106 protein-coding genes, 3 tRNA genes and 2 pseudogenes (1 of these 111 running past the window's edge) are annotated in these 114,301 nt (G+C 69.4%); 63 read left to right on the top strand and 48 right to left on the bottom strand.

Going from position 1 to position 114,301, the window contains the following annotated elements; all coding sequences use genetic code 11:
• From V6S02_RS11870 to V6S02_RS11825, 10 genes are all read left to right on the top strand, one after another.
• Positions 1–1,402: the 3' portion of a glycoside hydrolase family 13 protein gene (locus V6S02_RS11870; protein WP_336401021.1), read on the top strand. The gene continues 281 nt to the left of window position 1, outside the view; 1,402 of the gene's 1,683 nt are visible here — the last part of the coding sequence; its start codon lies off the left edge, out of view; the stop codon is at positions 1,400–1,402.
• A gap of 38 nt (positions 1,403–1,440) precedes the next feature.
• Positions 1,441–2,457 (top strand): LacI family DNA-binding transcriptional regulator, encoded by a 1,017-nt coding sequence (locus tag V6S02_RS11865; protein ID WP_336401020.1) that lies wholly within the window; start codon positions 1,441–1,443, stop codon positions 2,455–2,457.
• Between the two features lie 64 nt (positions 2,458–2,521).
• Positions 2,522–3,763, top strand: a complete 1,242-nt coding sequence (locus V6S02_RS11860; protein ID WP_336401019.1) for an amidohydrolase — start codon at positions 2,522–2,524, stop codon at positions 3,761–3,763.
• Between the two features lie 68 nt (positions 3,764–3,831).
• A complete protein-coding gene (locus V6S02_RS11855; protein ID WP_336401018.1) occupies positions 3,832–5,931 on the top strand; it encodes an APC family permease in 2,100 nt (699 codons plus the stop codon).
• Between the two features lie 210 nt (positions 5,932–6,141).
• Positions 6,142–6,231 (top strand): K(+)-transporting ATPase subunit F, encoded by a 90-nt coding sequence (gene kdpF / locus V6S02_RS11850; RefSeq protein WP_336401017.1) that lies wholly within the window; start codon positions 6,142–6,144, stop codon positions 6,229–6,231.
• Positions 6,231–7,913, top strand: a complete 1,683-nt coding sequence (gene kdpA / locus V6S02_RS11845; protein WP_336401016.1) for a potassium-transporting ATPase subunit KdpA — start codon at positions 6,231–6,233, stop codon at positions 7,911–7,913. Before kdpF ends, kdpA begins: the two co-directional genes overlap by 1 nt.
• A 2-nt stretch (positions 7,914–7,915) precedes the next feature.
• On the top strand, positions 7,916–10,111 hold the full coding sequence (kdpB, locus tag V6S02_RS11840; protein WP_336401015.1) for a potassium-transporting ATPase subunit KdpB: 2,196 nt from the start codon (positions 7,916–7,918) through the stop codon (positions 10,109–10,111).
• Between the two features lie 37 nt (positions 10,112–10,148).
• Entirely contained in the window at positions 10,149–10,763 is a 615-nt protein-coding gene (gene kdpC, locus V6S02_RS11835; RefSeq protein ID WP_336401014.1) for a potassium-transporting ATPase subunit KdpC, read from the top strand.
• A gap of 75 nt (positions 10,764–10,838) precedes the next feature.
• Positions 10,839–13,370 carry a DUF4118 domain-containing protein gene (locus tag V6S02_RS11830; RefSeq protein WP_336401013.1) on the top strand — a complete coding sequence of 844 codons (2,532 nt, stop codon included), beginning with the start codon at positions 10,839–10,841 and terminating at the stop codon, positions 13,368–13,370.
• Positions 13,367–14,047, top strand: a complete 681-nt coding sequence (locus V6S02_RS11825; RefSeq protein WP_124292068.1) for a response regulator — start codon at positions 13,367–13,369, stop codon at positions 14,045–14,047. The genes V6S02_RS11830 and V6S02_RS11825 overlap by 4 nt, the downstream gene beginning before the upstream one ends.
• Here the strand turns inward: V6S02_RS11825 and V6S02_RS11820 are convergent.
• Positions 14,020–15,003 (bottom strand): DUF389 domain-containing protein, encoded by a 984-nt coding sequence (locus tag V6S02_RS11820; RefSeq protein ID WP_124292067.1) that lies wholly within the window; start codon positions 15,001–15,003, stop codon positions 14,020–14,022. The two genes, V6S02_RS11825 and V6S02_RS11820, sit on opposite strands and share 28 nt — an antisense overlap.
• Positions 15,004–15,115: 112 nt before the next feature.
• Here V6S02_RS11820 and V6S02_RS11815 point away from each other — a divergent pair, with 112 nt between their 5' ends.
• The 3 genes from V6S02_RS11815 to V6S02_RS11805 all read left to right on the top strand — a co-directional run bounded on the left by V6S02_RS11815 (position 15,116) and on the right by V6S02_RS11805 (position 17,565).
• Positions 15,116–15,619, top strand: a complete 504-nt coding sequence (locus tag V6S02_RS11815) for a DUF6611 family protein (protein WP_124292066.1) — start codon at positions 15,116–15,118, stop codon at positions 15,617–15,619.
• Between the two features lie 228 nt (positions 15,620–15,847).
• Positions 15,848–16,864, top strand: a complete 1,017-nt coding sequence (locus tag V6S02_RS11810; protein WP_124292065.1) for a magnesium and cobalt transport protein CorA — start codon at positions 15,848–15,850, stop codon at positions 16,862–16,864.
• A 68-nt stretch (positions 16,865–16,932) separates the two neighbouring features.
• Positions 16,933–17,565 carry a MarC family protein gene (locus tag V6S02_RS11805; RefSeq protein ID WP_336401012.1) on the top strand — a complete coding sequence of 211 codons (633 nt, stop codon included), beginning with the start codon at positions 16,933–16,935 and terminating at the stop codon, positions 17,563–17,565.
• An 18-nt stretch (positions 17,566–17,583) separates the two neighbouring features.
• Here V6S02_RS11805 and V6S02_RS11800 read toward each other — a convergent pair whose 3' ends face one another.
• The 8 genes from V6S02_RS11800 to V6S02_RS11765 form a co-directional block, all read right to left on the bottom strand.
• Complete coding sequence (locus V6S02_RS11800; RefSeq protein WP_124292063.1) at positions 17,584–18,981, bottom strand: FAD-binding oxidoreductase; 1,398 nt, start codon at positions 18,979–18,981, stop codon at positions 17,584–17,586.
• A gap of 147 nt (positions 18,982–19,128) precedes the next feature.
• A complete protein-coding gene (locus V6S02_RS11795) occupies positions 19,129–20,031 on the bottom strand; it encodes a TerC family protein (protein WP_336401011.1) in 903 nt (300 codons plus the stop codon).
• Between the two features lie 70 nt (positions 20,032–20,101).
• Entirely contained in the window at positions 20,102–21,082 is a 981-nt protein-coding gene (locus V6S02_RS11790; protein WP_124292061.1) for an SRPBCC family protein, read from the bottom strand.
• A 1-nt stretch (position 21,083) separates the two neighbouring features.
• A complete protein-coding gene (locus tag V6S02_RS11785; RefSeq protein WP_124292060.1) occupies positions 21,084–21,458 on the bottom strand; it encodes an ArsR/SmtB family transcription factor in 375 nt (124 codons plus the stop codon).
• A gap of 175 nt (positions 21,459–21,633) precedes the next feature.
• Positions 21,634–22,350 carry a hypothetical protein gene (locus V6S02_RS11780; protein ID WP_240638707.1) on the bottom strand — a complete coding sequence of 239 codons (717 nt, stop codon included), beginning with the start codon at positions 22,348–22,350 and terminating at the stop codon, positions 21,634–21,636.
• A gap of 56 nt (positions 22,351–22,406) precedes the next feature.
• On the bottom strand, positions 22,407–23,687 hold the full coding sequence (locus V6S02_RS11775) for a sensor histidine kinase (RefSeq protein WP_336401010.1): 1,281 nt from the start codon (positions 23,685–23,687) through the stop codon (positions 22,407–22,409).
• A 16-nt stretch (positions 23,688–23,703) separates the two neighbouring features.
• Positions 23,704–24,381: a response regulator transcription factor gene (locus tag V6S02_RS11770; protein ID WP_336401009.1), complete on the bottom strand. Its 678-nt coding sequence runs from the start codon at positions 24,379–24,381 to the stop codon at positions 23,704–23,706.
• A 90-nt stretch (positions 24,382–24,471) separates the two neighbouring features.
• Positions 24,472–25,380, bottom strand: coding sequence for a DUF808 domain-containing protein (locus V6S02_RS11765; protein WP_336401008.1), 909 nt, complete (start codon positions 25,378–25,380; stop codon positions 24,472–24,474).
• 124 nt (positions 25,381–25,504) lie between these two features.
• Here V6S02_RS11765 and V6S02_RS11760 point away from each other — a divergent pair, with 124 nt between their 5' ends.
• Positions 25,505–26,119, top strand: coding sequence for an Atu4866 domain-containing protein (locus tag V6S02_RS11760; protein ID WP_336401007.1), 615 nt, complete (start codon positions 25,505–25,507; stop codon positions 26,117–26,119).
• 77 nt (positions 26,120–26,196) lie between these two features.
• On the top strand, positions 26,197–28,527 hold the full coding sequence (purL, locus tag V6S02_RS11755) for a phosphoribosylformylglycinamidine synthase subunit PurL (protein ID WP_336401006.1): 2,331 nt from the start codon (positions 26,197–26,199) through the stop codon (positions 28,525–28,527).
• A 71-nt stretch (positions 28,528–28,598) separates the two neighbouring features.
• Here purL and V6S02_RS11750 read toward each other — a convergent pair whose 3' ends face one another.
• Positions 28,599–29,051: an SRPBCC family protein gene (locus V6S02_RS11750; RefSeq protein WP_124292055.1), complete on the bottom strand. Its 453-nt coding sequence runs from the start codon at positions 29,049–29,051 to the stop codon at positions 28,599–28,601.
• Between the two features lie 196 nt (positions 29,052–29,247).
• Here V6S02_RS11750 and V6S02_RS11745 point away from each other — a divergent pair, with 196 nt between their 5' ends.
• From V6S02_RS11745 to V6S02_RS11720, 6 genes are all read left to right on the top strand, one after another.
• Positions 29,248–29,382, top strand: a complete 135-nt coding sequence (locus V6S02_RS11745) for a hypothetical protein (RefSeq protein ID WP_276310442.1) — start codon at positions 29,248–29,250, stop codon at positions 29,380–29,382.
• Between the two features lie 63 nt (positions 29,383–29,445).
• A complete protein-coding gene (locus V6S02_RS11740; protein ID WP_336401005.1) occupies positions 29,446–30,411 on the top strand; it encodes a hypothetical protein in 966 nt (321 codons plus the stop codon).
• A 43-nt stretch (positions 30,412–30,454) separates the two neighbouring features.
• Entirely contained in the window at positions 30,455–31,222 is a 768-nt protein-coding gene (locus V6S02_RS11735) for a hypothetical protein (protein ID WP_442927926.1), read from the top strand.
• A 417-nt stretch (positions 31,223–31,639) separates the two neighbouring features.
• Positions 31,640–32,008 (top strand): GntR family transcriptional regulator, encoded by a 369-nt coding sequence (locus V6S02_RS11730; protein ID WP_141936122.1) that lies wholly within the window; start codon positions 31,640–31,642, stop codon positions 32,006–32,008.
• Positions 32,009–32,027: 19 nt separating this feature from the next.
• Entirely contained in the window at positions 32,028–32,948 is a 921-nt protein-coding gene (locus tag V6S02_RS11725; protein ID WP_336401004.1) for an ABC transporter ATP-binding protein, read from the top strand.
• A complete protein-coding gene (locus V6S02_RS11720; protein ID WP_141936126.1) occupies positions 32,945–33,640 on the top strand; it encodes a hypothetical protein in 696 nt (231 codons plus the stop codon). Before V6S02_RS11725 ends, V6S02_RS11720 begins: the two co-directional genes overlap by 4 nt.
• A gap of 174 nt (positions 33,641–33,814) precedes the next feature.
• On the opposite strand, the gene V6S02_RS11715 is transcribed toward V6S02_RS11720, so the two are convergent.
• The 4 genes from V6S02_RS11715 to V6S02_RS11700 form a co-directional block, all read right to left on the bottom strand.
• Positions 33,815–34,726 (bottom strand): hypothetical protein, encoded by a 912-nt coding sequence (locus V6S02_RS11715; RefSeq protein WP_336401003.1) that lies wholly within the window; start codon positions 34,724–34,726, stop codon positions 33,815–33,817.
• A 49-nt stretch (positions 34,727–34,775) separates the two neighbouring features.
• Complete coding sequence (locus V6S02_RS11710; RefSeq protein ID WP_124292049.1) at positions 34,776–35,021, bottom strand: DUF3072 domain-containing protein; 246 nt, start codon at positions 35,019–35,021, stop codon at positions 34,776–34,778.
• A 63-nt stretch (positions 35,022–35,084) separates the two neighbouring features.
• A complete protein-coding gene (locus tag V6S02_RS11705) occupies positions 35,085–36,173 on the bottom strand; it encodes an ATP-binding protein (RefSeq protein WP_124292048.1) in 1,089 nt (362 codons plus the stop codon).
• Position 36,174: 1 nt separating this feature from the next.
• Entirely contained in the window at positions 36,175–36,480 is a 306-nt protein-coding gene (locus V6S02_RS11700) for a chorismate mutase (protein ID WP_124292047.1), read from the bottom strand.
• Positions 36,481–36,564: 84 nt separating this feature from the next.
• Between V6S02_RS11700 and V6S02_RS11695 the strand changes: the two genes are divergently transcribed.
• Positions 36,565–37,713 carry an AI-2E family transporter gene (locus V6S02_RS11695; protein ID WP_124292046.1) on the top strand — a complete coding sequence of 383 codons (1,149 nt, stop codon included), beginning with the start codon at positions 36,565–36,567 and terminating at the stop codon, positions 37,711–37,713.
• Between the two features lie 114 nt (positions 37,714–37,827).
• On the opposite strand, the gene V6S02_RS11690 is transcribed toward V6S02_RS11695, so the two are convergent.
• Positions 37,828–39,090, bottom strand: a complete 1,263-nt coding sequence (locus V6S02_RS11690) for a lactonase family protein (protein WP_336401002.1) — start codon at positions 39,088–39,090, stop codon at positions 37,828–37,830.
• Complete coding sequence (locus V6S02_RS11685; protein WP_179561153.1) at positions 39,090–40,376, bottom strand: adenylosuccinate synthase; 1,287 nt, start codon at positions 40,374–40,376, stop codon at positions 39,090–39,092. The genes V6S02_RS11690 and V6S02_RS11685 overlap by 1 nt, the downstream gene beginning before the upstream one ends.
• An 87-nt stretch (positions 40,377–40,463) precedes the next feature.
• Between V6S02_RS11685 and V6S02_RS11680 the strand changes: the two genes are divergently transcribed.
• Positions 40,464–41,306, top strand: coding sequence for a Pr6Pr family membrane protein (locus V6S02_RS11680; RefSeq protein ID WP_336401001.1), 843 nt, complete (start codon positions 40,464–40,466; stop codon positions 41,304–41,306).
• A 74-nt stretch (positions 41,307–41,380) separates the two neighbouring features.
• Here V6S02_RS11680 and V6S02_RS11675 read toward each other — a convergent pair.
• Positions 41,381–42,211: pseudogene (locus tag V6S02_RS11675) on the bottom strand (DUF1254 domain-containing protein); the annotation flags it as partial.
• 111 nt (positions 42,212–42,322) lie between these two features.
• Between V6S02_RS11675 and argG the strand changes: the two are divergent.
• Positions 42,323–43,759 carry an argininosuccinate synthase gene (gene argG, locus V6S02_RS11670; protein ID WP_336401000.1) on the top strand — a complete coding sequence of 479 codons (1,437 nt, stop codon included), beginning with the start codon at positions 42,323–42,325 and terminating at the stop codon, positions 43,757–43,759.
• Positions 43,760–43,868: 109 nt separating this feature from the next.
• A complete protein-coding gene (locus tag V6S02_RS11665; protein WP_336400999.1) occupies positions 43,869–46,496 on the top strand; it encodes a penicillin acylase family protein in 2,628 nt (875 codons plus the stop codon).
• 20 nt (positions 46,497–46,516) lie between these two features.
• Here V6S02_RS11665 and mnhG read toward each other — a convergent pair whose 3' ends face one another.
• The 7 genes from mnhG to V6S02_RS11630 form a co-directional block, all read right to left on the bottom strand.
• Positions 46,517–46,873, bottom strand: coding sequence for a monovalent cation/H(+) antiporter subunit G (gene mnhG, locus V6S02_RS11660; RefSeq protein WP_124292040.1), 357 nt, complete (start codon positions 46,871–46,873; stop codon positions 46,517–46,519).
• Positions 46,870–47,142 carry a monovalent cation/H+ antiporter complex subunit F gene (locus tag V6S02_RS11655; RefSeq protein WP_124292039.1) on the bottom strand — a complete coding sequence of 91 codons (273 nt, stop codon included), beginning with the start codon at positions 47,140–47,142 and terminating at the stop codon, positions 46,870–46,872. Before V6S02_RS11655 ends, mnhG begins: the two co-directional genes overlap by 4 nt.
• Positions 47,139–47,741 carry a Na+/H+ antiporter subunit E gene (locus tag V6S02_RS11650; RefSeq protein WP_336400998.1) on the bottom strand — a complete coding sequence of 201 codons (603 nt, stop codon included), beginning with the start codon at positions 47,739–47,741 and terminating at the stop codon, positions 47,139–47,141. The genes V6S02_RS11655 and V6S02_RS11650 overlap by 4 nt, the downstream gene beginning before the upstream one ends.
• Positions 47,738–49,294 carry a Na+/H+ antiporter subunit D gene (locus V6S02_RS11645; RefSeq protein WP_124292038.1) on the bottom strand — a complete coding sequence of 519 codons (1,557 nt, stop codon included), beginning with the start codon at positions 49,292–49,294 and terminating at the stop codon, positions 47,738–47,740. The genes V6S02_RS11650 and V6S02_RS11645 overlap by 4 nt, the downstream gene beginning before the upstream one ends.
• Positions 49,291–49,857, bottom strand: a complete 567-nt coding sequence (locus tag V6S02_RS11640) for a Na(+)/H(+) antiporter subunit C (RefSeq protein ID WP_124292037.1) — start codon at positions 49,855–49,857, stop codon at positions 49,291–49,293. The genes V6S02_RS11645 and V6S02_RS11640 overlap by 4 nt, the downstream gene beginning before the upstream one ends.
• Positions 49,854–52,787: a Na+/H+ antiporter subunit A gene (locus V6S02_RS11635; protein WP_336400997.1), complete on the bottom strand. Its 2,934-nt coding sequence runs from the start codon at positions 52,785–52,787 to the stop codon at positions 49,854–49,856. The genes V6S02_RS11640 and V6S02_RS11635 overlap by 4 nt, the downstream gene beginning before the upstream one ends.
• Positions 52,788–52,852: 65 nt before the next feature.
• Entirely contained in the window at positions 52,853–53,914 is a 1,062-nt protein-coding gene (locus V6S02_RS11630) for a LacI family DNA-binding transcriptional regulator (protein WP_124292035.1), read from the bottom strand.
• A 59-nt stretch (positions 53,915–53,973) separates the two neighbouring features.
• Here V6S02_RS11630 and V6S02_RS11625 point away from each other — a divergent pair, with 59 nt between their 5' ends.
• The 5 genes from V6S02_RS11625 to V6S02_RS11605 are packed head-to-tail and all read left to right on the top strand — an operon-like array spanning position 53,974 to position 60,138.
• A complete protein-coding gene (locus tag V6S02_RS11625) occupies positions 53,974–55,206 on the top strand; it encodes an MFS transporter (RefSeq protein WP_336400996.1) in 1,233 nt (410 codons plus the stop codon).
• A 39-nt stretch (positions 55,207–55,245) separates the two neighbouring features.
• The gene (gene nucS / locus V6S02_RS11620) at positions 55,246–55,941 is read left to right on the top strand and encodes an endonuclease NucS (protein WP_124292034.1); all 696 of its coding nucleotides are present in this window, start codon (positions 55,246–55,248) and stop codon (positions 55,939–55,941) included.
• 43 nt (positions 55,942–55,984) lie between these two features.
• Complete coding sequence (locus V6S02_RS11615) at positions 55,985–56,692, top strand: HAD hydrolase-like protein (protein WP_336400995.1); 708 nt, start codon at positions 55,985–55,987, stop codon at positions 56,690–56,692.
• Positions 56,693–56,704: 12 nt separating this feature from the next.
• Positions 56,705–57,991, top strand: coding sequence for a hypothetical protein (locus tag V6S02_RS11610; RefSeq protein ID WP_336400994.1), 1,287 nt, complete (start codon positions 56,705–56,707; stop codon positions 57,989–57,991).
• A gap of 29 nt (positions 57,992–58,020) precedes the next feature.
• Entirely contained in the window at positions 58,021–60,138 is a 2,118-nt protein-coding gene (locus tag V6S02_RS11605; RefSeq protein WP_336400993.1) for a DUF2156 domain-containing protein, read from the top strand.
• A 9-nt stretch (positions 60,139–60,147) separates the two neighbouring features.
• Here V6S02_RS11605 and V6S02_RS11600 read toward each other — a convergent pair whose 3' ends face one another.
• Positions 60,148–60,354, bottom strand: coding sequence for a cold-shock protein (locus V6S02_RS11600; RefSeq protein WP_124292030.1), 207 nt, complete (start codon positions 60,352–60,354; stop codon positions 60,148–60,150).
• Positions 60,355–60,670: 316 nt separating this feature from the next.
• On the opposite strand from V6S02_RS11600, the gene V6S02_RS11595 reads away from it, so the two are divergent.
• The 6 genes from V6S02_RS11595 (at position 60,671) to V6S02_RS11570 (ending at position 64,221) form a co-directional block, all read left to right on the top strand.
• Positions 60,671–61,339 (top strand): GntR family transcriptional regulator, encoded by a 669-nt coding sequence (locus V6S02_RS11595; RefSeq protein WP_336400992.1) that lies wholly within the window; start codon positions 60,671–60,673, stop codon positions 61,337–61,339.
• Positions 61,340–61,348: 9 nt separating this feature from the next.
• Entirely contained in the window at positions 61,349–61,840 is a 492-nt protein-coding gene (locus tag V6S02_RS11590) for a GNAT family N-acetyltransferase (RefSeq protein ID WP_336400991.1), read from the top strand.
• 149 nt (positions 61,841–61,989) lie between these two features.
• Positions 61,990–62,322, top strand: a complete 333-nt coding sequence (locus tag V6S02_RS11585) for a PadR family transcriptional regulator (protein ID WP_336400990.1) — start codon at positions 61,990–61,992, stop codon at positions 62,320–62,322.
• A complete protein-coding gene (locus tag V6S02_RS11580; RefSeq protein WP_336400989.1) occupies positions 62,319–62,684 on the top strand; it encodes a DUF1048 domain-containing protein in 366 nt (121 codons plus the stop codon). The genes V6S02_RS11585 and V6S02_RS11580 overlap by 4 nt, the downstream gene beginning before the upstream one ends.
• Positions 62,681–63,463, top strand: a complete 783-nt coding sequence (locus V6S02_RS11575; RefSeq protein ID WP_336400988.1) for an ABC transporter ATP-binding protein — start codon at positions 62,681–62,683, stop codon at positions 63,461–63,463. Before V6S02_RS11580 ends, V6S02_RS11575 begins: the two co-directional genes overlap by 4 nt.
• Entirely contained in the window at positions 63,460–64,221 is a 762-nt protein-coding gene (locus tag V6S02_RS11570; protein ID WP_336400987.1) for an ABC transporter permease, read from the top strand. Before V6S02_RS11575 ends, V6S02_RS11570 begins: the two co-directional genes overlap by 4 nt.
• Positions 64,222–64,228: 7 nt before the next feature.
• Here the strand turns inward: V6S02_RS11570 and V6S02_RS11565 are convergent, their stop codons facing one another.
• Positions 64,229–64,981, bottom strand: coding sequence for an SDR family oxidoreductase (locus V6S02_RS11565; RefSeq protein WP_336400986.1), 753 nt, complete (start codon positions 64,979–64,981; stop codon positions 64,229–64,231).
• Between the two features lie 100 nt (positions 64,982–65,081).
• Here V6S02_RS11565 and V6S02_RS11560 point away from each other — a divergent pair, with 100 nt between their 5' ends.
• Positions 65,082–65,933: a helix-turn-helix transcriptional regulator gene (locus tag V6S02_RS11560; protein ID WP_336400985.1), complete on the top strand. Its 852-nt coding sequence runs from the start codon at positions 65,082–65,084 to the stop codon at positions 65,931–65,933.
• Between the two features lie 35 nt (positions 65,934–65,968).
• On the opposite strand, the gene fdhA is transcribed toward V6S02_RS11560, so the two are convergent.
• Both fdhA and V6S02_RS11550 read right to left on the bottom strand, forming a co-directional pair.
• Positions 65,969–67,189 carry a formaldehyde dehydrogenase, glutathione-independent gene (fdhA, locus tag V6S02_RS11555; protein WP_124294311.1) on the bottom strand — a complete coding sequence of 407 codons (1,221 nt, stop codon included), beginning with the start codon at positions 67,187–67,189 and terminating at the stop codon, positions 65,969–65,971.
• Positions 67,190–67,377: 188 nt separating this feature from the next.
• Positions 67,378–67,461, bottom strand: a tRNA-Leu gene (locus V6S02_RS11550).
• Between the two features lie 294 nt (positions 67,462–67,755).
• On the opposite strand from V6S02_RS11550, the gene V6S02_RS11545 reads away from it, so the two are divergent.
• The 7 genes from V6S02_RS11545 (at position 67,756) to pknB (ending at position 76,700) form a co-directional block, all read left to right on the top strand.
• Complete coding sequence (locus V6S02_RS11545) at positions 67,756–68,496, top strand: FhaA domain-containing protein (RefSeq protein WP_124292025.1); 741 nt, start codon at positions 67,756–67,758, stop codon at positions 68,494–68,496.
• Positions 68,493–69,053 carry an FHA domain-containing protein FhaB/FipA gene (locus V6S02_RS11540; protein ID WP_124292024.1) on the top strand — a complete coding sequence of 187 codons (561 nt, stop codon included), beginning with the start codon at positions 68,493–68,495 and terminating at the stop codon, positions 69,051–69,053. Before V6S02_RS11545 ends, V6S02_RS11540 begins: the two co-directional genes overlap by 4 nt.
• A gap of 18 nt (positions 69,054–69,071) precedes the next feature.
• Positions 69,072–70,310 carry a PP2C family protein-serine/threonine phosphatase gene (locus V6S02_RS11535; RefSeq protein ID WP_124292023.1) on the top strand — a complete coding sequence of 413 codons (1,239 nt, stop codon included), beginning with the start codon at positions 69,072–69,074 and terminating at the stop codon, positions 70,308–70,310.
• Positions 70,307–71,710, top strand: coding sequence for an FtsW/RodA/SpoVE family cell cycle protein (locus V6S02_RS11530; protein WP_124292022.1), 1,404 nt, complete (start codon positions 70,307–70,309; stop codon positions 71,708–71,710). Before V6S02_RS11535 ends, V6S02_RS11530 begins: the two co-directional genes overlap by 4 nt.
• Positions 71,707–73,164, top strand: a complete 1,458-nt coding sequence (locus V6S02_RS11525) for a peptidoglycan D,D-transpeptidase FtsI family protein (RefSeq protein WP_124292021.1) — start codon at positions 71,707–71,709, stop codon at positions 73,162–73,164. The genes V6S02_RS11530 and V6S02_RS11525 overlap by 4 nt, the downstream gene beginning before the upstream one ends.
• Entirely contained in the window at positions 73,161–74,921 is a 1,761-nt protein-coding gene (locus tag V6S02_RS11520; protein ID WP_336400984.1) for a serine/threonine-protein kinase, read from the top strand. Before V6S02_RS11525 ends, V6S02_RS11520 begins: the two co-directional genes overlap by 4 nt.
• A gap of 78 nt (positions 74,922–74,999) precedes the next feature.
• Positions 75,000–76,700 (top strand): Stk1 family PASTA domain-containing Ser/Thr kinase, encoded by a 1,701-nt coding sequence (gene pknB, locus V6S02_RS11515; protein ID WP_442927925.1) that lies wholly within the window; start codon positions 75,000–75,002, stop codon positions 76,698–76,700.
• Positions 76,701–76,850: 150 nt separating this feature from the next.
• Here pknB and V6S02_RS11510 read toward each other — a convergent pair whose 3' ends face one another.
• The 3 genes from V6S02_RS11510 to V6S02_RS11500 are packed head-to-tail and all read right to left on the bottom strand — an operon-like array spanning position 76,851 to position 78,492.
• Positions 76,851–77,483 (bottom strand): anthranilate synthase component II, encoded by a 633-nt coding sequence (locus V6S02_RS11510; RefSeq protein WP_336400983.1) that lies wholly within the window; start codon positions 77,481–77,483, stop codon positions 76,851–76,853.
• Positions 77,480–77,635: a hypothetical protein gene (locus V6S02_RS11505; protein WP_164478133.1), complete on the bottom strand. Its 156-nt coding sequence runs from the start codon at positions 77,633–77,635 to the stop codon at positions 77,480–77,482. Before V6S02_RS11505 ends, V6S02_RS11510 begins: the two co-directional genes overlap by 4 nt.
• The gene (locus V6S02_RS11500) at positions 77,635–78,492 is read right to left on the bottom strand and encodes a class E sortase (RefSeq protein WP_336400982.1); all 858 of its coding nucleotides are present in this window, start codon (positions 78,490–78,492) and stop codon (positions 77,635–77,637) included. Before V6S02_RS11500 ends, V6S02_RS11505 begins: the two co-directional genes overlap by 1 nt.
• 55 nt (positions 78,493–78,547) lie before the next feature.
• On the opposite strand from V6S02_RS11500, the gene V6S02_RS11495 reads away from it, so the two are divergent.
• Complete coding sequence (locus V6S02_RS11495) at positions 78,548–78,787, top strand: cell division protein CrgA (RefSeq protein ID WP_322410537.1); 240 nt, start codon at positions 78,548–78,550, stop codon at positions 78,785–78,787.
• Between the two features lie 173 nt (positions 78,788–78,960).
• Here V6S02_RS11495 and V6S02_RS11490 read toward each other — a convergent pair whose 3' ends face one another.
• Positions 78,961–79,842: a rhomboid family intramembrane serine protease gene (locus V6S02_RS11490; protein ID WP_124292016.1), complete on the bottom strand. Its 882-nt coding sequence runs from the start codon at positions 79,840–79,842 to the stop codon at positions 78,961–78,963.
• Between the two features lie 23 nt (positions 79,843–79,865).
• Positions 79,866–80,423 carry a peptidylprolyl isomerase gene (locus tag V6S02_RS11485; RefSeq protein ID WP_124292015.1) on the bottom strand — a complete coding sequence of 186 codons (558 nt, stop codon included), beginning with the start codon at positions 80,421–80,423 and terminating at the stop codon, positions 79,866–79,868.
• Between the two features lie 101 nt (positions 80,424–80,524).
• Between V6S02_RS11485 and V6S02_RS11480 the strand changes: the two genes are divergently transcribed.
• Positions 80,525–81,109 carry a DNA helicase gene (locus tag V6S02_RS11480; RefSeq protein ID WP_124292014.1) on the top strand — a complete coding sequence of 195 codons (585 nt, stop codon included), beginning with the start codon at positions 80,525–80,527 and terminating at the stop codon, positions 81,107–81,109.
• Positions 81,106–81,585 (top strand): aminoacyl-tRNA deacylase, encoded by a 480-nt coding sequence (locus V6S02_RS11475; protein ID WP_124292013.1) that lies wholly within the window; start codon positions 81,106–81,108, stop codon positions 81,583–81,585. The genes V6S02_RS11480 and V6S02_RS11475 overlap by 4 nt, the downstream gene beginning before the upstream one ends.
• Here the strand turns inward: V6S02_RS11475 and V6S02_RS11470 are convergent.
• The 10 genes from V6S02_RS11470 to dnaA form a co-directional block, all read right to left on the bottom strand.
• Positions 81,582–82,040, bottom strand: coding sequence for an NUDIX hydrolase (locus V6S02_RS11470; RefSeq protein ID WP_124292012.1), 459 nt, complete (start codon positions 82,038–82,040; stop codon positions 81,582–81,584). The genes V6S02_RS11475 and V6S02_RS11470 overlap by 4 nt on opposite strands.
• Before the next feature lie 58 nt (positions 82,041–82,098).
• Positions 82,099–82,171 (bottom strand) — tRNA-Ala (locus V6S02_RS11465).
• Between the two features lie 10 nt (positions 82,172–82,181).
• Positions 82,182–82,258 (bottom strand) — tRNA-Ile (locus V6S02_RS11460).
• A gap of 69 nt (positions 82,259–82,327) precedes the next feature.
• The gene (locus V6S02_RS11455; RefSeq protein WP_124292011.1) at positions 82,328–82,732 is read right to left on the bottom strand and encodes a DUF3566 domain-containing protein; all 405 of its coding nucleotides are present in this window, start codon (positions 82,730–82,732) and stop codon (positions 82,328–82,330) included.
• On the bottom strand, positions 82,729–85,353 hold the full coding sequence (gyrA, locus tag V6S02_RS11450; protein WP_336400981.1) for a DNA gyrase subunit A: 2,625 nt from the start codon (positions 85,351–85,353) through the stop codon (positions 82,729–82,731). Before gyrA ends, V6S02_RS11455 begins: the two co-directional genes overlap by 4 nt.
• 61 nt (positions 85,354–85,414) lie before the next feature.
• Entirely contained in the window at positions 85,415–87,463 is a 2,049-nt protein-coding gene (gyrB, locus tag V6S02_RS11445; protein ID WP_124292009.1) for a DNA topoisomerase (ATP-hydrolyzing) subunit B, read from the bottom strand.
• A gap of 121 nt (positions 87,464–87,584) precedes the next feature.
• Complete coding sequence (locus V6S02_RS11440) at positions 87,585–88,082, bottom strand: DUF721 domain-containing protein (protein WP_336400980.1); 498 nt, start codon at positions 88,080–88,082, stop codon at positions 87,585–87,587.
• Positions 88,075–89,337 (bottom strand): DNA replication/repair protein RecF, encoded by a 1,263-nt coding sequence (gene recF / locus V6S02_RS11435; RefSeq protein WP_336400979.1) that lies wholly within the window; start codon positions 89,335–89,337, stop codon positions 88,075–88,077. Before recF ends, V6S02_RS11440 begins: the two co-directional genes overlap by 8 nt.
• Before the next feature lie 51 nt (positions 89,338–89,388).
• Complete coding sequence (gene dnaN, locus V6S02_RS11430) at positions 89,389–90,540, bottom strand: DNA polymerase III subunit beta (RefSeq protein WP_124292006.1); 1,152 nt, start codon at positions 90,538–90,540, stop codon at positions 89,389–89,391.
• Positions 90,541–91,012: 472 nt separating this feature from the next.
• Entirely contained in the window at positions 91,013–92,464 is a 1,452-nt protein-coding gene (dnaA, locus tag V6S02_RS11425; RefSeq protein WP_124292005.1) for a chromosomal replication initiator protein DnaA, read from the bottom strand.
• A 326-nt stretch (positions 92,465–92,790) separates the two neighbouring features.
• Between dnaA and rpmH the strand changes: the two genes are divergently transcribed.
• The 10 genes and pseudogenes from rpmH (at position 92,791) to V6S02_RS11380 (ending at position 100,552) form a co-directional block, all read left to right on the top strand.
• Complete coding sequence (gene rpmH / locus V6S02_RS11420; protein WP_124292004.1) at positions 92,791–92,928, top strand: 50S ribosomal protein L34; 138 nt, start codon at positions 92,791–92,793, stop codon at positions 92,926–92,928.
• An 8-nt stretch (positions 92,929–92,936) separates the two neighbouring features.
• Positions 92,937–93,275, top strand: coding sequence for a ribonuclease P protein component (gene rnpA, locus V6S02_RS11415; protein ID WP_336400978.1), 339 nt, complete (start codon positions 92,937–92,939; stop codon positions 93,273–93,275).
• On the top strand, positions 93,272–93,628 hold the full coding sequence (yidD, locus tag V6S02_RS11410; RefSeq protein WP_124292002.1) for a membrane protein insertion efficiency factor YidD: 357 nt from the start codon (positions 93,272–93,274) through the stop codon (positions 93,626–93,628). The genes rnpA and yidD overlap by 4 nt, the downstream gene beginning before the upstream one ends.
• 8 nt (positions 93,629–93,636) lie before the next feature.
• Positions 93,637–94,683, top strand: a complete 1,047-nt coding sequence (yidC, locus tag V6S02_RS11405) for a membrane protein insertase YidC (RefSeq protein ID WP_336400977.1) — start codon at positions 93,637–93,639, stop codon at positions 94,681–94,683.
• A gap of 29 nt (positions 94,684–94,712) precedes the next feature.
• On the top strand, positions 94,713–95,222 hold the full coding sequence (locus V6S02_RS11400) for a Jag family protein (protein ID WP_336400976.1): 510 nt from the start codon (positions 94,713–94,715) through the stop codon (positions 95,220–95,222).
• Positions 95,215–95,877: a 16S rRNA (guanine(527)-N(7))-methyltransferase RsmG gene (rsmG, locus tag V6S02_RS11395; protein ID WP_336400975.1), complete on the top strand. Its 663-nt coding sequence runs from the start codon at positions 95,215–95,217 to the stop codon at positions 95,875–95,877. Before V6S02_RS11400 ends, rsmG begins: the two co-directional genes overlap by 8 nt.
• Before the next feature lie 210 nt (positions 95,878–96,087).
• Positions 96,088–96,291, top strand: a pseudogene (locus tag V6S02_RS16965) (GIY-YIG nuclease family protein); the annotation flags it as partial.
• Between the two features lie 1,843 nt (positions 96,292–98,134).
• Entirely contained in the window at positions 98,135–99,094 is a 960-nt protein-coding gene (locus V6S02_RS11390) for a ParA family protein (RefSeq protein ID WP_124291997.1), read from the top strand.
• Entirely contained in the window at positions 99,094–100,146 is a 1,053-nt protein-coding gene (locus V6S02_RS11385) for a ParB/RepB/Spo0J family partition protein (protein ID WP_124291996.1), read from the top strand. Before V6S02_RS11390 ends, V6S02_RS11385 begins: the two co-directional genes overlap by 1 nt.
• Before the next feature lie 58 nt (positions 100,147–100,204).
• Positions 100,205–100,552: a tryptophan synthase subunit alpha gene (locus V6S02_RS11380; RefSeq protein WP_124291995.1), complete on the top strand. Its 348-nt coding sequence runs from the start codon at positions 100,205–100,207 to the stop codon at positions 100,550–100,552.
• A 114-nt stretch (positions 100,553–100,666) separates the two neighbouring features.
• On the opposite strand, the gene trxA is transcribed toward V6S02_RS11380, so the two are convergent.
• The 4 genes from trxA to V6S02_RS11360 all read right to left on the bottom strand — a co-directional run bounded on the left by trxA (position 100,667) and on the right by V6S02_RS11360 (position 106,091).
• The gene (trxA, locus tag V6S02_RS11375; RefSeq protein ID WP_124291993.1) at positions 100,667–100,990 is read right to left on the bottom strand and encodes a thioredoxin; all 324 of its coding nucleotides are present in this window, start codon (positions 100,988–100,990) and stop codon (positions 100,667–100,669) included.
• An 84-nt stretch (positions 100,991–101,074) separates the two neighbouring features.
• Positions 101,075–102,061: a thioredoxin-disulfide reductase gene (gene trxB / locus V6S02_RS11370; RefSeq protein WP_336400973.1), complete on the bottom strand. Its 987-nt coding sequence runs from the start codon at positions 102,059–102,061 to the stop codon at positions 101,075–101,077.
• Positions 102,062–102,159: 98 nt separating this feature from the next.
• A complete protein-coding gene (gene murJ, locus V6S02_RS11365) occupies positions 102,160–103,779 on the bottom strand; it encodes a murein biosynthesis integral membrane protein MurJ (RefSeq protein ID WP_336400972.1) in 1,620 nt (539 codons plus the stop codon).
• A complete protein-coding gene (locus V6S02_RS11360; RefSeq protein ID WP_336400971.1) occupies positions 103,776–106,091 on the bottom strand; it encodes a DUF6049 family protein in 2,316 nt (771 codons plus the stop codon). The genes murJ and V6S02_RS11360 overlap by 4 nt, the downstream gene beginning before the upstream one ends.
• Positions 106,092–106,264: 173 nt before the next feature.
• Here V6S02_RS11360 and V6S02_RS11355 point away from each other — a divergent pair, with 173 nt between their 5' ends.
• From V6S02_RS11355 to V6S02_RS11330, 6 genes are all read left to right on the top strand, one after another.
• On the top strand, positions 106,265–107,854 hold the full coding sequence (locus tag V6S02_RS11355; RefSeq protein ID WP_336400970.1) for a DUF7059 domain-containing protein: 1,590 nt from the start codon (positions 106,265–106,267) through the stop codon (positions 107,852–107,854).
• A 22-nt stretch (positions 107,855–107,876) separates the two neighbouring features.
• Positions 107,877–109,307 carry a CCA tRNA nucleotidyltransferase gene (locus tag V6S02_RS11350; protein ID WP_336400969.1) on the top strand — a complete coding sequence of 477 codons (1,431 nt, stop codon included), beginning with the start codon at positions 107,877–107,879 and terminating at the stop codon, positions 109,305–109,307.
• Positions 109,308–109,420: 113 nt separating this feature from the next.
• The gene (locus tag V6S02_RS11345) at positions 109,421–109,819 is read left to right on the top strand and encodes a VOC family protein (RefSeq protein WP_336400968.1); all 399 of its coding nucleotides are present in this window, start codon (positions 109,421–109,423) and stop codon (positions 109,817–109,819) included.
• 71 nt (positions 109,820–109,890) lie between these two features.
• A complete protein-coding gene (locus V6S02_RS11340) occupies positions 109,891–111,234 on the top strand; it encodes a GAF domain-containing protein (RefSeq protein WP_336400966.1) in 1,344 nt (447 codons plus the stop codon).
• Positions 111,235–111,318: 84 nt separating this feature from the next.
• Positions 111,319–112,869 carry an acetaldehyde dehydrogenase ExaC gene (exaC, locus tag V6S02_RS11335; RefSeq protein ID WP_336400965.1) on the top strand — a complete coding sequence of 517 codons (1,551 nt, stop codon included), beginning with the start codon at positions 111,319–111,321 and terminating at the stop codon, positions 112,867–112,869.
• A gap of 106 nt (positions 112,870–112,975) precedes the next feature.
• Positions 112,976–113,374 carry a DUF779 domain-containing protein gene (locus tag V6S02_RS11330; protein ID WP_336400964.1) on the top strand — a complete coding sequence of 133 codons (399 nt, stop codon included), beginning with the start codon at positions 112,976–112,978 and terminating at the stop codon, positions 113,372–113,374.
• Positions 113,375–113,493: 119 nt separating this feature from the next.
• Here the strand turns inward: V6S02_RS11330 and V6S02_RS11325 are convergent, their stop codons facing one another.
• Complete coding sequence (locus tag V6S02_RS11325; RefSeq protein WP_336401655.1) at positions 113,494–113,982, bottom strand: FBP domain-containing protein; 489 nt, start codon at positions 113,980–113,982, stop codon at positions 113,494–113,496.
• Positions 113,983–114,301: the final 319 nt, after the last annotated feature.

Here is a 114,301-nt window from a genome sequence, read left to right as displayed (position 1 = left end):
CGCCGACTTCGACGACATGCTCGAGGGGGCGCACGCCCGCGGCATCCGGGTCATCGTCGACCTCGTTCCCAACCACTCCTCCGATCAGCACGAGTGGTTCCAGCAGGCTCTCGCCGCCGCGCCCGGCAGCCCCGAGCGTGCCCGCTACATCTTCCGCGAGGGCCGTGGCATCGACGGCGACGTGCCCCCGAACAACTGGGAGTCGGTCTTCGGCGGTCCGGCCTGGACCCGCGTGACCGAGGCCGACGGCACCCCCGGACAGTGGTACCTGCACCTGTTCGACACCTCGCAGCCCGACTTCGACTGGACCAACGAAGAGGTGCGCGAAGAGTTCCGTCGCATCCTCCGCTTCTGGCTCGACCGTGGTGTCGACGGCTTCCGCGTCGACGTCGCGCACGGCCTGGTCAAGGCGGAGGGCCTTCCCGACTACACCCCGCCGTCCACCGCCGACTCGATGGGCGGCGGCGAGGTGGACGTGCCCTACTGGGGTCAGGAGGGCGTGCACGACGTCTACCGCGACTGGAACGCCCTGCTGGCGGAGTACGAGGGCGACCGCGTCCTCGCCGCCGAGGCGTGGCTGCCCACCGCCGACAAGACGGCGCTCTGGGTGCGCGAAGACGAGATGCACCAGGCTTTCAACTTCCCGTACCTGTCGACGCCGTGGAACGCCGCAGAGCTGCGCGAGGTCATCACCGAGTCGCTTCGCGCCTTCCCGGGCGTCGGTGCGCCGAGCACCTGGGTGCTCTCCAACCACGACGTCGTGCGTCACGCGTCGCGCCTCGCGCTGACGGCCGAGAACCCGCAGGGGCACGGCATCGGTCCCGACTCCCCCGGCAAGCCGATTCCGGATGTCGGACTGCGCCGCGCCCGTGCCGCGACGACCGTCATGCTGGCCCTCCCCGGTTCGTCGTACCTCTTCCAGGGCGAGGAGCTCGGCCTCCCCGAGGTCGTCGACCTGCCCGATGACGCCCGCCAGGACCCCACCTGGTTCCGCACCGGCGGCGAGCGCTACGGCCGCGACGGCTGCCGCGTGCCGCTGCCGTGGCAGAGCGACGCGCCCGCGTTCGGCTTCAGCACGACCGGCGAGGCGTGGCTGCCGCAGCCGACCGACTGGGCGGGCGTGGCCCGTGACGTCCAGCGCGCCGACGGCTCCTCGACGCTGTCGCTGTACCGGAGCCTTCTCGCCGAGCGCCGCACCCACCAGCTGGGTGCCGGCGCCCTGGAGTGGATCGACGGGTTCGGCGACGACGTGGTGGCGTTCCGCAACGGCTCGGTGCGGGTCATCGCCAACCTCGGCGCCGCCCCGGTGGAGCTGCCGGCGGGTGACGTCCTGGTCGCGAGCGGCCCGGTCGACGGTCGCACGCTGCCGGTCGACACGGCGGTCTGGCTCACCGAGGCCTGAGCAGCGCCGGCGCGCGGGACGACGAGCGAGGGGGCGACGTGGTCAGCATCGATGAGGTGGCACGCCTGGCCGGCGTGTCCACCGCCACGGTCTCCCGCGCGCTGAGCGGCCGCGGCCATGTCTCGGCGACGGCGAAGACGAGGGTCGAGGATGCCGCGAAGAGCCTCGGCTACGTCGTGTCGGCGTCGGCATCGAGCCTGGCCTCGGGCCGCCGACGCAACATCGGGGTGCTCGTGCCGTTCCTCGACCGCTGGTTCTTCAGCACGGTGCTGAGCGGCATCTCGACCTCGCTCATGCGCCGTGGATACGACATCACGCTGTACAGCCTCACCCACGACGCCGCCGAACGGCACGCGATCTTCGAGACGTTCCTGCGCCGCCAGCGGGTGGACGGGGTGATCGCGATCTCGCTCGAGCTCAGCGAGGACGAGTTCGAGCGGCTGCGCCAGCTCGACCTGCCGGTCATCGCGATCGGTGGGCCGAGCCCGCGGCTGGACACCCTGACGATGGATGACGTCGCCGTGGCCCGGCTCGCCACCGAGCACCTCCTCGCGCTCGGCCATCGCGACATCGCCCATATCGGCGCGAGCCCCGAGTTCGACGTCGACTTCCACGTGCCGACCCAGCGGCGGCAGGGCTTCGAGCAGGCGCTGGCCGACGCCGGGTTCCCCGCGCGGCCGGCCCTGTACGAGCCCGCCGACTTCACGATCGAGGGCGGCTTCCGCGCCGCCAAGCAGCTGCTCGGGCGCCCCGGCGAGCGCCCGACAGCGATCTTCGCCGCCTCCGACGAGATGGCGATCGGTGCGCTGCTCGCCGCGCGAGAGCTCGGCTACCGGGTGCCGGAGGACCTCTCGATCATCGGCATCGACGGGCACGAGCTCGGCGAGTTCTTCCGGCTCTCCACCGTCGACCAGTTCCCGCTCGGTCAGGGCGAGCGGGCGGCCGACGCGATCCTCGCCGAGATCGATGCGGTCGCGCCCGTCGAGGAGCGCCCGTCGCGGCGCCTGCCGTACGAGCTGGTCGTGCGCGGCTCCACCGCCCGCGCGGCGGGCTGACCACCGCGCACGGCAGACCGGTCGGCCCGGAGCCGCAGGGTGTGCGCAGGTTAGGCTCGGCGGTATGGCCCTCGACCTCGACGCGATCTACACCGACCTCCACCGTCATCCCGAGCTGTCGTTCCAAGAGACCCGCACCGCCGGGGTCATCGCGCAGCGTCTGACGGAGCTCGGGATCGAGTTCGAAGAGGGCATCGGCCGCACCGGCCTCGCCGCGGTGATCCGCAACGACGACAACGCCGCAGACGGCGAGCGCGGCCCGGTCGTGTGGCTGCGCGCCGACATGGACGGCCTCCCCGTCGAGGAGCGCACGGGCCTCGCGTACGCGAGCACCGCGCGGGGCGTCGACCCGCAGGGCCTCGACGTGCCGGTCATGCACGCGTGCGGCCACGACATGCACGTCACCGCTCTCCTCGGTGCGCTCGAGCGCCTGGTCGCGACGACCGACGAGTGGCGGGGCACTGTGGTGGCGGTCTTCCAGCCCGCCGAGGAGTACGGCGCCGGGTCGCAGGCGATGATCGCCGACGGCGTGCTCGACCGCTTCCCCCGCCCCGATATCGTGCTCGGCCAGCACGTCACCCCCCTTCCGGCAGGCACGATCGGCGTGCGGCCGGGCACGCAGATGGCAGCATCCGACGGACTGCGCGTCACGCTCCTCGGGCGAGGCGGTCACGGGTCGCGGCCGCAGGCCACGATCGACCCCGTCGTGATGGCCGCGGCCACCGTGATGCGTCTGCAGACCGTCGTCTCACGCGAGACCGACCCGCGCGATGTCGCCGTGGTCACCGTCGGGTCGATCCACGCCGGCCTGAAGAACAACATCATCCCCGCCGAGGCCGTGCTCGAGCTCAGCCTCCGCTACCCCGACGACGAGGCCCGCGCCCGCGTGCTCGAGAAGGTCGAGCGCATCGTCCGGGCCGAGGCGCAGGCCTCGGGTGCCGAGGAAGAGCCGATCATCAAGGTCGACCACAGCCTCCCGCCGACGATCAACGACCACGAGGCGACGGCGCGCCTGAGCGCGGCGTTCACCCGCGCCTTCGGCGACGACAAGGTCGTCGACCCCGGCATGTTCACCGGCAGCGAGGATGTCTCCTGGTTCGCCCGCGAAGCAGGAGTGCCGCTGGTGTTCTGGTTCTGGGGAGGCGTCGACCCTCAGGTGTACGCCGAGGCCGCGGCATCCGGGAGCATCGAACGCAACATCCCCACCAACCACTCGCCGTTCTTCGCTCCGCTCCTGCAGCCCACCCTCGACAACGGCGTGGCGAACCTCGTCACCGCAGCGCGGGAGTTCCTCGCCGCGCGCTGAGCCGGCGGCGTCCCGACGAACACGGCGATTCCGTCGCGCCATGATGCGCACTCGCCGCGACAGGCGTAATGTCATCGGCCGTGACGACTGATGGTCGCGAGCCGGTGGAGGAATCCCCTCGCGCGAAACGTCTCCTGCTGGGAGACCCCCTCACCTCCGAGAAGCTCGACGATCAGCTGCTGCCCAAGCGCCGCGCGCTGCCGGTCTTCGCCTCCGATGCGCTGAGCTCGGTGGCATACGCGCCGCAGGAGCTTCTGATGATCCTGCTCATCGGGGGCACGGCGTTCCTCGCCTTCAGCCCCGGCGTCGCGGTCGCCGTCGTCGTGCTGCTCGTCGTCGTGGTGCTGAGCTACCGCCAGCTGATCAAGGCCTACCCCTCGGGCGGCGGCGACTACGAGGTGGCGCGCACGAACCTCGGCGAGGTGCCGGGCGTGGTCGTCGCCTCGGCGCTCCTCGTCGACTACGTGCTGACCGTGGCCGTGTCGATCGCCTCGGGCGTCGACAACATCATCTCGGCGATCCCCGAGCTCGCACCCTTCCGCATCGAGTTCGCGGTCGGATTCGTCATCCTGCTCGTTCTCGTGAACCTCCGCGGCGTCCGCGAGGCCTCGTTCGCCTTCGCGATCCCCACCTACGTCTTCATCGGCTCGGTCGGCGTGATGGTGGTGGTCGCCCTCATCCGCACCGCACTCGGCGATCCGCCGATCGCCTCGAGCGCCGAATACGCTGTCCAGGCCGAGGAGCTGACGCAGGCCGCGACGATCCTCCTCATTCTGCGTGCCTTCTCGAGCGGATGCTCCGCCCTCACCGGTGTCGAAGCCGTCTCCAACGGCGTGCCGGCCTTCCGTCGCCCGAAGGTGAAGAACGCCCAGTGGACGCTCGTGCTGATGGGCGGGGTGGCCATCGTGCTCTTCTCGGGACTCACCGCGGTGGGGCTCATCTCGGGCATCCACTACGCCGAAGACCCGTGCAACCTCGTCGGCTTCGCGTGCGAGACCACTCCGCAGCCGAGCCTCATGGCCCAGATCGCCGCGGCCACCTTCGGCATGGGCTCGATCCCGTTCTTCATCGTGCAGGCGGCGACCGCCTGCGTGCTGCTGCTCGCCGCCAATACGGCGTTCAACGGCTTCCCGCTGCTCGGCTCGGTGCTCGCCCGCGACGGCTACGCGCCGAAGGCGCTCAACACGCGAGGCGACCGCCTGGTGTTCTCCAACGGCATGATCATCCTCGGACTCGCGGCCATCGTGGTCCTGATCGTGTACCAGGCGAACCTCACGACGCTCATCCAGCTGTACATCATCGGCGTCTTCGTGTCGTTCTCCCTCGGTCAGATCGGCATGGTGCGGCACTGGCGACGAGAGCTGCGCCAGACCACGCGCGTCGAGGCGCGGCGCGATCCGCGGGCTGCTGCGGAGCGCCGTTCGGTGCTGACCGGTCTCGCGATCAACTCGACCGGAGCGGCGATGACGGTGGCCGTGCTGATCATCGTCACGGCCACGAAGTTCATCTACGGGGCGTGGCTGGTCTTCCTCGCCATCCCCGTACTCGCGGTCCTCATGATCGGGGTGAATCGCTACTACCGCGACGTCGACCACGAGATCCGCATCGACGAGCCCGTGCGATACGGGTCGTCGGGCGACATCGCCCTCATCCTCGTCAGCAAGCTCCAGAAGCCGGTCGCCAAGGCCCTCGACTACGCCCTCGCCGCCAAGCACGACAAGACGATCGCCCTGCACGTGGCGGTGACGAACGAAGACGCCGACGCCCTGCAGCAGGCCTGGCAGGACCAGCGGATGCCGGTGCCCCTCGTGATCCTCGAGTCGCCGTACCGCTACTACGCCCAGCCCGTCGCGGAGTTCATCCGTCAGTACCGGCAGAAGCACGGGTCCGCCGTGGTGACGGTGTACCTGCCGCAGTACATCGTCGGGCACTGGTGGGAGACCTTCCTCCACAACCGCCGCGCGCGCCGCATCGCCCAGCAGCTGATGCTCATCCACGGCGTGACGATCACCCTCGTGCCCTGGCTGCTCGACTCGTCCGAGCTCATCTACGGGCGCCGCTCGCGCCCCCTTCCCGGCCAGGACCGCGCCGGCCGGCCGTTCGACCCGGCCATCGAGGCGCCCCCGATCGCCGAACGCTCGAGCCTGGAGGCCCGCCCCGACGAGTGAGGGAGAGAGGAGAGAGGCGCGCGAGACCCGCAACGCGACCGTGAGCAACCCGTGAGGAGCAGCCGCGGGGCCGTAGGGATTCCGTGAGGATGCCGGAGCACCGGCATCCGGGGGTGTTGCATCGCATCTCGTGCTCGATCTCATCTATCTGCTGGCGACCCTCGCCCTGTTCGCCCTCGTCGGCCTCGCCGTGAAGGGGGTGGAGCGGCTGTGACCGCGCTCTCGCTCATCGCCGCCGTCCTCGCCGTGGCGGCCGTCGTCTATCTCGTCGTCGCCCTGGTGAAGCCGGAGAAGTTCTGATGGACGCCTCCTCCGTCTGGGCCGGTGTGCTGCAGGTCGCCGCCGTCGTCCTCCTCCTCGTGCTGATCTACCGTCCCCTCGGCGACTACATCGCCCACCTCTTCACCTCCGACCGCGACCTGCGCGTGGAGCGGGGGCTCTACCGCCTCATCGGCGTCGACTCCCGCTCCGAGCAGAGCTGGCAGGTCTACGCGCGGAGCGTGCTGATCTTCTCGGTCGTCGGGGTGCTCTTCGTCTACACCCTCCAGCGGCTGCAGCAGTTCCTGCCCTACTCGCTGGGTCTTCCCGCCGTGCCCGAGGCGCTGGCCTTCAACACCGCGGTCTCGTTCGTGACCAACACGAACTGGCAGTCGTACTCCCCCGAGCTGACCCTCGGCTACACGGTGCAGTTCGCCGGGCTCGCCGTGCAGAACTTCGTCTCGGCGGCCGTCGGCATCGCCGTCGCGGTCGCCCTCGTCCGGGGGTTCGCCCGGCGGGGCGCCGCCACGATCGGCAACTTCTGGGTCGATCTCGTCCGAGGCGTCGGGCGTCTGCTCCTGCCGCTGTCGATCCTCGCGGCCATCGCCCTGCTCATCGCCGGCGTCGTGCAGAACGTCAACGGCTTCACCGAGATCACCACCGCCACCGGCGGCACCCAGGTGATCCCCGGCGGTCCGGTCGCTTCGCAGGAGGCCATCAAGCAGCTCGGCACGAACGGCGGCGGATTCTTCAACGCCAACTCGGCGCACCCGTTCGAGAACCCCGCCCCGTGGACGAGCGTGCTGCAGATCCTCCTGATCCTCGCGATCCCCGTGGCCCTGCCGCGGGCCTTCGGCCGCATGGTCGGCGACGACCGCCAGGGCTACGCGATCCTCGCCGTGATGGCCTCGATCGCGATCGTCTCGATCGCGGCGGTCAGCTGGCTGGAGTCGCTCGCCCTCGGCACCGCCCCGCAGCTGGCCGGCAGTGCGATGGAGGGCAAGGAGGTGCGCTACGGCATCTTCGGCTCGACGTTCTACGCCGCCGCAACCACGCTGACCTCCACCGGCGCGGTCAACTCGATGCACGACTCGTACACCGCTCTGGGCGGCATGATCCCGATGATCAACATGATGCTCGGCGAGATCGCGCCCGGCGGCGTGGGCTCGGGACTGTACGGGATGCTGGTGCTCGCCGTCATCGCGGTGTTCGTCGGCGGCCTGCTCATCGGCCGTACCCCGGAGTACCTGGGGAAGAAGATCGGGCCGCGCGAGATCAAACTCGCGAGCCTGTACATCCTCGTCACCCCGACCCTCGTGCTCGCCGGGACGGCGCTGAGCTTCGCCCTCCCCGGCGTCCGCGAGGACGTCGAGTCGACCTCGATCTGGAACCCCGGCGTCCACGGACTGAGCGAGGTGCTGTACGCCTTCACCTCGGCGGCGAACAACAACGGATCGGCCTTCGCCGGCCTGACGGCCAACACCCCGTGGCTGAACACCGCCCTGGGTGTGGCGATGCTGCTCGGCCGGTTCCTGCCGATGGTGCTCGTGCTGGCCCTCGCCGGATCGCTGGCGGCCCAGAAGCCCGTCCCGACGACGGTGGGCACCCTGCCGACGCACCGGCCGCAGTTCGTCGGCCTTCTCGCGATCCTCGCGGTGGTCGTCACCGCCCTCACCTATTTCCCCGTTCTCACGCTGGGTCCCCTGGCGGAAGGTCTCGTCTGAACATGTCCACACTCACCACGTCGTCCGGCACCCCCGACGTCTCGACTCCGTCCCCCCGCTCGACCGAAGAGCCGCGCGCCCCGCGCGCCTTCGGCGCGGCCCAGCTCGCCCAGGCCCTCCCGGGGGCGATGCGCAAGCTCAACCCCGCTGCGCTGTGGCGGAACCCGGTCATGTTCCTTGTGTGGGTCGGCGCCGCCCTCACCACCGTGATCGCCATCGCCGAGCCCTTCCTCGGCGGCGCGGGCGAGTCGGGCGGCACCCCCGTGCCCGCCGGATTCACCTGGGGCATCGCGGTGTGGCTCTGGCTCACCGTGATCTTCGCCAACCTCGCCGAATCGGTCGCCGAGGGACGCGGCAAGGCGCAGGCGGCGACCCTGCGGAAGACCCGCACCTCCACGATGGCGAACCGGGTGTCGGGCTACGACGCCGCCGGCGACCCGGCCGCCGAGCGCGCGGCGACCGCGCCGGTCTCGTCGGCCGACCTGACCCTCGGCGATGTCGTCGTGGTCTCGGCCGGTGAGCTGATCCCCGGCGACGGCGACATCGTGCACGGCATCGCCACCGTCGACGAGTCGGCGATCACCGGCGAGTCCGCCCCGGTCGTGCGCGAATCGGGCGGCGACCGCAGCGCCGTCACCGGCGGCACCCGCGTGCTGTCCGACCGCATCGTCGTGCGCATCACCTCCAAGCCCGGCGAGACGTTCGTCGACCGCATGATCGCCCTCGTCGAGGGGGCGAGCCGGCAGAAGACGCCGAACGAGATCGCGCTGAACATCCTCCTCGCGAGCCTGTCGATCGTCTTCGTCATCGTCGTGCTGACGCTGAACCCCATCGCCGACTACGCCGCCGCGCCCGCGAGCATCCCGGTGCTGATCGCCCTGCTGATCTGCCTCATCCCCACCACGATCGGTGCGCTGCTGTCGGCGATCGGCATCGCGGGGATGGACCGGCTCGTGCAGCGGAACGTCCTGGCCATGTCGGGACGCGCCGTCGAGGCCGCGGGCGATGTCACCACGCTGCTCCTGGACAAGACCGGCACGATCACCTATGGCAATCGTCGTGCGAGCGCGTTCGTGCGGATGCCGGGGGTCGACGCCCGGCAGGTGGCCGAGGCCGCGGCGCTGTCGTCGCTGGCAGACGCCACCCCCGAGGGGACGTCGGTGGTCGAGCTCGCCGCCGCCGAGGGCGTCAGCGCCCGGATGCCCGCCGGAGCGGTCGCCGTGCCCTTCACCGCGCAGACCCGCATGAGCGGGCTCGACCTGCCCGACGGCACCCAGGTGCGCAAGGGAGCCGGGTCGGCGGTGCTGGCGTGGCTCGAGGCGGAGGGCGCGGCGGTGTCGACCCAGGTGCGCGCCCAGGTCGTCAGCGAGACCGACGCGATCGCGTCGTCCGGCGGCACGCCGCTCGTGGTCGCGACGTTCGCCCCGGTCGAGCCCGCGCAGCCCGGCGAGCCGCGAGGGCGCATCCTCGGCGTCATCCACCTCAAGGACATCGTCAAGGACGGCCTCCGCGAGCGGTTCGACGAACTGCGCGCGATGGGGATCCGCACCGTGATGATCACGGGCGACAACCCCCTCACCGCCAAGGCGATCGCCGCCGAGGCCGGGGTGGACGACTACCTCGCCGAGGCGACGCCGGAAGACAAGCTCGCCCTGATCCAGCGGGAGCAGGAGGGCGGGCGCCTGGTCGCGATGACAGGCGACGGCACCAACGACGCTCCGGCGCTCGCACAGGCCGACGTCGGGGTGGCGATGAACACGGGGACGTCGGCGGCGAAGGAGGCCGGCAACATGGTCGACCTCGACAGCGACCCGACGAAGCTCATCGACATCGTGCGCATCGGCAAGCAGCTGCTCATCACCCGCGGCGCCCTGACGACCTTCTCGCTGGCCAACGACATCGCGAAGTACTTCGCGATCATCCCGGCCATGTTCATGGGGGTCTTCCCCGGGCTCGCCGCGCTGAACGTGATGGGCCTGTCGTCGCCGGCGTCGGCGGTGACCAGCGCCATCATCTTCAACGCGATCGTGATCGTCTTCCTGATTCCGCTCGCGCTCCGCGGCGTCGCCTACCGTCCCGCCAGCGCCTCGCAACTGCTGACGCGCAACCTGCTGATCTACGGGCTCGGCGGCGTCATCGCCCCGTTCATCGGCATCAAGCTCATCGACCTGGTCGTGAGCCTCATCCCGGGCTTCTGAGCCCCTGCATTCTCGGCCCGAACAAGGAGTCCCCCTCATGTCCGCCACCCGCACCACCCTTCGCAGCGTCGGCGTCGCCGTCCGCGCGATGGTCGCCTTCACCGTCATCCTCGGTCTCGGCTACACCCTCCTCATCACCGGCATCGGCCAGCTGGCCCTCCCCTGGCAGGCGAACGGTTCCCTGCAGCGCGACGCATCGGGCGCCGTCGTGGGCTCGGCCCTCATCGGGCAGTCCTGGACGGATGCCGACGGCGAGGCGCTTCCGGAGTACTTCCAGTCCCGCCCCTCGGCGGCCGGCGACGGCTACGACGGCGGCGCCTCGAGCGGGTCGAACTGGGGGCCCGAGAACGCCGACCTCATCGCCGCGATCGAGGAGCGCAAGGCCGCGATCGCCGAGCTCGAGGGCGTCTCGCCCGACGAGATCCCCGCCGACGCGGTCACCGCGTCGGCCTCGGGGCTCGACCCGCACATCAGTCCCGCCTACGCGCTCCTCCAGGTGCCGCGTGTGGCCGAGGCCCGCGGGCTCCCGGAGCAGGACGTCCGCGAGCTGGTGGAGTCTATGATCCAGTCCAGGGACCTCGGGATTCTCGGGGAACCGCGCGTCAACGTCCTGGAGCTGAACCTCGCGCTGGACGCCCGGAACCAGGACTGACGCCGCAGAGACAGAAGGACCACCCGTCATGCCCGCCGCCCGCGCCCACCGCATCGCCCTCGCCGGGGTGAGACGGTGAAGCGCGGGCGGCTGCGCGTGCTGCTTGGAGCGGCACCGGGCGTCGGCAAGACCTACGAGATGCTCGAAGAGGGCCGGCGCCTGGCGGGAGAGGGGCGCGACGTCGTCGTCGCGATCGTCGAGACCCACGGCCGTGCCGCGACGGCCGCCCAGATCGAGGGTCTGGAGGTCATGCCGCGCCGCATCGTGGAGCATCGCGGGGTCGAGCTGACCGAGCTCGACCTCGACGGGGTGCTGGCCCGTCGCCCCGAGATCGCGCTCGTCGACGAGCTGGCCCACACCAACGCGCCCGGATCCCCGCACGACAAGCGGTGGAAAGACGTCGAGGCCCTCCGCGACGCGGGGATCGACGTGATCACCACCGTCAACGTCCAGCACATCGAGTCGCTGAACGGGGTGGTGGAACAGATCACCGGCATTCCGCAGCGCGAGACCGTGCCCGACGCCGTCGTGCGCGGCGCCGACCAGATCGAGGTGGTCGACCTCGCCCCCCAGTCGCTGCGCGACCGGCTCTCGTCAGGGCTCGTCTACCCCGCGGAGCGGATCGACGCGGCCCTGTCGAACTACTTCCGCCTCGGCAACCTCACGGCGCTCCGCGAACTCGCCCTGCTGTGGCTGGCCGACGAGGTCGACAGCGCTCTGAAGACCTACCGCGCCGAGCACGGCATCGAGGGCACCTGGCAGGCCCGCGAGCGTGTGGTCGTGGCCCTCACCGGTGGGCCCGAAGGCGAGACCCTCCTGCGTCGCGGCGCGCGTATCGCCGCCCGCTCGGCCGGCGGCGAGCTGCTCGCCGTGCACGTGTCCAGCCAGGACGGGCTGCGCACCTCGAGCCCGGCCGCGCTCGCCCAGCAGCGCGCCCTCGTCGAGTCGCTCGGCGGCACCTACCACCAGGTCGTCGGCGACGACATCCCGCGCGCGCTGGTCGAGTTCGCCCGGTCGGTCAACGCCTCGCAGCTCGTGATCGGGGTGAGCCGTCGCGGCCGGCTCGCCGCCGCGCTCACCGGCCCGGGCATCGGCGCGACCGTCATCCGCGAGTCGGGCGACATCGACGTGCACATCGTCACGCACGCCGCCGCCGGCGGGCGCTTCGCCCTCCCCCGGGTGCGTGGCGGAGCTCTCAGCATCAAACGCCGCGTGCTCGGTTTCGTCACCGCGCTCGTCGGCGGACCGCTGCTGTCGGTCGTGCTCTCGACCTTCCGCAGCGAGGAGTCGATCACCTCCGACGTGCTCTTCTACCAGCTGCTCGTCGTGGTCGTCGCCCTCATCGGCGGCATCTGGCCCGCGCTGTTCGCCGCCGTGCTGTCGGGATTGACCCTCGACTTCCTCTTCGTCGAGCCGCTCTACAACGTCACCATCTCCGACCCCCTGCACGCCCTCGCGCTCGCGCTCTACGTGGTGATCGCGATCCTCGTCAGCTTCATCGTCGATCAGGCGGCCCGCGCCGCGCGCGTCGCCCGGCGCGCGGCCGCCGAGTCCGAGCTCCTCGCCACGGTCGCCGGCAGCGTGCTGCGCGGCGAGAGCGCCATCCCCGCCCTCGTCACCCGCACCCGAGAGGCCCTCGGCCTGGCCGGGGTGCGCCTGGCGACCGCCGACGGCACGACGATCGCGACCGACGGCGAGCCGGTGCGCGGCGACGACTTCGTGACGATGGACATCGGCCGCGGGCCCGACGGCGAACCCCGGGGCCGTCTCGAGCTGCACGGAACGCTCGGCGCCCGGGAGCGACGTCTCCTCGACGCGATCGCCGCGCAGCTCGCCGCCGCCCTGGAGCACACCGACCTCACCGCGACGGCGCGCGCGGCCGACGCCCTCGCCGAGGCCGACCAGGTGCGCTCCGCGCTGCTGTCGGCGGTCAGCCACGATCTGCGGCGCCCCCTCGCCGCCGCCCTCGCCGCGATCGGCGGGCTCCGCGCCGCGGGCGATCAGCTCAGCCCCGCCGATCGGCGGGAGCTCCTCGAGACCGCCGACGAGAGCCTGTCCACCCTGGCGCAGCTGGTGACCGATCTGCTCGACGTCAGCCGGGTGCAGGCCGGCGTGCTCGCGGTCTCGCTGTCGCCCGTCGACGCCGCCGGCGCCGTCCTCGCGGCCCTCGACGAGCTCGACCTCGGACCGGACGACGTCGAGCTCGGGCTCGACCCCGACCTTCCCGCGCTCACCGCCGACCCGGTGCTCCTCCAGCGGGTGCTCGTCAATGTGCTCGCCAATGCCCGGCGGCACAGCCCCGACGGGGCCCGGGTGCTCGTGACCACGAGCCGTCTCGGACAGAGCGCCGAGATCCGCATCGTCGATCGCGGTCCCGGTGTGAGCGCCGAGCGCCAGGAGGACATGTTCGCGCCCTTCCAGCGACTCGGAGATGTCGACAACACCACAGGGCTCGGCCTGGGCCTGGCCCTGTCGAGGGGATTCACCGAGGGGATGGGCGGCGCGCTCACCCCCGAGAACACCCCCGGAGGCGGCCTGACGATGGTGATCTCGCTGCCGCTGGCCGACACCCCCGCACCGATCCCGACCCGAAGCGAGCGCGCGTGAAGATCCTCCTCGCCGACGACGACCCGCAGCTCGTCCGCGCGCTGCGCATCACCCTGGCCGCACACGGCTACGAGGTGGTGGCCGCGCCCGACGGCGCCGCCGCCGTGGCGATGGCCGCCCAGGCGCATCCCGACATCATCCTGCTGGATCTGGGGATGCCGCGGCTCGACGGCATGCAGGTGATCGAGGCCCTGCGAGGCTGGACGAGCGCCCCCATCATCGTGGTGTCGGGGCGCACCGGCTCGGCCGACAAGGTCGACGCGCTCGACGCGGGCGCCGACGACTACGTCACCAAGCCCTTCCAGATCGACGAGCTGCTCGCGCGGCTGCGGGCGCTCTCGCGCCGACGCGGCGGGGCGGCATCCGAACCGATGGTGGTCTTCGGCGACGTCACGGTCGACCTCTCGGCGCGGGCCGTCACCCGGTCCGGTGCCCGCGTGCACCTCACCCCGACCGAGTGGCGGATGCTCGAGTTCCTCGCCCGAAACCCCGGCGCCCTCGTCACCCGCCAGACCCTGCTGAAGGAGATCTGGGCCAGCGAGAACGTGCAGGACTCGGGGTACCTCCGGCTGTACATGTCGCAGCTGCGCCGCAAGCTCGAGCCCGACCCGTCGCATCCGGTGCACCTGCTCACCGAATCGGGCATGGGCTACCGGCTCGTCGTCGACCCCGCCTGATCGGCCGCGGCTCGAGCCACTCGGCGCGACTCGACACGGCGCGAGATGGCCCGCCCGGCGTGCAGCTGCACGAAGAGCGTCACCGTTCCCGCCAGGAGGAGTCCGGCGAGATTCAGCGCGAGCTGCACCAGCGCCGCGCCGGCCTCGGCCCAGGCGCCGACCGCGAGGGTCAGCCCGATCGTGCCCACCGCCGGCACGGTGGTGATGGAGATGAACACGCCGACCAGCGCGGACGACTTCGACGTCGTCAGCGAGAGCACCCCCGCGATGCCCGCCAGCACGGCGATCACGAACGACCAGGCGTCGGGGCTGACGATGAACTGCGTCGCGTCGCCGGTCGTGGCCTGCTCGTAGGTGAAGACGCCGAAAACGTAGAGGAGCGCCCATACCCCCCATGCGATCAGTGCGCACACCGCGAAGCCGCCGAACAGCGTGACCGACGCGGGCCCGATGATCCCCCGCCGGCGGCGCACCACGGCGTAGCAGATCGCGGCGATGGGGGCGAACTCCGGACCCACCACCATCGCGCCGATGATGAGGATGGGCTGATCCAGGAGTCGCCCGATCCCGGCGATCAGCGTCGCCAGCAGCAGGAAGGCGAAGAAGCTCCACGACGGCCGGGCGTCCTCGGTGGAGCGGCTGGCCAGCTGAGCCCACAGCACGCCGTCCGCGGGATGACCCGGAGCGGCGCGTTCAGCCGCGTGCGCGGCATCCGACACCACCGCCAGTGGCTCGCTGACGACGATCGCGCCCCGCTCGGGCACGCCGGCGTGCCGGAGCAGCCGGACGATGTTGTTGACGTCCTCACGTGCGACGTCGAAGATCAGCAGGTCACCGTTGCCTGCGGCGGCGGCGCCCGGGACCACGGCGAGATCGATCACGGTGGGCTGCGCCCGCAGCTGCGGCGCGAGCTCGCGGGCGAGCGCCGAAGGCGCGGTGACTCGGATGGTGAGCATGGTGCCATCCTGCCCGGCATGGGCGTCAGGAAGTCGTGAGGATCACGTCGCGTGGCGTAGGTGATCCGTCGGGACCGGATACCCGTGGTCGGACGGTGACGAGGATCGATTCATGCGTCCCCTCCCCACCGCTCCCGGATCGCGCCCGCTGCGCGGCAGCTGGGGGTTTCTCGAAACGACGATCGCCCGCTACGGCGAGATGCGCGTGCGCCTGGTGATCCTCCCCCCTGATACCACCGACCTCGAACGGCGCCTGTGGGTGCTGATGCGGCTCTGGCCTTTCGTCGGACTGATCGTGGGGGTCGCGGCGGGCCTGCTCCTGTCCGACATCCTGGGTACGGCCGCGACGGTGGTCCTCGCGGCGGTGGTGTGGCTGGCGCCCGCCATCGCCCTCTGGGTGGGGATGGGGCCGTTCCTCGGCCGCATCCGCGAGGAGTGGGTGACCTGCGCGATCGGATGCGAGGACTCCGACCTGCGCCGACGCGAACTGAACCGCGTGGCCCGCGCCCTGTCCTACGCGGAGGAGTCCTGGCGGGCGGGACGCCGCTCGCGGGGCGATTTCGAGGCGACGTGGGCAGGTGCATGGGACCGGTTCGCTCCCCGGGTGACGTCGTGATCGACTATCGTGAGTGCGGTCCCGACCCGAGAGGAGGTGGTGCGTGATGGCTGGTCATAGTCCGCGCGTCACCGTCCTGCTGCCGGTGTCGGGCTTCCCGGTTCGCTGACCCGCTCTCGGGCTGGTTCGGCCCGCTCGCCTGGATCGATTCTGCAGCAGCGCGGTGGCGCGGCATCCGCCCTTTGCTGTTCGCCGCTCGCGCGGCATGAACCGACCGGAGAAGAGATGATGGCGCTGATCGACAACGGCGTGTACGTCAACGGCGTCCGCACCGAAGACCCCACCGACCTCGACGAGACCTTCGAGGTCATGCGCGCGCGTGGCGCGATGGCTTGGATCGGGCTCTACCGACCGAGCGAGGAGGAAGTCCGACAGGTCGCCGAGGAGTTCTCGTTGCATCCGCTCGCCGTCGAAGACGCCCTCAGCGGACACCAGCGCTCGAAGCTCGAGCGCTACGGCGACACCCTCTTCGTCGTGCTGCGGCCCGCACGTTACCTCGATGCGGAGGAGCGGGTCGAATTCGGCGAGCTGCACCTGTTCGTCGGTCCCGACTTCGTCGTGACGATCCGCCACGCCGAGTCGCCGAACCTCGGCCGCGTGCGGCGGCGACTCGAAGACGCCCCCGAGCTGCTCTCGATGGGACCCGAGGCCGTGCTGTACGCCATCCTCGACGAGGTGGTCGACGAGTACGAGCCGGTCATCGCCGGGCTCGAGAACGACATCGACGAGATCGAGGATCAGCTCTTCGACGAAGAGAGCAGCGTGTCGCGCCGCATCTACGAGCTCTCCCGCGAGGTCATCGACTTCCAGCGGGCATCGCGCCCGCTCGTCGGCATGCTCGAGGCGCTGCTGCGCGGCTCGGACAAGTACCGGGTCGAGGTCGAGCTCCAGCGCAACCTGCGTGATGTGCTCGACCACGCGCTGCGGGTCGTGGAACGGTCGGCGGCGTTCCGCACCATCCTCGAGAACGCCCTCACCGTCGAGTCGACCCTCGTCGCGCAGCGGCAGAACGACGAGATGCGGCGGATGACGGAGTTCAACCTCGCACAGAACGAAGAGCTGAAGAAGATCTCCGGCTGGGCGGCGATCATCTTCGCCCCCACCCTCGTCGGCACCGTCTACGGCATGAACTTCGAGAACATGCCCGAGCTGTCGTGGGAGTGGGGCTATCCGTTCTCGCTCGTGCTGATGGTCGGGGTCGCCGCGGGTCTCTACGGGGTGTTCAAGCACAAGCGCTGGCTGTGACGGCGGGACACGTCGGCAGGTCTCGCTCGTCCTAGGATGAGGGCGCCCCCGTCCTCACCCGGAGCCGCATGGACACCGCGATCGCCGCCCCCACCCTGATCACGAGCGCCGTGGCGCTCTTCACCATCTGCAACCCGATCGGCACGCTGCCGGTCTTCCTGCAGGTGACCGACGGCCGCACGCCGGCGCAGCAGCGCCGGATCGGGCTTCTCGTCGGGCTCGCGGTCATCGTGATCCTCGCCGTGTCGCTCCTGGCCGGCACGTGGGTGCTGCAGATCTTCGGCATCGACATCACCGCGTTCAAGATCGCCGGCAACCTGCTCGTCGCCGCGATCGGATGGGCGATGCTCCTCGCCCGGCCGAGTCCGGTCGCCACCAACGATCCCGCCGGGTCGCCGGTCGTCGTGCCGCTGGCCATCCCGGTCATCGCCGGGCCGGGGGCGATCGCCCTCGCCATCACCTTCGCGCACTCGTACACCTCGGTGATCGACTACGTCGCGGGGCTCGGCATCGTGATCGTGGTCGGGCTCATCTGCTCGGCCGTACTGTACTTCGGTCCGTTCGTCGCGAAGCTCCTCGGCCCCGCCGGCATGAACGTGCTCACCAGGATCTTCGGACTGCTCCTCCTCGCGATCGCGGTGCAGTCGATCGTGACCTCGCTCGGCGAGGCGCTCCCCGGCTTGACCTCGACGGGGTCGTGACCGCCGCGGTGCCCGAGGTCAGCCCACCGGCTGGGCGGCCGAGAACACCGCGCCGGGATCGAACCGGCGCTTGAGCTCACCGAGCCGACCGGTCGCCTCGCCGTACCCGACGCGGCGATCGGCTCCGCCGTCCACGAACGTCAGGGCGAGGGCGTCGATGTGCCACGGCGCGAACAGCGCCACCGCCGCGCGAGCCGTGGCGGTGGCACCGGCCGCGGCTTCGGGCACCGGGATCATCGCGACGGTGTGACACAGGTACTGCCCGCGCAGGGCCGAGACCGCACCGCCGTGGGCCGCCGGCCGCGCCACGGCTCCGCCGATGTGGCGCAGCTCGGTCATGAAGAGGTCACGATTCGCGCCGGCGTGAAGGAACGCCGCCACGGCGTCATCCGGAAGCTCGTCGAGGACCGCGTGCTGCGTCACTGCGGGAGTCGGCTGCGGCGGATCCATGTGGACGGCCACCAGCCCGGCCGCAGGGATGCGGGCGAAGGTGTCGATCTCGGGCGCGAGGCCGCGCAGCGGCGCGAGGACGGCCGCAGCCGCGTCATCCGTCTCGAGCACCGCGCCGTCGACGACGACCACCGACCGGCCGGAGAGGAAGGGCGGGAGCTCGGGCAGGGGCGGGAGGTTCAGGATGCGCAGGGTCGTCGTCGCGCTCTCGGGAGCCGTCGCGGTCCACGCCGCCCAGGCGTGCGCGACTTCGGACGCCCGCGCGGCATCCCACAGCAGCATGCCGGCGAACACATCCGCGTAGGGAAGCAGGTCGATCTCGAGCGAGACCACGACCCCGAAGGCACCGGAGCCGCCGCGGATCGCCCAGAACAGGTCGGGGTTCTCGTCGGCGCTCGCACGGACGAGGGCGCCGTCGGCCGTGACCACCTGAACGGCGCGGACGAAGTTCACGGCGAGACCGTGTGTCCGCGCGTAGAACGACAGGCCCCCACTGAGGCTGTAACCGGCGACGCTGACGTCTCCGGCACTCCCGTGGGGCGCGGTCAGGCCGTGGGGCGCCGTCGCTTCCAGCACGTCGTTCCAGTGCGATCCGCCCAGCACGCGGGCCGTGCGGGCGACGGGGTCGACCGTGACGCCTCGAAGGCGCGCCAGGCTGACGATGACGGTGTCGGCGAGGCCGGTGTCGGCCAGGGCACCGGCGGCGTGTCCGGTGGACTGCGGGGCGATCTTCAACCCGGCCGCGGTCGCGGCACGCACGATCTCCACGACGTCCTCGGCCGTTTCGGGTCGGGCGACGGCGACGGGACGCTGGTCGACCGCGAGGTTCCAGGGCATCCGGGCGAGATCCCACTCCGCGTCGCCGGGCAGCACGACGCGGCTGCCGAGTGCGGAGCGGAGGCGCTCCGCCCGCGCGTCGGTGCCCGGTCGGGCGGTGGGATCGATCGTGGTGTCTGACAGGGTCATGGCGAACTTCCTCGTTCTGGGCGTCGGGTAGACGGCCGTGGTCGTCGTTGCTGAGTCTGATGGCGCGCCGTTGCGGCCGCCACCCCAGAGCAGAGGAGTCTCGAGGTGATCCTGATACGTGGTTCTCGGGTCAGGCGTGCCTCGGCGTCACCCCAGGCCGGCGCGCTCGGCGTCGACCGCACCCTCGCCGGCGACGGGCTTGCGCGAGAGGCCGACGGCGCCCGCCGACGGGTCTTTCGACCGCGACAGCGCCGCGGCGACGGCGACCGATTCGTCGACGTCGCGGTAGCGGGGGCGGAGCTTCACCGGACGCTCGGGCTTCTTCTCGCGCTTCGCCCGGCGCGCGGCGTAGGTGAGGTTCAGCGCCTCGACGAAGATCGCGAACGCCATCGGCCCGTAGATGAAGGCCTTGTCGATGTAGAACCCGAAGCCCTCGGCGATGAGGAACACGCCGATGAGGAGCAGGAACGACAGGGCCAGCATCTTCACCGTGGGGTGCTTGTTGACGAACTCGAAGATGAACCGCGCGGCGAAGAGCATGATGCCGAACGACAGCACGACGACCGTGACGATCACCACGAGGTTCGTCGTCATCCCGACGGCGGTGATGACCGAGTCGAGCGAGAAGACCAGGTCGAGCACGAGGATCTGGCCGATCACCGCGCCGAACGAGATCGCCTTCGAGCCGGACGCGCCGTGCTCGTCCTCGGCGCCCTCGAGCTTGTGGTGGATCTCGGTGACGGCCTTGTAGAGCAGGAACAGGCCGCCCACGATGAGGATGATGTCCTTCCACGAGAAGCTCAGATCGCCGACGGCGAAGACCTCCTCGGTGAGGGTGATCAGCCATCCGGCGAAGAACACCAGGATGACGCGCATCAGCATCGCCAGCGTCAGGCCCAGGTTCCGCGCCCGCGCCTGCTGCTCCTTAGGAAGCTTGGAGGCGAGGATCGAGATGAAGATGACGTTGTCGACGCCGAGGACGATCTCCAGCACGAACAGCGTGAGGAACACCGCGATGAGATCGGGCGTGAAAGCGAAGCTGAAGTCCACGGTCACATCGTAGGGGGGTGACCGAACCGGCCACCCCCCTACGATCTCTCCACCGATCGGATGACGCCGCTCAGACGGTCGCGAGCACGCCCTCGAGGCGCGCGTAGCTGGCCTCCATGCCGTCGACCATGCCGGTGGCGAGGATCATGTCACGCGTCTCCTTGTCGGGATACTCGATGACCAGCGTCAGGAGCGTCACCCCGTCCTCCTCGTAGAACGAGAGATCGTTGATCGTGCCCGGTCCGTCCATCCCGATCATCCGCTCGGTCGACACCTCACGGCGCGGCGGGTCGCTGAGGAGCAACTCGCCTTCGAAACCGAACTCTTCTCCCTCCACGCCCGGGCCGGGCACCCAGACGTTTCGGAACGTGTCGCCGACGGCTTCGGCCTGTTCGGCCACGGGCATCGTCCAGCCGTCGGGTCCGAGCATCCACTTCTTCAGCAGGTCGGAGTCGTGGTGGGCCTTCCAGACCAGCTCGCGCGGGCCGCGGATGACGCGGGTGATGCGCACGTGCTGGTCGTCGAGGATCTCGAGCTCGGTGCCGCGCCCCGCGGCGTATTCGCGGAGGTCGTGCAGCACGAGGTCGAGCTGGTTGATCGCGAGCGTCGAGCCCTCGACCGCGCCGAACGCCACGACCTGCTCGAGGGCCTCGGACGACGCGAAGTAGGTCGTGTTGACCAGGCGCGATCCGGTGGCGGTCGACTCGAAGGCGAAGACGACGCGCATGACCGGCATCCCTTCCAGCGGCGCGCCCTCTTCATTGGCGAAGGCGTCGAGCACGGTGAAGCCCCGCGGGGGGTCGATGGAGAGGAACTCCCACGAACCCCACGACTGCTCGCCCTGCGGGCTGGTCATGACGTAGCGCGCGTGCCCGCCGACGGTGAAGTCGAACTTCGGAAAACGCGCCGGCCACCCCGGAGGACCCCAGAAGCGCTCGAGCTGCTGCGGGTCGGTGAACGCGCGCCAGAGTCGCTCGACGGGGGCGTCGAACTCGGCCTCGAGCGTCATGGTGAGCGCTTCGGCGTCGGTGGTCACGTCGGTGACGGGCATGTCATTCTCCTTCGTTGGATGCTGCGGATGCCGGTGTCGGCGGATCTTCGGCGAGGAGCTGGTCGAGGCGCGAGATGCGCGAACGCCACAGCGCCTCATAGGCGGCCAGCAGCGCGCGGGCACGGGCGATCATGGCCGGGTCCGCCCGGACCAGCCGCTCCCGGCCCTCGGCGCGCTTGACGATGAGGCCGGCCGCTTCGAGCACCGCGACGTGCTTCTGCACTGCGGCGAACGACATGTCGTACTCACGGGCCAGATCCGACACCGAGTGCTCGGCCTCGATCGCGCGGCGCAGGATGTCGCGACGCGTCGCCGCGGCGAGCGCGTGGAACACGCGGTCGATGTCGTCATCACTGAGCTCCGTTTGTACAACCATTTGGTTGTACGTTAGACCTACCTGCTCAGCGCGTCAAGAGGGCTCTCGGCTTCGACTCTCGTCCGAGATTTCGCCGACACCGGACCGAAGACCCTCGATCTCGATGACCGTCCGAGTCCCCGAACGCGGAACGGCCCGGGCTTCCGCCCGGGCCGTTCCGTCCGACGATGTCGCGTCAGTCGTCGACGTCGGCCGTGAGCACGGCGAAGTCGGCGTCGAGGTTCAGATCGATGAAGCGGGCGTCGTCGGTGAGGACGGTCACGTCATAGGGAGAGGTCGCGTCGTCATCGACCTCGAGGTCGGTGATCCGCCCCTCGGTCTCGCCGAGCGCCGCAGAGACGAGGGCGTCGACGGTCGCGCTGTCGAGGACACCCTGCGGTGAGCGGTCGTCGTCATCCGACGTGTCGGTCGAGATGACCGTCGCCGTGCCGTCCGGGCTCACGCGCACCTCGGTCTCGTCGCCGGCGCCGGTGCGGAACTCGACATCCCAGCTGCCGTCACGCTCGGCGTCGATCGCGACCGGGTCGCCCTCGGCGACCGCGGCGGCGGCCGCGATGAGGTCACTGAGCTCCGCCGCGGAGTCGGTGCCCATGTCGGCGGCGGCGGCTTCAGCCCCGGCCGGTCCACCCGCTCGGTCGTCGTCGCTCGAGGTCGCACCGACGACGGCACGGTCGTCGTCATCATCCTCGACCGCGTCGGCGATCGCAGCACCGGCGGCGATTCCACCCCCGGCGAGGAGGAGGCCGCCCAGCACGGCACCTCCGGCGATCAGCATCGTGCGCGTGCGCGGGCGCTTCCGGCCTGGAGTGGGGGCTGGCGCGGAGGCGGCGGTGTCGGCGGGCAGGGCGGGTTCGGTGGGGATGCTCTGGGGGTCACGGGTCGATTCGCTCATGCCGTCAGAGTGCCCGCCGGGTGCTGAAGCGAGACTGAAGGACCCTGAATCGCTTTTCAGGATGCCGCGGGCAGGGTCACGGTGAAGCGGGCGCCGCCCCAGCGCGACTCATCGAGCGTCACGTCGCCGCGCGACGACGTCGCGATGCCGCGGACGATCGCGAGACCGAGGCCCGCCCCGCCGTCGTCGCGTGCGCGCGCCTCGTCGAGACGGACGAACCGGTCGAAGACGCGGTCGCGATCGGCGACGGGAACCCCGTCACCGTCGTCCTCGACCGTCAGGGTCGCGTGAGAACCGTGCTGCTCGACCGAGATCGCGATCCGCCCCCGCGCGTGCCGCGCGGCGTTGTCGGCGAGATTGCGCACGAGCTGCGCCAGCAGTCGGGGATCGCCCTGCACTCGGGCGGCACCCACACCCGCAGCATCCACCTGGTGTCCGGCCGCTCGCAACCGTGTCGCCTCTGCGAGGGCGAGGTCGTCGAGATCGACGGGCCGCCCGGACGTGGCGGGAGCCTCGTCGAGCCGCGCGAGCAGCAGAAGTGCATCGACGAGACCCTGCATCCGCAGCCCCTCATCGTGCACCACTGCGGCGAGCTCGGCCATCGACATCGCCTGGGGATGGGTCTGCGCGAGCTCGGCGTGCTGGCGGATCGTCGACAGCGGCGACCGGAGCTCGTGGGAGGCGTCGGAGATGAATCGGCGCTGCGCCTGAGCGGACGCGTCGAGCCGGTCGAGCATGCCGTTCATCGTCACCGCCAACGCGGCGATCTCGTCGCCGGAATCCGGGACGGGCACGCGCTGCTCGAGACGGTCGGCCGTGATGCCGGCGACCTGCGCCTGTATCCGCGCAACCGGGCGGAGGGCCCGGCCCACCACGAACCACGTCGTCGCCGCCACCAACCCGAGGATCAGCGGCACCGCGATCGCCAGCAGCAGCGCGACCGTGCCGAGTGTCTCGGTGTCGTCGTCGATCGGCACGCCCACCACCAGCACGAGATCGTCGTCCAGATCCTCCGAGACGAACAGCACCGGGTCGTCGTCGATCGGTGCGACGATCGGGTCGTCCGAGAGAGGAACGCCCTCGCCTTCGGCCTCCTCGCTGGTGGCCACCACCCGTCCGTCGGCAGCGACGATCTGGACGATCTCGTCGTCCAGGCCGGTCACGACGCCGGAGCCCTCCGCCTCGATTCGATCGGCGAGCTCCTCCGACCGGATGGTGGCAGCGCGCTCCGACGCAGCCGAGACGCTCGTGCGGAGAACCTGGAAGAAGCCCACCGCACCCGCGATGAGCACGGCGGCCACGACCAGTGTTGCGGCCAGAGTGGTCCGGGCGCGCACCGAGCGCCAGGCCGGCCTAGCCACCGTCCGCCGCCAGTCGGTAGCCGGCGCCGCGGACGGTCTCGATCGTCTCGCGCCCGAACGGCCGGTCGAGTTTGCGCCTCAGGTGCCCGACGTACACCTCGACGATGTTCGGGTCGCCGTCGAAGTCGTCGTCCCAGACGCCTGCGATGAGGTCGCGCTTCGACACCACCTGGCCGCGGTGGCGGATCAGGTACTCCAGCACCGAGAACTCCCGCGCGGTGAGCTCGACGGCGGTCTCGCCCCGCCAGACCCGGCGCGCGCCCCGGTCGACCCTCAGATCGCCCGCCTCCCACACCACGGGCCTCTCCACCCCACCTCGGCGGATCAGTGCGCGAAGGCGCGCCACCAGCACGGCGAACGAGAACGGCTTCGTCACGTAGTCATCGGCACCGGTGTCGAAGGCCTCCACCTGGTCCCATTCGCCGTCCTTCGCGGTCAGCATGAGCACGGGAGTCCAGTTCTCCTCGGCGCGCAGCGCTTCGCACACCTTCCAGCCACTCATCCCGGGCATCATCAGGTCGAGCACGATCGCGTCGTAGCGCGCGTTGCGCGCCCGCCACAGCCCGTCGATTCCGTTGTGCGCGACGTCGACGGCGAAGCCTTCGGCTTCCAAGCCGCGGCGCACTCCGTCGGCCAGCCGCACCTCGTCATCGACTACAAGAACGCGCATCGGAGACAGTCTGTCCGACACGTGCTGAAGCACGGCTGAAGCGGGCCGGAGCGACGACAGATCACCGTGGGCTCCGAGAGAGCCGCCGGATCAGTCCGACGGGGCCGCGTGGTGGGCGCTCGCCCTGCGCGACGAGGGGAGGAGGCGACGGACACCCATCACCACACCGACGATGAGAAGTCCGGCGATGAGACCGAAGACCGCGGAGACCGCGGTGTCGACGATCCAGACCACGACCGGTCCTGCAGCCTCCACCAGATGCGTGATCGCGTGGAGGAGGTCGTAGGGTCCGTGCCACACCGTCTCGGCGAGGTTGGTGATGACGAGGTGACCACCGACCCAGAGCATCGCGACCGTCCCGACCACGCTGATCACGCGGAACACCGCGGGCATCGAGGCGACGACACGCGCACCGGTGCGACGGACGCGGCGCGAGGGACTTTTCATCAACCGGAGCCCGACGTCGTCGATCTTGACCAGCAGGGCGACGGCGCCGTACACGAGCGCCGTCATGCCGAGCCCGATGACCGCGAGCGCGGCCAGCGTCATCCCCAGTCCGAAATCGGGATCGAGGCTCGTCAGGGCGATGAGCATGATCTCGGTGCTCAGGATGAGATCGGTGCGGATGGCCCCGAAAACGAGCTTCTTCTCATCCCGCGGCTCGTCGTCCTCGGTCTCGTGATGCGTGCCGAACCACTCCATCACCTTCTCGGCGCCCTCGTAGCAGAGGAACCCGCCGCCGATGATCAGCAGGAACGGCAGCACCCACGGCGCGAAGGCGGTGAGCAGGAGCGCGATCGGGATGATGATGACGAACTTGTTGACGAGGCTCCCGAGAGCGATCTTCCACACGACCGGGAGTTCCCGCGCGGGGGTGATGCCCTGCACGTACTGGGGGGTCACCGCCGCATCGTCGATGACGACGCCCGCCGTCTTCGCACTCGCCTTCAGCGCCGCGGTGAGGATGTCATCGACGACGGCGAGCAGGCCTACCGACATGTGCGCTTCTCCTCACGGCGTCGGCGATCGGAACACGACCGCTCCAAGACGCCAGGCCCCTACGCTAGTCGCTCGCGCCCCGTAGCATCCCGCTTATGGCAGTTGAGCGCAGGGAGTGGTAGCGATGGTCGGCCTCACCGTCTCGGGTGCCACCCTTCACCGGACACCCGCCGAGACCGCCGTCGGCGACCTTTCGGTCCGAGGCTCGACGATCGTCGCCGATACGGACCCCGGATCTGCGAGGACAGTCATCGACGGCCGCGGCGCCTCGGTGGTGCCGCTCTTCGTCGACACCGTGTTCGCCGCGCCGGATCCACCCGCCTCCGCTGCGTTCGATCTCGTCCCGGGGAACCCTGCGACCTTCGCCGTCGTCGACGGCCGGGTCGGGCCCGACGAGATCCGGCACATGCTCGTCGTCCGCCCGGAGCGACTTCGCGCGGTCGTCGTCGACGGTTCGGTGATCGTCCGGGACGGTCACGCACTTCGGCCGGCGGGCACCGACCTGAACCCCAGCGATCCGCGCCTCACGGCGTGGACCGACACGCGTCGCGACATGACCCAGTACCTGACGGCGGACGGCAGGTACAGCGAGACCCGCGGCGGCCGGCGAGACGCCTGGACCGGGCAGTTCTGGATCGACGGATCGAGGATCACCTACCTCGACGACTCGGGATTCTGGGCCTTCGGGCAGTTCCACGGCGATCAGCTGCATCACGCGGGGTTCGTGCTGGAGCGCTGATTGCGCCGAACGGGATGTCGGGGGCACAACTAGACTGATCGCGTCCGGCGCCCCGCGATCTCCAGGAGTTCAGCCGCGTGACCACCCCCTCCACTTCCCTGGCAGACACCGTCTCGAACGCCGTCGCGACGCCCGAGCGAGAGCAGCCGTACGCCGCACTGGGCCTGAAGCCCGACGAGTACGACCGCATCCGCGAGATCCTCGGCCGCCGACCCACGAGCGGCGAGCTGGCGATGTACTCCGTGATGTGGAGCGAGCACTGCTCCTACAAGTCGTCCAAGATCTACCTGCGCCAGTTCGGCCAGAAGGTCAGCGACGAGATGAAGAAGCGCCTCATGGTCGGTATGGGGCAGAACGCCGGCGTCGTCGACATCGGCGAGGGCTGGGCGGTGACCTTCAAGGTCGAGTCTCACAACCACCCGAGCTACATCGAGCCCTTCCAGGGCGCCGCGACCGGTGTCGGCGGCATCGTCCGCGACATCATCTCGATGGGGGCGCGCCCCGTTGCCGTCATGGACCAGCTCCGCTTCGGCGCGATCGACGACCCCGACACCGCCCGCGTCGTTCACGGCGTGGTCAGCGGCATCTCCTTCTACGCCAACTGCCTGGGACTGCCGAACATCGGCGGCGAGACCGTCTTCGACCGCGTCTACCAGGGCAACCCCCTCGTCAACGCCCTCGCCGTCGGCGTCCTCCGCCACGAGGATTTGAAGCTCGCCAACGCCAGCGGCGCGGGCAACAAGGTCGTGCTGTTCGGCGCCCGCACCGGCGGCGACGGCATCGGCGGAGCATCCATCCTCGCCTCCGACTCGTTCGACGCCACCGGCCCGACGAAGCGCCCGGCGGTGCAGGTCGGCGACCCGTTCGCCGAGAAGGTGCTCATCGAATGCTGCCTCGAGCTCTACCGCGGCGAGCTCGTCGAGGCGATCCAAGACCTCGGGGCCGCCGGCATCTCGTGCGCGACGAGCGAGCTCGCCGCCAACGGCGGGTCGGGCATGCGGGTCGACCTCGAGAAGGTGCTGCTGCGCGATCCCACGCTCACGCCCGAAGAGATCCTCATGAGCGAGAGCCAGGAGCGGATGATGGCGATCGTCGCCCCCGAGAAGCTCGACGCCTTCCTCGCGGTCACCACGAAGTGGGATGTCGAGACGAGCGTCCTCGGCGAGGTCACCGGCGACGGCCGGCTGCAGATCTTCTGGCACGGCGAGGAGATCGTGAACGTCGATCCCTCCACGGTCGCCGTCGATGGGCCGGTGTACGAGCGCCCCGTCGCCTACCCGACGTGGATCGACGCGCTGCGGGATGACTCGGCCGCGGCCCTCCCCCGCCAGAACGACCCGGCGAGCCTGCGCGAGCAGTTCCTCGCCCTCGTCGGCAGCCCCAACCTCGCCGACCCGTCGTGGGTGACCAACCAGTACGACTACTACGTCATGGGCAACACCGCACTGTCGTTCCCCGACGATGCGGGCATGATCCGCGTCGACGAGCAGTCGGGTCTCGGGTTCGCCATCGCGACGGACTGCAACGGTCGTTACTGCCAGCTCGACCCCTACGAGGGCGCCAAGCTCGCCCTCGCCGAGGCCTATCGCAACGTCGCCGTCACCGGGGCCGAGCCGACCGCCGTCACCGACTGCCTGAACTTCGGCAGCCCCGAGAACCCCGAGGTCATGTGGCAGTTCTCCCGCGCGGTCGAGGGACTGGCCGACGGATGCCTCGAACTCGGTGTTCCGGTCACGGGCGGCAACGTGTCGTTCTACAACCAGACCGGCGACCAGCCGATCCATCCCACCCCTGTGGTCGGCGTGCTCGGCATCATCGACGATGTCGCCCGCCGCATCCCGTCGGGCTGGCAGGACGCCGGCGAGAACATCTACCTCCTCGGTGTCACCTCGACCGAGCTCAGCGGATCAGCGTGGGCCGACACCGTGCACGGCCACCTCGGCGGGCGCCCGCCGGCGGTCGACCTCGCGCAGGAGAAGCGCCTGGCCGAACTGCTGCACGCCGCTTCGCAGCAGGCACTGGTCTCCAGCGCCCACGACCTGTCCACCGGCGGGCTCGCGCAGGCTCTTGCCGATTCCGTGTTGCGATTCGGTGTCGGAGCGCGGGTGTGGCTGACGGAGATCATGGAGCGCGACAGTGTCGACGCGGCATCCGCTCTCTTCTCGGAGTCGACCGGGCGCGTGCTGGTGTCGGTGCCCCGCGAGGACGATGTGAAGTTCCGCGGGCTCTGCGAGGGCCGCGGTTATCCGGTGCTGCGCATCGGTGTGACCGACGCGCCCGCCGACGGTGACGCCGAGCTGCAGGTGCAGGGGCTGTTCTCGGTGCCGGTGCCCGAGCTCGGGATGATCTCGCGCGCGACCCTCCCCGACGCCTTCGGACCCACGATCACGGAGCCCGTCGCGGGGTAACGCGCCGCGAACGTCGAAGAGCCGGGAGCAGATCGCCCCCGGCTCTTCCGGCCCCCGCCTGCAGACCTGGATCAGGCCTGCACGTCACCCCGCCACGCGCCGGTTTCGGCACCGCGCGACTCGATGAACGTCTTGAAATTCTTCAGGTCCTTCTTGACCGAGCGGTCGTCGATGCCGAGGGCATCCCCGACGTGCTCGACGAAGCCCTGCGGCTCCCAGTCCAGCTGCACCGTGACGCGGGTCTCGTTGTCGCTGAGCTTGTGGAAGGTCACCACGCCGGCGTGATCCTCGCCGCCCGTGCTGCGCCACGCGACGCGCTCGTCGGCGTGCTGCTCGGTGATCTCGGCGTCGAACTCGCGCTCGACGGCGCCGATCTTCACGCGCCAGTGGTTGTGGGTGTCATCCAGCTGGGTGATCGACTGGACGAAGCTGAGGAATTCGGGGAAGGTCTCGAACTGGGTCCACTGGTTGTAGGCCGTGGAGACCGGGACATCGACATCGACGGTTTCGATGATGCGCGCCATGTCGCACTCCTTTCGTCGACAGAGCCGGGTTCGGCCCCGTCGAGGGGAAATCTATCGAGCGGGGATGGATCCGCCCGCGGCGTTGACGCCCGTCGATCGGTCGGCTATCGTCGCGCGTTCGTCCGCCGCACGCTGGGCGCGGACGGATGCGGCGGGGCGCTCTCTAGACTGGACGAGACCCCCGGACGGAGAGCCGATGAGCGACGACGACGATTTCGCCATGTACAGCGATGCGCGCCAGCGCCGGATCAAGGTGGTGGCGTGGGTCGTCATCCTCTCGCTCATCCTCGTCGGGGGCGGGGCGACGGTCCTGTCGCTGCTCTTCGGCTGACCCCGGCGGGGCGTGCCGCAGAACTCGTGGCCCGCATCCAGCCACCGTGGCTAGCATGGCCGGGTGGACCCGCTCATGGCGATCGCCGAGTTCTGGTGGATCGGAGCGTCGGCAGCCGGCGCCGGAACCATCGGATGGTTCGGGCTGCGCCATCAGCGCGCGAAGGGCTCGCGGCGGCTCGCCCTCCACGCCGCGCGGCATGAGCTGCGCGAAGCGCGTGACGCCGTCACCGCCTCACGCGTCGAGGTGCGGGTCGCGCGGGCGGAGCTCGCCCGGGCGCAGGCCGACCGGGCCGCCGAGCGTGTCCCGGCGTCGGAGGTGACCCTCGCCCGGCAACGGCTGCAGCAGGCTCAGCGAGAGGTGCGCGCCGCGCATGCCGAGATCCGCCTCCGCCGGATCCAGGTGTCGGCCGCGCGGGCGACGATCCCCCGCGCGAAGTCGGGCACCGACACCCTCCCCCTCGCCCGGTTGATGGCCGCGCACACCGCGATCGACGCCCGCTGGCTGGAGTACGAGACCGACCCCGCCAAGCGCATCGCGTTCCCCGCCATGAGCGATGTGCGCCAGCCCTCGACCGCGGCCTACCTCGCCGCTCGCGCGGAGGCCGGACGGCTTCGTCCTCCCACCGCTGTCACCAGGATGACGCCCGTCGAGTTCGCGCAGTACCGCGCGGCGGTCGAGAATCTCGGGAAGCTGTTCGAGCGCGCGGAGCGCGAGGCGTGGCGGGCGGCCGGAGACGGCAATGGTCCTTCACGTCAGGATGACCCCCACTGGGTCGATCTTGCCCAGTCGGTCGCGCAGACGGTGATCGCACGCGGCACCGAGGCGATCGCCCGTGTCGCGGAGTCGAATGCGCGCAATCGCGAACGTGCCGGCGGACGGGCGGATGCGGCGGGTACCGCCCCGCAGGCCGAGTCGGCCCCGACCGGTGGCACCCCATCCGAGGCCCAGGACGCCCGCCCGCCGCAGACCCCGGGGACTCCGGTGTGGCCCGTCCCCTCGCGCGGAGCGCGGCGGCCGCGGGACTGACGCGCCGCGGGGAGCGCCGATGACGATCGAGTGGGGATGACGGGTGGACTGGTCGAACATCTGGATGTTCTGGTGGCTGATCTTCCCGATCGGAGCCGCCATCGGCGGTGCCATCAAGTCGTTCGACCGCGCGTCGGAGCGCCGGCACCGGCGGCGCCTGGAGATGATGCGCGCCAAGGCCGAGCTGCGCTCCGGTGCCATTCCCGCCGTCGGCGCGCAGGCCGCGACCCGGGGCGGCGCGGTCGACGACGCGGGCCACGCGGCATCCGACTCGGCTGACGCCACTCTCACGCAGCTGCTCGTCATCCACGACGACGTCACCGCCCGCTGGCTCGAGTACGAACTGGATGTCGCCAAACTGATCGCCTTTCCCGCGATGAGCGACGGACGCCAGCCGCTGACGGCGGCGTTCCTTCGCGCGAAGCGCGTCGCCGACCGGCTGCGACCGCCGTCGGCCACGGCGCGGATCAGCCCCGAGCAGCTGCGGGAGTACCGCGAGGCCGTCACCGACTACGAGGTCGCCTTCGACCTGGCCGAGCGCGACGCGCGGCGGCTGAAGGACGCGAATTTCAGCGCCGAGGAGCGCAAGCGCCTCGACACCGCGCAGCAGCTCCTCTCGGTCGCGATCGATGAGGCGGCGACCCCGGCGGAGCGGCAGCTCGCCTACCGCCGCGTGCGCGAGGAGCTCGACGGGCTTCTTCTGCTGTCGGATGACGCGATCGAGGTCTTGGAGAAGAAGGTCGCGCAGGAGCTCCCCGCACACCCCTCGACCGCGCCGCCGCCCGCGGCGCCGCCCGCGCCGTCCGCCTGAGCGCCGCTCCGCGGCATCCGGCGCTCCCCCGTCGCAATCCGCCCCCCGCCCGCCCGAAATCGGGGCAGAACGTGACGGGCGAAGCGACCGCGAGACACCCCCTTACCGCTCCCCCGTCGCAACCCGCCCCCGCCCCGCCCGGTAGCGGGGCAGAACGTGACGGCGAAGCGACCGCGAGACACCCCGTTTCCGCTCCCCCGTCGCAATCCGCCCCCGCCCGCGCGAAATCGGGGCAGAACGTGACGGGCGAAGCGACCGCGAGACACCCCCTTACCGCTCCCCCGTCGCAATCCGCACCCGCCCGGCCGACGTGCGCCGCGATAGCGGTGTGCGCGACGGCTGCGTGCGGAGGGTTGACAGCGAGAGGTGCGGTGTTGCATGGTTAGTTGGTCAACTAATGAACCAGTAAGGAACCCCGTGGTCGAAGAAGGCAGGGCGCTCTTCCTCCAGATCGCCGAAAGCGTGGAGGACGCGATCATCGACGGCAGCCTCACCGAAGAGAGCCAGGCGCCGTCGACGAACGAGCTCGCCGCGTTCCACCGCATCAACCCCGCCACCGCTGCCAAAGGAGTGACCATGCTCGTCGACAAGGGCGTCTTGTACAAGCGACGCGGAATCGGCATGTTCGTCGCTCCCGGCGCGCGCGAGCGTCTGCTCGACGAGCGCCGCACCGCATTCGCCGACCGGTACGTCGAACCGCTGCTCGCCGAGGCGCGCAAGCTCGGACTCGGCCCCGCCGATCTCACGGCACTGATCAACGACCGCGCCGCGGTCACCGAACCCTGAGTCCGGAAAGGACACCACGATGACCCACGTGATCGAGGTGGAGCACCTGACCAAGCGCTACCGCGACAGCGTCGCGGTCGACGACGTCAGCTTCTCCATCGAGAAGGACACCATTTACGGCCTCCTCGGCCGCAACGGCGCCGGCAAGACGACCGTGATGTCGATCCTCACCGCACAGAACTTCGCCACCAGCGGCACGGTGCGCGTGTTCGGCGAGCACCCGTACGAGAACGCTCGCGTGCTGCAGCGCATGTGCTTCGTGCGAGAGAGCCAGAAGTACCCGGATGACGCGACTCCGCGTCACGCGCTGAGGATGGCGCGGCTCTTCTTCCCCCACTGGGACCAGGAGCTCGCCGATCAGCTCGTCGACGACTTCCAGCTACCGCTCAAGGGCCGGACGATCAAGAAGCTCTCGCGCGGTCAGCTCTCGGCGGTCGGCGTCATCATCGGCCTGGCCTCACGCGCTGAGATCACCTTCTTCGACGAGCCGTACCTCGGTCTCGACGCGGTGGCCCGCCAGATCTTCTACGACCGTCTGCTCAGCGACTACGCCGAGCACCCCCGCACGATCATCCTCTCCAGCCATCTCATCGATGAGGTGTCGAATCTCCTCGGCCGGGTGCTGGTGATCGACCGGGGCCGCATCGTCATGGACGAGGAGACCGACGAGATCCGCGATCGCGCGACGAACGTGGTCGGCGACGCCGCGGCGGTGGAGAGCTTCACCGCCGGTCGCGAGATCATCCACCGGCAGAGTCTCGGGCGCACCACCTCGGTCACCGTCCTCGGTCGGCTCTCGGCCGACGACCGCGCCCGCATGGCCGCCGCTGGACTGGATGTCGCTCCCGTCTCGCTGCAGCAGCTCATCGTCCGCACCACCCAGCACGCCGCCGAGCAGGGCGGCTCGTTCACCTCACTCGAAGAAGGAGCACTCCGATGAACCGCACGCTGCGCGTCGTCCGGATGCAGCTGATCAACCGTCAGACCTACCTCTGGGTGCCCCTCCTCGTCCTCGGCGGCGCCTTCATCCTGTCCGTCGCGATCTGGTGGATCCTCGCCGGGTCGGGCGTGACCGGGAACTTCTACGGCGGCGGCGCCCAGGCACCCCTGTGGTATCTCGCGGTCGTCGGCGTGCAGGCGCTGACTCTGACGTTCCCGTTCTCGCAGGCGATGAGTGTCACGCGCCGGGAGTTCTTCTTCGGCACCTATCTCATCGCCGCGCTCAGCGCGGCGAGCCTGGCGGTGATCTTCGTCATCGGCGGCTGGATCGAGACGCTGACCGGCGGCTGGGGGCTCAACGGCTACTTCTTCTACTCGGCCGAGATCTGGCAGGGCGGCCCCCTGGGCGCCGCGTTCATCTTCTTCACCGTGGCGATGCTGATGTTCACGCTCGGGTTCACCGGTGCGACCGTGTACAAGCGTTTCGGGCCCACGGTCTTCACGGTCAGCCTCATCGGGCTCGGCGCGCTTCTCGTGGGAGCCATGTTCATCGTCGGCCGGCTGAACGCCTGGGGCCAGGTGTTCACGTGGATCGGCGAGCAGGGACCCCTCGGCATGGCTGCGTGGGGACTCGTCGTGGCCGCCGCGCTCGGCGCTGCGGCGTTCGCGACGCTTCGCCGCGCGACGCCCTGATCGGCCGTCGCGAGGCCTCCCCCCTCTGCTCCCCCGTCACGTTCTGCCCCGTCGCTCATCCGAACGGGGCGGAACGTGACGGGGGAACGATCGAACGAGGGCGGAACGTGACGGGGGAACGATCGAACGAGGGCGGAACGTGACGGGGGAACGGTCGAACGAGGGAACGCCGTCCTAGTCGGAGGGGAGGGATCCCAGGAACACCCCGATCCGGTCGTCCACCTTCACGAACTGCAACGCCGCACCGGGGAATCGCTCCCGCAACTCGGGAGGGGACGCGCTGTCGACCGCAAGCGAGACGGTCGCAGGGAACTCGCCGACGCGGCACCCCGAGTACACGGGGCCGGACGTCGAGTAGCCGTTCTGAGCGGCCTCCTCATCCTCCGGCAGGTCGGCGGTCAGGACGACAGTGAAGCAGTCACCGCCGGTGCCGTAGAACCCGGTCGTCGTCTCGAAGAGAGTCAGCCCGAAGAACTCGTACACGGCGGAACTGGCTCCCACTCCGAACCACCCGGTCGGGATCGTCGTCGTCGACTCGGGCTCGAGCGCCGCGATCTGGGGCGCGCCGTGCGATGACTCGACCGGCGCCAGACGGACCAGCCCGTAGGTCACCACCGCCGTCACTGCCGCGACCGCGGCGAGGGACGCGATCCATCCGACCCAGATGAGGGAGGACTCTCGCCGACGAGGCGAAGAGCGAGTCGGATGCCGCGGCGCCCCGTTCGAGGCCGCAGACCCAGCCGTCCCCTCGTCGAAACCGGCGATCCCGGTCGCTGTGGCGTCGCCCGGTACGACGGACCCCTCCGACTGCGGTCCGAGGGACGGGGCCTGCCCCGACAGGGCCTCCCCCGACAGGCCCTGCTCCTCCGCCTGCACGACCGACGTCACCGACGCGTCCCGTGCCGACGGCGACGCACGCGGAGCGTCGGATGGCTCGGGGCGGACGCCGGCGGCGGACGAACTCTTCCTCTGCCGCTCGAGCTCCCTCAGACGGCGAAGGGCGTCCGGGTCATCGTCGATGTCGGCGGCGGGCCCGTACGCGCGCCGACGAAGAAGATCCAGTTCGGAACGCTCGGAGCCCTTCACGCTCCGATGATGTCACCGTCCCAGAATCGCCGGCGCGTCGCGCGCCGGGTCAGCTCGACGAGCGGCCCGTCTTCTCCTGCAACCGTTCGATGTGCTCCGAGGCCTCGGCCTTGGTCAGATCGGCCGAGAGCTCTTCCCCCGCCTCGCGGGCCAGGGTGTCGAGATAGCTGCGCTGCGGAGCGGTCATGGGTTCGTCGCCGGTGACCCAGTCGGCCGGATCCTTCTCCGCGGGGTTGGTGGTGTCGTCGGACGTGGTCGCACCGAGGGTCTCGGCGCTGGATGTGTTGTCGGACATGCGTTCGACACTACGTCGGGCCAGCGACATCCCTCCCGCCCTTGACAACGACCCCGGATCCCGTCAGCGGATCGGCACCGCCACGTCGCTTCCGCCCTCCACGGTCAGGCGCTCACCCATCTGCACGAGCCCGGCCGTCTCGACGAACCCGCCTGCGAACAGCGCCTGCCCCTGAGCGAACAGCGGCGAGCGCTCCACCAGCGCCGCCGGCGCATAGCCGAACACCTCGCCGAGCTCGGCCAGGTCGCGCGGCGAGCTCATGCGCATCAGGGCGAGGTTGTCGCACTGCGACAGGGCATTGGGGTGCACCTTCGAGGGCCGCTGCGTCGACAGCAGCAGCCACAGCCCGTACTTCCGGCCTTCGGCCGCGATCTGCACGATGCGCTCGGTGAGCTCTCGCTCCACCGGGGTCATCGGGTTCGGCTGCACGAGATTGTGGGCCTCGTCGATGACGATCAACCGGCCCACCCGCTCGGCGCGGTGCTCCCATAAGTGATCGAGCACCGCGAGCGCCGCCGCGAGCATCTCGGCCCGCGTGGGGAAGCCGCCGAGGTCGAGCACCGTCGCGTCGGGCTGCTCGCGGATGTCGTCGGTGACGCTCCGGCCGCGCCAGGCCCACAGCCCCCACCCGCCGAGGCCGAGGTTCTCGAGCCGGGTCGCGAGGCGGTGACGGGCGGGGTCGTCGCCCGACCTCAGGTGAGCGACGAGGCTTCCGCGGCGGACGACGTCGAGTTCTTCCTCGAGTTTGAGCAGAGCGTTGAAGTCTTCGGCGTCGCGAATCGGATCCAGCTCGAGCAGCGCCGCGCGAGAGCGCCACGGCATGTCGAGGAATCGCGCTTGCAGGGCGTCGGGGCGGTCGCGCCCCGGGCGGAACACCCGGATGTCGCGCTCGTCCCAGGCGGCGCGCACCGCGTCATCCGCTCCCTCCCGCACCGTGCCGAGGCCGACGAAATCCGAGTTCGGATCCAGGATGACCAGGGGCAGGCGAGTGTGCAGGATGACGCGCTCGAGCAGCACGCCGAGGGCGTAGGTCTTGCCCGACCCGCTCTGCCCGCACCAGAAGGTGTGCCGGTTGAGCTTTCGCGCGAGCACCTGTGCGGGGGTCGGTTCGGCTGCCTCGAGGAGGGTGCCGATCTCGAGCCGATCGCCCATGTCAGCGCCCTTCGCTCACAGCGCCCGCGGCGGTGTGGTGGCGGATCACCTCGGCGACGACGAAGTTGAACCACTTCTCGGCGAACTCGGGATCGAGGTCGGCCTCCTGGGCCAGTCGCTTCAGGCGTGCGATCTGCTGCTCCTCGCGTCCGGGGTCGGAGGCCGGCATGCCGTGCGCGGCCTTCAACTCACCCACCTGCTGCGTGCAGCGGAAGCGCTCGGCCAGAAGGAAGACCAGCGCCGCGTCGACGTTGTCGATGCTCGCGCGCAACCGCAGAAGCGTGGTCGTGGGATCTTCGGTCGTCATGGCTTTCCCTCCCCGATCCACGACCATACCGCGCGGCCCCGAGCGCCGCCGAGGTCGCGGGCCGCACGCCCCTAGAGTGTGACCATGACCGACGCCCGCCCCTCCGCTTCGTCGCCTGCGGACGACCCTGTCACCGACGCGTCCGAGCCGTCCGTCGAAACGACCTACGTCCGGCGCCGCACCCTCTTCACCAGCGTGAACAATCCGTTCGCGATCGGCTTCTTCCTCACCCTCGGCGGACTCGTCGCCCTCGGGCTCGGTGTCGCGTTCATCAACCTCTCCACGGTGCTGATCTACATCGCCTTCGCCCTGTTCGCAGCGCTCGGGCTCGACCCGATCGTGCGCTTCCTCGAGAGACGCGGACTCGGACGCGGGTGGGCGATCCTCATCGTCTTCGCAGGCTTCGTCGTCATCGTCGTCGGAGTCGTGTCGCTCGTCGTGCCGACTCTCGTGCGACAGATCTCCCAGTTCTTCTCCGACCTGCCCTCGACGATCAACGCCTTCCAGGCCTCAGACGTCTACGCCTGGCTGCAAGACACCTTCGGCGACCAGATCGGCAGCCTGCTCGGGGAGTTCGAGACCTTCATCACCAACCCCGCGAACATCGCCGCGATCGGCGGCGGAGTCCTGCAGGTCGGCGCGACCATCGCGACGACGATCTCGGGCATCCTGATCGTGCTGGTGCTGAGCCTGTACTTCCTGGCATCCCTCGACACCATGAAGGTCGCCTTCACCCGTCTGAGCCCCGCCCGCTACCGCCCGAAGGTGCGGTCGATGACCGATGAGATCACCGACTCGATCGGCGGATATCTCATGGGCATGGTGGTGCTGGCGTTCTTCAACTCGCTCGTGGCGTTCTTCCTGCACCTCTTCCTCGGTCTGCCCTTCCCGGCCCTGATGGCGGTCGCGGCGTTTGCGATCACGCTCATCCCCCTCGTGGGTCCGGTGCTGTACTGGATCTTCGCCAGCATCCTCGCGCTGTTCACCAACCCGCTCACGGCGCTGATCTTCGCGATCGCGTACCTCATCTACATCCAGATCGAGGCATACGTCCTGACCCCGCGCGTGATGAGCCGCGCGATCGCGGTGCCCGGGGCGCTCGTCGTCATCGGCGCGCTCGTCGGCGGCACGCTGCTGGGGCTTCTCGGCGCGCTCGTGGCGATCCCCGTGACGGCGTCGATCCTGTTGATCATCAAGCAGGTCGTGATCCCCCGCCAGGACGCGAAGCTGTAGCGGGCGCCGCCACGGGGCGCCGCACGCGCCCCCGAGGCACCGCGACCCGCCGAAAAACGTCGCTCCCGCGGCATCCGCACGGCAGAAGTCGACGGGTCGTGGGAATGGAGCGGGTCAGACGAGGGGCGTCAGGCAGGTCGGCGACGGCGCCGACGTGCGATGGCGAACGCGGCCGGGCACCCCGGAGCGGATGTCGAGGGTCAGCGACACCACGTCGTCGGAGCGTTCCCCGGCGACCAGCAGGGTGTCGCGCACCACGAGGTGGTGTCTCGGCCAGTCCACGCCCGCCTCGACGAGGGCGACGGGCGCGAGGCTCTCCCCCGCGCCGCGCACGGCGACGACGGCGATCGTGTTGCTCCCGCGCACACCGGCGTAGAGGAACGCGCCGTCGCGCGACGGGGCCAGCTCGGCGGCGCTGTCTCCGGCGAGCGTTCCGGCTCCGAGGGGCGCTCCCGACACCACGCGCCAGCGCCCCGCTTCGTCGCGCGCGAGCGCGAAGACCTCGCAGCTGTACTCCGTCACCACGTACAGGTGCCCGCTCGGGTGCCACACCATGTGCCGCGGACCGCTGCCGTAGGGCAGCGAGACGTCGTGCAGCGGTCGCAGCCTCCCGTCCACGAGGCGCCAGAAGCGCACGAGATCGAATCCCAGATCGGATGTCGCGACGAGCCCGCCGGGCAGGAACACCGTCTGATGCGCCCGCGAGACCCTCTCCTCGGCCGGCTCCGGTCGATCGACGGGCCCCGCCAGGGCCGCCGCGTCGGCATCGCCGCTCACGCCGCCACCCATGCCGCCGAACAGCGCCATCCCGTCGAGCCCATCCAGCCCGTCGAGTCCTCGCCCACCGAAGAGACCTGCGTCTCCACGCCCACCGAGGCCCAAAGCCGCCAGGTCGATGCCGACCTCGGCTGCGGCCGCCTCGACATCCGACACAGCCCCCGTCACCCCGCCCGGCGCCGACGGATCCACCGCGGCCGGCGCGAAGGACGGCCGCCCGATCCGTCCATCGCTCGCGAGCGGATAACGCACCACGCGCCCGTCGCCCCAGCACGTCGCGACGAGAGTCCCGCCGTCCGGCGACACCGCGACATGGCACACCGCTTCCCCCGCCTCGACCGCGTCGCCGAGCGGAGCGAACCGGTCTTCGCCGATGCGTCGAAACGCACGCACGGTTCCCTCCGCCTCGAGGGTCGCGTAGGCGACATCCGTCCCCTCGTTCCAGCTGACCCACGACGGCGATCTCGCCGAGACCGCCTCACCGACCACGGCGAGCGGTCCGGCGGCGGAACCGGAGTCGGGTTCGCCCGCCAGGAGCACCCCGATCCCGGTGGCGATCCCGCCGCTGTCGGCGGAGTACCCGCCGACGAGGAACCGCATCAGTCGACCAGGTCGTGGCGCACGATGACCGCGTCGCGAGCTGCGCCCACGCCGATCACCGAGATGCGGGTGCCGCTCATCTCCTCCAGCGCCAGCACGTAGTCCTGCGCCGCCAGGGGAAGGTCGTCGAAGGTCCGGGCGCCCGAGATGTCGTCCTTCCATCCGGGGAACATCTCGTAGATCGGGCGCGCGTGGTGGAAGTCGGTCTGGTTGACCGGCACCTCCTCGAACCGCTCGCCGTCGACGTCGTAGGCGACGCACACCGGGATCTCGTCGAGGCCGGTGAGGATGTCGAGCTTGGTGAGCACGAGATCGGTGATGCCGTTGATGCGGGTCGCGTACCGGGTGATGGGCGCGTCGTACCAACCCACGCGGCGCGGGCGCCCCGTGGTGGTGCCGAACTCGAACCCCCGCGAGCGCAGGAAGTCGCCGTGCTCGTCGAACAGCTCCGTCGGGAACGGGCCCGACCCGACGCGGGTCGTGTAGGCCTTGACGATGCCGACGATGCGATCGAGGCGCCGGGGGCCGACCCCCGATCCGGTCGCCGCGCCACCCGCCGTCGCCGACGACGACGTGACGAAGGGATACGTGCCGTGGTCGACGTCGAGCATGGTCGCCTGTCCGCCCTCGAACACCACGACCTCGTTTCGGTCGAGGGCCTCATCGAGCAGCAGCGACGTGTCGGCGACCATCGGGCGCAGACGCTCGGCGTACGACAGCAGGTCTTCGACGACCTCTTCCACGGCGATCGCGCGGCGGTTGTAGACCTTCAGCAGGAGGTGGTTCTTCTGATCGAGCGCCCCCTCGACCTTCTGCCGCAGGATGTTCTCGTCGAAGAGGTCCTGCACGCGGATGCCGACCCGGTTGATCTTGTCGGCGTAGGCGGGGCCGATCCCACGACCGGTCGTGCCGATCTGGCGCTTGCCGAGGAAGCGCTCGGTGACTTTGTCGAGGGTGCGGTGGTACTGCGTGATCACGTGCGCGTTGGCGCTGATCCTCAGGCGCGAGGTGTCGAGGCCGCGCGCCTGCAGCGCCTTCAGCTCGGCGAAGAGCACCTCGAGGTCGATCACGACACCGTTGCCGATGACCGCGTTCACTCCCGGCGACAGGATGCCGGAGGGCAGCAGGTGCAGCGCGTACTTCTCGTCGCCGATGACGACGGTGTGTCCGGCATTGTTGCCGCCGTTGAACTTCACGACCCAGTCGGTGCGTTCACCCAGGAGGTCGGTGGCCTTGCCCTTGCCCTCGTCACCCCACTGAACGCCGACGATCACAATGCCTGGCATGGCCCACTCCCCCGTTGTCGGACGGTTACACCCGATCCTATCGGGCGAGCCCCCCGCACCCCCCGACCGCCCCGCTAGAGTCGGCCCATGCTGGCATCCTCTCGCTGGGCCGCCGCGTGGAACGTCCTGCGCCTCCTCGCCGCCGTCGCCATCATCACCGCCGTGATCGGGCAGGCCGTCCGCACCATCGGAATCGGCATCGCCGACGGCTCGCACCTGCCGACGGTGGTGACGAACTTCTTCAGCTTCTTCACGATCCTGTCCAACTGCGCCGCCGCGGTGGTGCTCCTCTGGGCTGGTGCGCGCTGGGCTGTGGCGCGGCGGACGAGAACAGCGGATGCCGCATCAGCGACCGATCCGCCCGCCCTCGCCGTCGCACTTGCGAGCGTGACGACCTACATGGTGATCACGGGCGTGGTCTACAACACCCTGCTGCGGAACGTGCCCCTGCCTCAGGGGGTCACGGTGCCCTGGTCGAATGAGATCCTGCACGTGATCGCGCCGCTCTTCCTGCTGCTCGATCTGTTCCTCGGCCCCGGACGCCGTGCGCTGCCGTGGCGCGACGTCGGCGTCATCCTCGTCTTCCCGATCGTGTGGGTGGTGTACACCCTCGTGCGCGGGCCGCTGATCACCAACCCGGCGTCGGGTCAGCCGTTCTGGTACCCGTACCCGTTCCTGAACCCGAACAACCCCGACCTGATCTTCCCGGGGTACGCGGGCGTGGCCTTCTGGGTCGTCGTCATCGCCCTCGGGATCGTGGTCACCGCCGCGGTCGTCGTCGCCGCAGGGCGACGCCGCGATCACTCCCGGGACGCGTCGTCGGTCGGGGTCTCCGCCTCGGTCTCGACGGGGTCGGCGGCGATTCCCGGCTCATCGTCGGGATCCGTTCCCTCGTCGACGGGCTCAGCCGGCCCGCCCTCCGGCGCCTGATCGTCGTCCACCGCCTCGCGCACCAGATCGGGCACCTGCCAGCGGCCCTCCAGGATCTCGGCACGGGGGCGGTACAGCCGGACGAGGAAGTTCCACTGCTCCGGCAGCGGGATGTCGTTCGGCCCCTCCACCTGACCGGGAGGCGTGAATCGCACCGTGATCGAGCCGTCCTCGTCGCGGACTCCGGTGACGCTGTTCACCGAGTAGCGACCCTCGGGGTTCGGCTCGAAGAAGCCGCGGGCGTTGTAGACCGACACCGACCAGAAGCCGTCGACCGGCACCTCGTGCATGGTGAGCTCGTAGTGCCCGACGGGCAGTTGGGGGTCCACCCCCAGGTATGAGGCCTCCCACAGCGGCAGGCCGCCCCAGCCGGCGGCGGTGCCGATGAGGTGGCGGACCGGATCGACCTCGTCCCGGTCGCCGAAGGTGCGGTCGAATGCGCGAAGACCCCGCGCGAGCGTCAGCAGCGCGTCGCGAGTGGCGTCGAGAGATGCCGCATCCCAGTCCCCCGGCTCGAAGGGGCGCGACGACACGGCCTCGAGCGAGAGCTGATCCTGCAGGGCGGCGACCTCGGCGATGTCCTCGGGATCATCGGGGTCGACGAGTGTCCGCGCGGCGACGAGCACGTGATCGGCACCCGGCGCGAGGGCCGCGAGGTCGTGCTCGCCCGGGTCGTGCATCACCGCACGCACGTAGTGGTCGCGGTCGAGCACCATCACCGACAGGTACCGGCCTGCGGCATCCGGAATCGATACCCGGGCGCCCTCGGACAGATCCACGATCGCAAAGCTGTAGAGGGTGTCTCGATTGAGTCGGATGACGGTCTGATGGGCGACGTCGGCGGGCTCGCGGTTGTGTTTGAACACGTTCACGCCGCCGGCGTCGCGTTGGATGTCGGCGAACATCCGATCGGTCTCGGCACGCACGAAGGTGTCGACATTGACATGCACAGCCATGAGAAAACCCTCCCGCACCGCGGAGCAGGGCGCAAACCCCCTCTCACTAGACTTGAGGCCATGTCGAAGGTCCTTCAGTCCCTGCCCGTCGGCGAGCGCGTCGGCATCGCCTTCTCGGGGGGTCTGGACACCTCCGTCGCCGTCGCGTGGATGCGCGACAAGGGAGCGGTGCCCTGCACGTACACCGGCGACCTCGGTCAGTACGACGAGGACGACATCGCCTCGATCCCCGACCGGGCCCTGCAGTACGGCGCCGAGATCTCGCGCCTCGTCGACTGCAAGACCGCCCTCGTCGAGGAGGGGTTCGTGGCGCTGGCGTGCGGCGCGTTCCACATCCGCTCCGGCGGCCGCACCTACTTCAACACCACGCCCCTCGGGCGCGCGGTGACCGGCACGCTGCTGGTGCGCGCGATGAAGGACGACGGCGTCGACATCTGGGGCGACGGCTCGACCTACAAGGGCAACGACATCGAGCGGTTCTACCGCTACGGCCTTCTCGCCAACCCGGCCCTCCGCATCTACAAGCCGTGGCTCGACGCCGACTTCGTCACAGAGCTGGGCGGTCGTGCCGAGATGAGCGAGTGGCTGCTGGCCCATGGCTTCCCCTACCGCGACAGCGCCGAGAAGGCGTACTCGACCGATGCGAACATCTGGGGGGCGACCCACGAGGCGAAGACCCTGGAGCACCTCGACGTGTCGCTCGAGACGGTGCAGCCCATCATGGGCGTGCGGTTCTGGGACGACGGCGTCGAGATCGCCCCCGAAGACGTCAGCATCACCTTCGACGCCGGTCGGCCGGTGGCGATCAACGGCGAGGAGTTCGGCGACCCCGTCGAGCTCGTCCGGGCCGCCAATGCCGTCGGCGGCCGTCACGGCCTCGGCATGAGCGACCAGATCGAGAACCGCATCATCGAGGCGAAGTCGCGGGGCATCTACGAGGCGCCCGGGATGGCGCTGTTGTTCATCGCGTACGAGCGCCTCGTCAACGGCATCCTCAACGAAGACACCCTCGCGACCTATCACGAGCAGGGTCGCCGCCTCGGCCGCCTGATGTACGAGGGCCGCTGGCTCGAGCCGCAGTCGCTGATGCTTCGTGAGTCGATCCAGAAGTGGGTCGGGTCCTCGATCTCGGGAACCGTCACCCTGCGCCTTCGCCGCGGCGAGGACTACACGATCCTCGACACGGTGGCCTCGGGCCTGTCGTACGCACCCGAGAAGCTGTCGATGGAACGGGTCGGAGACGCCGCGTTCGGCCCCACCGACCGGATCGGCCAGCTGACGATGCGCAACCTCGACATCGCCGACTCCCGCGCCCGTCTCGAGCTCTTCGCCGGGCTCGGGCTCATCGGCGGCGCCACCGGGGAGCTGGTCGGAAAGCTCGAGCAGGGCGGGGCCGACGAGATCATCGAGCCGGCCGAGCCCGACGAGCGCGGTCGGCTGGCCGAAGCGACCGACGCCGCGTCGGAGGCTGCGGCGTTCGACACCGGCACCGACTGATCCCGCGCGCCGCGCCCCGACCCTCGGGATACGATTCTCCGGTGTCGCCCGAACGGCACCGAGATCCACGCTCTCCGGCACCGGGTCTCGCGACTGGAGGTCTCCTTCGATGACGAAGCCCGCAGACGTGATCGACGACGTCGAGCTGTTCGACGAGCCCGAACCGCCGGCACGACGTTCCCTCGGCCGCCGCATCGCCCTCATCGCGTACTCCGTCTTCGTCGGCCTCGTCGTGCTCGCCCTCATCGCCGCGAGCGTCGTCGTCTACTCGGTGCAGCGGTCGTTCCCCCAGCTCGACGGCGAGAAGACCCTCCCCGGTCTGACCGCCGAGGTGAGCGTGCAGCGCGACGCCCTCGGCATCCCGACCATCACCGCCGCGACCTCCCGCGACCTCTTCTACGCGCAGGGGTACGTCCATGCACAGGATCGGTTCTGGGAGATGGACTTCCGCCGTCACGTCACGAGCGGCCGGCTCTCGGAGCTCTTCGGCGAATCCCAGCTGCAGACCGACATCTTCCTGAGGACACTCGGATGGCGCGAGATCGCCGCCCAGGAGGTCGCCTCGCTCGACCCGACCGTCCTCGCGTACTACGACGCCTACGCCGACGGGGTGAACGCGTACCTGGCCGATCATCAGGGCCCCGACGCCTCCTTCGAGTACGCCGTCCTGGGTCTGCAGAACGCCGACTACGAGATCGAGCCGTGGACGCCCGAGGACTCCGTCGCCTGGCTGAAGGCGATGGCCTGGGACCTCCGCTCGAACATCGGCGACGAGACCAACCGCGCGGTCGCGGCGGCATCGTTCACTCCTGAGGAACTCGCCGACCTCTACCCGACCTATCCCTTCGACCGGAATCCCGTGATCGTGCCCGTGCTCGATGAGGCGGGAACCCCCGTGCCGGCGAGCGCGACCGCGACGACCCAGGCCGCACCGATCGTCGAGGCCGCCGTCGACTGGACCGAGGTCGGCGACGTCGTCGCCGCCGTCAGCACCCTCGTCGGGCCGATCGGCGAGGGCATCGGCTCGAACTCGTGGGTCGTGTCGGGCGCCCTCACCGACACCGGCATGCCGCTCCTCGCCAACGACCCGCACCTGGGCGCGTCGCTCCCGAGCGTCTGGCATCAGGTGCAGCTGAAGTGCGAACGCGTGCAGCAGAACTGTCCCTTCGACGTCGCCGGCTTCGGGTTCTCGGGGATGCCGGGGGTGATCATCGGCCACAACGCCGACATCGCGTGGGGCTTCACCAACCTCACCACCGACGTCACCGACCTGTACCTCGAGCGCGTGCAGGATGACGCGTACTGGCGCGACGGGCAGCTGTTGCCCCTCACCGTGCGGCAGGAGACCATCGCGGTCGCCGGCGGCGACGACGTCGAGATCACTGTGCGCGCCACCGAGAACGGGCCGCTCATCTCCGACGCCAGCGCGGAGTACGCCGGCATCGCCGACGACCCGTTCGTCGGCACCGACGGGGCTCCGGCCGCGCCGACCGGCGCGCCCGATGGGGAGTACGCCGTGAGCCTCCGGTGGACGGCGCTCGAACCCGGCACGACGCCGGCTGCCATCTTCGCCCTCAACCAGGCGGGCGATTTCGACTCCTTCCGCACGGCCGCGTCGCTCTTCGACGTGCCGGCGCAGAACCTCGTCTACGCCGACACGGCCGGGAACATCGGCTACCAGACGCCCGGCAAGCTGCCGATCCGCGGCGCCGGCGACGGGTCGCTGCCGCAGCCGGGGTGGGACTCCGCCTACGCCTGGCAGGGATACATCCCGTTCGAAGAGCTCCCGGTCTCGCTGAACCCCAAAGCCGGCTACATCGTCACCGCCAACAACGCCATCGTGGGCGAGGACTACCCCTATCAGCTCACCCGCGACTGGGACTACGGCTGGCGCGGAGCCCGCATCGTCGAGATGCTCGAGCGGCGGATCGCGGCGGGACCGTTGACCGCGACCGACATGCGCGACATCCAGGCCGACAACGCCATGTGGATGGGCCCGCGTCTCATCGCCGCGTACGCCGGCGTTCAGACCGGTGACGCGGGAACGGATGCTGCGCTCGACCTCCTCGGCGGGTGGGACGGCCAGAACCACGCCGGCTCCGCCGCGGCGGCCTACGCCAACGTGCTCTGGGACGAACTGGTGCAGAACATCTTCGTGCGCGAGCGCGATACCGCGGCTCCCCTCGGAAACCAGGCCCGCAAGTTCCTCGTCGTCGACACCCTGCTCTCCGACCCGTCGTCGCCGTGGTGGCAGAACGAGGGGCTCGACGTGTCGTCGCAGGCCGAGATGCTCGAGCGCACCGCGACCGATGCGTACGAGCGGCTCGTGACGCTCCAGGGCGACAACCCCCGGATGTGGAAGTGGGGCACCCTGCATGCCCTCGATCTGACGAATGACACGTTCGGAACCTCGGGCATCGCGCCGATCGAGATGCTGTTCAATCGCGGCCCCTACCCCGTCGGCGGCGGCTCGTCGGTGGCGAACGCGACAGGATGGGTGCTCGGGCAGGGCTTCGAGACCGTGACCGTGCCGTCGATGCGCATGGTCGTCGACCTCGGCGATCTCGACCGGTCGGGCTGGCATCACCTGACCGGTGCGAGCGGCCACGCCTTCCACCCGAACTACGTCGATCAGACTCCGGCGTGGCAGCGTGCGGAGCTTCTTCCCTGGGCCTTCACCCCCGACGCCGTCGCGGCGACGACCACGCACACGCTGCGCCTGATCCCCTCGGACTGAAAGAGCAGGGGGCGGCCGGGTCAGCCCCCCGCGGCGGGCGGGGTCTGTTTCTGCTCGGCGAGTTCGTCGACGAGCAGATCACGGTCGTCGATCGTGCCGTTGCGGTGCGCCTGACGGGCGATCATGTGGGCCGAGAGCGGGGCGGTCGCCATCTGCAGCAGCATCACCGGCACGAGGAAGGCGACGACCGGCCACGATTCCAGCGCCAGTGCGATGGCGATGCAGATGAGGAGCAGGCCCAGGATCTGCGGTTTGGTCGCCGCGTGCAGACGCGAGGCCACATCGTTGAACCGCAGGAGACCGATGGCGGCCGTGAGGCAGAGCAGGCTCCCCGCGAGGATCAGCACGAGGGCGACGAGGTCGAGAGCATCGGTCATCGCTCTGCCGTGTCCTTCCGTGCGACGAACCGGGCGATCGAGATCGATCCGAACACCCCGACCGCCGCGATCACGAGCAGAACGGGAAGGGTGCGCGTGTGCTGATTGATGGCCATCTCCGCGCCCAGCACGCACAGCACCTCGGTGAGGAGGACATCGGATGCCACGGCGCGGTCGAGGATCGACGGACCGACGACGATGCGCCACAGCGTGAGCAGTGCCGCGACGACGAAGATCACGAAGATGGCGATGAGGAGCACGGTACTCATGTCGGTGTTCCTCCCTGACGCGGGGTGTCGACCGTCGCTTCGCGGATGATGTCGAGTTGAGCCCGTGATCCGACGGCGCGCACGATCCGCGCCTCCCAGCCGAGCACGGTCTTGCGCTGCAGGTCGATGTCGTCGTCGTCATCCACCCCGATGACGTGCAGGTAGAGCACGCGACGGTCTCGGTCGGCTTCCACGACGAGCGAACCGGGAATCAGCGAGGAGGTCACCGCGGTGTGGGTCATGATCAGGTCGTCATCGGTGCGCAGGTGCACGGCGATGATGGCCGATCCGGGGAGCTTCCCCGGGCGGACGGTCTGCCAGGCCACCAGGAGCGAGCCGCGCACGAGCGCCACGAGGAAGGTCACGACGAAGACCAGGCCGTACCAGAGATTGAGGCGACCCGACAGCGCGACGGGTGGCAGCCGGAACACGCGCGTGACCACGACTGCCGCGACGAGACCGGTCAGGAACGCCAGCACGGTGAACTGGCCCCACAGCAGCATCCACAGAGCGATCAGCCACAGGAAGAACGGCAGCTGACGCCACGTGATCTCGAGCATGCCGCGAGCCGGGGGCGGAGTCGCGCGATCCTCGCTCATGAGTCCGCCTCCTCCTCGAGCTGCACGAGCTGGATCGGCTCGAGGAGCGCGGCGCCGATGCGTTCGCACACGCCGTAGAGCGGCCCGGCGAAGACCGTCAGCGCGACCGTGATCGCCACCATCCCGGTCGTCGCCGCCGTCATGATGCGGGGGATCACGCGCCGCTCGGTCTGGATGCCCGCGGCGGGCGCCTGGCCGAGGTACGAGATGCGCGCCTCGGTCTCGGTGGAGTCGTCGTCCTCGCGCCAGAATGACAGGTTCCACGCGCGCATCAGCGCGTAGAGGGTGAGAAGGCTCGTCACGATGCCGCCGACGATCAGCACGAGCATGATCGGGGTCCCGACCTCGGCGGCGGCGTCGAAGAGGGCGAACTTGCCGATGAAGCCCGAGAAGGGCGGGAGCCCGCCGAGGTTCACGGCGGGGATGAAGTAGAGCACCGCGATGACGGGCGCGGCCCGCATCAGCCCCTTCACCCGCAGGATCGACGTGCTTCCCGCGCGGCGCTCGATGAGCCCCACCGCGAGGAAGAGGGTGGTCTGCACGACGATGTGGTGGACGGTGTAGTAGATCGTCGCGCCGATCGCCGCCGGGGTCGCGATCGCGAGCCCGAAGATCATGTACCCGATGTGGCTGACGAGGGTGAACGAGAGGATGCGTTTGAGCTCTGCCTGCGCGATCGCACCGAGCACCCCGACGATCATCGTGGCGAGCGCGACGCACATCAGGAGGAAGTTCAGGTCGTTGTCGTTGAACAGCTGGGTCTCGGTGCGGATGAGCGCGTAGACGCCGACCTTCGTCAGCAGGCCCGCGAACACCGCGGTCACCGGCGCCGGAGCGGTCGGGTAGGAGTCGGGCAACCAGAACGACAGCGGGAAGACGGCGGCTTTGATGCTGAACGCCACGAGAAGCAGCAGATGCAGCACCGTCTGGGTGTCCTGCGGGAGCTCCATCATCCGCTCGGAGATCTGCGCCATGTTCACGGTGCCGAGGGCCCCGTAGATCGCGGCGATCGCCGCGAGGAAGAGGATCGACGAGACGAGCGAGACGACGATGTAGACGACGCCGGTGCGGATGCGGTTCTCGGTGCTCCCCAGGGTGATCAGCACATAGGAGGCGACGAGCAGGATCTCGAACCCGACGTAGAGGTTGAACAGGTCACCGGCGATGAAGGCCGTGAAGATCCCCGCCGCCAGCAGCAGGTACGACGGGTGGAAGATCGACACCGGCGTCTCGTCGTCGTTGTCGGCCGCACCCTGGCCGACCGAGAACAGCAGGACCGCCAGGAGCACGATGCTCGAGACGACGATGAGGAGCGCCGAGAGCCGATCGACGTAGAGCACGATGCCGAAGGGGATCGGCCAGTCGCCGACCGAGACCGCCAGGGCATCGCCGCCCTGATCGACGACGACCAGCAGGATCGCGGCGATGACGGTGACCGTCGTCAGCGTGACGATCGAGATGGCGACCTGGGTGCGCCGATGCCGGCCGGCCACGAGCGCGAGTGCAGCGCCCAGGAGCGGGAGGGTCGCCAGGAGCGGTACGAGGGCGATCATGCGTCTCCCCCTCGCTCGGTCGAGTCGCCTCGCCGCGACCGACGCGACGCTTCGGGAAGGTTCACCGGGGCGTCATCCTGCACACCGGAGATGTCGCGGCTGCCGAGCACCGTGATCGGCGCGGTGTCGAGGCCGACGAAGTCGGTGGTGGCGTCGTCATCGGTGTCTTCGATCTCGGTCTCGTCGTCGATCATGTCCTCGTCGGCGGCGCCGCGATCGCGCACCGCCAGATCGGCCTCGTCGTCGGTGACGGTATCGGCCTGACCGAGCTGCCACGAGCGGTAGATCAGGGCGAGGAGGAACGCCGACACCGCGAAGGTGATGACGATCGCCGTCAGGGTCAGCGCCATGGGAAGGGGGTCGGACATCTCCTCGGGTTCGCCGGATCCGAAGAACGGGGCGATGCCGGGCTGGCCGATCACGACGAGGAGGAACAGGTTCGCCGCATTGCCGAGGAGGAGGAAGCCGATGAGCACGCGGGTGAGGCTGCGCTCGAGCATCGCGTAGACGCCGCAGGCGAAGAGCACGCCCATGATGAGGATGAGGGTGAGGGAGACGCTCACGACACGCTCACCCCCCTGGCCTTGCTGCGCTGCATCTGTCGGTCGACCTCGGCGCCGAGCGAGCGCAGCACGTCGAGCACGAGGCCGACGACGACGAGGTACACCCCGACGTCGAACAGGGTGGAGGTGACGAACTCCACGTGGCCGAGGATCGGGAGCTCGGCTTCGAACCAGGTGCTCGTCAGCGGCGGTGCGCCGAAGAGGAGCGGCACGATGGCGCAGCCCACCGCGATCGACATCCCGACCCCGAGAAGGCGTCCGGCGTCGGTCGGCGCGGCGACGCCGAGTTCGTACCGTCCGCCCGCGACGTACCGCATCACCAGCGCCATCCCGGCGACCAGACCCCCGGCGAAGCCGCCGCCGGGCAGGTTGTGGCCGGCGAAGAGCAGATAGAGCGAGACGATGATGATCGAGTGGAAGAGGATGCGCACGATCACCTCGAGGAGGATCGAGCGGTTCTCCGGACGCACCTGCTGACCGCCCACGAGCCACGCCATGCGCTGACGCCCGCTCCCCGCGTTCCGGGGCTTGACGCCTGAGGGGGTCTCGACGAGCAGACGGCGATCGCGTCCACCCACGCGAGGCAGGGCGTTGGTGGCGGTGAGGTTGTCTTTGCGGTCGGTGACGAAGACGAGGGATGCCACGCCGGTCGCCGCCAGGATGAGCACGCCGAGCTCGCCCATCGTGTCCCACCCGCGGATGTCGACGAGGGCGACGTTGACGACGTTGCGTCCATGCCCGAGCTCGTATGCGAGGTCGGGCCATGCCACCGAAACCGGATCCTGCAGACGCGCGCCGGTCGCGATGACGGCGACCGCCATCATCGTGATGCCGACCGCGCCGGCCACGAGCGCCCGCGGAATCGCGGCGACCGAGGCGTTGTGCTCCCCCATCCGCGAGGGGATCCGCCGCAGCACGAGCGCGAACGCGATGAGGGTGACCGTCTCGATGAGGATCTGGGTGAGCGCGAGGTCGGGGGCGCCGCTGATCGCGAAGAGCGTGGCCATTCCCAGCCCCGTCACCGAGACCAGCACGACGCCGGTGTATCGCTTCTTCGCGCGGACGGCGATGAGTCCCGCGATGATCATCACGGGTGCGATGGCCAACTGGGCGGGATCCTGGAACAGGTCGACGTCCGCCCGCCAGTCCGGACCGCCCATGATGAGGGCGGTCGCCTCGGCGACGACGAAGACGATGAAGATCGTCCCGATGTAGACCGGCAGCGACCCGCGCTGGGTGAACGTGGTCGTGGCCACCGACAGGCGGGCGATGCCGCGGAGCACGGCGTTGTAGACGTCGAACGCCTCGAAGGGCAGGACGCGCCGGGAGAGATCCTTTCGCACCGTCGCCCAGAAGATCGCCGCGCCGAGCGCGATCGTGCCCAGTGAGATGAACAGCGCCGGCTCCAGACCGTGCCAGAGCGCCAGGTAGTACGGCTCGGGCTCTGCCACGCCCGGGGTGGCGAGCGGGGCCTCGTCGGCGTAGGTGGCGAGCACCGTGTCGACGGCCGGGGCCGCGAGCCCCGCGACGAGGGTGAGGGCGGAGAGGATCAGCGGGGCGGCGAGGAATCCCGCCGGGGCGCCGGGCCACTCGGTGCGCTTCGGTGGCGCGCCGTCGGGTCCGGTGCGCTTGGTCCAGAAGGCTCCCCAGACGAAACGGATGCCGTAGGCCATCGTGAGTGCCGAACCCGCCGCGACACCGAGGATGCCCACGATCGCCCAGGCCTCGCCGCCCTGCGCCTGATGGAGGAGTGCGGTGAGAGCGGTCTCCTTGGCGACGAAGCCGATCGTCGGCGGCAATCCCGCCATCGAGGCGACGGCGACGATCGACAGGGTCGCGAGCACCGGCGCCTGCCGGCCGAGCCCCGACAGCTCGCCGATGTTGCGGGTGGCGAGCTGACGGTCGATGATCCCGACGACGAGGAAGAGCGCGGATTTGAACAGCGCATGGCTGAGGAGGAGGGCGAGCCCCGCAAGTGCGGTGTCGCGGACGCCGTACCCGAGGATGACGGTGAGGAACCCGAGCTGGCTGACCGTCCCGAACGCCAGGAGGCGCTTGAGGTCGGTCTCGCGGAGGGCCTGGAACCCGCCGAGCAGCATCGTGAAGACACCGAGCGAGACGACGATGGGCCGCCACCCCGGCTCGTTCGCCTCGAACGGGGCGAACAGGGCGATCAGGTAGATCCCGGCCTTCACCATCGCTGCGGCGTGGAGGTACGCGCTGACGGGTGTCGGGGCGGTCATGGCGCCGGGGAGCCAGAAGTGGAACGGGAAGACCGCGGACTTGCTGAGCGCGCCGACGAGCAGGAGCACGAGGGAGGCCACGACGACGGGGCCCTCGGGCCGGGCGGCGAGGATCTCGGAGATGCTCGAGGTGCCGGTGTCGACGACGAGCAGCACGACGCCGATCAGCATCACCAGGCCGCCCAGGGTCGTCACCAGCAGGGCCTGCAGGGCCGAGCGACGACTCGCGCCGCGGCGGTGGTAGTACCCGATGAGCAGGTACGACAGGACGCTGGTGACCTCCCAGAACATCACCAGCACGACGAGGTCGTCGGTGAGCACGAGCCCGTACATCGCCCCCGCGAAGGCGAGCAGCACCGCGGCGAACTGGCCGAGGCCCTCGGCGTTGTCACGGAAGTACCACCGGCAATACAGCAGCACGAGGGCGCCGACACCCGTGACGACGAGCGCGAGGACCCACGACAGCGTGGTCATCCGCATCGACAGCTCGATGCCGAGCGGGGGGATCCAGTCGTATGACTCGAACGGAATGTTCCCGGCGAGCACACCGGGTCCGAGGATCACCGTGTAGACGAAGGCACCGGCCGACACCGCGGCTGCGAAGAAGAACGCGCGTGCGCCGAGGCGATGGACCAACCAGGGGAGGATCAGCGCGGCCGCCGCGAACACTCCGAGGAAGACCAACATGCGGCCTCCTCAGGGTCGTCGGTCGGCCGGGCAGCACGACTCAGGCGATCGGGGTCGGGTCCATTCTATTGGGCGACCGGCGCCGGACCCGACGTGTTCCCCTCGCGGAACGCGCAGGTGAAGTGCATCGAGACGGCGCTCCCACCCTCCAGCATGCTCGCCACGGCCAGTCCGGCGGCGCGTCCTTTGTCGGCTGCCGGCTGGACGAGAGTGGTCAACGAGTAGGGCGCGAGCCCATCGACGACGATGCCGTCGAACCCGGTCACGCTGAGGTCGTCGGGCACGCGCAGTCCCGCCTCTTCGGCGGCCCGGATCACCCCCGCCGCGAGCAGATCGCTCTGCGCGATCACCGCGGTGGGTCGGTCGGGACCCGCCAGCAGATCGCGGCCCGCCGCCAACCCCTCGTCGATGAAGCTGCCTGCCGCGGCGTAGGCGGGCGCATCGGGATACACGTCGCGCGCGCCGGCGAGACGATCGCGGGTGACGTCGACGGTGACCTCGACCTCAGGGCCGAAGAACCCGCGCGGGCGGTCGGCGTTCACCGGAAGCGTCAGGACCACCACGTCCTCGTGGCCGAGCGCCCGCAGGTGCCGCGCTGCGTGGCGCTGGGCCTCCCTGTTGTCCAGACCGATGCGGGGGATGTCCCCTCCGGCATCCCCCTCGATGACCACCACCGGGATGCCGCGGGCCCGGACCGTGTCGAGCGATCGACGCATCAGCGGGCTGCATCCGATCAGCACGGCGGCGTCGATCGGAGCGGTGGTGAGCGACGGTGCCGTCTCGGCCGTCTCGTCGTCGCGGAGGAGGAGGAGCCCCGCACCGAGCTCGGCGACGCCCTCGGTGAGGCCGTCCATCATCAGGGTCTTCACCGGGTCGAGGAAGGCCGTGCCGAGGTGCTCCTCGAAGACGACGCCGACGATGCCCGACCGCCCGCGCCGCAGCGAAGCCGCCCGCGGATCGGGTCCGGTGTAGCCGAGAGACGCCGCCGCGTCGAGCACCCGCGTCCGCGTGGCATCCGACACCGGCGTCTTGCCGCTGAAGACGACCGACGCCGTCGACGCCGACACCCCCGCTGCCCGGGCGACATCGGCGATCGTGGCACGGCGCCGTTCGTCGGTGCGTCTCATCCATCCAGCGTAACCGCCGCGCCGTTCCGCGGATCGAAACGATTCGGTATCCTTCTCGGGTGGAACTCGTCCTGACCCGCCCTCAGCTGGTGCGCTGGCGCACCGCCGTCTTCGCGATCTTCATGGCCAGTGGCCTCAGCATCGCGACGTGGGCGTCACGGGTGCCGGCCATCAAGAGCGCGCTCGGGGTGGACAACGTCGAGATCGGGTTCCTCCTCCTCGGCGCGGGCATCGCGTCCATCCTCGGACTCTCCCTCGCGTCGGCCGTGCTCGCCCGGTTCGGTGCCAAGCGCGGCATGCTCGGCGCGATGATCACCTTCGCCGCCGGTGTCGCGATCGTCGGCGTGGGCACCGACGCCGTCCCCTCGTACGCGATCGTGCTGCTCGGCCTGTGCCTCTTCGGCTTCGGCAACGGCGCGGTCGACGTGATGATGAACGTCGACGGCGCGGCGATCGAGAAGCAGTCGAACAAGACGATCCTCCCCCTCTTCCACGCCTTCTTCAGCTTCGGCACCGTCATCGGTGCGGGCGTCGGCGCCCTGGCCGCTGCGGCCGGCATCAACGTGCTCGCCCACACCGTGACGATGGCGGTCGTCGTGCTCGCCATCGCCCTGGCCACTTACCCGGCCGTTCCGGCCCGCGAGCTCGCCGAAGACCCGACACCGGGCGAGAAGGTCGACTGGCGCACGCGCATGCACACCAACCTGTCGGCCTGGCGCGAACCCCGCACCTACGCGCTCGGCGTGATCATGCTCGGCATGGCCTTCGCCGAGGGCGGCGCCAACGACTGGCTGGCCCTGGGCGTCGTGGAGGGCCACGGTGCGACCGAGGCCGTGGGCGCCGCAGGGCTCACCGTCTTCTCGGTCAGCATGACCGTCGTGCGCGTGCTGGGCGGACCGCTCGTCGACCGTTTCGGTCGTGTCAACACCCTCAGGATCCTGGCGGTCACCGCCGCGATCGGCCTTCTGCTGTTCATCCTCGCCCCCAACCTGCCGCTCGTCTTCGTCGGCGCGGCGCTCTGGGGTGCGGGCGCATCGCTCGGGTTCCCCCTCGGCATGTCCGCGGCCGCCGACGACCCGGCCCGGGCGGCCGCCCGGGTGAGCGCGGCGGCCACCATCGGCTACGTAGCGTTCCTCTGCGGGCCGCCGATCCTCGGGTTCATCAGCGAGCAGATCGGGCTGCTGAACACGCTGTTCATCCTGGTCGCGCTCATCGTGGCATCCGGCATCGCCTCTCCTGCCGCGCGCCCGATCGCCGGGTCGACCGTCGGCGCCGGGCACCCGCACCACTGAGCCTCCTCATCACCTCGGTTCGGCGACTACGCTCGACGGGTGCGCCTGGTCATCGCTCGCTGCTCCGTCGACTACACGGGCCGCCTCACCGCTCATCTCCCGCTCGCGACGCGTCTGCTCGTCCACAAGGGCGACGGGAGTCTGCTCGTGCACTCCGACGGCGGCTCCTACAAGCCGCTGAACTGGATGAGTCCGCCGTGCACCCTGACGGTGCAGACGCCGGATGAGGATGCCGCGGCGGCCGGCGTCGTCGAGCAGTGGCGCGTCACGCACGCCAAGACCGGCGACGCCCTGCTGGTGCACCTGTACGAGGTGCTGCACGATTCGTCGCACGACCTCGGGATCGACCCGGGCCTGCAGAAGGACGGCGTCGAAGCCGACCTGCAGCGGCTGCTCGCGGAACAGGTCACGATCGTGGGGGAGGGGGTCTCGCTCGTACGGCGGGAGTTCCCCACCGCCATCGGACCCGTCGACCTGCTGCTGCGCGACCCCGAGGGCGGCACCATCGCCATCGAGGTCAAGCGCCGCGGCGACATCGACGGCGTCGAGCAGCTCACCCGCTACCTCGAGCTGCTCAACCGCGATCCGCACCTCGCGCCGGTGAGCGGCGTCTTCGCCGCCCAGGAGATCAAGCCGCAGGCGCGGGTCCTGGCCGCCGACCGCGGCATCCGGTGCCTCACCCTCGACTACGAGGAGATGAAGGGCGTCGACTCGGGGCACCTGCGGCTCTTCTGACCGGCGGTCCGCGCGCGCTCCGCGGACTTGTAGCGTGGAGGTCATGTCGACGCGCTCACCCTGGACCTGCATCCTGTGGGACGTCGACGGCACGATCATCGACGCCTCGGTCGGCATCCTCCGCCGCCTCACCGTCACCCTCGAGCACTTCGGCAAGCCCGCGCCCACGCGGGACGAGCTCGCCCACTGGATCGGGCCGCCGATGTACGAGTCGTTCCAGGTGAATGTCGGCATGACGCCCGCCGAGTCGACCGAGGCCGTGGCGTTCTACCGCGCCCTCGGCAAGCAGGAGGGCTACACCACCGACGCGCGGCTCTTCCCCGGCATCGCCGAGATCATCCAGGACGCCCATGCCGCCGGCATCCCGCAGGCGACCGCCAGCTCGAAGCCGGAAGTGCAGGTGGTCGCCCTCATGGACCACTTCGACCTCTCGCCCCTCTTCACCGCGATCGCCGGGGCGACCCCCGACGAGAAGACGCTGAGCGCGAAGTCCGACATCGTCGCCGAGGCCCTCCGCCGCCTCGAGGCCGCCGGCGTCGACACCGACCGGCCCGTGCTGATCGGTGACCGCCACCACGACATCGAGGGCGGCGCCGAGCACGAGGTGCCCGTGATCTTCGTCACCTGGGGATTCAGCTGGCCCCATGAAGCCGAGGGGGCGCAGGCCGTCGTCTCGGATGCGGCGCAGCTGCGGAGGCTCCTCCTCGTCTCCGACGACTCCTCCGACGGCTCCTCCGACGGCGACGGCTGAGCGAGGCGCCCGATGACCGAGCAGGCCGACGACCTCCTCCGCTGGGTGATCCCTGCCGCCGTCGTGTTCGGTGTGACAGCCCTCGCCGTCGTCGCCGGGCTCATCGCACTGCGACGCTCGCGGCGCTCGCCCAAGGCGCGCACCGCCGCCGAGGCGGCCCGGAACGACGCCGGTCGCGCCCTGGTGAGACTGGATGACGCGGTGGACGATCTCGACATCGAAGTGAGCCTGTCGGGGGCGCTCTACGGCGGCGACGCCCCGACGACCCTGCGCCGCGCACGCATGACCGCACAGCACGTGCGCGACGACGGATTCGAGGAGTACCGGCGCCTGGCCGGGCGGCTCGAGAGCGGCGAGGAGGCCGCGCGCGTGCGGCGAGCCGCCGAGGCGGTCACCCGACGCGTGGAAGCCGCCCTCCGGACGGTCGACGGCGCCCGCACCGCGCACGCCGCGTGGGTGACCGCGCACGTCTCGGCCGCCGACCAGGTCCGCTCGGCGCAGGCACGGCTGGCCGAGGTGCGGGCGGCGATGGGCGATCCCGAAGCCCTCATCGCGCAGCTCGCCCGGTTCGACGAGCGCGAATGGAAGGATGCCGCGGCAGCAGCCCGAGCGGCCGTCACCGAGGCCGACGAGGCCGAGGAGCGCCTCGCCGAGGCGTCGCGCTCAGCGGCCGATCCGACCCGCAATGCCCTCGCCGAGCTCGCCGCGGGCGAGCGGGCCCTCCGCCGCGCCGAGGCCGATGCCCGGACGCTCGAGGAGACCTACCGCCTCATCACGCAGGCATCGCAGGCGCTCTCGGACGAGTTCGATTCGGCACGGGCTGCGCTGCGGGCGGCGACGACGATCCGGGCCAAGCTCGAACCCGCCGACGCGGAGCGCCTCGGCGACGAGATCCGCGCCGTCGCGTCCTCGCTCGACGCGCTCGAGGCAGGAGCGGCGCGCCGCCCCACCCACACGATCGGTGAGATCGCGCGCCTGCGCGACCGCCTCGACCGAGCCCTCGGCGATGCGCGCACCGCGCAGCAGCGGCTCCGCGGCGCCCGCACCGCCCTGCCCGGCACCCTCGCCGCCGCGCGCAACGGCGTCGCCCTCGCCGAAGCGGCGATGTCGGGGGTGCGCACCGGCGCGGATGCGCGAGCGCGCCTCATCTCCGCGCAGCGCGACCTCGCCGCCGCCCGGCAGGCTCAGGATCCAGTCGAGGCGCTCGATGCCGCTCGGCGCGCGCTCCGGCACGCCGAAGACGCCCAGGCGCTCGCACAGTACGCCGCGAACAGCGGTGGAGCCATCGATCCCGCGTGAGCCGGCGAGCCCTCGCTAGGGTGAGTGCCATGGCGGGGGCGGGCGACGACGCGGGCGGGATCACGACGAAGGATGCGGCGAGTGCGTCGTCGCACACGCCGCATCCGGTCATCCGGGTCATCGGTCGGATCCCGGCGACGCTCACCCTGGTCGCCCTGATCCTCGCCGCCGGTGTGATCTGGCAGGGACTGTGGCGCGCGTTCGAGGACGCCGACCTCTACGAGACCGTCGCGTACGGCCTTCCCGCGCTCCTGGAGGGGCGGTGGTGGACACCGATCACCGGCACGTTCTTCGTGAACCAGCCGTGGGTGTACGTCTTCACCATCGCCGGCTTCTGGGGTATGGCCTATCTGGAATACCACCGCGGCACGCGCGTCGCCCTGGCGTACTTCTGGATCGGCCAGCTCTTCGCCGTGTGTGCCACGGCGCTGCTGCTGTGGTTCGCCGCGCTTCTGCCGTGGGAGTGGGCGCAGACCGAGGCGGCCGCGCTGGATGTGGGCGCCTCGGGCGGCACGATGGCGTGCATCGCGGCGGCGGTCGGTCTGTTCCCGCCGCCGTGGCGGGTGCGCGCGTGGCTCGTCCTGCTCGGCTTCGTCTTCGTCGCGCTGCTGTTCTGGGGCGCGCTCCCCGACCTCGAGCACGTCGTCGCCGTGGTGCTCATCCTCTTCGTCGATCGGTCGCTGCGCCTTCAGCGCATCACGGTGCGCGAGCAGCGGCTGCTGGCCTTCGTGTCGATCGTCGTGCTCGGCGTCATCCAGATCGCCCTCATCATCGTGCCGACCAACGGGCCGTTCGGCCCCACCGAGCCGGTCTCGGGCGGCTTCTTCGACGTCGCCGTCGACACCGTCATCATCGCCGTCATCGCCAACGGCCTGCGTCTCGGGCGCCGGTGGGCATGGGTGCTCGCCGTCATCCTCGGCGTGCTCAATGTGCTCGTCGGCGTGCTGATCCTGGTGGCGATCACTCTGAGCACCGAGGCGCAGGTCGAGGTCGTGATCGATGGCGAAACCGAGATCGGCCTCGTCTCGGCGGCGCTGTGGCTGATGCTCGTGGTCTACCTCATCTGGGTGCGCGCCGCGTTCCGCGCGAAGCCGCGCCGCGGGCTCGGCGCGACGCCGGTGCCGACCGTCGCCGAGGTGAAGGAGATGATCCGCGTCGACGGTGGCGGCACCCTGTCGTGGATGGCGACGTGGGAGGGCATGGCCTACGCCCGGACGACCGGAGGCGTCGTGCCCTACCAGCGGCACCTCGGTACGGCCATCGCCCTCGGCGATCCGCTCGGGCCGGAAGATTCGCGGCCGGCCTCGGTGCGCGAGTTCGCCGACGCGGCCGAGCGCGCGGGCCTGATCCCCTGCTTCTTCAGCGCCGGCGAAGCCACTCGCGCGGCGGTTCCCGAGGGATGGCGGAGCCTCGTCGTCGCCGACGACACGATCGTCGATCTTCCCGGTCTGCAGTTCACGGGGAAGGCGTGGGGCGCGGTGCGCTCGTCGCTCAATCGCGCCGAGCGCGAGGGCATGACGTTCCGGATGACGCGTCTCGGCAACGAGCCGTGGGGCGTTCAGGCGCAGCTGCGCGCGATCTCGGAGGCGTGGGTGGGCGACAAGGGCCTCCCCGAGATGCGGTTCACCCTGGGCACGCTCATCGAGGCGGCCGACCCCGAGGTGCGCCTGGCGTTGGCGCTGTCGCCCGCCGGCGACGTCGACGGCTTTCTCTCGTGGCTCCCCGTCTACGGCGCGGGCCGCGAGGTCCGCGGGTGGACGCTCGACCTCATGCGCCGCCGCGAGGGCGGCTTCGGCCCGGTGATGGAGTTCCTGATCGGATCATCGGCGCGGCACTTCGCCGACGAGGGCGCGGCCGTGCTCTCGCTCTCGGGCGCGCCGCTCGCCCACGAGAACCCGGCCGACGCCGGGGTCATCGCCGACCTCATCGACCGCCTCGCGCAGATGCTCGAGCCGGTCTACGGGTTCCGGTCGCTTCACCGGTTCAAGCAGAAGTTCAACCCGCGCTACGAGACGATGTACCTGCTGTACCGCGACGAGGGCGACCTCTCGCGGATCGCGGCCGGCCTCACCCGCGCGTTCCTCCCCGATGCCACCCTGCGACAGTTCGCCGGCGCGGGCCTGGAGCTGGTGCGCGGAAAGGACTGAGCCCCTGCGTCAGACGGGGCGGATGTTCTCGGCCTGCAGGCCCTTGGGGCCCTGCGCCACCTCGAACTCGACGCGCTGGTTCTCCTCGAGGGAGCGGTAGCCGCTCGCCTGGATCGCCGAGTAGTGCGCGAACACGTCGGCGCTCCCGTCATCCGGTGCGATGAAGCCGAAGCCCTTCTCGGAGTTGAACCACTTGACCGTGCCCTGCGTGCTCATCTACTGCCTTCGTTCCACCCGCGAACCCGGTGCCCGCGTGGCGTGACCCACGCTAACGAAGGCCGGCGCCCCGCCGGGAGATGGTGACAGAAACGTTGCGAAAGAAGACGACGACGGATGCCGCCTCACGGCGAAGCACCCGGTTCCATCGTCCGCCCGGGCCGAGCAGAGAGCTCGAGGCCCGGGCGTCGACGGATCCCCCCGGATGTGTCGCGGGCGCCGTCGCAGGGACGGCGCGTGGTCGCGACAACTCACACTGTACCGATATATCAGTGATGATGCGAGCAATGTGTCAGTTGAATACACTTGTGGCGCCATGGCCGACAACGACTTCGTTCCGCTGACGCCCCGCGAGGGTACGGCGCTCGGCGACGACGTCTATGCGGTTCTGGGTGAGGCCATTCTGCGGGGCGCTCTGCGGCCGGGGGATCGGCTCCGCGACGTCGAGCTCGCCTCCCGCCTCGGCGTCTCGCGCACCCCGGTACGGGAAGCGCTGCAGCGCCTGGAACGCCTCGGCCTCGTCGAGGTCGCCGCGAACAAATACACGCGGGTGAAGGAGCCGCACCCCGACGCCTACCCGCACACCACCGAGTTCATGACCTACATCGCCGGTGATGCGGCGATCCTCGGCCTGGCACGAGCGACCCCCGAGGAGCACGCCGACCTGATCGAGGCCGTGGACGCCCTCATCGATCGCTCGGAACGCGACGACGGCCTGGGGATCCTCGGCGGTACGACGGCCTTCTACCAACTGCTGATCCGGGCGACGGCGAACCACGTGTTCATCACCATCATGCGCGAGGCAGGTCTCGCACTGCAGCGGAACCTGCAGGGGTGGACGCCGCCGAATGAGGACGTCGACCTCCGCACCGCCCGGTACCGGCGTCTCCGGGATGCCGTGGTCGCGCGGGACGGCCACGCGGCCGAGAGCATCCTCATGGAGCTGAACCACCTGTCCTCGCCCTGCGGGGACGACCCTCGCTAGGTTGGCCACGTGGGCCACATCGAACTGCGAGACCTCGACGACGACGATCTCGACGCCGTGTTCGAGATGATGCGAGACCGCGCCGCCGTGGAGCTCGCGGCCTTCACCGCCGACGATCCGGACGACCGCGAGGCCTTCGACCGCTGGATCGCGCGCATCCGCACCGACCCGGATGTGACCTACCGCATCGTCACCGAAGACGGCGCGTTCGCCGGCGCCGTCGGGTCGTTCACCGTCGACGGCGACCGCGAGGTGACCTACTGGATCGCCCGCCACGCGTGGGGGAGGGGCGTGGCCACGCACGCGTTGCGCCTGCTGGTCTCGCGTGAACCGGTCCGTCCGCTCTTCGCTCGCGTGGCCGTGCACAACGCGGCCTCCCGCGCTGCCCTCACTCGGTGCGGCTTCACCGAGGTGTCTCGCACGACCTCGTTCGCGCCCGGCGTCGGACGCGACGTCGAAGAAGCCGTGTACACGCTGCTCCCCGTTCTCGACGGCAACTGACGCCGCTCCGCGGCATCCTCTCTCCCACGGCCGGCGCCCGCGCCGCCGCCGCGTCCGTTCCCCCCACGCGTTCCAGGCTATTGCGCTTTCGGTAGTCAGCGTTACTATGTACTGGTACTCATCAACACTGAGTACTGAGGGAGGCACCGATGGGCAAGCAGACCACAGAGATGCTGAAGGGCATCCTCGAGGGGATCGTGCTCGCGATCCTCGCCACCCGTCGCGCGTACGGCTACGAGATCACCACGTGGCTGCGAGACGAGGGGTTCACCGACATCGCCGAGGGCACCGTCTACGCCCTGCTGGTGCGCATCGAGCAGCGCGGGCTGGTCGATGTCGAGAAGGTGCCGTCGGAGAAGGGCCCGCCGCGAAAGGTCTACAGCCTCAACGCCGCCGGCCGCGACTACCTCGACGAGTTCTGGAGGACCTGGAGCTTCCTCTCCGAACGACTGGAACAGCTCCGCGAAAGGAGATCATCATGACCAACTGGATCGAGTGGGTGACCGGATCGCTCGCCGACAAGCGGCGCTGGAAGGCGTACCGCGCGCGGATCGAGGCATTGCCGACCCCGTACCGCACCGCAGCCAAGGGCGTGGAGCGCTACCTGATGTACAACGGCGGCACCGACCAGGGCGAGCTGCTGCTGCAGATGTTCGACGACCTGGCCGAGCTCTTCGAGGGCGCTGCCGCCGACGGCACGCCGGTGCGCGAGGTCGTCGGCGACGATCCGGTCGAGTTCGTCGACGCTTTCAAGTCCAACTACGGCATCGGATCGTGGATCACCAAGGAGCAGAAGCGGCTCGCCGCGGCGATCGAGCAGGCGGAGAAGGAGGAGACGCCGTGAGCACAACGCTGACCCACGATGTCCGGTCCGCGGTGCGGATCCGCGGGCTCGAGAAGGCCTTCGGCGACCTCGCGGTCCTGAGGGGCGTCGACCTCGATGTGCCGACGGGCTCGATCTACGCGCTCCTCGGGTCCAACGGCGCGGGCAAGACGACGGCGATCCGCATCCTCGCCACTCTCCTTCGCGCCGACGCCGGATCGGTCGAGGTCCAGGGACAGGATGCTGCGACCGCGGCCGCGCGCGTCAGGGAGGCGATCAGCCTCACCGGCCAGTTCGCCGCGGTGGACGAGGTGCTCACGGGTCGTGAGAATCTCGTTCTCGTCGCCCGGCTCCGCCACGTCTCCGATCCGGGCGACGTCGCCGACGGGCTTCTGGCGCGCTTCTCCTTGACGGATGCGGGCGGCCGCCGCGTCGGGACCTACTCAGGCGGCATGCGACGCCGCCTGGACATCGCGATGAGCCTGATCGGCGACCCGCCTGTCGTGCTCCTCGACGAACCGACCACGGGATTGGACCCGCAGGCACGCATCGACGTGTGGGATGCCGTCCGCGAGCTCGCCCGCGGCGGCACGACCATCCTCCTCACCACCCAGTACCTCGACGAGGCCGAGCAGCTGGCCGACCGCATCGCGATCCTCCACGAGGGCCGCATCATCGCCGAGGGCACCCTCGACGACCTCAAGCGGCGGTTCCCGCCCGCGCGCGTGGAGTACGTCGAGAAGCAGCCGAGCCTCGAGGAGATCTTCCTCGCGATCGTCGGCGGAAAGGACACCCCGTGACCATGCACATCGTCGGCGACACCGCCGCGCTCACCGGTCGATCGCTCCGCCACATCCTGCGGAGCCCCGACACGATCGTCACCACCGCGGTGATGCCGATCGCCTTCCTGCTCCTGTTCGTCTTCGTCTTCGGCGGGGCCATCCAGACGGGAGGCGAGTCGTACGTGGACTATCTCCTTCCCGGCATCCTGCTCATCACGGTGGCGTCGGGTGTCGCCTACACCGCGTACCGGCTCTTCCTCGATCTGCAGGGCGGGATCTTCGAGCGCTTCCAATCGATGCCCATCGCTCGGTCGTCGGTGCTGTGGGCCCACGTCCTCACGTCCGTCGTGGCGAACGCGGTGTCTCTGGCCGTCGTCGTCGCCGTGGCGCTCGTCATCGGGTTCCGGAGCCCTGCGAGCATCGGGGCATGGCTCGCCGTCGGCGGCATCCTGCTCCTGTTCACCCTCGCGCTCACCTGGCTCGCCGTGATCGCGGGACTCACGGCGAAGACCGTCGACGGCGCCAGCGCCTTCTCGTACCCGCTGATCTTCCTGCCGTTCCTGAGCTCGGCCTTCGTTCCGACCGACACGATGCCGGGGCCGGTGCGGTGGTTCGCGGAGTATCAGCCGGTCACGTCGATCGTGAACGCGATGCGGGCGCTGCTCGCGGGCGAGGCCCCTGGCGCGGACCTCTGGATCGCCCTCGTCTGGTGCGTCGGGATCCTCGTGGTCGCCTACCTCGGCGCCGCGCTGGCGTATCGGCGGCGGTTCCGCTGACACCCGCTCACGCCGGGGCGTTGAGCGCGGCGACCACCTCCGGGTAGTCGCCGCGCGCCTCGCCGTAGCGGAGGAACTTCACCCGCTCGACCTGCACCTCGGTCGCATCCGGGTTCTCACGCAGGATGTCGATGACCTCGTCGATGAACGCGTCGAGCGGCATCGCCGATGCCTCGTCCCGGTGGCCGGGCAAGAGGTCGGTGGCCACCGACGGCGGCTCGAGCTCCATGATCCGTACCGAGGTGCCGGCCAGCTGCAGCCGCAGGGTCTCGCTCAGCATGTGAATGGCCGCCTTCGTGGCGTTGTAGCTGGGTGTCGTGCGCAACGGCGTGAAGGCGAGGCCCGACGACACGGTCATGATCGTCGCGTCGGGCCGGGTCTGCAGGTGCTCGACGAAGGCGCCGATGAGTCGGACGGTGCCGAGGAGGTTGGTCGTCACGACCTCCTCGGCGCTGCGCACGAAGCCGCTCGCGTTCGTCCAGTCCTCCACGCGCATGATGCCCGCCATCGTGACGAGGACATTCAGGTCCGGATGCCGCGCGAGGACCTCGCCCGCCGCACGGATGATCGAGGCGGGGTCCGCGACGTCGATCACCACGGTGTCGATGCCGGGACGCCGGGCGGCGACGTCGTCGAGGATGTCCGCGCGGCGGCCGCCGACGATGACGGTGTTGCCCTCGTCGTGCAGTCGCTCCGCGAGCGCGAGGCCGATCCCGCTCGTGGCACCGGGGATGAAGATGACGTTTCCGTTGATTCGCATGACACGAGTCGACCGCGGGCGACGCAGTCGCACGAGAGACGGATGATCGGGGGATCCCCGATCCCTGGTTGCCGCGGCGCACCGCAGGCATCATGAACGGATGGACCGCGCCGCCCTCGCCGATTTCCTCCGTCGTCGCCGCGAGAGCCTCCGTCCGCAGGACGTGGGTCTCGGACCGGGGGTGAGGCGCCGTGCCGCCGGACTCCGCCGCGAGGAGGTGGCATCGCTCGCCCTGATGTCGACCGACTACTACACCCGTCTCGAGCAGCAGCGGGGACCGCAGCCGAGCGAGCAGATCCTCGCATCCCTCGCGCGGGCTCTTCGGCTGACGACGGACGAGCGCGACTACCTCTATCGGATGGCGGGCCACGCGGTGCCCGATCGGGTCAGTGCCATGTCGCATGTCGCGCCGGCCCTCCAGCGCGTGCTCGATCGGCTCGACGACACCCCTGCGCTGATCATCTCGCGCCTCGGCGAGACGCTGGCCCAGAACGGCCTCGCCCTCACCCTGCTCGGCGACCACCGCGGCGAGACGGGATGGAGCCGATACGAGGTGTACCGATGGTTCACGCGGCCGGTCACCGAGCGCGCCCACTACCCGGCGGCCGATCACGACCGGCAGAGCCGGGCGCTCGTCGCGGGACTCCGCGATGCGTACGGGACGCTGGGGGCGGGCTCGACCGCGGGCGACCTCGCGCGGGAGCTTGAACGGGTCAGTGCGGAGTTCGCCGATCTGTGGGAGCGCCAGGAGGTCGCGCACCGTTTCGCCGACCACAAGGTGCTGATCCATCCCGAGGTGGGAGAGATCGAGGTGGACTGCCAGGTGCTCTACACGGATGACCGGGGGCAGGCCCTCCTCGTGCTCACGGCCGTACCGGGGTCGGCGGACGAGGAGAAGATCCGGCTGCTCGGCGTCGTCGGCGCACAGGACTTCGCCGGCGGCGATCGCTGACGCCGGATGCCGACCCCTCGTCCGCCTTCCTCAGGTCACGCGGCCTTGATGTATCCGTTCGGGTTCAGCACGTACTTGCGCGCCGCGCCCTGGTCGAACTCCTCGTAGCCGCGCGGGGCGTCGTCGAGTGAGATCGGCGTGGCGTTGACGGCCTTGGCGATCTGCACCCTGTCGTGGAGGATCGCCATCATCAGCCGGCGGTTGTACTTCATCACCGGGCACTGGCCCGTCGTGAACGACAGCGACTTCGCCCACCCGAGCCCGAGTCGCAGCGACAGCGAGCCGACCTTCGCAGCCTCGTCGATGCCGCCCGGGTCGCCCGTGACGTAGAGCCCGGGGATGCCGAGGGCGCCGCCGGCGGCGGTGAGGTCCATCAGCGAGTTCAGCACCGTCGCCGGCGCCTCGTGGCTGGAGTCCGCGCCGTGGCCGCGCGCCTCGAAGCCGACCGCATCGACCGCGCAGTCGACCTCGGGCACCCCGAGGATCTGCTCGATCTGGTCCTTCGGGTCACCCTTCGACACATCGACGGTCTCGGCGCCGAACGAGCGTGCCTGTGCGAGGCGCTCCTCGTTCAGGTCGCCGACGATCACGACCGCCGCACCGAGAAGCTGGGCGCCCACGGCCGCGGCGAGCCCGACGGGACCGGCACCGGCGATGTAGACGGTGGAACCCGGTCCGACCCCGGCGGTGTAGGCACCGTGGAAGCCCGTGGGGAAGATGTCCGACAGCATCGTCAGGTCGAGGATCTTCTCCAGCGCCTGGTCGCGGTCGGGGAACTTCAGCAGGTTCCAGTCGGCGTAGGGCACGAGCACGAACTCGGCCTGGCCGCCCACCCAGCCGCCCATGTCGACGTAGCCGTAGGCGCTGCCGGGTCGGTCGGGGTTGACGTTGAGGCAGATCCCCGTCTTGCCCTCCTTGCAGTTGCGGCACCGGCCGCAGGCGATGTTGAAGGGGACCGAGACGATGTCTCCGACTTTGATGAACTCGACGTCGGGGCCCACCTCCACGACCTCACCGGTGATCTCGTGCCCGAGGACGAGGCCTGCGGGAGCCGTGGTGCGGCCGCGCACCATGTGCTGGTCCGAACCGCAGATGTTCGTCGACACCGTTTTGAGGATCGCTCCGTGAGGCACCTTGCGGCCGACGTTCGCCGGGTTCACGCCCGGCCCGTCCTTGAGTTCGAACTCGGGGTAGGCGGTGTCGATCACCTCGACCTTTCCAGGCCCTTTGTACGCGACAGCTCTGTTCGTTGACATCATCGTCCTCTCGTCGTGCGCGACACGGGGCGGCTGGCGTCCCGCGTTTCCAGCATGACCCTGGGGCCCTTGCGGCTCTACGTCTTGACAGGATCGCGTACGCGTCGATCATGCAGGGGCCGCAGGCTGCCGGGGAAAGACGAAGCCCCCGCCCGGGAAATCCCCGGTCGGGGGCTGATTCGTCGCTGTGCGCGAGGGGGGAGTTGAACCCCCACGCCCTTTCGGGCACTGGCACCTGAAGCCAGCGCGTCTGCCTATTCCGCCACTCGCGCGAGCCACGGATCATCGACCCGCGAAACTCAACTTCCCGAGGATATCACGGCTCCCGGGCGGCCCCCGGCGCCGCCTGCCGCCGCATTCGACCCTTCGCCGTCGCACGCGAGACGACAGAAGGTGCGGTTCGGGATGCTGCGCGACCGCGTTCTTCGACGGGTCGCGGCCCCGCGCACGGCGTGCGGAGAGTGTCCGACGGAATCCGGGGAACGGCGGGTCGGACGCGGTGTGGATCGCCTGTCCAGACTGGACAACTAACATGTACCGACTGGATCGCCTGCCTGAGGAGCCCCGTGGGACTACTAGACAGCTTCGAGAAGGGACTCGAACGCGCCGTCAACAGCGCCTTCGCCAAGACCTTCCGTAGCGGGATCCAGCCTGTCGAAATAGCGTCGGCGCTTCGCAGCGAACTGGACAAGAAGGCCGCCGTCGTCAGCCGCGACCGCATCCTCACCCCGCACACTTTCACGGTTCGTCTCGCCCCGAGCGACGATGAGCGGATGCGCGCGATCGGCCCGGCCCTCGCCGAGGAACTCCAGTCCCTCGTGCACACCCACGCGCGCGCGCAGGGGTACAGCTTCGCCGGCCCCGTCACCATCACCCTCGAGCGCGACGATCAGCTCTCCACGGGAACGCTCCGCGTCGACAGCTCCAGCGCCGAAGGTGCGGTGTCGTGGCGCGGCGTGATCGACGTCGAGGGCAAGCGGCACCCGCTGCTGAAGGGCCGCACCGTGATCGGCCGCGGCAGCGACGCCGACGTCACGATCTCGGATGCCGGGACGAGCCGCAAGCACGTCGAGGTGCTGTGGGACGGCGAGCGCGCCATGGTCCGCGACCTCGGCTCGACCAACGGCACCCTTCTCAACGGCAGCCGCGTGAGCGAAGCACCGCTGGCGCCCGACTCCACCATCACGATCGGTCGAACCGATATCGTCTTCCGCGTGGTGGCGCAGGCGGTCCCTCCTCGGCCCTCCCGGCCGGCGCCCGACGCCACGCGCGCCTTCGACATCCGCGAACAGGGGCCGCTGTCGTGAGTGAACTGACCCTCCTGCTGCTGCGCATCGGCTTCCTCGTTCTGCTGTGGTTCTTCGTCTTCGCGGTGGTGTATTCGCTGCGGGCCGACCTGTTCGGCATGAAGGCCCGGAAGATGCCCGAGCCGGCCGCCGCGGCCGCCGCCCCGGCGGGCCCCGCCGTCACGAAGTCGCCGTCCTCGCCCTCGGCGCTCACCGAGCCCGTCGCCCGCGCGCGCCCCGCCGCCGCACCCGCCGCCCCGCAGAAGGGCGGACCGGCGACCCCCACCACCGTCTCGCGCATCGTCATCACCAGCGGCCCGAAGGCCGGTCTCGAACTGCCGCTCGGCAGCGAGCCGCTCACCATCGGACGCTCCAGCGAATCGGGCCTCGTGATCCGCGACGACTACACCTCCAGTCACCACGCCCGCATCATGCTGTGGGGCAATCAGTGGATGCTGCAGGACCTCGATTCCACCAACGGCACCTGGCACGACGGCGCGCGTGTGTCAGCGCCGGTCGCCATCACCGTCGGTGCGCCGATCCGCGTGGGGGCGACCACCTTCGAGCTCCGGAAGTAGCGGACGGACCCCTCCTTCATGGTCTTCCAGGGCTCGAGCGCCGCGATCTCGCACACCGGCAAGGTGCGCTCCAACAACCAAGACTCCGGGTATGCCGGATCGAACCTCTTCGTCGTCGCCGACGGCATGGGCGGCCACGCCGGCGGGGATGTCGCCTCGAGCCTCGCCATCGAGAGGCTGCGTGACCTCGATGACTCGTTCTCGTCGACCGCGACGGCCGAACGGGCGCTCCGCGACGCCATCGCCGAGACCGCCCAGCACCTGATCGACACCGTCGGCGTCAAGCCCGAGCTCGCCGGCATGGGCACGACCGTCAGCGCGCTGCTGATGGTCGACGACTATGCCGTCATCGCCCACATCGGCGACTCGCGCATCTATCTGTACCGCGACGGCGCGCTCACCCAGATCACCACCGACCACACCTTCGTCCAACGCCTGGTGGACTCGGGCCGCATCACCCCCGAGGAGGCGCGCTACCACCCGCGCCGGTCGGTGCTCATGCGGGTGCTCGGCGACATGGATCCCGATCCCGAGGTCGACACGTTCATCATGCCGACCCAGCCGGGCGACCGGTGGCTGCTGTGCTCCGACGGACTGTCGGGCGTGGTCGACGACCCGCATACCGCCAAAGCCCTCGGGCTCGGCCTCGCCCCGGGCCGCACCGCCGATGCGCTGCTCAAGCAGGCCCTCGACGGCGGTGCCCCCGACAACGTCACCATCGTCCTGGTCGACGTCGGCGGGCAGCATCCGGTCTTCTTCGGCACCCCCACGATCGTCGGCTCGGCCTCGAACCCGATCGGCGTCGAGGTGCCCGCCGCCCGCCCCGGACGCAGCAGCTGGCTGCACCCCAACCGTGGGGCGGCGAACGAACCCACCCACTTCGAGCCCGACGCCGAGTTCCTCGAGGAGCTCATCGAAGAAGACCGGCGCCGCGCGCGCCGGCGACGGATCGCGTGGTTCGCGGGGCTGATCCTCGTGATCGCCGCCATCGCGACGACGCTGATCCTGGCGTACCAGTGGACCCAGACCCGCTACTTCGTCGGAGCCGACGACGACACGGTCGTCATCTACCGCGGCGTCCAGCAGGACATCGGTCCCCTCCCGTTGTCGACCCCCTTCGAAGACACCGGCATCGACCTGACCGACCTCCCCCCGTTCTCGCGCACGACCGTCGAACGGACGATCACCGCACAATCGCTCGACGACGCCCGGACGATCGTCGATCGACTGCGCATCGCCGCGGAGGCGAACTCATGACCGCACCTCCCGGCGTCACCCGACCCGACGCCCCTTCGACCGACACCGCGGTGATCCGCGCGCTCAAGCGCATCCGCGTGCCGCAGACGCAGCGAAACCGCGAGCTGTTCCTGCTGCTCTTCGCCTGCGCGCTGACGTGGGCGGCCGTCGCCCTCGTGCAGCTCGGGGCGATCGGCGCGATCGAGCCGACGTTCCTCTACTACTGCGGCGGCCTCACCGTGCTGGTGCTGGCACTCCACATCGTGCTGCGCTTCCGCGCGCGCGACGCCGATCCGTTCGTCGTCCCGATCGCCACGATCCTCACCGGCCTCGGCATCGCGATGATCTACCGGATCGACATCGCGATCCGCGACGAGGGATGGGATGCCGCGTCGACGCGCCAGATGGCCTGGGCGGCCATCGCGGTGGTCGCCGCGGTGGTCGTGGTGATCTTCCTCCGCAACTACCGGGTGCTCTTCCGCTACACCTATGTCTCCGGCTTCGCCGGCATCGCCCTGCTGCTGCTTCCCATCGTCCCCGGCCTCGGCACGAACGCCAACGCCGATGTCTGGGTCTCGCTCGGTTTCGTGTCGTTCCAGCCGGGCGAGCTCGCCAAGATCGCCCTGGCCATCTTCTTCGCCGGCTACCTCGTCCGCACCCGGGAGAGCCTCACCTCCACAGGCACCCGGTTCCTCGGCATGACCTGGCCACGGGCCCGAGAGCTCGGTCCGCTGCTGGTGATCTGGCTCGTCTCGCTCGGCATCATCGTCATGCAGCGCGACCTCGGCACCGGCACGCTCATCTTCGGCATGTTCGTGGCGATGCTGTACGTCGCCACCGGCAAGACCAGCTGGGTGCTGATCGGTGTCGCCCTTGCGGCCTCCGGCGCCTTCCTCGCCTCACGCGTGCTGCCCTACGTCGGCGGGCGCTTCGCCAACTGGCTGAACGCGTTCGACCCCGAGATCATCGAGCGCTCCGGGGGCAGCTATCAGCTCGTCCAGGGCATCTTCGGGCTCGCCCACGGCGGCCTCATCGGCACGGGGCTCGGTCAGGGCCGCCCGTACATCACCCCGCTGTCGCAGAGCGACTACATCCTGCCGAGCCTCGGCGAGGAGCTCGGGCTCGTGGGCGTCTTCGCGATCCTCTGCCTGTACATGGTCTTCGTCAGCCGCGGCATCCGCATCGGCCTTGCGGGACAGGATGACTTCGGCAAGCTCCTGGCCACGGGCCTGGCGTTCACGATCGCGCTGCAGGTGTTCATCATGGTCGGCGGCGTCACGCGCCTCATCCCCCTCACCGGCCTCACGACCCCGTTCCTCGCGGCGGGCGGTTCGTCGCTCGTGGCGAACTGGATCATCGTCGCCCTGCTCCTGCGCATCTCGGACGCCGTGCGCAGCCGCCCCCGGGTGGTGATCGGATGACGAAGGAACTGCGCCGGCTCAGCATCATCGTGCTGCTGATGTTCCTCGCCCTCTTCGGGTCGACGAGCATCATCCAGGTCATCCAGGCCGAGACCCTCGCCACGAACTCGGCCAACACGCGCGCGCTCTACGACTCGTACGAGGTGCAGCGCGGCTCGATCGTCGCGAGCGGGATCGAGATCGCGTCATCCGTCCCCTCCGACGATGTCTACAGCTGGCAGCGGGTGTATCAGAACGGCGACATGTGGGCACCGGTCACCGGCTACATCAACCCCGCTCTGGGCGCGTCGACCGGAATCGAACAGGCGATGAACGGCGAGCTCAGCGGCACCTCCAACGCGCAGTTCCTCTCCCGCATCGAGCGCATCTTCACCGGACAGCCGCCGCGCGGCTCGAACGTCGAACTGAGCCTGGATGCCACCGTGCAGCAGGCCGCCTACGACGCCCTCGGCGACCTGCAGGGCGCGGTCATCGCGATCGAGCCCGACACCGGCCGCGTGCTCGCGCTGGTGACCAGCCCGAGCTACGACACCAACTCGCTGGCCATCCACGACCCCGAGCAGGTGAACGCGACCTACGAGCAGCTGCTGGCCGACCCGGCCGACCCGCTCATCGACCGCGCGATCGGCGGCGATCTGAACCCGCCGGGATCGACGTTCAAGCTCGTCGTCGCCTCGGCCGCCCTCGCCTCCGGCGACTACACGCCCGAGTCCGAGCTGCCGAACCCCGCGGTTTACCAGCTGCCGCAGTCGAGCAACGTGGTCTACAACGCCAGCCGCGGTGCGTGCGGTCCGGGCGAGACGGTCACGCTCGCCGAGGCGCTGCGCCTCAGCTGCAACATCCCCTTCGCCGAGCTCGCCGTCGAACTCGGCGACACCGCGATCCGCGAAGAGGCCGAGAAGTACGGCTTCAATCGGAGCTTCGACATCCCGCTCACCTCGACCGCCTCGCCCTACCCTCGCGCACTGGATGACCCGCAGACCGCTCTCACCGGGTTCGGCCAGGGTCAGGTCGATGCGACGCCGCTGCAGATCGCCATGGTCTCGGCGGGGATCGCCAACGGCGGGGTCGTGATGAACCCCCGAATGGTCGATCAGGTCATCGGGCCGGATCTGTCGGTGCAGCAGACCTTCGAGAACACCGAGTTCGGCCGCGCGCTGGATGAGGATCTCGCCGAGGAGATGGTGGCGATGATGGTCGCCAATGTCCAGGACGGCGCGGCGAGCGGTGCAAGAATAGACGGGGTCGACGTGGCCGGGAAGACCGGCACGGCGGAGAACGGATCAGACGAGCCGTACACGCTCTGGTTCACCGGTTTCGCACCCGCCGACGACCCCCAGGTCGCCGTCGCGGTGGTCATCGAAGACGGTGGCGGACAGGGCCAGTCCGGCAGCGGGAACACAATCGCGGCGCCCATCGCGAAGACGGTCATGGAGGCGGTGTTGGGAAGATGAGACCGACGCAGGGAGTGACCTTCGGAGGACGCTACGAGCTGGACTCGCGCATCGCCATCGGCGGGATGGGCGAGGTCTGGGAGGCGACCGATCACGTCATCGGACGGACGGTCGCGATCAAGATCCTCAAGGACGAGTACATGGGCGACCCCGGGTTCCTCGAGCGCTTCCGCGCCGAGGCCCGGCACGCGGCCCTCGTGAACCACGAGGGGATCGCGAGCGTCTTCGACTACGGCGAGGAGGCGGGCTCGGCCTTCCTCGTCATGGAGCTCGTGCCCGGCGAGGCGCTGTCGACGATCCTCGAGCGCGACGGCGCACTGTCGACCGACAAGACCCTCGACATCGTCGCGCAGACCGCGGCGGCGCTGCAGGCCGCGCACGCGGCGGGCCTGGTGCACCGCGACATCAAGCCCGGCAACCTCCTCATCACCCCCGACGGCCGGGTGAAGATCACCGACTTCGGCATCGCCCGCATCGCCGACCAGGTGCCGCTGACCGCGACCGGTCAGGTCATGGGGACCGTGCAGTACCTCTCGCCTGAGCAGGCATCGGGTCACCCGGCGTCGCCTGCGACCGACACCTACTCGCTCGGCATCGTCGCCTACGAATCCCTCGCCGGCAAGCGCCCCTTCACCGGCGAGTCGCAGGTCGCGATCGCCATGGCGCAGATCAACGAGCAGCCTCCGCCGCTGCCGCCCACGGTCGCGCAGCCGGTGCAGAACCTCGTCATGGCGATGATCGCGAAGAAGCCCGAGGATCGACCGGCCTCCGCCGCCGCGGTCGCGCGGGCGGCATCCGCTCTCCGCCGGGGAGACCTCGCGGCTGCCGCGGCCGCGGTGCCCGCGATCGCGGGTGCCGCCGTGCTCGCCGACGACGCCACCCAGCTCCTCGCCCCTGCCGGTGCGACGGCCGCGGCGACCCAGATCCTGTCGGCGCCGCTGCCCGACTACGCCGAGCCGCAGGAGCCGGAGAAGAAGAAGCGCAGCCGCTGGACCTGGCCGCTCGTCGCCCTCATCGTCATCCTGCTCCTCGTGCTCGGCGGGACGCTCTGGGCCCTGTTCGCCAACCAGGGCGACCCGTCGCCCGACCCTTCCGGGTCGACGACGACCTCGCGCCCGACGCCCTCCCAGACGACTCCGTCCGCGACGCCCACCCAGGACCGCATCGACCTCGACGCGCTCGGTCTCGTCGGCGTCGACTGCGACACCGCGCGTGCGGCGGCGCTCGACGCCGGCGTGCTCACCGTCAACTGCCAGCAGGGCAACGCCGCACCCACCGCCGATGAGGTCTCGCTCGTGTACGACTACGAGCCGCAGGGATCCATCACCCCCGACCAGGTGCTGACGCTGTCGTTCTACGGTCCGCAGACCGAGCTGCCGCAGCCGACCGCGCCGACCCTCAGCTCGGGCACGGTCGCCCCCGGCGGCACCCTCACCGTCAACTGGCAGGGCTACGCCTGCCCCGCCGGTGAAGGATCGCCCGGCGCCTACACGCTGACCGCGGTGAACGGTACGTTCTCCAACGGACAGAACACCATGCCGTTCGACACCAACACGCGCCAGGCGCAGCTGTCGGTGCCGAACAACGCCAGCGGCACGGTGCTCGTCACCTACACGGTCACCTGCACCGGCGGACCCTCCGGCGAGCGCACCTCCGGCAACTCGCCCGAAGCCCAGGCGACGATCGAGGCCGCACCCTCGCCCTCACCCACCGACGGCGGCGGTGAAGGCGGCGGCGACGACGGCGCCGACGGCTGATCCCCGGCATCCGATCCGGTCTCAGGGAGTACCTCGGGACCGTCCGTTAGGCTGTACCCGTTCCACCAGGGGGTGACTGTGACCACTGAGACGCGCGTGCTTTCAGGGCGATACCGCGTCGATGAGATCATCGGTCGCGGCGGGATGGCCACGGTGTACCGCGGCGAAGACCTGACGCTCGGCCGTCAGGTCGCGATCAAGATCCTCGACCGCGATCTCGCCGACGACAATGCCTTCCGCACCCGTTTCCGGCTCGAGGCGCAGGCAGCCAGTCGCATGGCCAACCCCGCGATCGTGCGCGTGTACGACGCCGGCGAAGACTCCGAGTCCGGAGTCGACGGAGTGACGCGTCCGGTGCCGTTCATCGTCATGGAACTCGTGCGCGGGCGCCTGCTGAAGGACATCATCGCCGCGGGCCCGGTGCCCGTCTCGGATGCGGTGCGCTACGTCGACGGCATCCTCGAGGCCCTGGAGTACTCGCACCGCGCCGGCGTGGTGCACCGCGACATCAAGCCCGGCAACGTCATGGTCACCGACGCCGGCCAGGTCAAGGTGATGGACTTCGGGATCGCGCGCGCGGTGTCGGACTCATCGTCCACCGTCGCCGAGACGACGCAGATCCTCGGCACCGCCGCCTATTTCTCCCCCGAGCAGGCCAAGGGCGAGCCGGTCGACGCGCGCGCCGATCTGTACTCCACCGGTGTGGTGCTCTACGAGCTGCTGACCGGTCGTCAGCCGTTCCGTGGCGAATCCCCGGTGGCAGTGGCCTACCAGCACGTCAGCGAGACCCCGCTCACCCCGTCGGAGATCGTCGAGACCGTGCCGCGCGCGCTCGACACCGTCGTACTGCGGGCGCTGGCGAAGGATCCTTTCCAGCGCTACCAGGATGCCGCGGGCTTCCGCGAGGCACTCGATGCCACCATCGACGGCAAGGCCCCGTCCAAGCGTCAGGTGGGGGCCCTCACCAGCGAGCTCTACGGTCCGAACCCGCGCGCCGCTGCCGAGACCGCGCGATCACTGCGTCAGCTCAGCACCGACACCACGATGAAGCGCACCCAGGCGGGCCCGCCGGTCGCATGGATCTGGGCGGGCGTCGCGCTGCTGGCGGTTCTGCTGATCTCGGTACTGTTCTGGGCGGTGACGATCCAGCCGTCGAACGAGGTGCCCTCGAGCGCCCGGATCGTCCCCGACGTGTCGGGCATGACCTACGAGCGCGCCGTGGTGGAGCTGGAGGGGCAGGACCTCGTTCCGTCCCAGATCACCGAACCCAGCGTCGACGTGCCCGAGGGTGCGGTCATCCGCACCGACCCCGCCTCCGGCGTCTCGGTCTCGCCCGGGCAGGGCGTGCTCGTCGTGCTCTCCGAGGGTCAGGATCTTGCGACGGTGCCCACCCTCGAGGGACTGACGCGGGATGCCGCGGCGCAGGCGCTCACCGATGCGGGGCTCCGCGTGGGAACCATCCGCACCGAGAACGACCCCGGCCGCGAGGCGGGCATGGTGCTCTCGGCCGATCGTGATGCGGGCACCGAGGTGCCGGCCGGCACGGTGGTGAACCTCGTCGTCGCCACGGGCAACGTCACGATCCTCGATTACCGCGGTTACACCGTCGACGCCGCGACGCGCGAGCTGCAGTCCGACGAGCTCGGCCTCACGGTCGAGACCGCGGAAGACCCCGGCTGCCCCGCGACGAACCCGACGACGGTGTCGCAGCAGTCGCTCGCCCCCGGTGATGTGCCGGTGCGATCGACGATCACCCTGACGTACTGCACCGGGGCCTGAGTCGGCGAGGGGCTCCGTCGCGCAGGCTCCGTCGCGCGGGCTCGAGCCGCGGCATCCTCCTTCTCGCACGCGGACGATCGGCCGAGGCGAGTACAGCTGGCGCGAGATCGCCCTCGCCTCGGCCGATACTCCTCGCGTCGGCGAACGGAGTCAGCGCCGCGGGCTCAGCGTGGCGCCGCGCTCGGCAGCCCCGTGGAAACCGAGCGTCTCGAGCCAATTGCCCAGCAGCCGGTGACCACCCTCGGTGAGCACGCTCTCGGGGTGGAACTGCACGCCCAGCACCGGCACGGAGCGGTGAGCGATGCCCATGATCACACCGCTCTCGGTCTCGGCCGTCACCACCAGCTCGGGCGGGAGCGTGGGGCGCTCGATGGCGAGCGAGTGATACCGGGTAGCGGTGAACGGGTCGGCGAGCCCGGCGAACAGCGTGCTGCCGTCGTGACGCACCTCCGAGGTCATCCCGTGCATCAGCTCCGGGGCGTGACCGACCCGGGCACCGAAGGCCTCAGCGATGGCCTGGTGGCCGAGACACACCCCGAGAAGAGGGATGCTGCGGGCCGATGCGGCACGCACGACCGCGATCGACGCCCCGGCGTCGGCGGGCGTGCCGGGACCGGGGGAGACCAGGACGCCGCGGTGACCCTCGAGGGTCTCGTCGAGAACCTCCGGATCCAGCGCGTCGGCCTCCACCATGCGGGTGGACGCGCCCAGCTGGTGGAGGTAGCCGACCAGGGTGTGGACGAAGCTGTCGTGATTGTCGACGACGAGCACGTCGGCCGTCACTCGACCGTCACTTCCTGCGGATTGACGAACTGGCTCACCCAGGGGAAGGCGTAGAAGAACAACCCGTAGAGGATCGCGGCGACGAGGACGATCACGATGAACAGCCGCACCCACCAGGGGCCGGGAAGAACCCGCCAGAACGCGGCGTACATCAGCTGACTCCCTCGGTGAGCGAGGCCGGCGGTCCGTCGGCGTAGGGCTGGAACGACTCGAAGACGCCATAGGCGACGATGCGCTCGGCGAGCGAGAACATCGGGCTGCAGCTGGTCATCGTGATGTAGCGCCCGTTCGCCGGGACGTCGGGCATCTGCGGCACCGGGAGCAGCACCTCGACCTCGTCGGGCGTGACGTACTCGAGGGTGCGGAAGCGGTACGTGTACCACCCCGCCGGCGTCTCGATCACGATGGCGTCTCCGACGTGGAGCTCGGCGATGCGATTGAACGGTGCGCCGTAGGTGGTGCGGTGACCCGCGACGGCGAAGTTGCCGACTTCGCCGGGCATCTTGCTGCCGGGGTAGTGGCCGATGCGGAAGTTGTCGAGGGTTCCCGCGCGGGTGACACCACCCGCCATGGTCCAGGCGTAGTCCGAGCCGAAGCGCGGGATGCGCATGATGGCGAAGTCTTCGGTGCCGGTCGGCTCGGGGAGGATCACCGGCTCGGCGGGCGCCGGCTCAGCGTCGGCGGGTTGGTCGGAGGGAGTCGGCACGGCCTCGGGCAGGCCCTCGCCGTACTGCTCGGCCCACTGCTCCGACAGCTCCCGTCCCTCGGCGTTGGCCTGTGCGCCGAAGATGAGGTCGCCGAGGTACATCTGCCACCCGACGTAGAGCAGGGTCACGACGCCGGCGGTGATGAGCAGTTCACCGAAGACGCCGACGATCGAAACGCGCGGTCTCGGCTTCGCGTGACGCGGTGCTTTCCCGGGAGGCGCGGCCGGTGACGGCGCCGCGCGGGCGGTGCGATCACGGCGCAGGGCCGGCTCGGTCATCCGCACGTCACGCTCGTCACCCACGGGGCGATTGTAGCCACCTCTCGCTGGGATCCCGCTGGCGGATAGAATGGGGCCCATGGCACGCTCAGGCAGGGACGACGACACGCTCATCGAGCGCGCGGAGGGCGAAGCCGCCCCCAACCCGGTGTGGTTCAAGCCGATCATGATCGGCCTCATGCTGGTCGGACTCGTCTGGGTCCTGGTCTTCTACATCAGCGGCATGCAGTGGCCGATCCCCGGCATCGGCGCCTGGAACCTCGCGATCGGCTTCGGCATCGCCTTCATCGGGTTCCTGATGACCACCCGCTGGCGCTGACCCTCCCACCGACACGAGACACGGCGAATCTTCGCCGGCGGGGAAGGCGGCGGGCAAGCCGGAGCGGACCGGGCGGAGGAAGACGGATGCCGCGGCATCCGTCCTTTCCACAGGACCTAATTACACCGGTGTGATTCATCCCCAGGTGGGGATGAATCTGTGGATAAGTCCCCTCAGAAGTAGAGGGCGGGCGGCACCAGCAGCAGCGCGAGCAACCCGACCGTCAGGGCGATGAGCAGGGCGATCTGCAGGGGGCGTCGCGAACGGGCACGCGTCCGGGTGAGGATGACCGCGACGAGAAGTCCCGCGATCAGACCGCCGACGTGCGCCTGCCAGGAGATGTTGAATCCGGGGATGAACCCGATGACGAGGTTGATGCCGAGCACGATGGCGATGCCGGTCACCGGCGCACCAAGGTGCCGGCCGATGATGAGCAGCGCTCCGAAGAGGCCGAAGACCGCGCCCGAGGCTCCGACGACCGGGGTCCCGAACGACAGCAGCGCCACCGCAACCGAGCCGCCCAGCGTGCTGATCAGGTAGAGCGCGATGAAGCGCCATCTGCCCAGGAGCGGTTCGAGGCTGCGACCGATGAGCCACAGCGCCAGCATGTTCAGACCGATGTGCCAGAAGCCCGAGTGGACGAGCGACACGGTGAGCAGGCGCCAGGGCTGGAAGACGCCGAAGGCCTCGGGGTAGAGCGTGGGCGCCCAGAACGAAAGGGTGTCGGTCACGGTGCTCCCGAACCCGGGGATCAACGAGACGAGGTACACCAGCGCCGTGAGGCCGATGATCGCGTACGTCGCGAGGGGCCGGGTGTCGCCGACGACGACCGCGGCGGGGCGGCGCGCCCACCGGCGCTCCGCCTTCTTCTGCGCGGTCGTCCGCGACGCCTGCTGCTCAGCGAGGCACTCGGGGCAGATGACCCCCACGGGCGCCTGCGTCTGGCACTCGGGGCAGATGGTGCGTAGGCACCGCTGACACAGGACGAAGCTCTGCCGGTCGGGATGCCGGTAGCAGAAGTTGTCGCTGTTGCGACGAAGGTCGTCGGAGCTCACGTCCGTGTCAGCGGCGCCGCCGCTCAGGCGGTGACGACGTCGATCGACTCGATGACGACCGGCTCGACCGGACGGTCGCCGGCTGCGGTGGGAACCTTCGCGATCGCGTCGACGACGGCGCGCGAGGCGTCGTCGGCGACCTCGCCGAAGATCGTGTGCTTGCCCTGCAGCCACGGGGTCGGGTCGGTGGTGATGAAGAACTGCGAGCCGTTGGTGCCCTCGGGCTTGCCGGTGAGGCCGTTGCGGCGGAGACCGGCGTTGGCCATCGCCAGCTTGTAGGGGGCGTTGAAGTCGAGCTCGGGGCTGATCTCGTCGTTGAAGGTGTATCCCGGGCCGCCGGTGCCCTGGCCGAGCGGGTCGCCGCCCTGGATCATGAAGCCGGGGATGATGCGGTGGAAGATGACACCGTTGTAGAGGGGGCCTTCGCCGGGCTTGCCGGTGGCGGGGTGGGTCCAGGAGCCCGAGCCGTCGGCGAGGCCGACGAAGTTCTGAACCGTGCGGGGGGCCTGGTCGCCGAAGAGGTTGACCACGATGTCTCCGTGGTTGGTGTGGATCGTGGCGACAGCGGTGTGAATGGGCATGAGTACATTCTTTCAGAGTCCCGTGCAAGCCCTGGCGGTCAGGGGGCAGTCTGGCAAGATGGACGAAACGTCCGATCACGCCTGTCCAGAGGGAGGGCCCCGTGAGCCTCAGCCGTAAGCGCAAGAAGGAACTCCGCAAGCTTCAGCGTGAAGCCAACAATCTGTGGGAGTCGCAGCAGGTGCTCGTCGGCCAGGCCGCGAACGTCGCCCGTGAAGCCGGCCGCCAGCTCGGCAAGTACGGTCGCGAAGACCTCGGCCCCCAGGTGCAGGCCACGTACGGCAAGTACGCCGAGCCGTACATCACCAAGAGCCTCGACGTCTCGCGTGACGTGCTCACCCACCGTGTCATTCCCGCCACGGGCGCCGTGGTCGGTTCGGCGATGTCGGTGTGGGATGCGGCCAACGACACCCGCGCACGGCTGGCCAAGGGGAAGGGTCTGGCGCTGCCCGACTCGAAGACGTACTCCAAGAAGGCCGAGAAGTACGGCAAGGACGCCACGAAGGCGCTGTCGAAGAAGTTCTCGGTGCTCGAGCCCAAGAAGCAGGGCATGGGTGCGGGCGGCGTCATCGCCATCATCCTCGGCGTCGCCGCCGCTGCCGGCGTGCTCTATGCCGCGTGGCAGACCCTGCGGGCGGACGACGAGCTGTGGGTGGCCGACGACCCGCTGCGCGCCCCCGACGCTTGAACTCAGCGTTAGAACGTGTGAGAGAGGCCGCCGACCAGCGCGGCCTCTCCGTCGAGTTTCGTGAGCGTCCGGCGGCGAAGAGCCTCCCCGAGGCGGCCGAGCTTCTCGGCATCCCTCCCGCGGGCATCGTGAAAACGCTGGTGGTGAAAAGAGCGGATGACTCGTATCTGTTCGCCCTCGTCCCGGGCGATCGGGCGATCTCGTGGCCGAAGCTCCGCGCGGTCGTCGGCGTCAATCGTCTGAAGCTTCCTGATCCGGATGCCGCTCTCGCCGCGACCGGCTATGAGCGAGGGACGATCGTGCCCATCGGAAGCACCACCGACTGGCCGATCTACGCCGATGAGCGGATCGTGGGTGAGCGGATCGCGATGGGCGCGGGCGCGCACGGCTACAGCCTCTTCGTCGATGCCGATGCGCTGATCGCCGCCTACGGCGCGACGGTGGCGGACATCTCGCAGCCGGCAGAGGGAAACTAACCCGACGCGGCGGCGACGCCCGGTTCCTGGTCGGTGTACCCCGCCATCCCGAGGGCGATGTCGACCAACCGCACGTGCTGCAGCCGAGCCACCTCACTGAGCGAGAACCACCCAGCCCGGTCGGTACTGCCGCCGACCTCGTGGCGCAGTCGTCCGCCGGTGACATGCGCACGGTAGACGATCTGCAGGGTGTGAAGCGGCTCGGTCGCACCGGGAGTGATGCGGCGGTTGCCCGGAATGACGCGGGAGTTGATTCCGAGCAGTTCGGCGAGTTCGACGTCGAAGCCGGTTTCCTCGAAGACTTCGCGGCGGGCCGCCGATGCCGGATCCTCGCCAGGCTCGAGGCCGCCCCCGGGGAGCGTCCAGGCCGCCCGGCGCCCCTCGTTCCAGTGTGCGAGGAGGAGGCGGTCCGCGGCGTCGACGACGACCGCGTACGCGGCGACGCGCAGGTCCATACGCACGACCCTAAACCAGCAGAAGGGCCGACCCTCCGGGCCGGCCCTTTCTTCGCTGTGGAGCCTAGGAGATTCGAACTCCTGACATCCTGCTTGCAAAGCAGGCGCTCTACCAACTGAGCTAAGGCCCCGGGGCAGGGATGGTGGGGCTACCAGGACTTGAACCTGGGACCTCTTCATTATCAGTGAAGCGCTCTAACCGCCTGAGCTATAGCCCCGATTGTGTCGGCGACTCGCGTCGTCAACCTCCAAGAGGTTACCGGACGCGACCGGTTTTCTCGAATCGGTCAGTTGGAGGTGAAGCCGACCAGCAGGCCGCCGGTGACCTTGACCGCCAGGTTGTAGATGCCGGCCATGACCGCACCGAGCACCGTGACCACGACGAGGTTCAAGATGCCCACGACCGCCGCGAACGCGAGCACCTGCGGAAGACCGAGGAACTGCGCCAGCACGAATCCGCCGTCGGTGAAGCTGGCCAGCAGCTCGTCGACCTCGGCGATGAGGCCGGTGGTCGACACCACGAGGTAGATCATGACCAGCGAGACGACCGTGACGATCGCCACAGCCACGGCCGCGAGGAACGACAGCTTGACCGCCGACCAGAAGTCGACGTACACCAGACGCAGGCGCACCTGCTTGGCGCTGGTCTTGCTGCTGGATTTACGGGCGAGCTTGTCGGCTACCGTGCTCATGCGTCAGTACTTCCTTCGGGCGTCTCAGGGGTGTCGGGTGCATCCGCCTCCTGCGGCACCGCACCGGCCGGGAGGTCTGGGTCGGCCGCCAGACTCGAGTCTGCCTCGGGTGCCTCGCCGTTCTCTGTGAGATTACGCTCGGAGTTCCTGGCGATCGCGATGATCCGATCATCGTCGCCGGCACGGGCGAACACGACACCCATCGTGTCGCGTCCCTTGGCAGGCACCTCGGCCACCGCAGAGCGTACCACCTTGCCGCTGGCAAGGACCACCAAGACCTCGTCGTCCTCCGAGGCGATGAGACCGCCCGCGAGAACGCCGCGATCCTCTGTCAGACGCGCCACCTTGATGCCGAGACCGCCGCGTGTCTGACTGCGGTACTGGTCGACGGAGGTGCGCTTGGCATAACCGCCTTCGGTGACGACGAAGACGAATCCGTCTTCCGAGACCACCGAGGCCGACAGGAGCGAGTCATCGCCCCGGAACGACATGCCCTTCACACCTTCGGTGGCGCGGCCCATCGGACGCAGCGCCTCATCGGTGGCGGTGAAGCGCAGCGACATCCCGTGCCGACTGATGAGAAGGAGGTCGTCACCGTCGTTCACGAGCATCGCGCTGACGAGCTCGTCACCGTTCTCCTCATCGGCGCCGCGCAGCTTGATCGCGATGACCCCGCCCTGACGGTTCGTGTCGTACTCGGTGAGGCGGGTCTTCTTGACCAGTCCGCTGCGCGTTGCGAGCACGAGGTGCGTGGCGACGTTGTAGTCACGGATGTCGAGGATCTGCGCGATCTCCTCGCCGGGCTGCAGCGCGAGCAGGTTCGCGACGTGCTGTCCCTTGGCGTCGCGCCCGGCCTCGGGGACCTCGTACGCCTTCGCGCGGTAGACCCGGCCCTTCGTGGTGAAGAAGAGCAGCCAGTGGTGGGTGGTCGTGACGAAGAAGTGCTCCACCACATCGTCGGCGCGAAGCTGCGCCCCCTTCACCCCGCGACCGCCGCGGTGCTGCGAGCGGTAGTTGTCGCTGCGCGTGCGCTTGATGTAACCGTCGCGGGTGACGGTGACGACCATCTCCTCTTCGGGGATCAGGTCTTCGACCGACATGTCGCCGTCGTATCCGGGCAGGATCTCGGTGCGGCGGTCGTCGCCGAACTTGTCCACGATGGCGGTCAGCTCGTCGCGGATGATCTCGCGCTGACGTGCCGGATCGGCGAGGATCGCGTTGAACTCGGCGATCTGCGCTTCGATCTCGCGCGCTTCGTCGACGATCTTCTGGCGCTCCAGGGCCGCCAGACGACGCAGCTGCATCGCCAGGATCGCATCCGCCTGGAGATCGTCGATGTCGAGAAGGGACTTCAGGCCCTCGCGCGCGTCGTCGACGGTCGGCGACCGGCGGATGAGCGCGATGACCTCGTCGAGCGCGTCGAGCGCCTTGAGATAGCCGCGGAGGATGTGCATCCGCTCCTCGGCCTTGCGCAGGCGGAAGCGGGTGCGGCGGACGATCACATCGACCTGGTGCGTGATCCAGTACGAGATGAACTGGTCGAGCGAAAGAGTGCGGGGCACGCCGTCGACGATCGCCAGCATGTTGGCGCCGAAGTTCTCCTGCAGCTGCGTGTGCTTGTACAGGTTGTTCAGCACGACCTTGGCGACCGCGTCGCGCTTGAGGACGATGACCAGGCGCTGACCCGTGCGGCCCGAGGTCTCGTCGCGGATGTCGGCGATGCCGGTGATCTTGCCGTCACGGGCGAGGTCGCCGATCTTCACGGCGACGTTGTCGGGGTTCACCTGGTAAGGCAGCTCGGTGATCACGAGGCAGGTGCGACCCTGGATCTCCTCGACGTTCACCACCGCCCGCATGGTGATCGACCCGCGACCGGTGCGGTACGCCTCTTTGATGCCACGGGTGCCGAGGATCTGCGCCGAGGTGGGGAAGTCCGGCCCGGGGATGCGCTCCATCAGCGCCTCGAGCAGCTCCTCGCGCGTGGCATCCGGGTTCTCGAGCGCCCACAGCGCACCGGAGGCCACCTCTCGCAGGTTGTGGGGAGGGATGTTGGTGGCCATGCCGACCGCGATGCCGACGGATCCGTTGACGAGCAGGTTGGGGAATCGAGAGGGGAGAACGACGGGCTCCTGGGTGCGTCCGTCGTAGTTCGGCTCGAAGTCGACCGTCTCCTCTTCGATGTCGCGCACCATCTCCAGCGCGAGAGGAGCCATCTTCGTCTCGGTGTATCGAGGTGCCGCAGCGCCCTGGTTGCCGGGTGAGCCGAAGTTGCCCTGGCCGAGGGCGAGCGGGTACCGCAGTGCCCACGGCTGGACGAGACGGACGAGGGTGTCGTAGATCGGTGCGTCACCGTGCGGGTGGAACTGCCCCATGACCTCGCCGACGACACGGGTGCACTTCGAGAAGGCCTTGTCGGGACGGTAGCCCCCGTCGTACATGCCGTAGATCACCCGGCGGTGCACGGGCTTCAGGCCGTCCTCCACCCGCGGCAGGGCACGACCCACGATCACGCTCATCGCGTAGTCGAGGTAACTGCGCTGCATCTCCAGCTGCAGGTCGACCTGGTCGATGCGTCCGTGGTTGTGTCCGGCGTTCGCGTCAGGACGCTCGTCGTCAGCCATCAGTTGTCTCTACTTTCTTCGTTTCGTCTCTCGCGAGACGGAACGCGCATGGATCGCGTCGTCAGATGTCGAGGAAGCGCACGTCTTTGGCATTGCGCTGGATGAATCCGCGCCGCGATTCGACGTCTTCGCCCATCAGGACCGAGAAGATCTCGTCGGCCGCCGCGGCGTCGTCGATGGTCACCTGGCGGAGGATCCGGGTCTCGGGATTCATCGTGGTCTCCCAGAGCTCGTGATCGTTCATCTCGCCGAGACCCTTGTAGCGCTGGATGCCACCATCGTTGGCCTTGGGCAGTCGGTTGCCTCGGGCCTGCCCTTCGACGAGCATCGCGTCGCGCTCCCGGTCGCTGAAGGCGTACTCATGATCGGCATTCGACCACTTCAGCCGGAAGAGCGGCGGCTGTGCGAGGTAGACGTAACCCGCCTCGATCAGCCCGCGCATGTAGCGGAAGAGGAGAGTGAGCAGGAGCGTCGTGATGTGCTGACCATCGACGTCGGCATCGGCCATCAGCACGATCTTGTGGTAGCGCGCCTTCGTGATGTCGAAGTCCTCGCCGATGCCCGTGCCGAAGGCCTGGATCATCGCTTGGACCTCTTTGTTTCCGAGCGCGCGATCCAGGCGCGCACGCTCGACATTGAGGATCTTGCCGCGCAGAGCGAGGATCGCCTGCGTACGCGGGTCACGCCCCTGCACGGCCGATCCGCCGGCCGAGTCACCCTCGACGAGGAAGATCTCGCTGATCGAGGGGTCTTTGCTGGTGCAGTCCTTCAGCTTGTCGGGCATCGCTGCCGACTCGAAGACACTCTTGCGGCGCGCGGTCTCGCGGGCTTTCCGGGCCGCAAGGCGTGCGGTCGCGGCATCGATGGCCTTCCGGATGATGTTCTTCGCCTGCACCGGATTGCGGTCGAACCAATCGCCAAGCCGATCGCCGACGACCTTCTGCACGAACGCCTTGGCCTCGGTGTTGCCGAGCTTGGTCTTGGTCTGCCCCTCGAACTGCGGCTCCGAGAGCTTCACCGAGATGACCGCGGTGAGGCCCTCGCGGACATCCTCACCCGAAAGATTCTCGTCCTTTTCCTTCAGGAGGTTGTTGGCGCGGGCGTACCGGTTCACGAGCGCGGTCAGCGCCGCGCGGAACCCTTCCTCGTGCGTCCCGCCCTCGTGGGTGTTGATGGTGTTGGCGAAGGTGAACACGTTCTCGGTGTAGCTCGTGGTCCACTGCATCGCCATCTCGAGGGCGATCTTGCGGTCGGTGTCTTCGGACTCGAACGCGATCACCTCTTCGTTGACGATCTCAGCCCGGCGCACCTTGTTCAGGTACTCGACGTAGTCGACCAGGCCGCGCTCGTAGAAGAAGCTGTCACGCGGATGGTGCGGCTTCTCCTCGCCGGACTCGTCGGCCTCGACCGACACGGCGCTTTCGCGCTCGTCGCTCAGGGTGATCCGCAGCCCCTTGTTGAGGAACGCCATCTGCTGGAAGCGGGTGCGCAGGGTCTCGTAGTCGAAATCGACGGTGTCGAAGATGCCGGCGTCGGGCCAGAAGGTCACCGTCGTTCCGGTCTGGTCGCTCGGCTCGTCCTTCGACAGGGGTGCCTGCGGCACACCGCCGTCGCGATACGACTGACGCCAGACGTGGCCCTGGCGGCGCACCTCGACCTCGAGGCGAGACGACAGCGCATTCACGACCGATGAACCGACCCCGTGCAGACCACCCGAGACCGCGTACCCGCCGCCACCGAACTTGCCGCCGGCGTGCAGCACGGTCAAGACGACCTCGACGGTGGACTTGCCCTCCGTGCGGTGCATGTCGACAGGGATGCCGCGGCCGTTGTCGATCACGCGGATGGCGCCGTCTTCGAGGATGGTGACCTCGATGGCGTCGCAGTAGCCCGCGAGCGCCTCGTCGACGGCGTTGTCGACGATCTCGTAGACGAGGTGGTGCAGGCCGCGCTCGCCAGTCGAGCCGATGTACATGCCCGGGCGTTTGCGGACCGCTTCGAGGCCCTCGAGCACCTGGATGTCGTCGGCTCCGTATTCGCCTGCCACGCGGTTGTCCGCGGAACGCGGCTCGGTGCTTTCGGGAACGCTTTCAGGGGTCACAGACGTCATAGATTTCCAGCGCTCCACATCGGTTCACGAACCTTCACAGTCTATCAAGTCGATGACTCGTTGCACGCCCTCTACGCCGCTGTGGCGGCATGAAATACGCCCGGACAGGATCGGACGTGGCTCAACCGTAGGTATCGCGCGGACCGCGCCCTGGAATGGCTCTCGGACCCCATTTCCAGGAGGGGACGTCCGGCCCGATGAAACGGATGGACTCCACACCCGCCTCGGGGTAGCGGCGAACGATCTCCGACAGGATGTGCGCGCGCATCAGCTGCAGTTGCTTGGCCCACGCCGTCGAGTCGGCTTGGACGGTGAGGATGCCGCGGTCGAAGGCCACCGGACGGGTGTGCTGCGCCGTGTTCTCGCCGGCCACCTCGTTCCACGTGCGCACCACGTCTTCTCGGGCCAACTGGGGCTCCCACCCGGCCTGCCGGGTGAGATCGGCGAGCACGTCGGCCACTCCTTGGGGATCGCGCCCCGGCGCGAAGGGCTGATGCGCCTCGTCGACGTCACGTGTGCGACGGCGACGACGCAGTGCCCGAGGCGAGGGATCGAGACCGCGAAGACGCAGGTAGGTGGCGATCGTCTCGGGAACCGATTCGGCGTCGGCCTCAGTCATTCGCGCCGCCCCCACCGAGGCGGTCGACGGCGAGGACCGCCGGCGCCGGTGACTCGGAGTCCTCGGAATCGAAGATCTCGCCCGCCTCGACCCGGAGCGTGTGCGCGCGCAGCGCTCCGGGCACATCGGCGCCGACCGCTGCCGTGACGATCACCTGCTCGAACCCCGCCGTCAGCTCCGCCAGGCGTCCCCGACGCCCGCTGTCGAGTTCAGCGAAGACATCATCGAGGATGACGATCGGGTCGCCGAGCTGCGAGTCGGCCCGCAGCAGCTCGGCCGACGCGAGACGCAGCGACAGGGCGACCGACCACGACTCGCCGTGCGATGCATAGCCCTTGACGGGCAGTCCGCGCACACGGAGAACGAGGTCGTCTCGATGCGGACCGACGAGGGTGACGCCGCGATCGAGTTCGGCGGGACGCCGCGCTGCCAGGGCGGCACGGAACTGGGCGACGACGTCGGCGGTCGAGGGAATGGCCACGAACGCGGCATCTGTCCTCGGCTCGTCCGCGGTGGTGGTGGCATCCTCGTCGGAATCGGAATCGGAATCGGAATCGCGCGAGAACGACAGGGCCCATTCGAGCTCGGGTCGGTGATCCTCGCCCGCGATCGCACGGTACGCCGCGGCGACAGGCGGGGTGAGATCGGCGGCGAGTGCGATCCGCGCACGGATGATCTCGGTTCCGAGCGTGACGAGCTTGTCGTCCCACACATCGAGTGTCGAAAGGGCCTCGGCTTTGAGTCCTCGGGCGCGCGCCGACTTCAGCAGTGCGGTCCGCTGCTTGAGCACGCGATCGTAGTCGGCGAGCACTCCGGCCATGCGCGGGGCTCGCTGCACCAGCAGCTGATCGGCGAAACGGCGTCGCGCCGACGGATCGCCGCGAACGATCTGGAGATCCTCGGGGGCGAACAGCACCACTTGCGCGTAACGCGGCAATTCGGCCGTGCGCACGGGCGCTCCGTTGACGCGTGCCTTGTTGGGTCCCTGTCGGTTGACCTGGGCTTCCAGCTGCACGCGACGCTCCCCGTGGGCGAGCCGTGCACGAACGATCGCGTATTCGGCTCCGTCGCGCACCATCGGCGCATCATTCGAGACCCGATGCGACCCCAGGGTGGCGAAGAAGGCGATCGCCTCGACGAGATTCGTCTTCCCCTGCCCGTTCTTGCCGACGAAGACGTTGGGACCCGGGCGCAGAGCAAGGTCGACGGCCGCGTAATTGCGGAAGTCGGCCAGACTCAGATGCTCGACGATCACCGTGACAGCCTAGTTCGACGCTCCGACGTCGATCCGGAGGCCCGGAGCGACTCAGCGCAGCAGCAGGTTCGGCTGCAGCAGGTACTTGAACGACTCCGCGCCACCCTTGTCGACCGACGTCTGCGGGGTGATGAGCACCGGACTGAGCTTGTTGGCGTTCTCGCTCGAGGTGAACGTGATGCGCGTGAACTCGCTGCGCACCGCGCCCAGGGATTCGAGAAGGTACTGCGGGTTCAGACCCAGCGTCACGTCGTCGCCGAGGAGCGTGGCATCCACCGACTCGGTCGCGCGGGCCTGCTCGGTGCCCGACGCGTCCATGGCCACCCCTTCGGAGGTGAAGGTGAATCGCAGCGGTGCAGACCGGTCGAGCACCAGCGAGACGCGACGCACGGCCTCGGCCAGTTCGGCGGTATTGACCACGGCATGGTGCTCGGTCTGCTCGGGAAACAGCCGCCGCACGGGCGGGAAGTTGCCCTTGATCAGCAGGGAGGTCACCGTCTTGTTGCCGGCGGTGAAGGCGATGATCTCGCGGTCACCCGCGCCGGAGAAGGCGATCGAGATGTCGCCGCCGTGGGCGAAGGTCTTGCCCACCTCGGTCAGGGTGCGCGCGGGAACGAGGGCGGTGGTGGCCTCGTCGGATGCCGCAGAGCCGCCGTCCCACGGAATCTCGCGCAACGCCACGCGGTACCGGTCGGTGGCGACGAGGCTGAGCCGGGTGCCGGTGACCTCGAGCTGGACGCCCGTGAGGACGGGCGTGACGTCATCGCGGGATGCCGCGAAGGCCACCTGCGCGATCGCGGTGGCGAAATCCTCTGCGGGCACGAGGCCCGATTCGCCCGTGACCTCGGGGATCGCGGGGTACTCCTGCACCGGCATCGACGACAGGGTGAAACGCGCCGACCCGCAGGTGAGGAGGATTCCACCGTCCTCCTCCACCGCGATCTGGATCGGGGCATTCGGCAGACGGCTGGCGATCTCGGACAGCAGGCGTCCGTGCACGAGGATCGTGCCGGGCTCATCGACCGTCGCGTCGATCGTCGTACGAGCCGACGCTTCGTAGTCGAACGCCGACAGGGACAGCCCGGAGTCGCCCGCTTCGATGAGAACACCGGCCAGGATCGGCTGCGGATTGCGCTGCGGAAGGAGCTTCACCACGAATGACACGGCTTCGCTGAACACATCGCGATTGACGTGGAACTTCACGGGTGCTCCCTCGACGTCGGGCTGGGCCTTCTCATGCTAGTAGTCGGCCTCGCCCATGCTAGTGCCCGCATCACGCCGCATCCGGACGTGTTCTCTCCATCGGCCGAGCCTGTGGAGGTGATCGGATGAGCTTTCTCTAGATCTTTCTCTGTCTTCTTGTTAACAGCTGTGGAAACTGTGGAGAACCGGGTCGATGCCACTGATCACACGGAAACTACACGCGTGTGAGTTGTGGAGCGGCTGCGGACGACGGGGTGAACAGTCGGAGCGCGAACCCCGGCTTATCCACAGTTCTCCACAGGTGCGTGCAGTGCGTGCACAGTGATTCCGCAGGGCTGCCGAGTTATCCACAAGTTTTCCACACTGTGAGGAACCGGATAATGGCGTCGCCCAGGGGGTCGTGTCAAGCACGGATTACGGCATACGCCGTCGCACGATGCCGCGACGCATGCGGCACGGGAAATCGGTGAGGTCAGCGCCCGCCGCGACCCAACTGGGTGGTGATCTCGGTCACCTGGTTGTAGATCGACCGACGTTCCTTCATCAGGTCGCTGATCTTCTTGTAGGCGTACATCACGGTCGTGTGATCACGGTTTCCGAAGAGCTGGCCGATCTTCGGCAGCGACAGGTTGGTGCGCTCCCGACAGAGGTACATCGCGATCTGTCTCGCGGTCGCCACCGCCTGGGATCTACTCGAGCCGTAGAGGTCGTCGACGGTCAGTTTGAAGTACTGAGCGGTCGCCGTGATGATGTCGGTCGGCGAGATGATGTTCGCGTCATCCTGATCGACGATGTCACGCAGCACCGTCTGGGCCAGGGACATGTCCAGGTTCGAACGGTTGAGACTGGCGAACGCCGACACGCGGATCAGCGCGCCCTCGAGTTCGCGGATGTTGCTGGAGACGACGGTGGCGATGTATTCCAGCACCTCGTCGGGGATGTGCAACCGCTCAGACTGCGCCTTCTTGCGCAGGATGGCGATACGGGTCTCGAGGTCGGGCGCCTGCACGTCGGTGATGAGACCCCACTCGAACCGGCTGCGCATGCGGTCTTCGAAGCCGGTGAGGTGCTTGGGTGGCACATCGCTGGTGATCACGACCTGCTTGTCGTGGTCATGCAGTGTGTTGAACGTGTGGAAGAAGGCTTCCTGCGTCTCGGCACGGCCCTGGAGGAACTGGATGTCGTCGATGAGAAGGATGTCGACATCGCGATACCTGGCCTGGAACGCTGATCCGCGGTTGTTGGCGATGGAGTTGATGAAGTCGTTCGTGAACTCTTCGCTCGAGACGTATCGGACCTTGATGCCGGCGTAGAGGCTGATCGCGTAGTCGCCGATGGCATGCAGCAGATGGGTCTTCCCCAGCCCGGAGTCGCCGTAGATGAACAGCGGGTTATAGGCCTTGGCCGGAGCCTCGGCCACGGCGACCGCCGCAGCGTGGGCGAATCGGTTGGACTGTCCGATGACGAAGTTGTCGAAGGTGTACTTCGGATTCAGTCGCGTGTCGGTGCGGGACACCGATGCGGGCTCCATCGGCTCCTCGCGCGGCGAGCGGATCGGGGTGAGCGTGGCGGTGACCGTCGACGCGGAGCCGTTGGGCTCCACCGCCGCTGCCTGGGCGACCGGGGCGGACATCGGGGTGGCGACCAGGTCGGGATTGACCACGACGCGGAAAGCACTGGCGGCCGGACCGCCGTCGACATCCACACGGGAGAGAGCCTCGAGCAGCGGTGCGCGCATGCGCTTGTTCACCTGTGCGGCGGTGAGGTCGTTGGGGACGTCGAGGTAGAGCGTTCCCCCGATGACACCCTGAGGAACGGCGAGGTTCAGGAAGCCGTGGAGCTGCGGGGTGACACGTTCGTCCGACGCCAGAATCTCCATGACGGCAGGCCAGAACGGTACATCTGGTGCGTCCTGCTCGGCCATGTGCCCCCCGGGTGAGATTCGCGGTCCCAGGCCGTGCGGAGTCGACACGCCGGGCCTGTGGATAACTGCCGGAGCCACGCTAGTCAGCGCGGGTCGCGGGAGCAAACTCCACTGTATGGCGCGGCGGCGTGTCGTGCCACTGCCGAAGTAGGTCACACTGGTAATGCGGCGAGAGGCCCGGAGAGCGCGTCGGTTTGAGTTCTCAGGCATCTCGACGTAGCCTTAGTCGGTTGACTTATGCCCTCGTGGCAGTCCCCGTAACGTCGTCCCCGGTCCTCCAAGGGTAGAACCCCGTCCCGGTGACACCTGATCCGGAGTTGATCTCTATGAGCAAGCGCACCTACCAGCCCAACAACCGTCGCCGGGCCAAGAAGCACGGCTTCCGCGCCCGGATGCGCACCCGCGCCGGCCGCGCCATCCTCTCGGCTCGCCGCTCCAAGGGGCGCACCGAGCTCTCCGCTTGATCTGACCGGTGCTCGCGCGGTCGCATCGGCTCACCCGCGGATCGGACTATAAAGCTGTCGTCCGGCGGGGGCGCCGCTGTGCAGGCGCTCACACCGTGACGTACGCGATGCGCGCCACGGACTCGACGGCACCGAGGTTCGGTTTCATCGTCAGCCGACAGGTCGGCGGCGCGGTCGTACGCAACACCGTTCGGCGACGGCTGAAAGCGGTGTGTGCAGAGGCGTTGCCCGATGTCGGCGAGGGGCGGGACATCGTCATCCGCGCCCTCCCCAGTGCGGCGAACGCCACATTCGCCGACCTCCGCGACGAAGTCACCCGGTGCCTGTCACGGAAGATCGCGTCATGAGCGTGCTACCGGCCTATGCCCGTGGCGAGGCGCACTTCGACGCATCCGCTCTTGTCTCCTCGGTGCCGCTGCTTCCTCGTAATGCGCTTCTCGGTCTTCTCCATGCCTACCGTGCGACGATCTCCCACACGTACGGTGATGTGTGCAAGTACTACCCGTCCTGTTCGGCCTATGCGGTCGGTGCGGTGCAGCAGCACGGCGCCATCGTCGGGACGGCCATGACGGCGGCGCGGCTTGCGCGCTGCCACCCCTGGGCGAAGGGCGGCGTCGATGACGTTCCCCTCCGCCCCGATTTCCGTCACGGCATCACCCCTCACGGCTTCGTCGTGGCTGCCACCCCTGGAAAGGACTGATCCGTCACATGGATCTCATCGGCATCATCCTCTGGCCCCTGAAATGGGTGGTCGAGCTCGTGCTCGTCGCGTGGCACACGCTCTTCACCGCGGTGGGGCTTCCGCCCGCAGACGGCATCACGTGGGTGCTGTCGATCGTCGGCCTCGTCATCGTGGTGCGCGCGGCGCTGATCCCGCTGTTCGTCCGGCAGATCAAGAGCCAGCGAAAGATGATGGAGATCGCTCCTGAACTGCGAAAGGTTCAGGAGAAGTACCGGGGTAAGCGCGACCAGCTCTCTCGCGAGGCGATGAGCCGCGAGACGATGGCGCTGTACAAGAAGCACGGCACGACGCCGGTCTCGAGCTGTCTGCCGCTGCTGGTGCAGATGCCGATCTTCTTCGCGCTGTTCAGTGTGCTCAACGACGTGACCCGTCACGTGCAGCAGGGCATCGGTGGTGTGGGCCTGCTCAACGCCGAACTCACCCAGCAGTTCTATGACGCCAAGCTCTTCGGTGTCGCCTCGCTCCACGAGACCCTCATCAACGCCTTCGAGTCGAACAACGTCACGGCGATCATCATCCTGCTCACGCTCGTCGTGCTGATGATCGTTTCGCAGTTCTTCACCCAGCTGCAGATCATCTCGAAGAACCTCTCCCCCGAGGCCAAGACCGGCCAGGCGTACCAGATGCAGAAGATCATGCTGTACGTCCTGCCGTTCGCCTTCGTGTTCTCGGGTGTCTTCTTCCCGCTCGGTGTCGTCATCTACTGGTTCGTGTCGAACCTCTGGACGATGGGGCAGCAGTTCCTCGTCATCCGTGAGATGCCGACTCCTGGTTCCGACGCCGCGAAGGCGCGCGAGGAGCGGCTCGCACGCAAGGGCAAGGCCATCGACTCGTCGGGCAAGGTCGTTCCGATCGAGAAGTTCCAGGCCGAGCAGCAGCGACTGCTCGAGGAGGCCGAGCGGGCGAAGGCGACGCAGCCCAAGCGTCAGCAGCCGATGAGCAAGCAGCGAGCCAAGAAGCAGCAGCGCCCGAATTCGCAGGCGGGGCAGAAGCCCGATCCTGCGGCGAGCTGATCCCCGACCCTCCCCCTCGAAGGAAACCCATGTCTGACGTCGCGCCCGTTGACGCACGCCCGCACCGCGAAGAGCCGTCCGTCGAGCAGCTGGAGGAGGAGGGCGACATCGCGGCCGACTTCATCGAGGGGCTCCTGGACATCGCCGACGTCGACGGCGATCTGACTCTGGATGTCCGCGGAGGGCGTCCCTACGTGTCGGTGGAGGGCGACGGTGGGCAATCGCTTTCCCTGCTCTCGGATCCTGACACCGTGCAGGCGCTGCAGGAGCTGACGCGCATCGCGGTGCAGAATCGCACCGGTCGGCTGTCGCGCGTCATCCTCGATATCGGCGGTTCGCGCGACGCGCGTCAGCGCGAGCTGGAGAAGCTCGTGGACCGCGCGGCCGCGCGTCTGGACGAGGGAGCGACGCAGGCTTCGTTGCCGGCGATGTCGAGCTACGAGCGCAAGCTGATCCACGACATCGTCGCGGAGCGTGGTCTCGTGTCGGAGTCGTACGGCGAGGGTGCCGACCGCCACACCGTCATCCGACGTGGCTGACGAGGGCGTTTCCCCCGAAACTCCGGCATCCCTCGAGGCGGAGCCGGCTGTCGCCGCGGCTCTGTTCGGAGCCGAGATCGATCGGGCCCGGCAGTTCACCCAGGCATTGGCGGATCACGGCGAGGAGCGAGGGCTCATCGGTCCCCTCGAACTCCCCCGGCTGTGGACGCGTCATGTGTTGAACAGCGTCATCGCTGCGCCGTTGTTCCCCGCAGGCCGGGTGGGCGACATCGGTTCGGGAGCGGGCCTTCCTGGAATCGTCCTGGCGATCGCGCGCCCCGACGTGCACTGGGTCCTTGTCGAGCCGATGGAGCGCCGTGTCGCGTGGCTGTCGGAGCAGGTCCACGAGCTCGGTCTCTCGAACGTCGAGGTCGTGCGTGCGCGAGCGGAAGAGTGGTCCGAGGGTCCTGTTCTCGATGCCGTCACCGCACGCGCGGTCAGTGCCCTGCGGACGCTCCTGCCGTTGACCGCACCCCTGGCGCGTGACGGGGGTGAGTTGATCTTCCTCAAGGGTCAGAACGCGCAGGCGGAGATCGAGGCGGCGACGAAGCAGCTCCGCAGATTCCATGTGGTTGACGCGCGAGTGGAGATCCTCGGCGAAGGGGTCCTGGCGGAGCCCACCCGCGCACTCCGCGGCCGCATCGCCCGCCCCTAGGCGCTCACGTAGCGGCGCAGGCAACGACTCGAGATCCCCCGCGCGCCGCAGTTGGCCCGCCACTCTCCCTGCGCATATCGGCAAACGCGTGACTTATCCACGCTCTCGCCTGCATCCCGATCCTTCGCGCCCCGCGCAGGGGACGACTGTCCCATGACGTACATGGACATCCCCGAGTAAAGTGACCGCTCGAGCTCCGTCGGCAGCACACGCGATCTCAACCGGCGTGTCACTCAGCACAACGAAGAGATGGGCGCGTTGTACACGCGAGCGCCGCTCCTCGTCCGTCTCCTCTCCGTGGAAGAATTCGAGAACGCTGCCGATGCTTTCCGTCGCGAGACGCAGGTGCAGGGATGGGGTCGAACGAAACTCTCGCGCTTGTTCGTGGACGACTCGAGCAATGGAACCGACTGAGTCGCAAGCCCTGTCGGTCACGATGACGCGCAGGCGGCACCGATACATCGTTTGCGCCCTCAGGGCGGCATCGCGGTGCTTTGCGGATCACGGAACCCTTTCGGACCAGCTCGGCGGGCTGCGCACACGAGGGTGCGGGGCGCACGCACACCCCTACCGTCTGCGGTGGCGCTGAGTCTCGTGTCATCGGTGCGCGGGAGGTGCGGTGTGTTTCACGTGAAACGCTTGAACTCCTTTACATCCGCCCGTAGAACCCCGACTGTCCGAGGGCAAACGACGAGCCGCCATAGTGTCTTTCGTTAGGTCGGTCCTCCGACCGCGCGGCTGTCGTGTAGCGCGCGCGAGAGTCCGTGACCGCCTCGCTGGCGCGGTCACGTGCCAGAGGCGTTTCACGTGAAACGACTCCGACAGGCATGTCGGTCGATTGATCGAGAGCCGTGATTTGCTCCTTGACGGGAGCAGATTGCATCTCCATCGCGTGATCTCGGGGCCAGGGGCCGTACGGGGACCTGCGTCGACAAGGCACGAGGTCGAGGGGTCGGATTGAAAAGGTGGGAAGTCGACCTCATGAGCCACTATCGAGCGCGACCGTGTTAACACTGCGTGCGCTCAGTCCCTGTTCACGACCCCGCGCGGCTCGCGCCTGCCGGGTGAAAGGGATCCAGGAGACCGGGCGGGTGCACGATTGAAATTGCCGTCCCGCAACCGCGGTTTCAGCCACCGGATTCATCGCGGTGTTTCACGTGAAACGCGACGAGATAACCCCTGGGCTTCCGCTTCGATCGGCGCGGGACTCGATACGGCGGCTGGGCTGATTGCTCGATCACCAAGCGGTTGACCGCCTCTTGGCCTCGTTACTGCGGTTGGGGCGACTGCTCGACCACGTAGGTGTTTCACGTGAAACACCGCGAGGGCGCAGAAGTCGGTCGCGGGCGGAGGTGGATCTCGATACGGAGGCTGTGCCGCCCCCTCGACCACCTCAGGTACGCAGGCGTTTCACGTCAAACACCTCCGGCGGCGCAGATGCCGGTGCCGGCGGATGCGGGTTTCGATCCGGCGGCTGCGGCGTCTACGCGACCACAAAGTGGTCGGACGCCTATCGGTCTTGGGATAGCGGTTGGGCTGACTACCCGACCGCATAGGTGTTTCACGTGAAACAGGGCCCAGGGCGCCGAGGCCGGACACGGCCGAATGTGGGTCTCGGTACGGCGTCTCCGCGGCCGACGCGACCACCGAGTGGTGAGAAGCCCGTTGATCTCGTGACGGCGGTTGCGCAGCCGACTCGGTCTCCGCATTCAGTGTGATGTTTCACGTGAAACATGATCGGATTGCGTTCGGACTCGCGCCTGGGGCGGCGCGGGGCTCAGTACGGCGGCTGCGCGGTCTACCCGGCCACCGAGTGGCGGGAAGCCCCTCGATCTCGCCACGGCGGTCGCGCCGCCAACTCGGCCCCCGCATTCGGAGTGGTGTTTCACGTGAAACGCGGTCGGGTCACCTTCGGCCTCGGGCGTGGAGTAGCGCAGGTTTCGCTACGGCGGCTCCGCGGCCTACTCGCCCACCAAGCCATCGGCGTCTTCTGGTGTCGATACGGCGCCCGTGTCATCAATCGACCACCGCTGATACTCCGGTGTTTCACGTGAAACACGGCTGACGGCGCAGATGCCGGGCGCCAGCGGAAACGGGTCTGGGTGCGGCGGGGTGCCACCTCGTCGAATGCCCACCTCGGGTCTCGATACGGCGGCCGCGCCGCCTACGCGACCACTGAGAATGGACGTTCCCGGGTTGCGGCGCGGCGGAGGGGCGTCAGGGGATGTCAGGATTCGCGATTAGAGTGGAACGAGTGATGAACGAAGCGAGCGGAGCGTTTCACGTGGAACACGCCGAGAACCGGACGCCCGCAGCATCCGTCACTTTCGACGACACACCCCTCGCGCGAGAACTCGCCGACCTTACGGCCCGACGCCGACGACTGGAGAGTGTCGACGTCCACTTCTCAGGGAAGACCCGTGTATTCACGGTCGCAAACCAGAAGGGCGGCGTCGGGAAGACGACAACAACGGTCAACCTCGCCGCTGCGCTCGCATCTCTCGGTGCACGGGTTCTCGTCATCGACCTCGATCCGCAAGGAAACGCCTCCACGGCCCTCGGTGTCCCGCATGACGCGGATACCCCGAGCATCTACGACGTCCTTATCGACGACTTTCCTCTCGCGGATATCATTCAGACGAGTCCTGAGTCCGACAACCTCCTTTGCGCGCCGAGTACGATCCACCTCGCCGGCGCCGAGATCGAGCTGGTGTCGCAGGTCGCGCGAGAACACAGGCTCCGCACGGCCGTCGATGACTTCCTCGCCACAACGACCGAGCACCTCGACTTCGTTCTGATCGACTGCCCCCCCTCGCTCGGATTGCTGACCATCAACGCCTTCGCGGCCGGGCATGAGCTCCTGATCCCCATTCAGTGCGAGTACTACGCACTTGAGGGACTGAGCCAGCTGCTCGGCACGGTGAGGATGATCCAGAAGCACCTGAATCCGCGCCTGCACCTCTCGACCATCATGCTGACGATGTATGACGGGCGCACCCGTCTCGCGCAGCAGGTCGCCGAGGAAGTTCGGCAGCACTTCCCGAAGGAGGTGCTGCAGACGGTGATTCCCCGCTCTGTCCGCGTATCGGAGGCGCCGAGCTTCGGGCAGACCGTCATCGCCTACGACGGCCAGTCTGCAGGCGCCGTCGCCTACCGCGAAGCAGCGGTGGAGGTACTCCGCCGCGAAAGCACCACCCAGCATGAAGGAGACGCCTGATGGCGAAGCGCACAGGACTCGGACGCGGCATCGGCGCGCTGATCCCCACCAGTGAACCCAGCGAGTCACGACCCGCCGACGTCTTCTTCGCCCGCAGCGCTGTCGCTGTGGAGGAACGCCCGGACGATTCCGGCGACGCCGCACCGGACGCTGATTCCGCAACGGGCGCGACCGGCGACGTCACCTCGAGTGACGGCACGTCGCCGACGTCTTCGGACGACGACGCCGCGAACCTCGTCGCCGTGCCCGGTGCCCGCCTCGTGCACGTCGACCCGCACGCGATCGTCCCGAACCCTCGGCAGCCGCGAACGCACTTCGACGCGGACGATCTGGCAGAGCTCGTACACAGCGTTCGCGAGTTCGGCGTCCTCCAACCGGTCGTCGTCCGCGACCTCGGCGATGGCTCCTACGAACTCATCATGGGGGAGCGGCGCACCCGCGCAGCGCGCGAGGCGGGGCTCACCACCATCCCCGCGGTGGTTCGCGACACATCCGACGAGCACCTGCTCCGCGATGCGCTGCTCGAGAACCTGCACCGTTCGCAGCTGAACCCGCTCGAGGAAGCATCCGCGTACCAGCAACTCCTCGAAGACTTCGGCATCACCCAGGAGGAGCTCGCGGCCCGCATCGGTCGGTCGCGTCCCCAGATCAGCAACACCATCCGCCTGCTCAAGCTGCCCGTCCCGGTTCAGCAGCGCGTGGCTGCGGGCGTGCTGAGCGCCGGGCACGCCCGCGCCATCCTCTCCCTCCCCGACGACGATGCTATGCAGCGCCTCGCTGACAAGATCGTGAACGAGGACCTCTCGGTCCGCGCGGCGGAGTCGGCTGCGAAGCTCACGGATGCCGGTCTGATCCGCACCTCCCGCCCGAAGGCCGGCGCACGCCGCGGCCATCTCGACGAGCTGGCGGAACGGCTCGGGGATCGCCTGAACACCCGCGTGAAGATTTCGCTGACCGCGCGAAAAGGCCAGATCAGCATCGATTTCGCCAGTATTCAGGACCTGAACCGCATTCTCGCCGAGCTGGGCGAGAACGGCTACGGCGACAGCTGAGTCCACAACCTCGGACTGTGATGAGCCGAGTGTCAGGGAGGGCACGTACGCTGGGTGAGTGACATCTCACGACCGCTCACCACGCCGCCGTGCCAGCCTCGAACTCCTGCGGGCGGAAGCCTCGGACGAGTTGTCGGTGATCGTCACCGAACGCCTCCGGGCGGGCGAAGACCCGTGGGACTTCATGGAGGATCTTCCGACGGTCGACGAACTCGTCGTCTTCACCCTCCGCGCCGAGCACATCGAGGCCAATGGCGGAGTGCGATTGAACGCGTCACGCCATTACCGGGTTCTCCGGCAGATCGCCTTGGACTATCCGCCGCTGACGCGTGCCGTCTGGCGACTCCTGGGCACCGAGACGTCTTATCGCCGGTGGGATGCGTCGGTGCAGGCCGACGCGTCCTGAGCGTCGTCACACGCGGAACCAGACCTCATGCCGCTCGCGGCATAGACCGTAAGAAGCGACGAAAGCCCCGATCCTCAACGTCGAACGCGGGATCGGGGCTCTCGAGGAAAGAGCTCAGGACAGGTAGGACGCCAGGTCCTGCTCGAGCGCGAACTTCGGCTTGGCACCGATGATCGTCTTCTCGACCTCGCCCTTGTTGAAGACCTTCATCGCCGGGATCGACGTGATCTGGTACTTCATCGCGAGATCGGGGTTCTCGTCGACGTTGAGCTTCAGAACCGTGATCTTCTCGGGGTTCTCGGCCTGGATCTGGTCCAGAACGGGCGAGACCATGCGACACGGTCCGCACCACTCGGCCCAGAAGTCGACGAGCACGGGGCCGTCGGCCTTCAGGACATCCTGCTCGAACGTGGCGGAGGTGGTGGCCTTCGCGGTCATAGCTGTCTCCTTCTTCTCAAGTCCAACTGTGTGTGAAACGCTCGCGAGCGTCTCGATGTTCCCTCGGGTCCGAGCCGACGCGCCTCAGGCGGCGTCGGCGTCGGGCAGGTTGTCGATCTCCGCGACGTCGGGCGCAGGCTCACCGGCCTCGCCGAGTGCGGCGAGGTAGTGCTCCACATCCAGCGCGGCGACCGTGCCACTGCCGGCCGCGGTGACGGCCTGGCGGTAGGTCGGATCGATGACGTCACCGGCGGCGAAGACGCCCGGCACCGAGGTGCGCGAGGAGCGGCCGTCGACCCACACGGTTCCCGCGTCGGTGAGGTCGAGCTTGCCGTGCACGAGGTGCACGCGCGGGTCGTACCCGATGGCGACGAAGATCCCGTCGAGCGCGAGCTCACGACGCGACCCGTCGAGCGTCGACTCGAGGACGAGACCGGTGACGGCCTCCTCGCCGAGGATGTCGACGACCTCGCTGTTCCACACGAACTCGATCTTGTCGTTCTTGAATGCGCGATCCTGCATGATCTTCGAGGCGCGCAGCTCGTCGCGGCGGTGGATGACGTAGACCTTCGAGGCGAACTTCGTCAGGAACGTGGCCTCTTCCATGGCCGAGTCGCCACCACCGACGACGGCGATGACGCGCTCACGGAAGAAGAACCCGTCGCAGGTGGCGCAGTACGAGACACCGCGGCCCGACAGGCGCGACTCGCCCTCGATGCCGATCTTGCGGGGGGCCGATCCGGTCGCGAAGACGATCGACTCCGCCTCGTGCGAGGCACCGCTTCCCAGGGTGACGCGCTTGACGTCGCCGTCGAGCTCGAGCGACACGACGTCGTCGTAGACGACCTCAGCGCCGAACTTCTCGGCCTGCTCCTGCATCTTGGCCATGAGCTCGGGGCCCTGGATGCCCTCGGGGAACCCGGGGAAATTCTCCACCTCGGTGGTGTTCATCAGCTCGCCGCCCGCCTCGACCGAGCTGGCGATGACGAGAGGTTCGAGGTTGGCCCGGGCCGCGTAGATGGCCGCCGTGTAGCCGGCAGGGCCCGATCCGATGATGATGACGTGACGCACGACGCGCCCCTTTCGATTGCTTCGGGGGTTCTCAACACATGGTAGACGTCCGGCATTCCACAGCCGGGACGTGAACAACAGGTAGCGCGGCGGCGAGCTCAGCGCCTGCCGGGCAGGAAACGACGCACCATCCCCAGCGCCGGCGTCAGTTCCGGCGCGCGCAGAAGGGCGAGCACCCCGACGTACACGCCCAGCACCACGACGCCGATCACCACCGTGCCGAGAGCACCGAGGAACCGGTCGGACACCGTCCAGCCGTCGACCCCGCCCAGGAGGAGGAACACCCCCCAGCCGACGGCCGCCGCGGGAAGGGCGGCGAGAGCGAACCGGCCGAGCGACAGCATCCATCCCCGCACGTGGATGTCGCCGACTCGTCGCCGCAGCAGCAGCGTGGCGATGATGACCTGCACGAGGCTCGCGAACGACTGTCCGAGGGCGACGGCGGCCGCGAGACTTTCGAGGGGGAGGATGCCGGCCTGCTGCGCCGCACCCGCCGCCCATGCCGTCGCGACGACGATCCCGCACTGGAACAGGGTGAAGAAGAACGGGGTCCGGGTGTCGTTGTAGGCGTAGAACGTGCGCTGGATGGTGAACAGCACCGCGAGGGGCACGAGCCCGACGAGATAGGCCAGCAGCACCCAGGCCGCCTCGACGGCGTCGCCGGCGGAGTTGGTGAAGATCCGGGAGGCGGGCACGGCGGCGACCGCGACGGCAGCGGTTGCGACCACGATGAAGAATCCGAGGGTGCGGATGCTGCGCCCGACGTCGGCGCGCACCTCGGCCTCGCGGCCTGCGGCCGCGTGCTCGCTGAGCTGGGTGAAGTACGGCGTCCCGATCGAGATGACGATGATCGAGTACGGCAGCATGAAGATCAGCCACGCGTTGGCCATGACCGTCAGCGACGCGCCGTCACCCGACGCCTCGGAGACCACACGGGTCTGCACGAGACCGGCGAGCTGCCCCGCGAGCACCATGAGGAACGTCCAACCGGCAAGACGCCCGACCTGACCGAGGCCGACACCGCGCCAGACGAAGTCGGGCCGGACCCGGATCCCGGTGCGCCGCCAGAACGCCAGCAGCAGCACCGCCTGCACCACGATGCCGAGGGTGGCGGTGCCGCCCAACACGGCGACGCGCGTGGCATCCCACTGGCTCACGAGCGTGAGGTCGGAGCCGAACACGGCGATGAAGACCCCGAAGCCGATGATGGAGATGACGTTGTTGACGATCGGCGCCCACGTGAACGGCCCGAACACGCGGCGGGCGTTGAGGGTCTCGCCGACGAGCGCATACAGGCCGTAGAAGAAGATCTGCGGCAGACACCAGTAGGCGAAGGCCGTGGCGAGGGCGAGCTGGTCGGCGGTGAAGCCGTCGGCGTAGAGCGCGATCAGCCACGGCGCGACGAGGAGGGCGATCGCCGTGGTGACGAGGAGCACGACGGTGCCGAGGGTGAACAGCTTGGAGATGAAGCGCTGCCCGCCGTCGGTGTCGGTGCTGGCGCGGACGATCTGCGGGACGATCACGGCGGTGAGGATGCCGGTGGAGATGATCGCGTAGATGTTGTTCGGGAGCTGATTGGCGATCGTGAAGGCGTCGGCGGCGCGGCTGCCGACCGAACCGATCGCGGCGACGAGCACGATGGTGCGCAGGAGCCCCGTCACCCGCGAGACGATCGTTCCCGCTCCGATGAGGACGCTTGCGCGCCCGATGCCGCTCACGCGGCCCCGCCCGCGGCATCCGCGGCCTTACGCCGGTGAAGGCGTCGGACCGTGCGGATCACCCCGATGACGAGGAAGAGCCCGACGAATGCCGCCAGCACGATCAGTCCGATCGACTCCCACTCGGCGCTGACGACGACCTCGACCGACTGCGTCTGTCCGATCGGCTCGAGAGTGGGGCTTCGCAGCTGAAGGTCGACCTGCACCTCGCCGTTGCCCAGCCGTGCTTGAACGGGGATCTCGACGCGGGCGTTCGATCCGGCGGGAACCGAGAAGGCCGTCACCTCCTGCACGTCGAGGCGTACATCGTCAGGCGCCGCCCGCAGCTCGAGGTTCACCGGCCACGGCAGGTCGTTGCGCACCCAGGGACGCAGCGCGGAGTCGGCGCTGATGAGCTGCGTGGTGCTCGGCGGCAGCATCTCCACCGACGCGAGGGTCTCCTCGGTCGCGGTGCGGTGCTCGGTGACCGCGAGGGTGCGAGCGGCGGGCGTGGCCAGCCACGACACCCCGAGAAGCTGGAGCAGCTCAGCGCGCTCGGGTCCCGTGAGCAGCTGGGGGTCGTCCATGATGCTCGAGAACCGGCCGATGCGGGCTTCATCGTCGATCAGGGCGGATGTCGCCCCCGCGCGCTCGGCTTCGAGGGCGGCCTCATCGTCGGTGAGGGAGACGAGCTCGGTCGTGGTCGGTGGCACGGCGATGAGACCCGGAAGGGAGAGGGCGGTCACGCCGGGCGCCTCGAGCGCCGCGGCGATCGCGGTGTCGAGGGCGACGTAGGAGCGGGCCGACGACCGGTCGAAGGCCACCATGAGGGCCGCTCCGGGCGCGTCGGCCTTGGCGAACGCGAGCTCGGCGCTAGCCGTGGCGAGTTCGGCGCCCCGCAGCACGGCGTCGTCGAGGAGCGAGGCGGTCTGCAGCGCGTCGGAGAGTCGGCTGTCGTAGACGAGGACGCCCGCCCCGCCCGCATCTCCTCGTGCCGGCACGGCCGCGCCACCCGAGCCGGCGGCGGTGCGGTCGGAGGGCACGAGCGTGAGGGCCGGCGAGCTCTCGGTGCCGAGCGGCGCGAGTCCGGCGACGGTGTCGGGTGCGACCGTGTCGCCGGCGGGCCAGTACACCGCCTCGCGCGCGTTGCCGATCGACAGCAGCTCGGCGAGGTCGGGGTAGACGGGGGCGGAGGGGTCGACGGGCGCCGATGGGGTGGCGGACGGCGTGGCGGAGCCCGCTCCGGGCGTCGCGGTGCCTGCTCCCGGGGTGGATGCCTGGCCGCTCGGCGCACCGGACGGGCCGTTCGCGCCGGCGCTGTCGTCAGTGCCGTCCTCCACGGGCTCGTCGTCGCCCGGGGCGAAGTCGTCGGCGTCCATGTACGACAGCAGCGACGTCGGCTGAAGCGGCACGGTGAGCCCGGCACGCAGCTGAGTGGCCACATCGGCGTCGCCGAACTGGGTTGCGAATCGGGAGTTCGGCAGTGACAGCAGGCGGTCGAGCCACTCGACGGCCTGCTCAGGGGCACTGTCGCCGAGAACGCGGATGCTGGCGGGAATGGCCGGATCGATCGCGAGGATGGCCGCGGTCCCTTCGACGCCGGTGAGCTGCGCGTCGAGATCGCCGCCGGGGGCGGTGAGGGTGGAGAGCTCGTCGGCCGTGAGAAGCCCGCCCGAGAGCGCGGGGGCGGTGATCGGCACCACGGCGGCCACGGCGGCGGTGGCGGCGGGATCGGGCACGACGATGACGCTGCGGGCCTCGAGCTCGCCCTCAGGGCCCGCGACGCGGGCGGCGACCGGGTAGACACCGGGGGCCTTCCCGGCGAGGACGGCGTCATCGGCGGCGACCGTGACGGCGACCGTCTGCCGAGCGCCGGACGCCACCGGCTCGACCTGTGCCCCTCCGGCCTCCTGCACGGTGGCGCCGTCCGTGCCCCCGAGCCACGCGTCGAGCGCGGCACGGTTCGGCAGTGCCTCGAGTCCGACCGAGAGAACGGCCTCGGCCCCGGCGGTGGGGAGCTCGGTGCCGTTGTCGACGGTCACCGAGGCGGTGAGCGACTGACCGGGAGCCACTACGCCGCCCCCGATGGGAGCGAGGCGGAGCGCCACCTCGCCCGAGAGCGTGGGGGTGTCCGACGGGGTCGGCGTCGGATCGGGGGTGGCTGCGGTACGCCCCTGCGTCGCCGATACGGGCTCCGCGACAGCCGAGGCGGTCGCGCTCGTCGGGGCTCCCACCAGCGCCAGCAGGGTCACGAACGCGGCGACCGCCGCGCTCCAGTGGGCGCGCGTGCCGCGTCGGGATCTCGCCCGCGACTCGGAGGGGCTCAGCGTCATAGATAGTCGCCCCGGGAGTCGCTGTGTGCGACCGAAGACCCGCGGCCGGGTGTGATTCTACGGTCCGGGCCTTCGAGGTTGCCGATGCCCTTCCGCGCAGCGGCTGATCGGTCGCGCGCACCAGCTGATCGCACGGCTCGAGGGCGAATCGGACGATCGGCTTGAATGGGCAGATGCCACTCCCCGGATCCCGCCCGAGCGTCGCGCCGCTTCCCGAGCCCGACCCGGTGCGCTGCCGGTCGCTCGCCGACGACCTGCGTGCCGCCGGCTTCACATCCGAGGCCCTCCGCGGCGCGTGGGGACCGACGGCCGACACCGCCATCGCCCGGGGTCTGCGGGGCCCCGCGGTGGCAGCTCTCGGTGACCGGACCGATCCACTCGCCGTGCTCGGGCGCCTCTTCGTGCTCGGCGTCGCCGAGCGGGCGGGCCGCGTCGCGGCATCCGTGCCCCGCACCGGCATCGAGGGACTGGTCGCTCTTGGGCTGGTGACGACGACGGACGAACCGGATGCCACGGTGCAGCCGCTCGCGATCATCCGCCCCCAGTCGTTCGTCGACGAGCACGGCGAGGGCGAATGGTGGATCGCCAGCGACCTCGACGAGGCGGCCCTCGCCGGTCCGCTCGCGGAGGGCCATGTGCTCGGGGTCGGCGGCGCGTCACAGACGCTCGCGCGCTTGCAGCTGCCGGGCGATGCCGTTCACGGCGGCGAGCGCGGGCTCGATCTCGGTACCGGCTGCGGCATCCAGGCTCTTCGGCTCCGGCGCGGGGTGCGCCGGGTGGTGGCGACCGACATCTCGGAGCGCGCCCTCCGCTTCACCCGCCTGAATGCGCTTCTGAACGATGTCGCCGAGGTGGAAACCCGGACCGGCAGCCTCTTCGACCCCCTCGAGCCGGGCGAGCAGTTCGAGCGGATCGTCTCGAACCCGCCCTTCGTCATCACCCCCCGCGTCGAGGGGGTGCCGGCCTATGAGTACCGCGACGGCGGGCTCGTCGGCGATGCCCTCGTCGCCGAGGTGGTCACCGGGCTCGGGGTGCATCTCGCTCCCGGCGGCGTCGCGCAGCTGCTCGGCAACTGGGAGTACCGCGATGGTCAGGACGGTCTCGATCGGGTTCGCGGCTGGGTGGCAGACGCGCCCGTGGCCCTCGACGCCTGGGTGATCGAGCGCGAGCGCCTCGACCCGTTGGCGTATGCGGAACTGTGGATCCGCGACGGAGGGACGGCCCCCGGAACGCCGGAGTACGCCCGACTGATGGAGGCGTGGCTCGACGACTTCGCCCGCCGCGGGGTCACCGAGGTCGGATTCGGCTACATCCTGCTGCACCGGCCCCCGTCGTGGCGGGTCACGCTCGAGCGGTACGAGCGGGTCCGCGGCGCGGCCGAGGCCACCGGTGCCGACCTCGCCGCCTCGCTCGCGGCGCATGCACAGCTCGTGTCGCTCGGCGACGGACCCGCCGGTGACGCCGCGCTCGCGGCATCCGTTCTCCGGGTCGCGCCCGACGTGACGGAGGCCCGGCACCACCGGCCCGGCGAAGAGGCGCCCACCGTCATCGAGCTGCACCAGGGGGGAGGGTTCGGTCGGGTCGTGCCCGTCGACCCCGCGCTCGCCGCCCTCGTCGGCGCGAGTGACGGCGATCTGGCTGTCGGACCCCTCGTCGACGCGATCGCCCAACTGCTGGAGGTCGACCCGGTCGCCTTGCGCGCAGACCTGCTTCCGCGGGTGCGGGAGCTGCTGTTCACCGGCTTCCTCCGGTTCGCCGACTGAGTCGGCGGATATCGTGGAAGCCATGCTCAACATGGCCGAGGGTCTTGCGCGCCTGAGCGCGCTCGCCGCATCGCCGGTCGTGTCGACCCTCGCCGCCGCGTTCGACGCCGCCGGCCGCGAGCTGTCGATCGTGGGGGGACCGGTGCGCGACGCGTTCCTCGGGCGGCGCACGAACGACCTCGACTTCACCACCGATGCGTCGCCCGATGACATCCTGCGGATCGTGACGCCTATCAGCTCCACGCAGTGGGATATCGGGCGCGCCTTCGGCACGATCGGCGCGAAGGTGCAGGGCGAGAGCGTGGAGATCACGACCTACCGCGCCGACAGCTACGACGGCGTCACCCGCAAGCCCACCGTCGAGTTCGGCGACACTCTCGACGGTGATCTCGCACGGCGCGACTTCACGGTGAACGCGATGGCGCTCCGGGTGCCCTCGTGCACCCTCGTCGACCCGACCGGCGGTGTCGAAGACCTCGTCGGTCGGCGGCTGCGCACTCCCGGCGACCCGCGGGTGAGTTTCGGCGATGACCCGCTCCGGATGCTGCGGGCCGCCCGATTCGCGTCGCAGCTGCAGTTCGACGTCGACGCCGACACCGTGGCGGCGATGGCCGAATTGCGCGACACCCTCTCGATCGTGAGCCCTGAGCGGATTCAGGGCGAGCTGGTGAAGCTGCTGCAGACCGGTGACCCGGCGCGCGGCATCCGTCTTCTCGTCGAGACCGGGCTGATCGACCTCTTCCTCCCCGAGGTGCCGGCACTGCGCCTCGAGATCGACGAGCACCATCACCACAAGGACGTCTACGAGCACTCGCTGACGGTGCTGCGTCAGACGATCCAGCTCGAGCAGGAGCGGTTCCCGGATGCCGCACCCGACGTGCCGCTGCGCCTGGCGGCGCTGCTGCACGACATCGGCAAGCCCGCGACGAGGCGGCTCGAGCCCGGCGGCGGGGTCACCTTCCACCATCACGACGTGAAGGGTGCGCGCATGGCGCGCAAGCGCCTCCAGTCGCTGCGGTTCGACAGTGACACCATCGCCACGGTGACCCGGTTGATCGAACTGCACCTGCGCTTCTTCGGCTACGCCGAAGGCGCGTGGACCGATTCGGCCGTGCGGCGATACGTGCGCGACGCCGGCGCCGAGCTCGAGCGGCTCCACATCCTCACCCGGGCCGACGTCACCACCCGCAATCGCCGCAAGGCGGCGCGGCTCGCCTCGGCGTACGACGACATCGAGAACCGCATCGCCGCCCTCCGCGAGCAGGAGGAGATCGACGCGGTGCGCCCTGAGCTCGACGGCAATCGCATCCAGGCGGTGCTCGGCATCCGCCCCGGCCGCGAGGTCGGCGAGGCGTACCGGTTCCTCCTCGACCTGCGTCTCGACGAGGGGGTGCTCGGCGAGGAGGAGGCCGAGCGGCGCCTCCGCGCCTGGTGGGCGGCGCGCTCGGCCTGACGCGTCAGGCGCTGCGCGAGCGCTCCGGGGTGCCCGGCGCGTAACCCGGCGAGTATCGCGGACAGGATCTGACCGGGTCAGCGCGGATGCTGGTGGCGAGGAAAGAGAGAGCCATGCTGCGAGGATTCGCCACCATCAGCTACTACGCCGACGATCTCGAGGCCGCGCGCGCCTGGTACGCGAACGTGCTCGGTATCGAGCCGTACTACACCGTGCCTGGATACGTCGAATTCCGGGTCGGCGATTATGAACACGAGCTCGGCATCATCGACGGTCAGTACCGACCGCCGATGCCCGAAGGCCCCGCGGGCGCCGTCATGCAGTGGGCCGTGGACGACGTCGACACATCACTCGCGTCGCTTCTTGGTCTCGGCGCGCAGCCGTACCAGCCGGTCATGGACCGCGGAGAGGGATTCCGCACCGCGGTGGTGGTCGACCCCTTCGGCAACCTCCTCGGGATCATGGAGAACCCTCACTATCTCCAGATCCTGGCGCGCGATCGGGGGGAGTGAGAGCAGCTGCCCGCCGCGACGATGCGCGGACGTACACTGGCGGCAACCGCTCGCTGACGAACGGAGCCGGCGTGACATCGTCGTGGTCGTCGCGCCGCGAGGTCTCGCCCGAGACCACGCGGCTGCTGATCGAGCGCGCGCACGAAGAACTGCTCGCCGGCAACGCGGCTGACCGCCGACTCGACGATGTGCGCCCACTCGTGCGCGAGTCATGGCGCCGTTCGCTTCAGGGTCTCGTCGGAGCCGAGGACCTTCCGCCGCTCGACCTCGACGCGCGTGCGCTCGAGGAGTACCGGCGCAGTCATCCGCTCGGGTCGGTCATCGACATGGTGCGCGGGCTGCTGCTCCCCGGCGGCGCCGCCGAGTCGGGGGTCATCGTCGCGGTCGGTGACGCCGCCGGCCGGCTCATCTGGGTCGACGGCGATCACCGCATCCGGACGCTCACCGGAGACATGGGCTTCGTCGCGGGCGCGAACTGGTCGGAGGATGCGGTGGGCACCTCCGCCCCCGGCACCGCCCTCGCCCTCGACCGCTCGGTGCAGATCCACGGCGCCGAGCACTTCAACCGCCTCGTGCAGCCGTGGTCGTGCACGGCGGCTCCGGTGCACGACCCTGAGACACGGCGTCTCCTCGGGGTGATCGACGTCACCGGCGGGCCCGAAGCCGCGACACCGCAGGCGCAGCTGCTGGTGGATGCCGCCGCTCGAGCCATCGAGGGCGAGTTGCTCATCGCTCGGCTGCGCGAGCGGGCGGCACCGTCGCATCCGTCCCCCTCCCCGCGCCCGCGCCCGCGGTCGCGCACCGCCGGCCCGACACCCATCCGGGCCACCCTGCGCGTGCTCGGACGCGACCGGGCGCTCTTGGAGGTCGGCGCCGGTGACAGCGAGACCGTCGTTGAAGTGAGCGGCCGTCACGCCGAGTTGCTGCTGCTCCTCGCCATCCACCGGCAGGGCCTCTCGGCCGAGCGCCTGAGCGAGCTCGTCTACGGCGATGCCGAATCGGTCGTCACGCTTCGCGCCGAGATGGTGCGGCTGCGCAAGATGCTGGAGAAGATCTCGCCCGACCTCGTCCCCGCGTCACGTCCGTACCGTCTGACGACGGCCGTCGAGACCGACGCGCACCACCTTCTGTCGCTGCTCGACCGCGGCGCCCACCGGGTGGCCCTGTCGGCGTATCGAGGCGAGGTGCTGCCCGATTCGATCGCGCCGGGGGTGGAGGAGTTCCGCGACACGGTCGCCTCGACCCTGCGCGAAGCGCTGCTCGCCGAGGCGTCCGTCGAGGTCCTCCTCGCTTACGCCGACACCGCTGCGGGTGCCGACGACGTCGAGGTGCTGCGCCTGTGCCTTTCGATGCTGCCGCCGCGCTCTCCGAAACGGGCGGCCCTCGTCGCTCGGGTCGCGCAGCTCGAGGAGTGAGCTCGCAACCGGATGCAACCTCCGCTGACCTAGCGTCGGGGCACGCGACGACGACCTGTCGCGAACCTGTCGAAGGAGACATCCATGACCATCGTCGAAGAAGGCGTGTCGAGCATCTACGCCGCCCCCGGCCAGCGCGGCGCCTTGGCCGATTACCGACCCCGGTACGGCCACTACATCGGGGGCGAGTTCGTCGAGCCGATCAAGGGCCAGTACTTCGAGAACATCTCGCCCGTCAACGGCAAGCCCTTCTGCGAGGTGGGGCGCGGCACCTCCGAAGACATCGACCGGGCGGTTGATGTCGCGTGGCGGGCGTTCGAGGGCTGGAAGCGGACGACGCCGGCCGAGCGCGCGGTGATCCTCAACAAGATCGCCGACCGCATCGAGGAGAACCTCGAGAGGATCGCCGTCGCCGAGACGTGGGAGAACGGCAAGCCCGTCCGCGAGACGCTCGCCGCCGACATCCCGCTCGCCGTCGACCACTTCCGCTACTTCGCCGGTGTGCTGCGGGCACAGGAGGGCTCGCTCAGCCAGCTCGACGAAGACACCGTCGCCTATCACTTCCACGAACCTCTGGGTGTGGTCGGGCAGATCATCCCCTGGAACTTCCCGATCCTCATGGCGACGTGGAAACTCGCTCCGGCGCTCGCCGCGGGCAACTGCGTCGTGCTGAAGCCGGCGGAGCAGACCCCGGCATCCCTGCTGTTCCTGTTCGAGATCATCGGCGATCTGCTGCCGGCGGGGGTGGTGAACATCGTCAACGGCTTCGGCATCGAGGCGGGTGCGCCGCTCGCGCAGCACAAGCGCATCCGCAAGGTCGCCTTCACCGGCGAGACCACCACCGGGCGCCTCATCATGCAGTACGCGTCGCAGAACCTCATCCCGGTCACGCTGGAACTCGGGGGCAAGAGCGCCAACGTCTTCTTCGAGGACGTCGCCCGTTCCACCGATGACGCCTACTACGACAAGGCGCTCGAGGGCTTCACGTTCTTCGCGCTCAACCAGGGCGAGGTCTGCACCTGTCCGTCGCGTGCGCTGATCCAGCGCTCGATCTACGACCGCTTCCTCGGAGACGGGCTCGACCGGGTGTCGAAGATCGTGCAGGGGAATCCCCTCGACCCGGCGACGATGATCGGCGCGCAGGCGTCGAACGACCAGCTGGAGAAGATCCTGTCGTACATCGACATCGGGAAGGCCGGCGGTGCGAAGCTGCTCACCGGCGGCGAGCGCGTCGACCTCGGCGGCGACCTGTCCGAGGGCTACTACGTCGCGCCCACGGTCTTCGAGGGGACGAACGACATGCGGATCTTCCAGGAGGAGATCTTCGGTCCCGTCGTTTCGGTCACCTCGTTCAACGACTTCGACGACGCGATCCACATCGCCAACGACACCCTCTACGGCCTGGGCGCCGGGGTGTGGAGCCGTTCGGGCGACATCGCCTACCGCGCGGGCCGCGCGATCGAAGCCGGCCGGGTCTGGACGAACACCTACCACCAGTACCCCGCGCACGCGGCGTTCGGCGGATACAAGCAGTCGGGCATCGGTCGCGAGAACCACCTGAAGATGCTCGACCACTACCAGCAGACGAAGAACCTGCTGGTCTCGTACGCCGAAGGCGCGATGGGCTTCTTCTGAACCCGGCGGCGTCTCGTCTCGCCGCTTCGCGGCTCGCTCAACGACCGGTCCCCCGCCCGGTCGTTGAGCGAGCGCAGCGAGACGAAACGCCCGAAAGGAGAGACCGATGAGCGAACCGAAGCCGCACAGCCGCGTGGCCGTCACCGACGCGGCGGCGAGCCTGCTGCGCACCCTCACCGCGCAGCACGGCCCGCTGATGTTCCATCAGTCGGGAGGATGCTGCGACGGCAGCGCACCGATGTGTTACCCGGTCGGCATGTTCCTCATCGGTCCCAGCGACGTGCACCTGGGCTCGCTCGAGGTGGGGCTCGACCAGCCGATCGAGGTTTACATCTCCGAGGCGCAGTTCGAGTACTGGAAGTACACCCACCTCACCATCGACGTGGTGCCCGGCCGCGGCGCGGGCTTCAGCGTCGAGGGGCCGACCGGCCACCGTTTCATCATCCGCTCCCGCATGCTCGTCGACGCCGAACTGGAGGCGTTCGGTCTCGCCCCGTCGGCCTGATCGCGGCACCGAGCCCCGCCCTCGCCGGTCTCATCCGCGAGAGTGCATCGGCGCGCCGAGAATGCGGGTGAACCCCGCGCTCTCGGCGCCCAGGTGCACTCTCGGCGAGCGGATGGGCGTCAGGTGTTGTCGCGGAGGTCGCGCGCGAAGTCGGCGATGCGCAGGCGCAGCGCCTCCATCCGGCGCGCCCGTGCCGCCTCGACGTCGAAGCCGAGATAGGCGGGCGGCGGCAGCCGGCGGACGTTCTGCGAGCACTCGAAGTGTTCGCAGACGAGCGTTCCGACCGTGTTCCCGTTGCGGCCCGCGCGCCCGGCGCGCTTCGCGCTGAAGAGCACCACCTCGTTCGGGAGGGTCACGTCCTCGCACCAGGAGCACTGGGTGCGAGCGAGCGTGCGCTGTTCGGTCTGGCGGAGGACGATCCCGACGAGGTCGTCGTCGACGGGGATCACCGCGTAGGCGGCAAGCGGCGTCTTCGGCGGACGCCAGCCGAGGAAGTCGCGTTCGGCCCAGTCGATCTCCGCGAGATCGGGCATGACGACGGCGGCGCGTTCGCGCTGCGAGGCGTTGACGAAGGACGCGCGGATGTCCTTCTCGGTGAGTGCGTGCATAGTCACGGCTTTCGTGTGCGGCTCGCTCGAGCGAGCGGAATCGGATGCCGCGGGCAGACCGCCCGCGAAGAAGAGGCGTCGGCGCCGCTCCGCGGCGCGCACGACTACCTCCGCTCGGCGCACAGAGCGCCGGCGACCTCCTCACGCCCCGCGGGCGTCACACGAATCTGCACCGCAATACCCTAACCCCGGCCTCGGCCGGACGCTCCGGGAGCATGCGACTTCTCGGGTCGGTCGCAACCACGGGGGTCGGGGCCGACTCGCCGCGCCGCGGCATCCCTCCCACGGCGTTGTCCGCCATCCCCGCGGTCGCGCGCAG

It is taken from the genome of Microbacterium sp. CCNWLW134, assembly GCF_037083565.1.
Lineage (GTDB): Bacteria > Actinomycetota > Actinomycetes > Actinomycetales > Microbacteriaceae > Microbacterium.
The sequence above is the reverse complement of the archived record's forward strand: the minus strand, read 5'-3'. Positions and strand labels throughout refer to the sequence as shown.

Excerpts from the sequence above, each read along its gene's own strand:
- kdpB (WP_336401015.1), top strand. The coding sequence starts at position 7,916 with ATGTCCACACTCACCACGTCGTCCGGCACCCCCGACGTCTCGACTCCG.
- V6S02_RS11645 (WP_124292038.1), bottom strand. The coding sequence starts at position 49,294 with ATGATCGCCCTCGTACCGCTCCTGGCGACCCTCCCGCTCCTGGGCGCT.
- V6S02_RS11505 (WP_164478133.1), bottom strand. The coding sequence starts at position 77,635 with ATGTACGCCGCGTTCTGGCGGGTTCTTCCCGGCCCCTGGTGGGTGCGG.
- V6S02_RS11470 (WP_124292012.1), bottom strand. The coding sequence starts at position 82,040 with ATGGACCTGCGCGTCGCCGCGTACGCGGTCGTCGTCGACGCCGCGGAC.
- yidC (WP_336400977.1), top strand. The coding sequence starts at position 93,637 with ATGGATCTCATCGGCATCATCCTCTGGCCCCTGAAATGGGTGGTCGAG.
- V6S02_RS11610 (WP_336400994.1), top strand. The coding sequence starts at position 56,705 with ATGACCGAGCAGGCCGACGACCTCCTCCGCTGGGTGATCCCTGCCGCC.
- V6S02_RS11350 (WP_336400969.1), top strand. The coding sequence starts at position 107,877 with ATGCTCAACATGGCCGAGGGTCTTGCGCGCCTGAGCGCGCTCGCCGCA.
- V6S02_RS11745 (WP_276310442.1), top strand. The coding sequence starts at position 29,248 with ATGAGCGACGACGACGATTTCGCCATGTACAGCGATGCGCGCCAGCGC.
- V6S02_RS11805 (WP_336401012.1), top strand. The coding sequence starts at position 16,933 with ATGGACACCGCGATCGCCGCCCCCACCCTGATCACGAGCGCCGTGGCG.
- V6S02_RS11535 (WP_124292023.1), top strand. The coding sequence starts at position 69,072 with ATGGTCTTCCAGGGCTCGAGCGCCGCGATCTCGCACACCGGCAAGGTG.
- V6S02_RS11385 (WP_124291996.1), top strand. The coding sequence starts at position 99,094 with ATGGCGAAGCGCACAGGACTCGGACGCGGCATCGGCGCGCTGATCCCC.
- V6S02_RS11390 (WP_124291997.1), top strand. The coding sequence starts at position 98,135 with ATGAACGAAGCGAGCGGAGCGTTTCACGTGGAACACGCCGAGAACCGG.
- kdpA (WP_336401016.1), top strand. The coding sequence starts at position 6,231 with ATGGACGCCTCCTCCGTCTGGGCCGGTGTGCTGCAGGTCGCCGCCGTC.
- V6S02_RS11680 (WP_336401001.1), top strand. The coding sequence starts at position 40,464 with ATGCTGGCATCCTCTCGCTGGGCCGCCGCGTGGAACGTCCTGCGCCTC.
- V6S02_RS11495 (WP_322410537.1), top strand. The coding sequence starts at position 78,548 with ATGGCACGCTCAGGCAGGGACGACGACACGCTCATCGAGCGCGCGGAG.
- V6S02_RS11720 (WP_141936126.1), top strand. The coding sequence starts at position 32,945 with ATGAACCGCACGCTGCGCGTCGTCCGGATGCAGCTGATCAACCGTCAG.
- V6S02_RS11665 (WP_336400999.1), top strand. The coding sequence starts at position 43,869 with ATGACGAAGCCCGCAGACGTGATCGACGACGTCGAGCTGTTCGACGAG.
- V6S02_RS11655 (WP_124292039.1), bottom strand. The coding sequence starts at position 47,142 with ATGAGTACCGTGCTCCTCATCGCCATCTTCGTGATCTTCGTCGTCGCG.
- V6S02_RS11585 (WP_336400990.1), top strand. The coding sequence starts at position 61,990 with ATGGGCAAGCAGACCACAGAGATGCTGAAGGGCATCCTCGAGGGGATC.
- V6S02_RS11605 (WP_336400993.1), top strand. The coding sequence starts at position 58,021 with ATGGCGGGGGCGGGCGACGACGCGGGCGGGATCACGACGAAGGATGCG.
- V6S02_RS11810 (WP_124292065.1), top strand. The coding sequence starts at position 15,848 with ATGGCGCTGATCGACAACGGCGTGTACGTCAACGGCGTCCGCACCGAA.
- gyrB (WP_124292009.1), bottom strand. The coding sequence starts at position 87,463 with ATGACGTCTGTGACCCCTGAAAGCGTTCCCGAAAGCACCGAGCCGCGT.
- V6S02_RS11750 (WP_124292055.1), bottom strand. The coding sequence starts at position 29,051 with ATGGCGCGCATCATCGAAACCGTCGATGTCGATGTCCCGGTCTCCACG.
- V6S02_RS11705 (WP_124292048.1), bottom strand. The coding sequence starts at position 36,173 with ATGGGCGATCGGCTCGAGATCGGCACCCTCCTCGAGGCAGCCGAACCG.
- V6S02_RS11325 (WP_336401655.1), bottom strand. The coding sequence starts at position 113,982 with ATGCACGCACTCACCGAGAAGGACATCCGCGCGTCCTTCGTCAACGCC.
- V6S02_RS11780 (WP_240638707.1), bottom strand. The coding sequence starts at position 22,350 with ATGAGCGAATCGACCCGTGACCCCCAGAGCATCCCCACCGAACCCGCC.
- V6S02_RS11650 (WP_336400998.1), bottom strand. The coding sequence starts at position 47,741 with ATGAGCGAGGATCGCGCGACTCCGCCCCCGGCTCGCGGCATGCTCGAG.
- V6S02_RS11595 (WP_336400992.1), top strand. The coding sequence starts at position 60,671 with ATGGCCGACAACGACTTCGTTCCGCTGACGCCCCGCGAGGGTACGGCG.
- rpmH (WP_124292004.1), top strand. The coding sequence starts at position 92,791 with ATGAGCAAGCGCACCTACCAGCCCAACAACCGTCGCCGGGCCAAGAAG.
- V6S02_RS11800 (WP_124292063.1), bottom strand. The coding sequence starts at position 18,981 with ATGACCCTGTCAGACACCACGATCGATCCCACCGCCCGACCGGGCACC.
- V6S02_RS11760 (WP_336401007.1), top strand. The coding sequence starts at position 25,505 with ATGGTCGGCCTCACCGTCTCGGGTGCCACCCTTCACCGGACACCCGCC.
- yidD (WP_124292002.1), top strand. The coding sequence starts at position 93,272 with ATGAGCGTGCTACCGGCCTATGCCCGTGGCGAGGCGCACTTCGACGCA.
- gyrA (WP_336400981.1), bottom strand. The coding sequence starts at position 85,353 with ATGGCTGACGACGAGCGTCCTGACGCGAACGCCGGACACAACCACGGA.
- V6S02_RS11695 (WP_124292046.1), top strand. The coding sequence starts at position 36,565 with ATGACCGACGCCCGCCCCTCCGCTTCGTCGCCTGCGGACGACCCTGTC.
- V6S02_RS11330 (WP_336400964.1), top strand. The coding sequence starts at position 112,976 with ATGAGCGAACCGAAGCCGCACAGCCGCGTGGCCGTCACCGACGCGGCG.
- V6S02_RS11785 (WP_124292060.1), bottom strand. The coding sequence starts at position 21,458 with ATGGTTGTACAAACGGAGCTCAGTGATGACGACATCGACCGCGTGTTC.
- V6S02_RS11560 (WP_336400985.1), top strand. The coding sequence starts at position 65,082 with ATGGACCGCGCCGCCCTCGCCGATTTCCTCCGTCGTCGCCGCGAGAGC.
- V6S02_RS11725 (WP_336401004.1), top strand. The coding sequence starts at position 32,028 with ATGACCCACGTGATCGAGGTGGAGCACCTGACCAAGCGCTACCGCGAC.
- V6S02_RS11635 (WP_336400997.1), bottom strand. The coding sequence starts at position 52,787 with ATGTTGGTCTTCCTCGGAGTGTTCGCGGCGGCCGCGCTGATCCTCCCC.
- V6S02_RS11790 (WP_124292061.1), bottom strand. The coding sequence starts at position 21,082 with ATGCCCGTCACCGACGTGACCACCGACGCCGAAGCGCTCACCATGACG.
- V6S02_RS11615 (WP_336400995.1), top strand. The coding sequence starts at position 55,985 with ATGTCGACGCGCTCACCCTGGACCTGCATCCTGTGGGACGTCGACGGC.
- V6S02_RS11565 (WP_336400986.1), bottom strand. The coding sequence starts at position 64,981 with ATGCGAATCAACGGAAACGTCATCTTCATCCCCGGTGCCACGAGCGGG.
- V6S02_RS11855 (WP_336401018.1), top strand. The coding sequence starts at position 3,832 with ATGTCATCGGCCGTGACGACTGATGGTCGCGAGCCGGTGGAGGAATCC.
- V6S02_RS11860 (WP_336401019.1), top strand. The coding sequence starts at position 2,522 with ATGGCCCTCGACCTCGACGCGATCTACACCGACCTCCACCGTCATCCC.
- mnhG (WP_124292040.1), bottom strand. The coding sequence starts at position 46,873 with ATGACCGATGCTCTCGACCTCGTCGCCCTCGTGCTGATCCTCGCGGGG.
- V6S02_RS11455 (WP_124292011.1), bottom strand. The coding sequence starts at position 82,732 with ATGAGCACGGTAGCCGACAAGCTCGCCCGTAAATCCAGCAGCAAGACC.
- V6S02_RS11525 (WP_124292021.1), top strand. The coding sequence starts at position 71,707 with ATGACGAAGGAACTGCGCCGGCTCAGCATCATCGTGCTGCTGATGTTC.
- V6S02_RS11700 (WP_124292047.1), bottom strand. The coding sequence starts at position 36,480 with ATGACGACCGAAGATCCCACGACCACGCTTCTGCGGTTGCGCGCGAGC.
- V6S02_RS11685 (WP_179561153.1), bottom strand. The coding sequence starts at position 40,376 with ATGCCAGGCATTGTGATCGTCGGCGTTCAGTGGGGTGACGAGGGCAAG.
- V6S02_RS11355 (WP_336400970.1), top strand. The coding sequence starts at position 106,265 with ATGCCACTCCCCGGATCCCGCCCGAGCGTCGCGCCGCTTCCCGAGCCC.
- exaC (WP_336400965.1), top strand. The coding sequence starts at position 111,319 with ATGACCATCGTCGAAGAAGGCGTGTCGAGCATCTACGCCGCCCCCGGC.
- V6S02_RS11520 (WP_336400984.1), top strand. The coding sequence starts at position 73,161 with ATGAGACCGACGCAGGGAGTGACCTTCGGAGGACGCTACGAGCTGGAC.
- V6S02_RS11600 (WP_124292030.1), bottom strand. The coding sequence starts at position 60,354 with ATGAGCACGCAGGGCACGGTCAAGTGGTTCAACTCCGAGAAGGGCTTC.
- V6S02_RS11360 (WP_336400971.1), bottom strand. The coding sequence starts at position 106,091 with ATGACGCTGAGCCCCTCCGAGTCGCGGGCGAGATCCCGACGCGGCACG.
- V6S02_RS11765 (WP_336401008.1), bottom strand. The coding sequence starts at position 25,380 with ATGTCGGTAGGCCTGCTCGCCGTCGTCGATGACATCCTCACCGCGGCG.
- V6S02_RS11530 (WP_124292022.1), top strand. The coding sequence starts at position 70,307 with ATGACCGCACCTCCCGGCGTCACCCGACCCGACGCCCCTTCGACCGAC.
- dnaA (WP_124292005.1), bottom strand. The coding sequence starts at position 92,464 with ATGGCCGAGCAGGACGCACCAGATGTACCGTTCTGGCCTGCCGTCATG.
- trxA (WP_124291993.1), bottom strand. The coding sequence starts at position 100,990 with ATGACCGCGAAGGCCACCACCTCCGCCACGTTCGAGCAGGATGTCCTG.
- V6S02_RS11580 (WP_336400989.1), top strand. The coding sequence starts at position 62,319 with ATGACCAACTGGATCGAGTGGGTGACCGGATCGCTCGCCGACAAGCGG.
- V6S02_RS11815 (WP_124292066.1), top strand. The coding sequence starts at position 15,116 with ATGCGTCCCCTCCCCACCGCTCCCGGATCGCGCCCGCTGCGCGGCAGC.
- V6S02_RS11485 (WP_124292015.1), bottom strand. The coding sequence starts at position 80,423 with ATGCCCATTCACACCGCTGTCGCCACGATCCACACCAACCACGGAGAC.
- V6S02_RS11770 (WP_336401009.1), bottom strand. The coding sequence starts at position 24,381 with ATGCGCGTTCTTGTAGTCGATGACGAGGTGCGGCTGGCCGACGGAGTG.
- kdpC (WP_336401014.1), top strand. The coding sequence starts at position 10,149 with ATGTCCGCCACCCGCACCACCCTTCGCAGCGTCGGCGTCGCCGTCCGC.
- argG (WP_336401000.1), top strand. The coding sequence starts at position 42,323 with ATGTCGAAGGTCCTTCAGTCCCTGCCCGTCGGCGAGCGCGTCGGCATC.
- V6S02_RS11630 (WP_124292035.1), bottom strand. The coding sequence starts at position 53,914 with ATGAGACGCACCGACGAACGGCGCCGTGCCACGATCGCCGATGTCGCC.
- fdhA (WP_124294311.1), bottom strand. The coding sequence starts at position 67,189 with ATGTCAACGAACAGAGCTGTCGCGTACAAAGGGCCTGGAAAGGTCGAG.
- V6S02_RS11400 (WP_336400976.1), top strand. The coding sequence starts at position 94,713 with ATGTCTGACGTCGCGCCCGTTGACGCACGCCCGCACCGCGAAGAGCCG.
- V6S02_RS11710 (WP_124292049.1), bottom strand. The coding sequence starts at position 35,021 with ATGTCCGACAACACATCCAGCGCCGAGACCCTCGGTGCGACCACGTCC.
- V6S02_RS11690 (WP_336401002.1), bottom strand. The coding sequence starts at position 39,090 with ATGCGGTTCCTCGTCGGCGGGTACTCCGCCGACAGCGGCGGGATCGCC.
- V6S02_RS11345 (WP_336400968.1), top strand. The coding sequence starts at position 109,421 with ATGCTGCGAGGATTCGCCACCATCAGCTACTACGCCGACGATCTCGAG.
- V6S02_RS11820 (WP_124292067.1), bottom strand. The coding sequence starts at position 15,003 with ATGCTCACCATCCGAGTCACCGCGCCTTCGGCGCTCGCCCGCGAGCTC.
- V6S02_RS11440 (WP_336400980.1), bottom strand. The coding sequence starts at position 88,082 with ATGACTGAGGCCGACGCCGAATCGGTTCCCGAGACGATCGCCACCTAC.